Raw genomic sequence first — 115,073 nt, 5'->3', positions numbered from 1 at the left:
CATGCTGCTGACCGCCCACGGCGCGGGCACCAGCGTGCCGCTGCTGGACAGCGAGGGCGCTGCAACGCAGGTGGAAGCCAGCACCGAACTGCTGACCTCGCTGGCCGATGTCGCACGCAAGCAGAAGGCGGATTTACCGGAGGAGCCGGCCCCCGCCGAACTGCCGGCCATCGCGCAACTGAAGCACACCACCGAAGTGCTGCGCCATACGGAAACGGGAACCGATGGCAAGGCCAGCGCCACGGCTTACAACGAACCCCACCTGCAGGTCTCCGCCCCCAAGGGCATCGCCGCAACGACGCCTGCCGATGCGGTGCTGGTTGCGGGTACGCAACTGACGATGGCGGCGCAGAAGGATGCCAATGTGGCGGCGGGCGGGAATTTGTCGGTGGCGGTGGCGGACGGGCTGAGTTTGTTCACCCATGGCAAGGCTGGGGGTGAGGCCGGTGCGGGGATTGCCATGCATGCAGCGAGTGGGAAGGTGGGGGTTGCCAGCCTGCAGGGCCAGGGACGCATCGCCGCGGAAAAGCTGGTGACGGTGTCCTCGTCTCAGGGGGCGGTCAATGTGCAAGCCAAGGAGCATGTGCTACTGAATGCGGCCGGGGCGCAGATCCGGGTGCTGGGGAACACGATCGAGGTGCATGCGCCGGGGATGACTACGTTTAAGGGGGGGCAGCATTTGTTTGTGGGGCCGGGGGGCGGTGGGGCGGCGGCCGTGACGCCGGCGGGTTCGCTCGCCGAATGTGAATGGAAATCATGAATAACGATGCTGTGAGAAACGTCGTCAACGACGTTTCCGACCAACTGCGGCGAGCGCTATTCCAGGCGAGGGAAGTCAATGCCGCCAACTATATTCATGTGGTGTTAGATCCGAATCATCCCGTCGCGCCCTTCGATTCTCTCCACCCGGATCATCTAGAGCAGCGTGTTCCTTCGGTAAAGTTTCATCGATCCATGCGTGCCGATTTTCAACACCAGCCGGAACTTTGCCCGCTGGTGGTGACACTGTATTCCCCTGGGGATCGTGGTTATCGAGACGAAGAACTGTTGCTGGAAACTGTAGACAATGCTGTGTCCCGGTGCGCGAGCGTCAACGGCTCCTATGTATGTGGGTGGATTGCCACTACCTTGAACGGCGAAGAATTCGCCAGGCATATCGCAGTGTCCTCCATCCTTTCGCATCCACTATCTGGACGAAAGGTACTGCCATGGTTTGAACCTCATCGATTGGCGTTGATTGTAGACCGGTATCCATCTTTCGCCTGGTCGCGACTAACTAACATTTCGAGTTGGTGGTTTGTTGATATGTTGCAACAACTTCGAGTTGTGTCGCCCCCGGAAGTCGGACGAAATAACATCATCGACGCGCGGAGTACGTTGCTTCCGCTATCCGGACGGCAGGTTAGCGCAGTCTGGGATGATCAGAGGCGCATCCGAGAGGCGAAGCTAGTTGCAATGGCAATGCGAAAGGCGGGTCTCTCATTGCCGGAATTCCCGGAGGTGACGCTGGATAAGGTTGTTCGCCAAGCCTATGAAAACGGGCTGTATGGACAACAAGACGTGGTCTTTTTCGCAATGAACTGTCTCACGTTAAGTGAGGATTGGTTCTTGCATCCGGTGGTACAGGCTGCGCTGGAAGCGCTGGCTGGAACGGATGAGTTGACGTTAACAGATATTCTCGCCGGTCACTCAGACGCTGTGCTGCACGAAATTGCGTCATACGAGTCCGCTGGCAGTGCGCCAAAGTGAGAGAGATACGAGGCAACGATGTCCAAGACTACAAAACCCGGGCCCGCCAATACGGCTACTGTCAGTCAAACTCCGCAAAAGCCGTCTGCCGGTGCTTCAGCGATGCGTGCCAATGCGGATGCGGCCAGGAAGTGTGCACCAGGAAATAGCAGTGGAAAGTGTGGCTTTTGTGATCGCGAAGGTTACCCAATTCTTCCGGTGCGCTACGCTGTCATACCGAGCTACCTGCAGAATTCGGGTACCCTGCCACTTGACGCCGTCTCCACGCTTGACAAGTTCGAGAAAAAGCCGCTGAGCTTGAGCAAGTACGCTTTGCGTTCGCTGCGTAAAGGTTTCGTTCACGTATATTTAGGCAAACCAGGCGTATGGCAAACATACGTCGTGACGGCTGACGGCTACCTACGCTTGCTTGCGGACCCAGATGACCCTGACTGGAAGGTCGATCGGCCGATGACGGAGGCTTGCAAACGCGAAGGGCATAACATACCGGCCAGTTTTATCACCATCCCACCAGGCTATGACAAGGTTTGGCTGGCATTCGCGGAAGACATTTGGTCACCCAAAGTCCGTGCCAATTATGAAAGGGCTCCGGACGAGCGTATGCAATTTTGTTCGATCGGCGCGTTGGCGTCGGCACCTGGTAAGGTTCGGCACGCATTCGAAATCTCTCAGGGTCAGCCAAGTCTGAACGACGTAGTACTAGAGTATGTCGATGATGCGGCCCAGTACGCACGTCGCTGTAGCTACGATGGCGGCTACTGGAACGATCGGGGGGCACAACAGACTCAAAAAGGGCGGCGCTGGCAAAGCCTCCACGGCAACTTTGAAAGGCCTGGCCACGGCCTTGCTTTGAAAAAATTCGTCGCAAGTGCCGCAGAGAAGCAAAGCAAGCGCGGCAAGCCAGGGAAGATTGCTGCATTTGCGCTTTATGACCCCGTTGGAATCGTCAAAGAACTCAATGGGCAGACACATGATCGTATTCAATGGCGCCAAGCGTACTGTGGCGCAGTTGCACGCCCGCTGCTTATATCACAGGCTATCGTAGGCCTTAAGAAGCAGATAGCGGTGGCGACCGCCCAGGCGATTGAGGACGATGAAAAGACTCGCGGCGTAGCGGACAAGGTCACGGCATCGTATTTGGTCGGCAATCCAAACTACACTCCCGATGCCGTCCGAACGGTCTCTACGACGCGGAAGGAACGGATCGACTCAAAGAACAAGGCCACTTGGACGAAGTTGGAGGAGCGGTATAACGAAGTTGAGCGCGACAAGTTTGAGAAGGAATATGGTCGACAGATGAGCGAGCTCACGAATCGCATCATGGATTGCGATTCGGACTGGGAAGTATGGGCACGTGCAGATGAATGGAAGAGGTGGCTCGGCGACTACGACCTGGATAAGCTCCATGGAAATGTCCGACTGATGATCATGTGCGCGCCGTGCCTTGCAGGCGGGCCTCACGGTAAGGCTGGTGTGAAGCTCTGGGAGGAGTGGCTAACAAAACAGAAAGATGATACCAATCCGACAGGCTATACGATCCCTTATGCCGCCATCATGGGTGGCAGAAAGGAACTACTGAAGTATCTGTTCCCATCTGGAACGAAGCCCCAAGAAGGGGACGAGTTGAATAAGGGGGATAAACTGTATGACACCGTAAAAGGCATCTTGGGTTCGGATGAGATCAAACTGCCGGACAAGTTCAAGAACTTCATGAATAGTGAGGTTCAGCAGGCAGCGGCTCATACACTGGCTGCGATTGAAGGTGCTGCCGCGCAAATGGTCGATAAGACTATGGACGCGATCGAGGTAGCAGTTAGAAGAGCTACTCAGGCTGCTCTAAAACTCTATCGCAATGCGAGCCCCATCCTACTTCAGCTGAAGATGACAGTAGGGCAGTACGTGGATCTGCTGAACCAGCTGTCCCGTAAGGGTAACGAGGCTGGCAAGCGGTTGACCGAAGTTGCTGGACGCAAAGCCCGTAGTGTCCTGCTTGGCGGTATCCTCACCGTTCCCAACGAAAAAGTGAGGAATACAGTTATCGAAGTTACTATCTGGTCCTTTGAGCAAGCAGAGGATGTGAAAAAAGCGATCGAAATGTCGATCGCAAAGGCGAAGCGCGAGAGCACCGACTTAGGTATCGGGGTAGCGAGCGCCTTGAAAGTGGCCGGCATCACCCTGAGCCGAGAAGCCGTACAAGTTCTTCGGCCATTGGAAAATTCAGTCAGAATGTTGCCTGGCGTGGCAAAAGTGGTAGCGCGTGAACTAGCCGCAAGAAGCCTAAAGCTTGTCGCGGGAGGCGGTGAGCCGATGTTGGCAGTAGGTTCGCTGGTCCTTCAGTATTGGGCGTTCAGGGATTCGAAGAAGTCCATGGATGCCATGATTGGACCTCAAGGAGGCATCGAGGCCAAATTACCTGTAGTCTCCGCGACGTTCGGAATGCTGGCTGCGATGTCGGAAGGTGTTGGTCTTGGATTTAAAGCACTAGGCAGGACCCCAGCCGAGTCATTCGTGAAGGCAGGTGCGATCCTCGGCGCCATCTCACTTAGCATAGATGCGATTCAAGCTGCCTGTACAGGGTGGAGAGCATGGCAGCAAGGCGATGCAAGCGCAGCAGTTGTTTATGGTGCTGCGGCCGTTGCATTTGGTGTTGGCGCTGCAGTCGCAGTTGGATCTGGGTTTTCGACTGCTCTTGTTGGCGGTTTGCTTGGAATTGGACCACTAGGCTGGATGTTGTTGTTGGTCGCGGCGGGTGTGTTGCTCTACTGGTGGGCAACTTCATTGGAGTCTACGCCTGTGGAGATCTGGCTCGATCGCTGCTACTGGGGCTATGGTGAGAGAGCAGAAGGAAAGTGGACTGACGCTCAACTCAGTGAAGAGCTTGCGGATTTAAATGCGCTAGTCTTGGGACTGGGCGTGGAGCTTGGTTTTAATGACGACTGGCTTGAAGCAACCTCTGGTTTTGACACCCTGAAAGTGAAGCTAAAGTTTTCGAATTTCGAAAAATTTAAATCCGTGTACGAGTGGAAGGTTAAAGCCATTGACGCGCGTGGTCAGGCGCAGTTGGTGATGGCCGGAGGACGTGATGCGGAAGTGTTGCCCCAAATGAAGGCGATGCCGACCAAAGTTGTTGATACTGCCGCAAAGTATCGTAATCGGCAAGGTGCAGGTAGAACCGAGAATGGCGCGTACGTTGTTGAAGAAAGCATAGAGTTGAATACGCACATCTATAAGCGGGCCCAAATTGAGGTACGGTTTTGGCCGGATAGGAATGATCCGGAGGGTTGGGCAGAAAAACTTATTGCAGTAAGCGATTGACATGACAGCAAATAAATCCCGGCTCGAGCCGCAGAGTCCGTATTGGTATGAAGACCTCCCAGGGCGGGACGCGACAATGCACACTTCTTCTGAGAAGCCGCCCACTATTGTTCAGGATTTACTGAGTATGGATGAGCATTGTCTGGAGCTTTCTCGCGCGGCCTCCATGCAAAGAGGTGCGGGATTGCTTTTCGGGGTGGGGATGTTGGTTGGCATGCTCTCGATCGCTGACACTATCGCGCTGATGTTAATGAAAGGTTTTTCAAAAATACCATTGGGTGCGGCGTTGTTTGCTGTCGGATTGCTTGGTTTTCTCGTTGCTATCCTGTATGTGATAAAGAAGGAGCTGCGCACTCCGCGGGACCTGCCGGTACGTTTTTGTCGTGATACAGGGTGTGTGCTTTCAATGGAGTATGTAACTAAGCTTAATCCATTTTTGAGATGGAAAGTGGTGCAGAGCGAATTGCGCTGGGAACATCTCGCTGCGGAGATTGCAAAGATTTCCGGGTACAATGGAAAGACTTATTCGGTGCGATATTCTCTTATAATTGCTGAGTGCGACCCGGGTACGAATAGAGTGGTGCGGCGGATTGTTTTGAAGTCTGATGAACTCTTTCCGGCTGCTCTGCATCAATTGTGGGCATGCATTCGAGATTACATGGAAAATGGTCCGGGAAGGTTGGCGTCTAATTCAGTAATAGTTGAGGTTTCCTTGGCTAGATGCCTATTACGATATTATCCTATGTTGGATTTTACGGGTGAGGGTGTGAGACGGCGCGAGCGAATGCATGTTGCAGCTCGTTTTTATAGTTTGATTTTATTCATTCCATTGTTTTGGGTGTTTATACCAATCGGATTTTGTGAGTATATTGCACTTCGACTTGCCCCTGTGTTGAAATGGTCGGATTTGTCCGTAAAATAGTCCGTTGGACGGCGCATTGACGAGTTCATGTTCGGGCCCGAATACGAGTACGCACGAGCCAAGCGGCGATCTATCGCCAGGAGCCGAGAACTATTGAGCATCGACGGTCAACGCTGCCGTTTGTCGGAGTGAAAAAACGAGAATATGAGTGGAGGCGAAAAATATATAAAAGCGCAGTTGCTTGGGTTGAAATCCCTCCCGCACGAAAGCGGTGCGTGGGGTTTTCTTTTGCCCCACAGGAAAGAGCAGGCAACTCATGAGCCTGACGCTCATGAACAAGTCCAGGATATCAACCCTGCTTACCTGACTTTCGTTGATAGTGAGATGAACGTCGATGGGGGAATGTGGCTGACTATCGGTATCTTCATATCCAGCTACATGCTTCTGGGGGCGATAACTTTTCTGCCTCCACTTCTTGCGCGTGAGACCCCTTTTGGCGTACTGGCGGTTGTTGTAGGTGTTTTTCTTTCAAGCATAATCGGCCCCGTTGTTCTGGTGTATAAAACAGTGACTAACCCTGTAAAGCCACCAGTGATTATTAGTCGTAAGGCCCGTAGGTGACGCCGGATGAAGAAAAGCGCGCGCGGCGAAATGCTTGGGAGGAGTATCTGAACGATTACAACGAGCCTAACCGAGAGGCCTTCGATAAAGAGCTCGAGCGCGATATGAACGCGTACGCCAAGAATACCTTGGCGCCCCTGGCGCGGAGCTTTGTGAAATGGTACGGAGGAACACCATATCGTGAGGCGATGGCCTGCAACCACGATGACACCGATATCAAGAGCGGCGAAGCCATGACCAGCCTGGTAATGGCTTGCCTTTATGACATTGTTGGTATCGAGCCGGTGTCCGATATCCTTCTTAAGGAGTTGCAGGGTTCATTTACGGAGCGTAAGAACACGGTGCTGCGAGCCCTCGTGCTTGACAACTCCGAGGCGGCCAAAAAACTAGAGAAGGCGGCGACTGCTGAGTTAGAGGTAGGAAATCCCGGGGCTTGGAGCAATGTATTCAAGGCCTTTGCCCACGTGTTAGAGAAAGGCCATGCCAATGAACTGGCGGGCGCGATGAGCAGTGTGGCCCGGATGGCGTACACCATGTCGGCGCCAATCGTGACATTGCTGGGCCGCTCGGGAGGAGCGGCAGCCGGGAAAGCGGGAGATGCCATGGTCGGTTTTGCCGCGCGCTATCGCCACGTGGCATTGCTTGGCCTTCTTGCCAACAGACCACTGCGACAGCTCAAGATTCGGGCATCTGAAGCTGAGATGGCGCATATCATCGTGGACGAGTTGGCACGCGCGCATCCCAATGTCGATAGGCAGGCTCTGCGGCGGCGGATCGACAACCACGTCCGGACTGAGTTGTCCGAGCGTACGGGCGCTCGCGCTCGGGTGCCGGAGGCGCGCAATGCGAGAGGCAGGCGTGTCTTTCACTGGACCGTGTTTTGGGACGAGGATAATAAGCGTTTATTCAGTAGCGCAAATCTTGATCAGTTAGACAATGTGCTTTTGCACGAGGACCAACTGCGTGCCGCGCTGCGTGGCCGGACTGCAAGTGCGATCAAACTCGATATCGGGCTGGGAGCGGCAGGACTGATTCTGGACGGATGGAATGTCTATAAGGCATGTGTCGAGCTACCTGACCCGAAGAAGGGAACCCCGGGACAACGGCAGTTGCAGTTAATTGGAGCGTTGACAAGCCTTGCGGGCAGTGCCGTTGAGGTGGCCGGTAAGGGGCTTGAACGTTCGGCCTGGGGTAAGACTTCGCTCGCCCGGCCATTCAGATTGTTCATGACAAAGGTTTCTAACCGGGCATTGCTGGTGGGTTTTTTGGGGAAGCTCATCGGCACGGCAGGGGCATTCTTGGGAGCGGTTCTTGATTATTGGAAAGCTAAGGATGCAGAGAAACAGGGTGACGTTCCCATGTACTATCTCTATATGACTACATCTATTGCGGGCGGGGCGATTGCGCTTCTCGTGCTCTTTGGGGTGCTAAGCGCTGGCCTAGGATTTGTGCTGATGATCGCGTTGGCCTTGGTGGCTATGCTCGGAGAATGGCTGCTCAATGTCATTAATAAAGGGCGATTATGATAGGGCGTGGTAAATATCTCAAGGCGCAATTAGTAGGATTAAGAGAGTTGCCGAATCAGAGCGGTGCGTGGGGAATTCTTTTGCCTCGCGGAGATGAGCCTGCAATTCATGAGCCAGATGCCAGAGATCAAGTTCAGGACATTAACCCGGCTTTTTTGACGTTCATTGACAGCGAAATGAACGTAGATCGCGGGATGTGGATCGTTTTAAGTGCATTCACTTTGAGTTATATGCTCGTCTTGGCCCTTGTTTTTGGTCCAAAGGCGATGGGCTCCGATATACCTATATGGTTCACTGTGCCCGTTGCCGCTATCTTCATTGCCTTTATAGTGGGACCGGGCGTTGGCATCTATTTCTGGGTAACTAGTCCGGTGCCACCACCAGTTATCCTGAGTAGAAAGAGTCGACAAATTTATGCATGGAGAGGAAAGAGTCTCGGATGGCGTGTCTTCAACTATGATGATGTGCATCCCTTTATATATCGTGCGCAATTGATCTCCACGGCTGGTGCGGCAACAATCTATACTCCTCAGATTGCTATTCTAGATGCGAATAGGAAGATTGTTGACGCTGTAGTCGTGGCTCCCCCTTCGAGACTGCCTAGCGTATGCGGCATGAATTGGGAGTTCATTCGTCGATACATGGATTATGCGCCTGAAATGGTGCCGTCTGTTCTTGCTCAGCCTCCAGTCAATGACAGAAGAGCTGTGCTGGCTAGAATAGATCAGATAGGTTTTAGCCGACTGGTTGATCGCAATTTTAGATTGGAGTCAAGTCTCTTCACTTGGTGCTATTACTATTTTTATGGCGTAATTGGATATTGGTGGTTTCGATCTGCGGCTTGGCTTCAGTGCCGCGGAAGATATCCTGAGTATTCAGTGGCAATGAAACAAGCTATGGCATTTGAAGGATCAAATCCATACCGTAAGGAACCCTTATCGCCCCTCGAACAAGCCGCATTTGCTGGAAAGCTCCCGCGCTTGAGATTTCGGTGGGCTATCATCGGAGCCCTCTCTACCTTTCTGTGGGGAGGGCTGTGGTTATTGATTGCCGCGCCGTTTCTCTTTATGTAGAAGGCTGCCGCAATAGTCCGGACTAAGGGCGGCCTTCCTTTGCCCGAGATGGCTTCTACTTTTTCACGTCAAGTGGTCTGTCAGTCCAAGGTACACTTTCACCCCGTTGGTACGGCGAGAGCCGCAGTTGGGATGAAATCATGTTCGGTCGCGAATACGAATACGCACGCGCCAGGCGCCGATCCATCGCAAATAGCCGGGAGCTATTGAACATCGACGGACAGCGTCGTTGGCGCGTCGATGAAAACAGTCCTGCCGAGGGCGTCTTTATCCCCGGCCGTTGCATCTATGCGCAGAACGACGCCTATCTGGAACTTGCCAACCCCGGTTTCGGCGTGCAAAGCTTGGTGACGTCCTGGGCGCTGCTGGTACTACTTGGTTGTCTGTTCACGATTTGGCTCTGGTACGGCCTGGCGCTTCATCCGCTGTTGTTTGGCAGGGTGTTTTTCCTCAGCTGGAACGAACCCTATGAATCGGCAATGCTCACGCTGGTGATTGGCGGGTGGACGGTCATGTTGTTGTTTGTGGCCGGCTTCGTGTTTTTCGTCGTCATGATGTTCATTGGCCTGGGTGCGCGTACAGCGTTCTTCAGCCCGTTGCGCGGGCGTGTCCGATTCAACCGCAAGACTCGCCAGGTCTACGTATTGCGACCTGGCTATTGTGGTGGCGACAAGGTGTTCGCATGGGATCGCCTGGAGGCAGTGCTGAAGCCATTTCCCGCACGCATGGAGCCCAAAGTTGTCCGCTACGAGCAGGCGCAGCCTTTGGTTCTTTACCACCCTCCATTCAGTGCAGACGATACTTCTGCAGAAGGCGAGGACGTCATCTTTATCGAGTCCGCGACAAACACATACTTCCCGGAGGGAGTCGCTGGCCTGTGGGAGTACATTCGCCAATATATGGAGGAAGGCCCTTCGGTCGATGTGATTCCACCCAATGCCCCGGCGTCGTTCAAACAAGTGCCGCGCTATCTGCCACCTGCCTACAGCACCTATTGCGGGATGCCAAGCGCTGCACAATGCAGGTTGGAGATGGATGTGTCATTCTATCTGCCCATGTATATGGCCCTGGCGCAATCCACTTGCTCGTGGGCGCGCTTTCCGAAGGAGTGGGAGAGCGACTCTGGCATTGGAGAGCCAGAGGAGCGGCCCGTACAGGCTGGCGCTGTGATGACTGCAATGGTGTATCGCGCAGAAGGCAAGCTGGCTAACGCGGATGAGGTGGAGTTCATGCGGCGCTGGGGAACCGCAGAGGGCCTTGATGAGGCCATGGCGCGATAGCCCGGTTGTCTGGATTAGGACGAGGCTGATGTAAGGCCTGTGCAAACTTGTTGATGGCCAATACATGAAAGAAGGTGAATACGCCGGTTGGCTGACCCGCTACAAACTGAATCGGCCGTTGCGTGAATACGAGATTGCCGAACACCTCGATCCGAGGCAGCGCATTGCCGACCTCCCGCCAAACGACCACGGCTTGTTGCGTCTGAACTCCACATTCGTGGAGTACATGGACCGGTTCTTCTTGCAGCGTGGCTGGGCGGCAATGGGGGGCGCCCCCTTTATCGCAATGCTGGTATTTTTCGGCGGCCTGTTTGGGTCCACTATTTATGTGCCGACTGGCGACAATCTCGAACCTACACGCGCATCGATCATTTCTGGATGGGTGGCGGTGATTGCCTGTCTGGCAACAGCCCTGTGTTTTATCAAATTCATCTGGCTCAAAGACTTCTTCTGCTACACCCACTACCCGATCCGCTTCAACCGCAAGAACAGGATGGTCTACGTCTTCCGGCACAACGGTCCGGGCGGTGTGCTGACCATACCTTGGGACAGTGCCTACTTCTACATCGGCCGATCTAGTCCAGCAGCTGGGAATCCGGGCCACTACACCTTCGACCTGCGTTGCAATGTCCTGGACGATCAACGCATGGTGCGCGATACCTTTGCCGTCGGCATGGATGGCAGCACCAGTCGCGGTGCGGTACTGGAACATTGGGAGATGGTGCGTCGCTATATGGAAGAAGGCCCGCAGAGCCTGCCATTCCCACCGCTGGCACTCACCGTTTCGACAGAAACAACGCTGCGCAATATGGTGATCACGCAGGTCAGTGGGCAGTTTTCGGGCTTTCTTGGCATTTTGATGCTGCCCATTACTTTGCCATGGGCTCTGTTTCGCTACGTTGCCATGAAAACCTGCAAGCGTCCTGTCTGGCCGGAGGATGTGGAGAATGCCTGCTTGATCGACCCGCAGGATCCCTTCATTCTGGAGGAGCCCAGCTATGCCGGCAACGCAAAAACCGTCGGTCCTGACGGGGACGAGCGGCTGCTGGCATACCGCGAACAGGCGGTGAAGCTGGCCCTTGAATACGATGCCGAGCGCAGGGAACGGCTTGGTCCGGACGGGACCGCCGCTTGAATGGCTCGGCACTAGCACTTAGTGGCGGTGCCGCTATATACCCCCGCGCATACCGGACAGCGCTGCAGCAACAAAAATGCCCCACGACAGGGCGGCGCCGACAGGCAGCGATATGGCGGCACTGCCCAAGCCCGTGATGGCGAGCCACCGGTTGCCGCGCAGCCCGGCAATCGCTGCAACGGGCAGTGCGGCGGCACCGACGATCGCGGGAATCACGATCCTGGCCATGGTGGGCTGATTTCCGCCGGCGATGAGCGCCATGAATGCGGTCACCAGTACCAGCAGCAGATGATAAAGAATGAACCTGGCCCGGGCACTTCGCAGCTTTCGGATCCACAGTCCAATGTACGCCGGATAGACCAGGGCGCCGCCGAATGTCAACAGTTCCACATCCCGAAACCTGGACTGCGAGACTAGTTCGTACACTGCCACGGGAACGAGTAAAACAATGAAGACCAGCGTGGCTTGTAGTGACAGGGTTCTAAGCAGACCTTTCATTGGCGGGAAGGCAGGACAAGGGGCAACGGAGATTTTTGCGGATGTGGAACACACGGGGCGGAAAATCGCGCCGGTAGACCTGCAGTGTCCGGCAGAGTGTACGTCGCAAATCCGCGCACTGACACCACGCCCATGGCCTTACCGCACCGCCAACGGTACACTTGCTTCTTGTTCCCACGGCTGACCGACCACCATGGCATCCCTCCAGTTCGACCGCCTGCTTGCTCCGCTTCCTGGCGACCAACCCTGTGGCGAAGACCTGCTTTTTTCCGCTGAATTCGACCGCATCCAGGAGGCGCGCCGTGCTGACGATCCGTCGCTGGACCAGGGCGATTGGGTAACGGACATCAAGGAGGCGGACTGGCGCGAGGTGATCGGCATTGCCACCTCGCTGCTGCAGGACCGCACCAAGGATCTTCGCCTGGCGGTCTGGTTGACCGAGGCGCTTTCGAAGGAGCGGGGTTTTGCGGGCCTGGGCGATGGCTACCGCCTGACAGCGGAGCTCTGCAGCCAATATTGGGAGCACCTGCACCCGGTGATGGAAGCTGACGATGTCGACTACCGCACCGGGAGTGTGACATGGCTGGCAGGGCGGTCGAGCCAGCTGATCCGCGAGATTCCGCTGGTCGATGAATCGGCGGGCGGATACGCCTACGTCGACTGGGAGGTGGCGACGCATCTCGCGGAAGCGATTCGCCGCGATCCGGAGCAGGCGGACGAGCTGTCGCAGGGCAAGGTCAGCCAGGAGCAATTCGATACGGCGCGCAAGAAGACGCCGGCGGCATTCTATACGGCGCTGCATGCGGACCTGGTGTCCTGCGAAGCCGCGCTGAAGCTGCTCGGCGATGTGCTGGACGAGCGGGCCGGCGAGCATGCGCCCAGCTTCCGGCAAGCGCGCGAGGCGCTGGAAGCAGTGCGCATGCTGGTGGAGCGCTTTGTCGGCAAGCCGGTGGAACGGCCCGCCGGTGCAGAGGCGAGCCAGGGACCATCCGCGTCTGCCCAGAGCGGACATGCAGGCGTGCCGGCTGGCGCTGCCGAAGCCACGCACGCCGGCCCCATCCGCACGCGTGCCCAGGCGCTGGCCCAATTGCGCGAGGTCGCGGATTTTTTCCGGCGTACGGAACCGCACAGCCCGGTGGCTTACCTGGCGGCGCGCGCTGCCAAGTGGGGCGACATGCCGCTGCACGCGTGGCTGCGCACGGTGGTCAAGGACGATGCCACGCTGTCGCAGATCGAGGAGCTGCTGGGTGTGACCACGGATCCGTCGAGCGATAACGACGCATGATCCAAAGCCACGCCGGCAGCATCGAAGCGCCGGCGTGGTCCACCGCCATGCGCGGTTACTGCCCCGCCCGGAACTCAATCCTCCGGTTCTTCGCGCGCCCTTCCTCCTTGTCATTCGGCGCCACCGGCTGGTCCGGTCCCACGCCCACTGCCGTCAGCATGCCGGGCTCGCCGCCTTTGCCGATCAGGTAGTTCTTCACGGTTTCCGCGCGTGCCTGGCTCAGCGTCAGGTTCAGCGCGCGGCTGCCGGAGTTGTCGGTGTGGCCGACAATCTCGATCTTGCGGCCGCTCAGGCGCGGCAGCACCGCGGCCATTTCATCGAGGATGGCGCGGCCCTTGGGCGTCAGCGTCGCTGCGCCCGTCTCGAATTCGATGATCCGGTTGGCCAGGGTCTGGTCCAGCAGGTTCTGTTCGGAAGCCGGCACGCGCAGGCCGTTCTTCACTGTATAGGCCTGGCCAAGGCCGGTGGCCATGTCGCTGGCGATCTGCTGGCGCTGGGCTTCGTTGCGCACGTCGCCGTGCACGGATACCTGGGTACCGTCGATGCTGAGCTGGCCGCGGCTGACCTGCTTGATTTGCGGCGAGAGGATCTTCTGCACATTGGCCGACCAGTTCGGGGGCGAGACCACGTTGCCGACCTCGATCTGATCCACCACGTTGGCGCTGCCATACAACTCGCGCAGGCGCGCCAGCACGCTGGCCTTGGTGGCCTCGTCAGGAACGGCGCCGCCTGCAACGACGCGGCCTGAAGCAGCGGCTGCGGTGGCAGCAGGCGCAGCGATGCCGGTGGTACCAGGATCGCCCGGCGCGGCGTGGCCGGGTAGCATCGTCAGCGCTGCCAGCAATCCAGCTGCCAGCGCTGGCGTGCGCGCTTTTACAGCGATGGAGGCAGTCTTGAAATCAGCTGCCCGGTTGCGTACTGCATTGAAACCCATGCTCATTCCCCGGCAAAGACTTCACGGAAGGTATCCAGCGCGAGGCGCAGCGACAGTTGCGGCTGGTCCATGTAACTGACGAACTTGGCCATGCCGTAGTCTCCGTTGACGTGTTGCTCGACCCATTCGGGGTCATCGATATTGATGTTCTGCTCGGCATAGGCCAGCGGCGAGATCACGCCGTGCAGCGTGCGCGACGAGGCGCCGTTGAAGCCGATCACCAGCCGCTCGTTGCCGCCGATCTGCCCGAGGAAGATCGACAGTTCGAAATCTGCCCGGTGCAGGAAGCGCGACACCAGTTCCAGCCAGAAGCTCGCCACCAGGCTGCGGTAGAGCGGATCGGCGGGCAGTGGCAGGGTCAGGCCTTTTTCCAGGTGCGACGAGCCGGACGACATCAGTGGCTGCAGCAGGATGCCCAGCGCCAGCAGCGTGCGGCGCAGGCGTACCTGCTGGCCCTGGCCGGCCAGCATGTGTTCCAGGCCGGCCACGGTCTGGAAGTCGATAAAGTCGGCAAAGCTTGCGTCGTGCGTCTGGGCGCCGGCACCGGTCTCCACGCCCAGCTGGGCCTGCCCCAGTTGCTGCAGGCCTTCGGTGGCATCGGAGGCCTGTGCCAGCGCATGCATCTGCTGCCCCGCGCGCGTCCACAGGCGGGCCAGTGCCAGCGGGCTGCGGGCGATGAAGTGCAAGGGGCGCTCGACTTCCATCGCCGCTGCCGTCAGGAACGGAAAGCGGCGCGAGGACAGGTCGCTGCTGGCCATCAGCGCACCGGCGATGGCCAGCTTGCTCTGCGAACCGAGGAAAGCGAAGTGCATCGGCTTCCAGGCGTCATAGCTGGCTTTCCAGGCCGGATCCTCGGCCAGCAGTTCCATGCCCTGCGCCAGCCAGCGGTCCAGCGTGTCGAGCAACTGGGTGTTATTGGCACTTTTGACGAAGTCGCCCCGGGACGGGATCTTGCCGAAATAGGACAGCTGGAGTTGGGTCGGCTGGCTCATTGCGCCGTACCTCCTTGGTTGACTTGGGCCGAGGCCTGCGCGGTGCCCGGCGTGCTGGCCTGCGGGTTCGGGGCCGGGGGGGCGGACGGCGCCGCCGCGGGAGAAGTCGACGGCGAAGCGGCCGGCGGCGTCGCGGTATTGAGCGGCGCATTGGCGTCAGCGATCGCGGTCGGCAGTCGCAGTCCGCGCAGGCCCTGGCTCTGCGGCGAGTCGGAAGCACTGGCATTGCCCGCGGTCTGCGGACTGCTGATGATGCGCAGCGCCACGCTGACCGAGATATTGTCGCGGCTCCAGGTCAGGTCGAAGGCGCCATCCGGGCGGCGCTTGCGCGCGGCCGTGGCGATCAGGCGCTCCAGGCCGAAGCGGCCGGGTTCGTTGAGCAGCTCGACCGAGCGGCCGTCGAACGTCGTTGCCGTGATGCGGGCGCCGGGCGAACCCTGCGGGTTGGGCCAGACAAAGTTGGCCCACTGCGCCGGCGTATTGCGATAGCGCAGCTGCTGGCCGTCGATCTCGATGGTGTACTCGGTGGTGCCGGTCGCGGGCGTCGGCAGGATCTGGAACACGGTCTGCTGGGCTGCCGCGGCCGTGGTGCCGCCGCCGCCTCCCGCCGCGCCGCCGGTCAGCGGCGCCACCCAGCGCGTGAAGTTGGTAGTGAATTCCGGCGCCAGCGTCAGCCCCAGGTCGCCCCAGGTACGCGCTGCCAGCATGTCGCCGCGGCGCACCGACAGCGGGCCGATGGTGGCGGTGGTGAACTTGGCGATGGCGCCCTCCGGCCCGAAGATCTGGCCGATCTCCGCCGCGCTGGCCTCGATCTTGGCATCCGAAGCAAACGGATACTTGGTGGCCAGGGTCTGGCTGAACGGCTGGTACACCTGTGCGTTCCAGACCTTGTTGATCTCGACGCTGGCGGGGCGGATCACCACGGCGTAAGACTGCAGCAGCGGGCGCACCAGCAGCGGCCGCAGCGCCTGGCGCTGGCTGTCGGTGAGGCCGGTCATCATCTGCTCGTCGACGTATTTGAGCGCATCCGACAGCTCCGAGCCGTTGCCGTCAAGCGTCTGCTGCATCAGCTGGCGCGCACCGGGTCCCGGGTCGCCCTGGTTCTTGAGCTGGTTGAAGCGCGTACGCACCTTGGACAGCGACTCCATATAGCCGCGCAGCATCGAGTTGTTGTCATGCATCACGACGATGCGCGCCAGCCCCGAGAACTCCTTGCCGACCGGACCCATCGGAATCGTGCCCGCCGCGCTGCCGGCGCCGCTGACATCGACATTGACGCTGACCTGCGAGGGCGTGCCGCGCGAGATCAGCCGCTTGAACCAGTCCAGCATGCCGGACTTGGCTTGCTTCAGGCCGGCATTGAGCAGCGAGGGGTTGTCCCATGACGTCTGCTCATACGCCGTGTCCAGCACCTTGCGGATCGGCGAGTTGGCCGGGTCTCCCAGCAGGTTCATGCTGGCCACGGCCTGCTCGAAGCTGCCGAAGTCCTGGATGGTCACCCCCTGCATGAAGCGCTGCCATTCGCGCGCGTACTCGGTCTTGTACATGGTGACCAGCGTCTTCTGGATCTGCTCTGGACTGCCTTCCAGGGTCAGGTCGTCGCGCGCGGCGACATTGAGCACCCAGTCCTTGGTCTGCAGCTCCTTGCTGGCGGCTTCGCGGATGGCGGGCTGCACATAGCCGAGCCACGCTTCGCGCGTGAAGGTGCCGGGCACGGCGTAGCTGCCGGCGACCACCGAAGCACCTGTGTCGCCCACGATGCGGGCCACGGTCATCGGGGCAAAGCGGGTCGAGGCGCGGGCCTTGATCTCGGCATAGGCGCGCTCGCGCGCGGGCATGCCCCGTACCACACGGCGCAGGTTCTCGCGGGACTGGTCGATCAGCGACAGGTTGCCTTCCAGCAGCGGCCAGTTGTCGTCGTTGACGCGCGCCAGGTAGAAGGACAGGTTGCGCTCGGCCGAGCGGATCAGCTGCTCGCGCGGCATGTTGCCGCGGTTGTCTTCGAGCCAGCCGCGCCAGAACCGGGTCATCTGGTCAGTCAGGTGCGCCACCTCTACGTGGCGCTTGTCCGCCAGCATCAGGTAGGTCTTGAGCGCGTTGTACGCATCTTCCACGTTGGTGGGCGAGGCGTCGGTGTAGCGTTTGCCTGCGGCAGGCGTGGTGGTGGCCGCGGCGGTCGTGGCGGCGGGGGCCGAGGCAGGGGCCGCCGACGCCAGCGCCGTCGCGGTCACGGCACCGGTTTCAGGCGGCCGCACCATCGGTGCGAGTTGGTCGGGATGGGCGTTGACCTCTGCCAGGAAGGTCTCGATGGCCCCGCCAACGGGTTTCAGCATGACCTGGCGCAGGCCGTTGTAGTACTCGTCGAGCAGCTTGTGCTGCAGCGTATCGCCCTGGTACAGGCCCAGCGACAACGCCAGCGGGTGGTCGGTGCGGAAGCGTTCCAGTTGCTCGATGCGGTCCTGGAGGATGTCAAGCGCCTCCAGCCGCGCCTGCAGGTCGACGCGGTTCTGCTGCATCTTGACGATCTTGTCCAGGTCCGCCTGCACGTTGGCGGTCAGCTGCCGGTTGCCCAGGAACGACCAGGTCCAGCCACCCAGCAGCAGGCCCAGCAGCAGCACCAGACCGAAGAACGTGGCAAAGCGCAGCCGTGTCTTGGCGGGGCTGGCAAACTGGCGCACGGTGCGGCGGTCGGCAAAGATCACCTTGGAAAACAGGTCGCGCAGGAAGAAGCCGTTCTTCGAGAACACCTCGCGGTTGCCGGCCACGCCTTCCAGCTTCAGCCCGAAACGGCGCGCGATGCGCTCGGCCGAGACGCTGGTGGTGCTGGCCTCCTGAACCGCGCTGGTGAAGTAGAAGCCGCGGAACACGGGCTTGTACTGGAACGGATTCTCGTCGAACAGCGTGACCAGGAAGGCGCGCAGCGTGGGCTTGATCGAGGCAAATTCCAGCGGAAAGCTCAGCAGCCCCGGCGACAGCTTGCCGTTGCGGTGCTGCGCGATCTGCGCCACGCTGATCTCCTTCAGGCCGTCGCACAGCTCGTCGAAGCGCTGGTCGAACACGGTTGCCACGTCGCGGCGCTCCTCGAGCGCGAAGGGCAGGGTGGCGCCCCAGACGCGGTCGCGCTCCTGCTTTTCGTTGTCGCCGAAGAATTCGGTAAAGCCGGTGATCAGGTCGGCCTTGGTGAACATCACGTAGACCGGCGCGAAGACTTCGAGCCGTTCGGTCAGCTCCTGAACACGCTGGCGCAGGTTCTTGGCAAGGTTGATGGCGAACTCGGGCCGGTTCTGCGTCAGCTCCGGAATGCTGACCGTCACCACGATGCCGTTGATCGGCGCCTTGGGCCGATAGCGCTTGAGCAGGTCCAGGAAGCCCAGCCATTCACGCCGGTCCTCTTCATGGATGGCATAGCGGCCGGCGGTATCGAGCAGGATGCCTTCGGTAGTGAAAAACCAGTCGCAATTGCGCGTGCCGCCGATGCCATGGATCACGGCGTTGTTTTTGTCTGCGAACGGAAACTGCAGGCCCGAGTTCAGCACGGCCGTGCTCTTGCCGGCCGCCGGGTTGCCGATCACGATGTACCAGGGCAGCTCGTAGAGCGCCTCGCTGCCTGACATCTGGCCCAGCTTCGAGGTCTTGATGGTCTTCACGGCGCTGGCCAGGCGCGTGCGCAGCGCCTCGACCTCGTCGCGCTTGTCGGGCGGTGCGGCCTTGGCGGCCATGTCGGCCTGCTGCTCGAGGATGCCCTCGAGCTTGCCGCTGGCCCGGCGCGCGCGCCAGCGCTTCCACAGATAGGTGGCCAGCCATGCCAGCAGCAACACGCCAAGGACAATGGCGACCCAGGCCAGGCCGATTTCGAAGGTCTGCGCCATCAGCAACAGGAAGACGGTCAGCACGACCACGCCGAATACCGATAGCGTGCGTGTGTGGGTCAGGAAGTTAAGGATGCGATGCATGTTGCCTTTGGCTCGGGAGCAATACGGGATTCGGGGGCGCGGTTCGGGGCAGGGCGGTTCAGGCAGGATCTGGCGCCACGGGTCCCGCCGGCAGGACCGCGACAGCGCCGCGCTGCTGCGCGTCGCCGGCGCTCAGGGCCAGCACGGGCCGGCCGCCATCCAGCGCCAGCTGGTGGGCCACTACCACCGGCAGCAGCGCGCCGGCGGCGCCGGCGTAGCCGCACGGCAAGCCCAGCGCGAGCAGGTCGGCAACCGGGTCCAGCGTGGGAAAACGGGTACTGACGACCTGGGCGATCTCGACGGTGCGCACGGGGTGGACGCCGGTGTCCGTGACGATGGTTGCCACTGCCGGCGGGGCTTCTTCGGACTGCGGCGCGGTGTCTGCTGCATCCTGGGGCGCGGCTTCGGCTTTGCTGGCAATGGTCTCGATGGCCTGGGTGACGGCCTGGGCAAGCGCCTCGAGTCGTGGCTGGCCACGGTCTACCGTAGGCGCGTCCAGGCGGGACATCGCCGTGCGCGCAATCAGGATCGGCGCGCTTTGGGCATCTGCGTCCGTATCCCCGTCAGCGTCTGTCTCGGTGGCGCGCGCGGCAGGCTGGTGCGCGCCCAGCAGCACGCCGGCGGCAGCCTCCCCGGGGGTTCGGCCATGCGGGCAGCGCGCACTGAAGAGCTGGTCTTCCAGTTCCAGCGCCTCGACGGCATTGGCGCCAATCAGCGAATCGGCGGCCACCAGCATGCGCAGCGCCGGTGTGCCGTCGACCGGCCGGTTCACGGCCTGGGTTGCGCGGTCAAGCAACAGCAGGGCATCGCCGTCGCCGCGGGCGGCCGTGGCTTCGAGCGTGAGCCGCGCAGCTGGCCAGTACTGGGACAAGCGCTCGCGCAGCCAGTCACCGGCGGCGGCCTGGCGCGTTTCCGGCCACCCGCGCGGCAGCAGCATGGTGGCCACCAGCGGCCCGGTGCTGTCCGGCACGGCCATGTCTTGGCCGGCAGGCGCGTAGACCGCTGCCTGCATGCCCAGTTCATCCGTCACCTCCGCGGCCAGCGCGAGCGCGCGCAAGGCCTCGTCGTCCCAGGCCAGATCGGGCGTGCGGGCCGCGAATTCCGTGCGCAGGCTGTCGATATCGAGCGACTCGATCTGGGCAGCAAAGACAGGCCCGGGCAAACCATCCAGCGCCACCAGGCCAGGCCGGTTGCCGGCCTTGGCGGCCTCCACCAGGGCATCGGGCGCATTGCCCGCGGGCGTGCGCACCGCGCTGGCAAGCAGCGCCGCGCGCCAGGTGCGGGTTGGGTCTTCCGACTGCGGCCGGGTGCCATCCGTGGCATTGTCGGTAGCCCCGGGCGGGGCGGTGGAGGGCGCCTGGCTGGCGGCCGCAACATTGCTGCGGATGCCGTCCAGGGCGCGCTTGATGACCAGGTAAGCGGCCACCATGCCGGCCGGCATCAGCACCAGGTGCGTGACGATGTCAGTGGTGGTCGGCATCCGGTTGATCGATTGCCACCAGGCAATGGTCGCCACCCACACCACGGCGAGCACCGCGAACAGAATCAGCGTGGACTTGATCAGTCTTGGAAACATGGTTTCGTGTCGGATAGCGGCGGGAAGGCGTTTGAAACGGCCGTTCGCTGCCAGGACTTCATTCGCTGCCGGTCACGCCCTGGCTGGACAGCAAGGTCGCGCCGCAAGCGGTCTTGTCGCCATGCCGCGCGGCGGCGCGACCATCGATGATCACGTTGGGATCGCCGGTGACAATGACGGTAATGCCGCCGTGGCCGGAGCGCGGACAGGTAACACGATCTCCCACGCACGCAATGCCCTTGCCGTTGGTGCTGGTGTTGCCCGAGGCGGTGATCACCACGCCGCCGTGGTCGGTCTTGTCGCCCAGCAGAATGAAAGGACGTGCCACTACGCTCTCCCCAGATTGCGCCGGCCAACCGCTGCCGGTCCTGAATTCATGTTCCTGCCGGCCCCGCCATGCGGAGCCATCGTGCCGTTATTGCTGTGCCGGCCGCTTGCCCAGCACACCCGGGCGCCGCAGCTCGACGTGCCCGAGATCCATCATCTTCCAGCGGCCACCCCAGACCAGGCCGGCGGATTCGGCGGCACGGCCATACAACTCGTATCCGCGCATGGCCCACGGGTCTTTTTCGCTGATCACCAGCTTGCCGTCGCGGTAGAAGGCGCTGTCCGCGGCCAGCCCGAACTGGTGGTAGCTGTGGTAGGCGCCGGCCTGCGTCACATGACTGCCCATGGCGGCCAGCTTGGCCTGCCGTTCCGGGCTGCGGTAGCCCTCCAGCAGCGCCATTTCATAGCCGTGTTCGTCGCGCATGATCTTGTAGACCAGCAACAACCGCTGCCTGAAATCAGCATCCAGCTGCTCCCAGTCGCGGCTGGCTTCGCGGATGGCCGGGCGGATCAGCTCAACTTCGCGCGTGGTAAAGACCTCTGGCGGCAGCGGCGGCGGTGGCACCAGCCGCTCGCCATTGAGCAGCGCGGCGATCTGCGGATCCGGTTCGCGCACGCCGTCATCGTCCTCGAACTGGAAGACCTGCCGGTGACGCAACGCCAGCGCCACCACCGGCGGCAGCGTTACCACGCCCGCGGCCGCCAGCACCAGGGCGCGGCGCTTTGCCAGGAAGTCCCTGGCTGAAGCCAACGTAGTGGTGGCGTTGCCAACCGACTGGCGGATCGAACTGGCCGATTGCGAGCCGGCCGACGCCGCACTGGTGCTCACGCGGCGCCATTGCGTGCGCGCCACCGCAAAGCAGCGCTGCCGTACTGCGGGAAGAAGCAGCACGGCAGCAGCGGCAACCATCAACACGAAATAGAGGACCAGTGCGACAAAGACCATGCTTTCCTGCTTGACCAGGCTGGCTGCGACCCTTGCGGCGAAGGCGGGCGCAAGGGTAACTCAGCATATTCAGTATTTTTTACATCTGTATTCGATGAAATCTCAATCCCGGGGGACGTCCCCCCGTATCGGGTTTGTCTTTCCACGAGGCCAGCCGTAGAATCCGGAAGTCTAAGGCCAAATTGACCGAATTTGCCATATATGACACAACGGGTCGGTAATTGTAAATCCGCCCGGTAGCGTCCGCCGCGCATTTTATTTCAATTCTCTTGATGACAGATGAGCAATAGCGACGATGTGAAGCCGCCGGGGCCACCGACGCTCTTCGGCAACGAGCCCGATGCCGGCGCCGCCGGGCAGACCCGCATCCTGGCCAGCCTGGAGGGTCGCGTGCCGATGGCTGCCAAGGCTCCGGCCAGCAAGCCCGGTCGCGGATACGTGGCTGGTGGACTGGTCGCTGTCGCCGCTGCCGCGGTGGCCGGCTGGCTATGGCTGGACCCGGGCGCCGACGCGCCGGTGCCAATGCAGGCGGACAAGCCGTCGGCTCCGGCCCAGGCCGGGGCTGATGCGACCGCTCCGGGGACGCAGGCGCTGGCCGGCCATGCGCCGGGGTCGTCTCCGGCAACTGCCGTTGCACCGCCGGAACCGGTGCTCGCGGTGGAAGCACCCCAGCCCCAGGCCGCTACCATCGTCGATGCCAGCAGTGACCCCGTACTGGATAGCCTGGGCAAGGTGGACGGCGCGACTGCCGCCGCAGGTGCCGTTGCGGGCGCCACGACGCTGGCTGCACTGACCGCCCTGGGGAGCCAGCCTGCCGCGGCCAGGCCACAGTCTGCCGAAATCAGCAAATCTAGCAATAAGGCATCGAGCGCAAAGACAGCGTCGTCAGCGGCAAAGTCCACAACGAACGCGGCGAGCAGCAAAGACAAGGCCGCCGTGGCAAAGAGCAGCACAGCGGCAAAGCCAACCCGGACAGCACGTCGCAAGGCGTCGTCCGCAGCGGCTGACCCCGATGCCGAAGTCCTGGCAGCGTTGTTGTCGCAGCCGGAAGGCAAGCCGATCAGCACGGCGGCGGCCAGCACGCGCCCCTCCGCAAAGGCGCGCAACTGACCCCCGGCGCGTCAAGCAACGTACAGCAGGAAAGCGGCGTGGCGGACCGGCATGCGCCACACCGTACTGCAATCCGTATCACCACGGCGGGCACCGGCGACGGCGTCCGCGCGGGCATGCCGGCCCCTGAAGCAGTTGCGGCTGCACGAACGGACAGCGAATGGATGTAACCACTCTCTACCAACATCTTTTCAGCGCGGCGCACCGGCTCTATGCCCTGGAAGGCGAAGGCGCGCTCGGCGAACTGGCCGTTGAAGCCTGGATCGGCCGCGAAGGCGTTTCGGCACTGGCAGAGTCGCGCATCGTTGCGGTCAGCGCCAACGCCGATATCGCACTGGAGAGCCTGCTGGGCCAACGCGTTACGCTGCTGACCACGCTCGCGGGTGGTGGCCAGTCGCGCCGCACCGGCCTGATCCGTCAGGCCGAGAAGCTCGGCGCCGACGGTAGTCTGGCACGCTATCGCCTGACGATGGTGCCCTGGCTATGGCTGACCACGCAGCAACGCAACAGCCAGGTGTTCCAGAATCGCAAGCTCGACAGCATCATCGAGACCATCCTGCAACCCTATGCGCCGCACGCGCAATGGCGCTACGCGGCGGGCGCGGAAGCGCGCATCGCTGCCTTCGGCGAGCGCGCCCACGTCGCGCAGTTCCGCGAGACCGACTATCACTTCCTCTCGCGCCTGCTGGCCGAGGCCGGGCTGGGTTATACCGTCGTGGAAGACGAGGAAGCGCCGAGCGGGCATGCGGTGGTGATCTTTGCCGACAGCGCGCAATTGCCGGAAGACGAAGAATCCGCAGCAGATGGCGGCATCCGCTTCCATCGCGCGCACAGCCAGGAATCGGCCGATGCCATCCAGCAACTGGTGTGCGAGAGCCGGGCGACGGTCGGCGGTGTGGCGGTCACCGCATGGGACCCGGAAGCGAAGCGTGCCATCCGCGGCCATGCCCCGGCACGATCCGGCGGCAACATGGGGCGCATCGCAAGTCCGGACCCGTACCTCTCTGTCAGCTTCTCGCTGGCGCCGGACGCGGCCAGCGCACAACGGGTTGCCGAACAGGTGATCGAAGCCGTTGAAGCCCGTGCATTGCTGTTCACCGGCCGTGCGTCGGTACGCACGCTGCGCAGCGGTACGCGCCTGACTGTCACCGGCTGTCCGCACCTGCCGCCGCAGGAAGATGCTGCGGCAGGCTATCCGCTGCTGCTCGCTGCGGTGGAGCACTGCGGCATCAACAACCTGGCCGCCGACACGCGCGCCGCGCTGGCCGATCGCATGGGTCCGCTCGAGGCAGCCTTGTGCTTCGACTCACCGCCGCCGGCACCCGACGCCGCGGAGGCAACCCCCGGCCTGCTGGGCGTGTTGCCCGATCACGCGCCAGTGCGCCTGGCTCCCACGCAAGCATTGCAGAGTGCGGCACGCGAACAGGGCTACGCCGCCATCTTCCGCGCTATCGACGCTCGCCGTCCCTGGCGCGCCTGCGTCCTCGACGTCGATTGTCCACGTCTGTATAGCCGGTCCAGCCCGCTGGGAGTACATAGCGCGATCGTCGTCGGTCCCGACGGCCAGTCCCAGCCCGAGGGCAACGCCGAACACCATGCCAGCCCCGCCGGAGAAATCCGCGTGCGCTTCCATTGGCAGCGCGGCGAGCGCGCCGACGACCGCAGCAGCCGCTGGATACGCGTGGCACAGCGCCAGGCCGGCGCAGGGATGGGCTGGCAGTGGCTGCCGCGCATCGGCCAGGAAGTGCTGATCAAGTTCGCCGACGACGACATCGACCAGCCTTTCGTCATCGGTGCGCTGTACAACGGCCAGGGCGAAGCGGGCCACGCGCCCACGCCCGGCGGCAAGAGCGCCGCGGCTGGCAGCGACAGTCAATCCCTCTACGCTCAGGGCACGGACAGCGCCCCCAGCGCGCAAGGCAATCTCGCCGGTGGCAACAGCCCCGCCTGGCACGGCCTGGGCGCGCAACCCGACGGTCACCGCAATGCCGCGGCGCTGACGGGTTTCAAGAGCCAGGAACACGGCGGCAAGGGCTACAACCAGCTGGTGCTGGACGACAGCGACAGCCAGCTGCGCACGCAACTGGCGACCACGTTGCAGTCGACCCAGCTCAACCTGGGCCACCTCATCCACCAGCTAGACAACCGCCGCGGCAGCTTCCGTGGACAGGGCTTCGAGCTGCGCACCGACGGCCACGCCGCCGTGCGCGGCCAGGCCGGCTTGCTGCTGACGACCTACCGCGACGCCGCCACGGGCAAGGCCCTGCCCACCGGAGACAACGCCGCGGGCATCGCGCTGCTGCGTCAGGCGGGTGACCTCGTCAGGACCCTGAGCCAGGGTGCGACCACCCACCAGGCCCAGGCGCTGTCTACCGGCAAGGATGACGAAGCGCCATTGCCGAAGCAGACCCGGGCCGCTTCGGGCATGGTCGATGGGCAAGCGCTGGAAGCGGCAAAGGATGACGCGTCCAGCGGCAACACCACCACCAGCGGCAAAGTCCCGCACCAGGCCGCCGCAATGGTTCACCTGAACGGCCGTGCCGGGCTGACCATGGTTGCCGGCCAGGACTTGCAACTGGCCAACGGGGAAAGCGTGGCACTGGCCAGCGGCCTGGACAGCAACTTCGCGGTTGCCGGCCAGGCGCGCGTCCATACGGGGCAGGCAATCGGCGTGGCCGCGGGGTTGTCGGGGGCGGGAGATAACAACATTGGCCTGCAGCTAACGGCGGGCCAGGATGATATCGATATCCAGGCGCAGCATGATCTGCTGAAGCTGGCGGCGAGGGATGATCTGACCGTGGTCTCGGCCAATATGAACGTGGATTTTGCCGCGGCGAAGCGAATCCGTATTGCCACCGCCGGCGGGGCTTCGATCTTGATCGAGGGCGGGAATATTACGGTGGAGTGTCCGGGGGCGATTACTTATAAGGCGGCGCAGAGGAAGTTTGAGGGGGCGGTGAATTATGCCTACCCGCTCCCGGAGTTTCCCCAAGCCCCGATGCCGTACAAGCCCATGGAGTTCCGCATGCGCCTGGCAAATACGCCGGGTGAAGGCGGGCACGCCCTGGCACATGCGCCTTGGAAGATTGCTGTCGGGGAGGCGCCGCTGGGTCTCGGCATGGTGGGTGACGACGAGTTGGTGGCACATGGCGTCACCGATGCTGACGGTAACGTGACGCTCAGCCAGGCCCAGCAGGAAGCCCTGGCGCGCGCCTATTGTGCCAGTCCGGCAAACACATGGCTGGTATATCCCGGCCAGACCGTACGCGTTCACGTTGCCGAGCAGGACCCATCGTGGACTGATACCGAGGCAGCACGCCACGCACTCAATGCCGGTGACTTCAGCGGTGGACTGCCGCAATCCATGTCGGACGACAATACGCAGCAACGGCTACGCTACGCGCGCGATGCGCTCGCCGCCGGGTCGTCTAATCAGATCTACAAAAAAACTCAGTAAATAAGAAGCTATGGGTGCGCCAGACAAGCAGGTGTATCAGATCCTTGGTGAAGACCAGAAGGCCGCAAAGACGGCGACTTCTGCGCCCGGCTGCTTCGTGCACGGCAAGGATGTCTTCTCCGAGCCCTTGAAGGGCAATGCGGTGCAATTCTTTGTCACGGGCACTGAGTATTTCGACAACGTTGCGGCGGCGATCGAGGGTGCGCGGTCCAGTGTTTTCATCACCGGCTGGCAGGTGAATTTCGATGTCGTGCTGACCGGCAAGAAGACGCTCTGGACATGCCTGCGTACCGCGGTCAGGAACGGGGCCAGTGTCTATGTCATGCCATGGATGTCTCCCAAGGTTGGTGTAGACACCGGAGATCTGGAAACTGCGCTAACGGTGATCCAGCTCAACGCCGGTCTGCCGGCGCCCCGGGCGTTCGTCCTGCCGGCAGTTTCGCAGTGCGATCAGCCTGGCGCCTTGGGCATTGCCTTCTCGCATCACCAGAAACTGGTGGTCATCGATAACAAGTTTGCTTTCGTGGGCGGCATCGACCTTGCCTACGGCAGGCGGGACGATGGCAAGTATTCGCTCAAGGCAGAGGGGCGGCAGGGCAGCGAGTTCTATAACAGTTGCGTGCCGCCGATCCATAGCCTCAGCAGCGTAGAACAAACGGCATACCTGACACGCGCCGAACTGGTGGCCGCTTGCTTCGACAACAAGGCCGGCCGTGCGGCGCAATTCCTGCTTTCCGCACCAATGAAGCCGCTGGCGGGGGCGATGGACGTGTACTCCGCTGCAAGCGACAAGGTCAAGGACGTCAACAAGCAGATCTCTGACTGGTGGGTAACCAGCGACGTCGTACCGGAATTCGTGCGAAAGGCCCAGGACAAGGTCATCGACGTGGCGCAGGAAACCGCAGCCGATGCAAGCAAATGGGCCTATCAGCAGCTGGGCGCCACCCTGCAGACCAAGGTGGAAAAATTGCGGGAATACGGCGGCGCGCAATTGGCCGATGTAACCACCGCCCTCATGGCGTGGCTGAATGGCGCCACCCTCGACAGCTTGCCTCCCAGCCTGCTGCAAAATACAGCGGATACGATCCAGGCCTTTGTCATGCGCCTGGTGCTCGCCCTGCAGGCGGAAGGCAGCCAGCGCAAGCAGTGCTACGCGAACCTGGAAAAGCTCGGTAAGCTCTTGCCAGCCGGCGGAAGATGCCCGGACAGCAACGTACAGCCCCGCATGCCCTGGCATGACGTACATTGCCGAATCGAAGGGCCATCGGTTTATGACCTGAGCCGCAATTTTGTTCGACGCTGGAATGGCGTGGCCCTGCAGTATGAGCGCAGCGATGGCAGAACGGTCGACGCGCTGCTGCGGCAACTCGGCATCACGGCCCGTCTGAAGGCGCCCCGCATTGGGGCTGCACACCGGCCTGTCCGATCCAAGACCCTTCCAGGGTCATGCTGGGTCCAGGTCCTACGAAGCGCCCCGAAGAAGATGCGGGTGGCTGAAGCTGCGGGTGAGGCGGATAAGACTACGCCGAGCGTTGCGGAAAGCAGCTGCCTGAGCGCAATGCTGAAGAACATCGAAGGCGCGTCGCATTTTATCTATATCGAGGGTCAGTTTTTTCAGTCCGATTATGGCAGCACGATGATCGGGGACGCGGAGGCGGACGGCGGTGCCCCTGTTTCAGGACCGATGCATGCGTTGATGGACGTCAAGGGCTCACCGGGATATCGGAAATATGCAGCGCAACTTGGCATACTTGGCGTGCCGCCTGAGCAGATTCACAAGTCCCTCAAGTGGAGCCAGATCGACGATGTCCAGCGGGATATCAAGGGAGGCGGTGCAGATTTCGTCAATGACCTGAAGCGGGTCATGGCCACGCAAGCCCAAATTGCCGGATTTGCTGCACTGGGACCGTCTCAAAAGTCCCTGAAGAATCCGATTTGCAAGGCGTTGGGTGATCGTATTACGCGTGCCATTTACGATGGCAAGCCGTTCCATGTCTACATGGTGCTGCCTGTGCATCCGGAAGGGACACTGGACACGATCAACATCATGACGCAGCAGCATCTGACGATGCAGTCGCTGGTGTTTGGCAGTCACAGTCTGGTGAATCGGATCCGACGCGCGCTGTTGGCGATGAAGTATGTGCGTGAGCGGAAGATGGAGGTGAAGAGGGCGAGGGATGTGGCAAATGAGGTAAAGACCAATGTGCTCGATGAGAAGATTCGGCAGATTGAATGGGAACAATACCTGACACTGCTCAACTTGCGTAATTGGGACGTCTTGAACAATAGGCCTGTGACCGAACAGATATATGTTCACAGCAAGTTGTTAATTGCCGATGACCGCGTAGTGGTTCTTGGTAGTGCAAATATTAACGACCGAAGCCAGCTCGGAGACCGAGATTCGGAGTTAGCTGTCATCATTCATGACGACGAACCAGCATCAGCCCAACTAGACGGCCGGCATATGCAACCGGTCGGAACGCTCGCAAAAAATCTGCGTAAGGCATTGTGGAGGAAGCACTTTGGACTGATGGGTGGTGCTGCGCCAGCCGGAAAGCTCGATACACCAACCATACTTGATACGCCTGCTAATCGAGAAACTTGGCAAGCTATCAAAACTTTGGCCACGGCAAATTCTGAAGCATACGCAAATGCCTTCCCCTATTTGGCCAAACCTCGAAATCAGAGTTCAATATGGGCCACATGGGATAGTGACGAAGGCGTACTCAAAGGCTACATGCCCTTCAATGAGCGGTTCTGGCGGGCAGACCAGCCGCGCGATCAGTGCTTCACTTGGGATGCTAAACAGCGTTTGCCAGAGCAAAGGCCGGCTGGAATTCGAGGATTTATTGTTGCCTTGCCGCTCCTGTGGACGTTTGGCGAGAACAACGATTCAAAGATGAATCTAATTACGTTAGCGAATGTGGACCTTGACGAAGGGATGGACCGCGCGCGGCAGACTGCGGTGGTAGCTCTTCCAAAATCGGATAGAGCCAACACGTAAATTTGAGTTAGGATTTTCATTGATGGGTAGACGAAAAGAAAAGCAGACCTTAAGCCGAATAGCTTGCCTTTGTGCTGTTATAGCATTGTTAGCCTGTGGCCAGAGCGGTCAAGCCGGGGAGCCGAAGACTACATTAGGCATAGACCGCTTCGGTAAACGTGTGGAAATACCGAACCCCAGCCGTGAAGATCGACTAACTGCCTTGGCGCCGACGCATGTTAAGCCCGCTGACTATAGGTCAGAATGCCTGGGGCGACTGATGTTTGACACCTCAGAGAAGATGTCATTGGAATGGGCGATTCCGTCCAACACCAGTAAAAATGGATCTTTTGAGGGGCTCTTTCAGCATTTCGATAACGGCACAGGTAAAGGGAGAATTCAAATAGAAACCAGGCAACTGAATACTGTATTCGCGGTGTATGGCCCTTTGAATCCGATGTTGCGTGAGGAGTTTTTGAATTATAGGGAGGAAATGAATGCCGCGGCGCTCAGCGGGCTGCGTCGTGCGCTAGAGTTGCAGAAGGAAACAGAAGAAATGTATCAAAGGCGACCGGAGCTCCTCGATCCTGAGATCAAGGATCAGGTAGCTGACGAGAGAGCAAGGCTCGAAAAAGAGCTTGCAGATATCAAGTCCGGCCAACATCGAAAAGTGATCGACTTACGCCGCCCTAATAGCGCAGCGTTTCGAGCCAATCTTAAAGCGGCTAAGCCCTACATCCGCGGCGCAATTGTGTTGGGCAACCACATTGTTGCCTTTCAATCGATGTTGAGAGGCTTTGAAAACTATATTGAGCCCACGGAAGATCAATGGCAAATCGCCGAGAATGCTCTGCGCGAGCTGATTAGCCAACTCCAACCCCGTGAGATCTACGAGATCCCCAAGGACCGGGGTTTCTGCCTACCCTATGCGTTCTTGCGCGACGACGGTACCTATGGCAACAAGATCTCCACGTCGTTCCGCTTTGCCGACAGCCCGGCAGTTATCTACACGCTCAGCGTCGCGTCGATTCCCGGCGGTGGGGCATCGGAAACTACGATACTGAATGCGACCGGCCGCTCGTCTACCGGGATCCTGAGCCAACTCCCTGAGAACACCGCAGTGAAGCAACGCTTGGGTCCGCGTCCTGCCAAGATCGGTGCATTGACCTCGGAGCAGGGCGGGATCGTGGTGGAAGCCAAGCGTCCAGGCCAGCCGCCGCGGGAGGGCTTTCACGTGTACACCGGATACGCGGGGTGGGCGGGCTCGCAGATCTTGCCGACTATTGAGGTGACGATGGAGTCTGCAGCGCGTGCTGCCTACCCCAAGCTGACGATGGATGCACCGCCCTATGAGCAGGCCCGGCCGCGGCTGGATGCATTGCTCAAGAGCATTCGGTTGCGGCCGACGACGCCGCCGATGCCGGAGTTGGTCGGCATCCAGTAGTGTGGTGACAAAGTTGCGAAGTCACGAAATGGCAATGGGTCAAGCATCGAAGCCCAAGCGCGCATGGCATTTTAGCCTGGTTTGCCTAGTGGCCATGACAATGACTGCGTGCGGGCAAAGCGAACAGGGGCACGAACCCAAGACCACGATGAGTACTGATCGTTTCGGCAATCGTGTAGAGATACCAAGGCCCAGCCGAGAAGATCGCATGCAAGCCACTGCACCAAGCTATTCGACGCCGAACGGTAGCCATACAGAGTGTTTTGGTCGCCAAATTGTTGACATACCAAGTGAGTCGACCTTTTACTGGGCGATCCTTTCGAAGGCCAGCGATGGCGGGTTCGAAAATTTGTCTCAACGCTTCAATGATAGAACAGGTCGGGGAAATATTGAGATTGAAACCAAGGAATTGCTAACACAGTTCGCAGTATATGGCCCTATTACAGAGGAGTTGCGCAAGTTTTTTTTTTCATACAGGGCCAATAGTAATGAGGCGCTACTGCGTAACCTCGGCCGCGCTCTTAAGGTATTGCAAGAAAGGGAGAAACTCTTTCGACAAAATCCTCCTGGCCCTAATACGATGGCTAATCTCGGCGCTGAGATCGCAGCTACAAAAAAAAGCATTGCGGATCTTAAAGCAGATCAATACCGAAAATCGATTGACCTTGGCCGCGCCGACAGTCTGGCGTTTCGGGCCGAACTCAAGGCCGCTAAGCCATACTTGCACGGTGCGGTCGTGTTGGGCGAGCACATTGTGGCATTCCAGTCAATGCTGAGAGGTTTTGAGAACTATGTTGAGCCGACCGAAGCGCAATGGGTAGCGGCAGAGAGCGCCATACGTAAACTAATCAATCAACTCGAACCCCGCGGCCTCTACGAGATTCCCAAGGACCGAGGCTTCTGCCTGCCCTATGCCTTCCTGCGCGACGACGGCACCTATGGCAACAAGATCTCCACGTCGTTCCGCTTTGCCGACAGCCCGGCAGTTATCTACACGCTCAGCGTCGCGTCGATTCCCGGCGGTGGGGCATCGGAAACTACGATACTGAATGCGACCGGCCGCTCGTCTACCGGGATCCTGAGCCAACTCCCTGAGAACACCACAGTGAAGCAACGTTTGGGTCCGCGTCCCTCCAAGATCGGTGCATTGACCTCAGAGCAAGGCGGTATCGTGGTGGAAACCAAGCGTCAAGGCCATCCGCCGCTGGAGGGCTATCACGTCTACACGGGATACGCTGGATGGGCGGGATCACAAATCTTGCCGACCATCGAGGTGACGATGGAATCTGCAGCGCGTGCTGCCTACCCCAGACTGGCGACCGACGCCCCACCCTATGAGCAAGCCCGGCCGCGGCTGGATGCCTTGCTTAAGAGCATTCGGCTGCGGCCGACGACGCCGCCGATGCCGGAGTTGGTCGGCATCCAGTAGTGTGGGGATCAAGTTGCGAATTCCAGAAATGGCAACGGCATTGAAGCCGAAGCGCACATGGCATTTCGGCCTCGTATGCCTGGCGGCCATAACGACGGCTGCGTGCGGGCAAAGCGGACCGGCGCATGAACCCAAGACCACGATGGGCCCTGATCGTTTCGGCAATCGAGTAGAGATACCAAGCCCCAGTCGACAAGATCGCATGCAAGCCACTGGAAATTTTTTGTGCATATGGAAATATCTTTTCGCCTACTTCGAAATATCCGGGCCCGAGCAGCGCGGGAAATATGCAGTTTGTCTTAAAGCCATGGATTTGAATTTGGTCCGAAATCCTAGCGCGGCGATAAAAGCTAAGGTCCAGGTCATAACGCTTCTGTGCATCTTGCTCGCTGCTTGCGGGCAAAATAATGAGCATGCTCTCGCGGAGCCAGTAGTGAAGGAGGGCGGACGAGCGAGTCATGCCAACAAAGTTCAGCTTAATTCAGTCGGTAAGGAATCCGTGAGAAAATTTTCTCCGTACGGCGAATGTCTCGGGCGATGGACTTTTAATGCAGTTGGTACGAAAGGTTTAGAATGGGCTGTGCCTACGAGCTTCGGGAAGGAGGATCCCTTCGATTATCTATACGGCCATTTCGATGATGGGACGGGGAGAGGAAGTATAGAATTCGTGAGCAAGGGCTTGCGCATTTCAATGGCAATCCTTGGTCCTACTACGACCGCGTTGCGTCAAAGTATATTGGATTATCGGGATCGTATGAATTCCCACTCCCTTGCTGGATTTCAACGTCAGCTTGAAGATCAGTTGGAAGAAGAAAGATTGATTCGGCGCAATAAAACTCTTGCCACCGATGAAACTATCGCCGCGATGAAGGCAGAAAGAAGGGCGACCGAGCAGAGTATTGCTGAGATCAAGGCGGGTCGATATCAATCGAAAATCGAACTTGGGGTGCCAAATGCGACTGCATTCCGATCGGACACCAAAGCGAGCAATACATTTATCCGAGGCGCGGTAGCCTTAGATGGCCACATTGCAGTTTTTAAGGCGATGTTATTGGGGCTCACTGATCCAACTACCCCAAATGACGCTGAATGGGTAGAGGCTGAGGCATCGATCAAAGACCTGGTCAGCCGTCTGCGAGGACGTCAACTACATGAGATTCCGCGAGAGCATGGATTATGTTTGCCTCATGCTTTTATTAAGGATGACGGGCAAACTGCGCACAAAATCTCTGCTTCGTTCCGATTTGCAGAATATCCCGCGCTGATCTATACCGCTAACTTTGAAACAATACCGGTGGGGCAGGGTTCGCTGGGCACGATGATCAAGGCTGGTGGGCGTTCGGCTACGGGATTATTTTCTAGTCTTCCCGATGGGGTGTCGGTAACGCAGCGACTTGGCCCTCGTTCGGCAAAAATCGGCGCGTTGTCCGCCGAGCAGGGCGGGATCGTAATGGAGTCGAGAGAAGCTGGGAATACGAGGGAAGGCTATTATGTCTATACCGGCTACGCTGGCCGCCCGGGCTCTCAATTGCTTCCAGGAATCGAGGTGGAAATGGAGTCCGTGTGGCGGTCGCGTTACCCTAAGCTTCAGGCCGACCCGCCACCGTATCGAGAGGCACGGTCCCGCTACGATGCTCTTCTTAAGAGCTTTCACATTCGTTCTACTTACCAGTCGACGCCGGAAGCCGAATTACCCCGCGATGGCAGGGGTGGCGGTGGTAGTTGAATAATACATCATAAAAAAATGAAGGAAGTTGAAGCGAACTAGCGAGATCGCACTTTCTTTGCGTAGGCAGCAAATGGCAATGACGATCTGCTATATGCATTTTAAGAAGGGATTCTGGCGGGCTCCAGACGGAAAAACTTATGGCGAATGCGATCTTCGGTTGGGTTAGGTTGATCGTGATAATCTGTTGTTCCTTTCTGTCAATATTTGTTTTGGGCTGCGCGGAACGGGCTGACACCTTTGGGGCGGAAGTTCTCGGATATAACCATACCGATCAATTTATTGCGGCGTTTACTATCAACGGCGCATACATGGGCCGAAGTCCGTCACATGGGCAGAGCGAAGCAATATGCTGCATCAAGATTCCATCAAAATGGAACTCAAAACTGGAGGTTGAAGTAAGTTGGACGAAGGATGATCGGTCGAATGAATTTTGGAAAAGTAAAGTTATAAAAATTCCATATTATGCGTCGACGGGTCATCTCGCGGTGCATTTTTTTCCTCACGAAGAGGTCAGGGTTATAGTCAGTGAGGTATATGTTGGTCATGAGCGATATCCCTTTCCATCTCCGTTTTTAAGGGAAGACAAATAAGGTTATTTTTCTGGTAGCTATTTTAGCAAATTGTTTTTAATTTTTCGGCTGGGATCGATCCTGCCATGGCGACGTTTCCAACTAATTTGTTCGTACGCAAATGGCGTACCCTGGGCGTGGGCCTGACGATCTCAATGCTTGCCGCCTGCGGCCCGCAAGACATCGGTGTCAATGTCGTTGGATATAACCATACCGCGCGGGATATTGGTCACTTCACTGTGAATGGTCGTGGAGGCAGCTTTGTTGCTGCCCATGAAGGCGGCGGAAAGTTCGCGTGCTGCGTTTCTGTCCCGCACCCGTGGAAACCCGGATTAACCGCGACAGTAGGTTGGACAGATGAGTACGACCAAAATTATCAAGAACGCATAGTGCCCGTACCGCGCTACGACAAAATTGGAGACGTTGCCGTCCATTTTTTGAGAAACGGGGAAGTAAAACTGTTTGTCACCATGTACGCGTTATGGCACCCGGACTACCCTTTGAAGGGCCCGGATGCCCAACTCGCGCCTGGTCGAGAGGTCACAGGGCCTTTCGGACGAGCAAAAAGCATTTCGAACTGAAGAGAGCGTCACAATGCGCGAAGTGGGCGCTTCTCGCCCACGAGCTGCCGCTGATTTTTTCCTCCGCGGCTACAACGCCACATTTACCCGCGACCTGACCGCTGCGAAGGGCTGACCCACCCGAGCCTGTACAGCGCGTTCGGCGACAGGCGTTCGCTATTCTTGTCGGCGCTAGACGGCCATCTCGACAGTACGGTGCGGGCATGGCGCGGCTGGAAGCATCCTTGCGGCCACCGCCAGCGATTTCGGCCAATTTTTCCGAGCGATCGAGCGATCGCTTGCCGAGCCCATGCACCGTGGTCCAGTCTCTGCGCCGCCGCCGTGCGCCATCCCCGCAGCACCGCTGAGCATCCGCGCTTCCTATTGGGTGCGGAGCGCTGTAGGCGGTCGTAAGCCACTGCCTGCAGCAACCCCTGCGTCGCCTAGAATCAGGATTCCTGCCCTCCAGGCCAGCAAAATTCCCGCAAGGAGCACTCCGCATGAGCCAACTGTTCGAGCCGCTAGCCATCGGCGACCTCACCCTCGCCAACCGCATCACCATCGCGCCGATGTGCCAGTATTCCGCGCAGGACGGCAATGCCGGGGACTGGCACATGATCCATCTGGGTTCGCTGGCGCTGTCGGGTGCGGGCATGCTGATCGTGGAGGCTACGGCGGTTTCTGCGGAAGGGCGGATCACGCCGCATGACCTGGGCTTGTATTCCGACGATAACGAGGCGGCGCTGGGCCGCGTGATCAACGCGATGCGCGCGCATTCGCCGATTGCGATCGCGATCCAGCTGGGACACGCCGGCCGCAAGGCGTCGAGCCAGGCGCCCTGGGATGGCGGCCAGCAAATTGCCCCCGATGCAGCCGGTGGCTGGCATACGGTGGCACCTTCTGCGGTGCCGCACGGCGCTACGGAAGTCGCGCCCGTTGCGCTGGATCGCGCAGCCATGGACAAGGTGCGCGATGACTTTGTCGCCGCGGCCAGGCGCGCGGCGCGGCTGGGACTGGATGGTATCGAAATCCATGCCGCGCACGGCTACCTGCTGCATCAGTTCCTGTCGCCGCTGGCCAACCATCGCGACGACGAATACGGCGGCAGACTGGAGAACCGCATGCGCTTTCCCATCGAAGTGTTCGATGCGGTGCGCGAGGCGTTTCCGGCCGAGCGGCCGGTGTGGATGCGCATCTCGGCGACCGACTGGGTGCCGGGAGGATGGGATATCGATGGCACAGTAGCCTTGTCGAAGGCGCTGAAGGCGCGCGGTTGCGCGGCGATCCACGTGACCACCGGTGGGGTCTCACCGCAGCAGGCGATCAAGCTCGGGCCCGGATACCAGGTGCCCTACGCGCAGCGGGTGAAGGCTGAGGTGGGCCTGCCGACGATTGCAGTGGGCCTGATCACCGAGCCGGAACAGGCCGAAGCCATCATCGCCAACCAGGAGGCCGATGCGGTATCGCTGGCGCGTGCCATGCTGTATGACCCCCGCTGGCCCTGGCACGCGGCGGCGCGCCTCGGCGCGAGCGTGCAGGCGCCTAAGCAATACTGGCGTTCGCAGCCGCGCGAGTTGAAGGACCTGTTCGCCGGTGCGGCGTTTGGGCAGCGCTAGGCGATCGATGATAGTGGAGGACTGCCATGAAACCGAGGATTACGCTGATTACGCTGGGTGTCGATGACTTGCAGCGTGCGGTGCGCTTTTATCGCGACGGCCTTGGATTGCCTACTGCGGGCATTGTCGGCGAACAGTTCGAACACGGCGCGGTGGCGTTCTTTGACCTGCAGGCTGGCCTCAAGCTGGCGCTATGGCCACGCGCCAGCCTGGCGCATGACGCCGGACTGCAGGTAACGTCGCGCGCGCTGACCGATTTCTCGCTGGCCCATAACGTCGCCAACAAGGCCGAGGTCGATGCGGTGATGGCGCAGGCACTGGCCGCGGGGGCAAGCGTGGTCAAGCCGGCACAGGACACCTTCTGGGGTGGATATGCCGGCTACTTCCACGATCTGGACGGACATCTGTGGGAAATCGCCTGGAACCCCGAGATGCTGCCGGCCGATTGACCCTGACCACGCACCGCTGCTGGTGCAGCGCCGCAAAGGGATTTCCATAATTGCCACGCTCCGTCGAAGTGGTGACTATCCTTTGAACAGACAGCCATAGCATGCTGTCGACGGAGCGCCCCCACGCAGTTCCGCAATACCCCCACGCATCAGCCCCGTCGGCAGACCACCGAAGTAAAGCAATAAGAACAATGGCAAGGGAGACGTCCATGCAAGTCTATGACAGCCTGCTGTATGTGACTGCGATGGTGCTGGTGTGTTTGTATGTGTATCTGGGCGTGCTGTCCCGCAGCACGGCGATCCGCCTGGGTTCCCCGGCGATCGTGGCGGGGCTGGTGCTGGCCTATTCGCTGTCGCCGCTGCATTCGGGCGGCTGATGGCCCTGACCCCGGCGTGACCGGGGCGTAGTTCACTTCGTGACCGCCGCCTGGCGGTCCGCAGCGTTGCTGACCTCTGCCGGGAACTCGCGCAGCAGGGTGTCGATGGCCGCCTGCAATTCCTGCGGTATCACCGGTTTGTGCAGCAATGCGGTACCGGTCGCGTGCGCGGTGCGCAGGCGGTCGGCCGCGGTATCCCCCGTGATGATGATGGCCGGCACGTGGCGGCCCAGCCGCTGCCGGATCGCGTCCAGCGCCTGCTGGCCGGTGCGGTGTCCGCGCAGGCGGTAATCCGCAAGCACCAGCTTGGGCGTGAATTCCGCCAGCGCTGCCAGGGCCTGTTCTTCCGATTCGACCGTGCGGCATTCGCAGCGCCAGGCCGACAGCAGTTCGGACATCGCGCTGCGGATGGCCTCGTCATCGTCGATCACCAGCACGCGCAGCCCGTCGAGGGCGCGCGCCGGCGGCGGCGGGCTCTCTTCGGGCGACTCCCAGGCCTGCGGCATGCCGAAGCGAAACACTGAGCCACGCCCGGGGCTGGACGCGAGCGTCACGCGCGTCTGCATGGTGCGCGCCAGGCCCTCGACGATGGCCAGTCCCAGCCCGAGCCCCTTGCGCTGATCGCGTTCCGGATTGCCCAGCTGGTGGAATTCCCGAAAGATCTCGCGGTGCTGGGCGGCGGGGATGCCGATGCCGGTGTCCCAGACTTCGATCGTCGCGCGCGCGCCGCGCTTGCGGCAGGCCACCAGCACGCCGCCGCGTTGCGTATAGCGGATGGCATTGGCAATCAGGTTGCGCAACACCAGTTCGGCCAGGGTGGGATCGCCATGCAGCGTGACGGTGGTATCGCGGGTGCGATACACCAGCCCGCGCGCCTCCGCCTGCGGCGCGAACTCGTTCTCCAGCTTGTGCAGCAGCGGCTGCAGGCGGAACGCGCGCGCGCGCGCCGTGATCACGCCGGCCTCGAGCTTGGAGAAGTCCAGCAGCGAGTTCAGCATCTCGCGCGCGGCGCCGGAAGAGGCCTCGATATGCGCCAGCAGCTGGCGCTGGCGTTCATCCAGGCGGGTGCGGCCCAGCGATACCAGGAACAGCCCCATCGCGTGCAGCGGCTGGCGCAGGTCATGGCTGGCGGAGGCCAGGAACACCGATTTGGCGCGGCTGGCTTCTTCGGCCGCGTGCTGCGCGGCCTCGGCGCGCGTGGTCTGCTCGCGCAGCTGCGAGATCAGTTCCACGTTCTCGAAACGCAGCGCGATCGATTGCCGCGCCACGCGCGCGTAGTTGCGCGCAAATACTAGCAGCACGCACAGGTACAGCGGCGTGGCGAGGAACATCGGCAGATATTCGATATCGCCGGTAGCGAGGAACGCGATCCAGACCGGCACGATCGCCGGCACGAAGAAACCGATCGCCACGGGCAGGCATGCCGAGAATACCGCCAGCGCCGCCGCGCTCATGCCGGCGATCAGCGACAGGATGCAGATCACCACCGCCGGCATGCGCACGTCCAGGTATAGCCATGCCACCAGTCCCCACAGCGTGCCGATCAGCATCAGCATGGCGGTCATGCCGCGCGCATAGCGCGCCGCACCGGCTTCGGTCAGCCGCCCGGGCAGCCGCAGCCGCCCGAAGTACGCCACGGCGCAAACCAGCACCATCGCGCCGGCCCAGGGCAGGGCGCCGGGGCGGTCCCAGTTCAGGACCAGCCCCGCCGCCAGGAAGATCGCTGCCAGCGAAGAGCCTGCCATCGCGCAACCGAAGCTCTGGTCGATCAGGCTCATCTGCGCCGCCAGAATGCGTGGCGCATCGTAGCGGGGCAGCCAGCGCAGCGGCCCGCGCGCGGGGGCGGCCGGGGCTGTGGCCTCTGCTGTCATCGCGCCGCCTGTACCAGGCCGCGCCGCTGGGCTTCGAGGATGGCTTCGACGCGGCTGACCACGCCGAGATGATCCAGGATGGCCGCGACATGGACGCGCACGGTGTTCTCGGACAGGCCCATATGGTAGGCAATGACCTTGTTCGAGCGGCCCAGCGTCAGCTGATGCAGCACCTCGAGCTGGCGCGGTGTGAGGTTGCTCGCCGCGTAGGAGGTCTGGGGCGTTGCTGCGGCATCGGCTTCGCCGGAAAAATGCGTGCCGCCGGCCAGGCAGCACGCGATTGCTTCCTCGATTTCGTTTGCGTCGGCGGACTTGGGCAAGAACCCTGCAATCTCGCGCCGCACTTCGGCCGGGATGGTGTCCAGCCCCGAAGTGCCCGACACGATCAGGATGCGCGCCGCCGGGAAATGCCGGCGCAATACCTTGACGCCCTCGATGCCGTTCAGGCCGGGCATCTGGATGTCGAGCAGCATGATGTCGACCTCCGCGCCGCCGTGGTCCTGCACCGCCTGCATGACCGAGCCGGCCTCGATGATATGGGCCACGCTCGGGCTGTCGGCCAGCACCAGGCGCAGCCCGGTGCGGAACAAGGTATGGTCGTCGATCAGCAGCAGGCGGGCGTGGGGCATTGAAGATGGCTGGTGCGAGGGGCGATCCATTGGACAAGAATCGCCGGCGCTTGTCCATGCAACCGGTGTGGGGACGCCACTAGTCCGGAAAGATTATTGGCACGCGGGAAACTCGGTGCGACGATGCCAGTCGTGGGCAGTTCCGCGACGTGCCCGCACCACTTTGTTACCCACTACCACCCGGCTGTGGGTATTTTTTTGGTGACCCCTCGTCAGGTGCCGGCGTAAAAGAAAGAAAGCCGGCGCCGCATGGCGGCACCGGCTCGACCCGCCCGGGCGCAAGTCGCCCAGGCTGGCGCTTCGCGTGGCGATTACGGGCGGTTCACCGAGATATCGTAGAACGATCCGTTCACGCCGATCCCCAGGCTCAGGCCGGTATTGCCCGGGACCATCGAGATCATCTCGGAGGCGTTGCTGGCGCGTGCACGGTAGCGCAGGCCGTTGGCCGGGTGGTTAGTCTTCCAGCTGTCCAGGCGGCTGTCTTCCAGGCGCTTGCGCGTGTAGATGCCGGTCTGCGCATCCACTGACGTTACCAGGGTCGACCACGTGCCGGCGTGCTCCAGCGTGGGCACCGTGCCGCCATACATTACCGTGTCCCAGTACGAGTTGGTCGCACCCACCACCGGCAAGGGGCGTACCACTTGCTTGGCGGCGATCATGAAGCCATCGTCGTGGGTGATAACGACCGTGACCTGACCGTCGGTGCCCTTGAATGCGTAGGCAAACTGGGAGCCGAAGCTGTCGGTGATCTTGAAGCTGCCGTCGGCGTTGGCGCTGAGCGTCGGCAGTTCTTCAGGCAGCCATGCCTCGCAGGTGTTCACGCCCGAGCAGTCGGCACCCTTGCTCAGCTTGCCCGCGGCATCGATGCTGAAGGTCACGCGGCGCGATGCGTAAGGAGTTCCGCTGTTGTCCCGCTCCATGCCGAGACCGTTCCAGTCGCCTGCCAGGTCGGCCAGGGCAACAGCCTGTGCGGGCATCAGCAGGGTGGGCAGATCACTCATCGGGCCCGCGGGCGGCACGGCCAGTGCGATGCCCGACCTGGCGACCATCACAGTGTTGGTGGTCCCGTTCGCGCCCGGCACGGTGAAGCGGCAGTCATCGTTGGCCACGGCGGTGAAGGGGACGGTCTCGTTGCCGATCTGCAGCTTGAGCGCGGCGGCGTCGAGGTCGCCGGCTTCGGCCACCGCGGAGCCCAGTCCGATCACATGGTACTTGCCGGTCTTCAGCCCCGCGCAGCTGGACGCTGCCGGCTGCAGCGCGGTCTGGACCGCCGCCGCGCCGGCATTGGAAGCCACCGCGGAGGACAGTTCGCCCAGCGTGGTCTTCGAGGCTTCCAGGCGATCGCCGAGCTGGTCCAGCAGCTTGTCCTGGGCATTGCCGGCGTTGGCGCCGTTGGCGGCCACCAGCGGATCCTTGAGCGGGTCGACGCTGGTCAGGTCCACCACGCCGGTCAGCACCAGGCGAACCGCCTCTGTGGCGCTGGTCAGGTTGCCGGAAGTCAGCTTGGCCTGCGCGGCGGCGTCGAACTGGTCGAAGAAGGCCGTGGTGCTGCCCTGCGCCAGCGACGCGGTCACCAGTTCCGTCAGCGGGGTGATGTTGGCCACGGCGGTGGTGCCGGTGCCGGCCTCGACCACTGAATGCAGCGTGGTGCCGTCAGTCGTCTTGACGCTGAGCACGCACGGGCGCGTGGCGCCATCGATGCTGAGTGTGAAGCTCCCGTCCGCGGCGGTAGTGGCCGTGCCGCTCCCCACGGCGCATTTGGCCTGGACCGTGGCATTGCCCAAAGCAGCGCCAACGGCCGCGGTGCCGCTGATCTTGGTGGCAGCGGGCGCCGTGGTCGGCGCCGAATCTCCGCCGCCGCCGCCGCAGGCCGTCAGTACGGCCGCCGCCAGACCCGTCAAAAACAGATGTTTTGTTTTCATCCCAGTTTGGATTTCTGTGGTTTTCTTGTTATGGCAGGGCGCTGCGTGGTGGAACACTGGCTCATGCAGGACCCCGCCCACGGGGCGGCTGACCCGCCCCGCGGGCGCGATTTTCCGTGAGATGCCTTATGTCGCCCAACCCGCGTTGAGGTGATTGACAAACCACGCGCGGCGTGCGGGCGGCTTACCGCCGAGGAAGTACGAATCAGGCAGCCGCCCGCACCAGTCCCGGCCAGGTTGCCGTCGGCGCGAGCGTGCGGCCACCTGCGCGGCAATCTTCGAGCAGCCGCGCGGCATCGATGCCGAACCAGTCATGCCAGGCTCGCGCCAGCGCGTTGGCTGAGCGCAGGCCCGCATGCGCGGCCAGCTGCTCCAGCGCGGGCACCAGGCCGCCGGCGCTGGCCAGCGCGTGCAGCGCATGGGCGGCGCGTTGCTCGCGCAGCAGCGGATGCAGCGCCTCGCCTTCGGCAAAGAGCCGCGCGCGGACCAGGCGTGCCGGCACTTGCCATTGCGCGGCCAGGCGCTCGGCGTTCCAGTCGGTGTCGGGGCGGGAAAAGACCAGGCCGGCGAACTGGCGCGACCACGGACGATCAGCAGGCTTGCCGGCCAGGCGGGGACAGTCGCTGTCCGGCACCGCGGTCAGGACGATGGCGCAGGGTTGTTGCCAGGTGCCAGGCAGGTCGCAGTCGAAGTGGGCGAAGGCGTGCACCACGAACGGGTCGCCGGGCCGAACTTCGCGCCGCGCGTTGGCGTCGCGCAGGCTGGCCGTGCCGTGCAGGGCTTGCACATGGACGGCAAAGGGAAAGCGCAGGCGGGCAAAGCGGACGTGGTGACGGCTGACAAGCGGCATGCGGAAAGCGACCCTGAAGCTGGCGGCGGTGCGGCGGGTAACTGTCGCAGGATTCGGCGGACGGCGCAAGACCGCGGTGATCCGCTTAAAGGCAATTCCAGCCCTGGTGGCTACCGCGTTACAGCTCTGACATCCCGAAGTGGCGCAGTCGTGGCAGGTCGGTCACGCGGATGCTTTGGTACGACAAGTGCACCATGCCCGCATCGGCGAGCCGGCGCAGCGCCTGGTTGACGCGCTGGCGCGAGAGTCCGGTAAGCAGGCCGATCTCTTCCTGCGACAGCTCCAGGACCGGGCTGGTGCGCGGATACAGGTCCGGATGGAACAGCTGCGCGATGGCTTGCGCCACGCGCGCATCGGCGCCCAGCAGGCGGTCGTTCTGCACGGTGGCGATGAACTGGCCCATGCGTTCGTTGAGCTGGCGCACGACAAAGCTGGCGAACGGCAGGCTCTGCGCCAGCAGTGTGTTGAAGACCGGCTCGGGCACCAGCAGCACCTGCGAGTCGCGGATCGCGATCACGTCATAGCGGCGGTGTTCGCGCTTGATCACGCTGCCTTCGCCGCACCACCCGCCGGCAGGCACGCCCGAGAAGGTGCAGCCGCGGCCGTCGGGCGTGTACACCGCCAGCTTGATCAGGCCGCTGTCCACGCCGATCCAGTGGCGCGAGGGCTCGCCGCGACGGGCGATGAAGCTGCCCGCGGCGAAGGACTGCAGCAGCGTTTCGCGCGCGGCCAGCGCCTGGTGCGCCGGCGCGAGTTCGCCGAACCAGGCATGGCCGGCCAGCACCGCGGCGGGCGCCGGGGCAGGGAGGGAAGTGGGGTCTGCGGGTTCGCTCATGGCACGGACGGGCGCACTGCGCCGCATCCTGTAAGAATCGTGTAAGCCTTGCCTGGCGCGGGTTTGCGGCAGGTTTGTCGTCTCGACGACAGTGCGCCGGCGTGTGCGATGATAGCCTTGTGCAAGAAAAAGTGACAGCGCCGCAAGGCGCCGCATCGACAGCGCCCGAACGACCCGGAATGACCCCGGAATGACCCCGATAAGGCGGAGACACTAGCAATGCCAACCGATTTCGACAGCGGCCTGGCCCGCAACGCGGCCAATTTCGTGCCGCTTACCCCCATTGATTTCCTGGTGCGCGCCGCCGAGGTGTATGGCGACCGCCTGGCCATCGTGCACGGCCCGCTGCGCCAGAACTGGCGTGACACCCATGCGCGCGCGCGGCGCCTGGCCAGCGCGCTGGCACGCGCCGGCGTCGGCAAGGGCGATACCGTCGCCGCGCTGCTGCCCAATACGCCGGCGATGGTGGAAGCGCATTTCGGCGTGCCGATGGCCGGTGCCGTGCTCAATGCGCTGAATATCCGCCTCGATGCCGCCAACCTGCTGTTTATGCTGCGCCATGGCGAGGCGCGCGTGCTGCTGGCCGATACCGAGTTTGCCGACGTGGCGCGGCAGATGGCGCTGGAGCTTCCGGGCCTGAAGGTGATTGCCGTCCACGACGAGCTGGGTCCGCAGGCGACGCCGTTCGGCGATACCGACTACGAATCCTTCCTCGCCGGCGGCGACCCGGCGTACGCCTGGCAACTGCCCGCCGACGAATGGGATGCGATCGCGCTGAACTATACCTCGGGCACCACCGGCGATCCCAAGGGCGTGGTCTACCATCACCGCGGCGCGGCCATCAATGCCATCTCGAACATCCTGGAGTGGGACCTGCCCAAGCACCCGGTCTACCTGTGGACGCTGCCGATGTTCCACTGCAACGGCTGGTGTTTCCCGTGGACGGTGGCGGCACGCGCGGGCGTCAACGTGTGCCTGCGCAAGTTCGAGCCCAAGCTGGTGTTCGACCTGATGCGCGACGAGGGCGTGACCCACTACTGCGCCGCGCCGATCGTGCATACCGCGCTGGTCAATGCGCCCGCCGCGTGGCGCGAGGGCGTGCGCGGGCCGGTGCGCGGCATGGTGGCCGGCGCGCCGCCGCCGGCCGCGGTGCTGGCGCAGATGGAGGCGATGGGCTTCGAGTTGACCCATGTTTACGGCCTGACCGAGGTCTATGGCCCGGCCGCGGTCTGCGCCGAGCAGGACGACTGGAGCGCGCTGTCCGAGCAGGACCGCGCGGTCAAGAAGGCGCGCCAGGGCGTGCGCTATCACCTGCAGTCGCAGGTGGCCGTGCTAGATCCCGATTCCATGCAGCCGGTGCCGGCCGATGGCGAGACCATCGGCGAGATCATGTTCCGCGGCAACATCTGCATGAAGGGCTACCTGAAGAACGAGAAGGCCACGCGCGAAGCCTTCGGCGGCGGCTGGTTCCATACCGGCGACCTGGGCGTGTGCATGCCCGACGGCTACATCAAGATCAAGGACCGCAGCAAGGACATCATCATTTCCGGCGGCGAGAACATTTCGAGCGTGGAGGTGGAAGACGCGCTCTACCGGCATCCCGCGGTGCTGGCCGCGGCGGTAGTGGCGCAGCCCGATGCCAAGTGGGGCGAGACGCCGTGCGCCTTTGTCGAGCTGAAGGACGGGGCCAGCGTCAGCGCGGAAGAACTGATCGCGCATTGCCGCACGCTGCTGGCGGGCTTCAAGGTGCCCAAGGCGGTTTACTTCGGGCCGTTGCCCAAGACCTCCACCGGCAAGATCCAGAAATTCGAGCTGCGCCGCAAGGTGAAGTCCGATTCGGCCATCGACGTCTGAAATGCAAGCGGCGCCATACGGCGCCGCGGCCATTCAGCGCGCCCGCACCTCGGGCGGCGTTGCGGTCCGGGGCGGTTGATGCCAGTCCGGGCCGATGTCGGGAAAGACCTCGCATTCTCCGCGCACGATGCTCTCGATGGTGGCGCATACGCATTCGGTGCCGCGCGGTCCCACGCAGACCAGGCTGCGCGGATGATCGCTGTGCTGCGGAATGGCGTAGACCCGCATGCCCTCGCGGAACAGCGGGTGCTTGGTGAGGCGTTCGTTCATCAGTTCAACGAAGCGCTGGGGCGTGACGACCGGCTTGTCCATTGCATGCTCCTGCGGCCTTGGCCACCGTACCCGTTTCTTGGGGCGGCATGGCGACCAGGTCAGTAAAGGCCAGGAAGATGACAGGCAGGTGGCAAAAAAGCGCACCGGGCAGCAGGGTCTGCCCGGGACGTGGCCGGAACGAAGAATCGCGGGCAATGCATCGCCCGCGTTGCCACTGCCACGCTTCCAGACTAGGTCACGCGGCGCGTAGTGCAAGTGGATCGCGAAATTTTGCGGGTGTCAGGTGATGCGCAGTTCGCCTGCGGCGCGCGGGCCGTTCAGGATGCCGTTGCCGGCGGCCCAGCATGCGGCTTCGGCTTCAGCATAGGACCGGTAGGTGCCCGGTGCCGCGACCGTACAGTCCTCATCGGCGGCGCCGCACCGTTCTTCCATCACGATGCGCCAGGTGAACTGGCCCGGTCCGTCCTCGAGGACATGGAGCACCAGGGTGCGATGATTGTCAGTCAGCGTGAGAGGCAAAGTCGACATGGGTGTCTCCCGTTCGCAGGTAGGCGCATTGATGCTAGCAAGTGTGAGCGGTAAATGCCATGAGGCATTACGGGCGCGCCATGGCAAGATACGGCCTTTGCGGCAGCTGCCGCGCCGGATCTTGTCGCCTGAACATGCCTCTCTCGCCCGAGCTCAACCAACGGATTGCCGCACTGACGGCGCATTACGACACCGTCGTGCTGCCGCTGTGGACCGCCTCCGGCTGGAATCCCGACCTGTTGCTGCCCTTTGAAGCGCTCGACGGCGGCAGCGCCGCGCCGCTGCCGCCATCGCGCTATCGCGCCATGGCGTGCGCGCGCCAGCTGTACGTGTTCTCGCTGGCAGGGCAGCAGGCGCACGCCGATACGCTGTTCGGCTCGCTGCAGGCCTATTTCGGCAATGGCGAGGGCGGGTGGATCTACAGCGTCGACCCGGCCGGTGCGCCGCTCGACAGCACCCGCGACCTCTACACCCATGCCTTCGTGATCTTCGCCTGCGCCGCGTATTACGCGCGCTTCGGCAACGAGGATGCGCTGGAGGTGCTCGATGAAACCGTCGATATCGTCGAAGACCGCTTCGCCGACGGACAGGGCCTGTACCACGCCGCGCTGACCGAGCACTTCCGGCCCAAGGGTGCGGGCGTGCTGCAGAACCCAATCATGCACCTGACCGAGGCCTACCTGGCCGCGCTGGATGCCACCGGCGACGAGTGGTATGCGGAACGGCTGCGCGAAATTGCGATGGCGGTGCACGAGCGCTTTGTCGATTCCGCCAGTGGCTGCGTAGCGGAACTGCCGCAAGGCAGCGCGGACAACCGCATCGAACCGGGGCACCAGTTCGAATGGTTCTCGCTGGTGGCTGGCAGGCCGGCGTTGTTTGGCGATCTGCCGCTATCGGATGCCCTGCGCCGCGCTTTCGCGTTCGCGCAGCGGCACGGCGTGGCGGCGGGCACGCTGGGTGTCTGCGCGGCGCTGGAGGCGGATGGCGCTCAGCTCGACGGCACCGAACGCATCTGGGCACAGACCGAGTTCGCGCGCGCGCTGGCAGTGGAAGGCTCGGCGCAGTCGCTGGCCACGCTGGCTGACTGGGCCGCGCAGTTCCGCAACCGTTTCCTGTCTGCGCAAGGCTGGCATGAGTGCGTGGCGCCGACGGGCGACGTGGTGCGCGCCGAGATGCCGTCGACCTCGCCCTATCACCTGGCGACGTCTTACCAGGCGCTGGCTGCTGCGGCAGGGCTGCAATGGCCCGCACAGGATGCATGACCGCACGGACCGGGGCGTTGTCAATTCTTTGCAGTCGCCGGGAGAGCGCGCGTCTACACTCAAGCCCGCGCTCCGGCCTGCATCGCAATCCTTCTTAACTACCTGGTCGTCGTTCTGAAGTTGCGGGCCGGGGCGCGCCTGCGCTGGCTCAGCGCGCGCTGGCCTGCTGCAGCCGCTCGGGATGCCGGACCGGCTGGGGTCGTTGCGACGAAGGTGAGGGGGCATTGGCCTGGATCAGGCCAGCGCCCGCCGGCTTGACGCGGACAGCCATTTGCTCGACGCGCTTCTGCGCCTGGGTTTCGGCGTGGTCGTTCAGGACCAGGCACAGCAGCGTCAGCAAGGCTGCTGCGATCATGCTCAGCGCAATCCAGGCCAGGCAGTGCTTGCGTTCCATGGTACGGACAGTGGGGCGTCATCAGTGCGCGCAGTTTAAGCGCGCGTGCGCCGGGCGATTGTCAACCTTTGCAAACGCTGCCGACTTGCCGGCTTCGTCCTTATTCCGTGACGCCGTGCTCGTGCAGCAGCCGCTCGCATTCCTCGAGCATGTCGTAGGCGAACGCGGACTGGTAGTTCGGGTCGAGCGCTTCCATCATTTCGTGCGCGGCGTACAGGCCGGCTTCGCGCGACAGGGTCTCGGCGAGCTGCCGCGCAAACTGGTCGCTAAGTTCGGACAGCAGGCGCCGTTCCGACAGCGGCAACCGCAGCTTCGAGCGCGACAGCCATTCACCCGCCAGCGTGGCGCCCTGGGCGTCGGTCATCCACTTGCGGTGTTCGTAGTAGGCCGACAGGCGCTCCGCGGCCAGCGCGAACAGCAGCGCCTTGCGGGTATTGAAATCGATCCGGCGGGGTGGGGCGAGGGTCATGCTTGCAGCTGGGTGCGGACCGGCGCAGCGGGCCGGTCGTGGTCATGTCGAAGGCGATCAGGCGGGCGTGGCGCCGGCTTGCGCAAAGCGCGAAGCCAGCCATGCGCCGATATCGGCAATCTCTTCCAGGCAGACCGCATGGCCCATCGGATAGGTGTGCCACGTCACCGGATTCGGCCGCGCCTGCACGAAATCGCGTGCGGCCACGCCCATGGCCAGCGGCACCACGTCGTCCTGCGTGCCATGGGCAGCGAACACCGGCGTGGCGGCGTTGGCCGGGTTGGCTTCGGCGGCGAGCGTCGAGGGTGCGGGGATGTAGGTGGAGAGCGCAACGATGCCGGCCAGCGGCTCCGTGTGGGTCAGCCCGGCGGTGTAGGCGATGGCGCCGCCTTGCGAGAAGCCTGCCAGCACGATGCGCCCGCTCGGGATGCCGCGCGCATTTTCTCGTGCGATCAGCGCGCGAATGGCTTCGCAGGATGCGCGGATGCCGGCCTCGTCGGCGCGCCGGCCTGCCTGATCGAGGGAAACGATGTCATACCATGCCGGCATGACATAGCCACCATTGCAGGTCACCGGTATCGCCGGGGCATGCGGGAAGATAAAGCGCACGCCGGGTGCGGCCGGCAGCCGCAACTCGGGCACTACCGGGGCGAAGTCGCCGCCATCGGCGCCCAGTCCGTGCATCCATATGACGGCGCAGCCGGGATTGGGCGCGGTTTCAATTTCGATCGCGGGCAGCAGTTCGCTCATGGGGCCGGTTCCTGTGGGTGGTCTGCCTGCGCCACGGGGGCGTCAGGCAGCGCGAGTATCGCACAGGTCCGGACCTGCCTTGCCGCATGCCCGGGGCACGCGCCGCGGCATGGGGTCCGCTTCAGGCCGCGGACGGAACGATCGGCACCGTGGTCAGGCCGGGCGTGCGCGCCGGCAGCTCGGGCATGGCGGGCGGTGTGGCGCGGCGCTTGTCGACCACGTCTTCCACGCCCCTGGCCGCGACATCTTCCAGGAAGGCCACCATGTCGCGGTAGTAGGCGACCTGCATCTGTGCCTCGAGCAAGCGCCGTTCGGCCTGGAATAGCGTCAGCCTCATGTCTTGCAGTTCCCTTTCGGCGATTTTTTCCGGGGTCGGCGGACTGAACAAGTTTGCAAGCCAACGCATGGCAGTACCTCCAGTGCTGTCAACAGCGAGTTTGCGGGCTTTCGCCATGAGGACAAATATAGACAAGAATTCGCGAAAGCGTCCCTCGGGCACTTGGCCGTGGCGCCTCGCCCACAAGGATGATTGCCGCTTGCGGGACTCTACGTTAGATTAATCGGCCATGTGATCGGCCATCGATGGGGCCGGCATCGCGCGCTTGCTGCGATGGCGCTTCCGGACCCGTCGCCTGCGCGTGCATGAAGCGCAGGATCGGCGGCCAGAAGGTGTCGATATGCTCCGGCAATATGGCCGCATCGTGTGGCATGGCCTCGTGCATGACCAGCGCATGCAGATGCCTGGCAGCGCTTGCCACGCGTTCCGCGTGGGGCGGCACGATGACCACGTCGTCACGGCTGTGCACTACCAGCAGCGGCCGTTCCAGCTTGCTCGCGCGCGCTGCGTTGTTCCACGGATCGGGCAGCAGCCACGCGGCCCATGCGGGGATGCGCCCGGTCTGCACCGCGGCCAGCCGCGCCGAGCTGAAGCCCGCGGCTATCACATAGCCATCCGGCTGCGGCTCGAAACGCCGCGCCACATCGAGCAGGATGCCTGAGCCCAGCGAATGTCCCAGCACCACGCGCCGTTTCGATTGCGGCGTGGCGGCGATGAACTGCCCATAGGCAACCCGTGCATCCTGCCGCAGCCGACGCACGCTTGGCCGTCCGGTGCTGCGCCCATAGCCGCTGTAATCGAACACGTACGAGGCGATGCCCGCATCGGCCAGCATCGCCTGCACCGGTGCCCAGTCCGGCAGGCATTCGTTGTCGCCATGGCACACCATCAGGGCCGGGGCTTCGGGGTCTGCCACCGGCATGAAGGCCGCGTGCAGGATGCGGTCGCCGCTGGCGAAGGTGGCGTGCCGCACCTTAGGGGCGGAATTGTCGGGTGGTTCCGCGCGGCTTGTCTCATCCGTTGGCGTGACAAAGGCTTTGCGCTCCAGCGCACGAAACAGTAGATGTCGCGCGACCCCGGCCGCCACGGCTAAGCCTGCCGCCGCAGCCAGCCAGCGGTGACGCGCGCTTTGAGAAGGAGGGCGGGGGTCAGGATTCATCTTCTTCAGGCTAGCAGCCCAGGCCCTGCAAGTGAAGAATTGTTCATTCCGAAGCGCTTTTCCATGGCTAGCGCGGGGCGGCTATCGCTTCGATAGAAATCTTTTTCCTTGACTATCTACCTATCAGTAGATAGCATTCAGTCCATGGCACCGCTGCACTGCCAACGAAAGCAAGAAGGCACGGAAATGTGGCGATTCCATTGCATGACCTGAGCGGTCATTTTTTCAGGCCCGGCAATCTATCTACTAGTAGATGCGAGACTGAAAAGCGACCCGCCGAATAGCCACCGACATCGAATTTGACGCGATCCCGAACCATCGCACCCAGGAGCCCATCATGACCAAGACCGCCAAGACCCTGATTACCGCCGCCACCCTTGCCGCCGCGCTCGTCGGCGGTGTGGCGCAGGCCGCCAGCGTGCAGGACAACGCCGGCGACAAGTACGGCTACAGCTACCGCGTCGGCAACGCCGATGCCTTTACCGACGGTGCCCGCACCGGCAAGTTCGACCCGTTCACGGAAGGCGCGCGCAGCGGCAAGTTCGATCCGTTCACCGAAGGCGCACGCGTCGGCAAGACCGACCCGTACACCGATGGCTTCCGCACCGTGGCGGGCCTGGACCGCACCGGCGTCTCGTCCGAGCCGGCCCGCAGCTTCGACCCGTACACGGACGGTGCGCGCGTCGGCAAGGCTGACCCCTATACCGACGGCGCCCTGGCCTGATTGCTGCCGGCACCGGCCGGCGGCCCACAACTTACGATGGCGGCCCGTGGCCGCCGTCCGATGGAGTCCATCATGAGTTTGCGTGACAGCATCCTGTTAGTTGGCGGATGGCTGGTACTTTGCGTGACGAGTGGCTCGATGATTACCTTCGCCGCGCAGGTCCTGCCTGGCTAACGCCCATGTAGTGCACAGTGCCCCGAGGCTAGGGAATTACCCCAGCCCCGGGGCATTTCAACTTGAGCGTCTATCTTCGCGTAGATAAACTGCTTGCATGAAGACCCAATCCGTACGCGAGCAATTGCTCGAGCACACCCTGATCCTGATCCGCCGGCGCGGCTTCAACGGCTTCAGCTACCGCGACCTTGCGGAGCTCGTGGGCGTGAAGACCTCCAGCATCCACTATTACTTTCCGACCAAGGAAGACCTGGTCCAGGAAGCGGTGAAGGAATACAGCGCCCGCCTGGCCGAACGCATCAACGCCATCGACACCAGCCTGCCGGTCACCGAGCAGGCTGCCATCTACCTCGCGCCATTCCGCGCGAGCTGCGGCTCGGACCAGATCTGCCTGTGCGGCATGCTGTCGACCGAGACGCTGTGCCTGCCAGAATCCGTGCACAAGATGCTGCAGGGCTTCTTCCTGCTGAACGAGCAATGGCTGGCCGGGCTGCTGGAGCGGGCCCAGCCCTATCGCAGCACGCCGTTCCCGGTACCGCCGGCGCGGCTGGCACAGGTGGTATTCGGCTCGCTGCAGAGCGGGCTGATCGCGGCACGCCTGTTCGGCACGTCGGACCGTGTTGAAGCCGCCGCCGACACCCTGATGGCGGCCGTATCCGGTTGAATTTGCGCGCGATATCAGTGGCGCGTCTGAAGCCGCCGTGTGGCGCAAGCCGCATGGCGGTTTTTTTATTTGCCTGCGGCATGGCCACGCCGATCCAGAAAGCTGGTTCAAAAACAAGAACTTAACGCTTCATCGGGAATGACTATCGCACCCATAGAAACGTTTTTCCTTGACTCTCTACCTAGCAGTAGATAGTATCCAGTCCATGGAAGCGCTGCACCGCCACCAACAAGCAAGACCAGGCGGCACACGGCGGTCCCATTGCACGACCGGAAGCGGTCATTTTTTTGAGACCGGTTATCTATCTACTGATAGATGCGGAATCGGAAGAAAGACTGCAACAGCCACTGATACCGAATTGACGCGATACCGAACCATCGCACCCAGGAGCCCATCATGACCAAGACCGCCAAGACCCTGATCACCGCCGCCACCCTTGCCGCCGCGCTCGCAGGCGGTGTCGCGCAGGCCGCCAGCGTGAACGCCAACGCTGGCGACAAGTACGGCTACAGCTATCGCGTCGGCAACGCCGATGCCTTCACCGACGGTGCCCGCACCGGCAAGTTCGACCCGTTCACGGAAGGCGCGCGCAGCGGCAAGTTCGACCCGTTCACCGAAGGCGCACGCGTCGGCAAGCCTGACCCGTACACCGACGGCGCGCGGACGCTCGCAGCCACGGTGCCGGCCGACAGCTACGGCTACAACTACCGCAGCGGCAAGGTCGATCCGTTCACCGATGGTGCCCGCGTCGGCAAGGCTGATCCGTACACCGACGGCGCCCGCACGGTAGCCGGCCTGGATCGCAGCGGCGTGTCGGCCGAACCGGCCCGCAGCTTCGACCCGTACACCGACGGTGCGCGCGTCGGCAAGGCTGATCCGTACACCGACGGCGCCCGCACGGTAGCCGGTCTGGACCGCAGCGGTGTGTCGGCCGAACCGGCCCGCAGCTTCGACCCGTACACCGACGGTGCGCGCGTTGGCAAGGTCGATCCCTACACCGACGGCGCCATCGCCTGAGAGCCGGCCGGCCTGGCGCCGGCCACCGAAAACCACAGGGCCGCCACGGTGCGGCCCTGCTTCAGGAGTCGATCATGCGTTGGCGTGACACTGCGCTGATCCTGGGCGGATGGGTTGGACTTTGCCTTGCAAGCGGGTCCCTCATCACGCTGATCGCACAAACGCTGCCGGCCTGAATGGTCCGGCGGCAAGCCGAGGAGTCGATGCCATGAATACCCCAACCGTACGCGAGCAACTGGTCGAACACGCGCTGGTGCTGATCCGCCGCAGGGGCTTCAACGGCTTCAGCTACCGCGACCTGGCCGAACTGGTCGGCGTCAAGACCTCGAGCATCCACTATTACTTCCCGTCCAAGGACGACCTGGTGCTCGAGGCGGTGCGCGAATACAGCGCGCGCAAGCGGGCGCGGCTGCAAGCCATCGATACCAGCCTGCCGTGCGCCGAGCAGGCGCGGCAATACCTGCAGCCACTGCGCGACGGCGCCTGCACCGACCAGGCCTGCGTGGTCGGCATGCTGTCGGCCGATGTGCTGGCCATGCCTGACACCGTGCGCGCCGCGATGCAGGACTTCACCCGCCTTAACGAGCAATGGCTGGCGCGCCTGCTCGAGCAGGCCGGCGCCCGGGGCGCGGCGCCGTTTTCGCTGCCGCCGCAACAGCTGGCGCAGGTGATATTCGGTGCGCTGCAGAATGGTCTGATCAGCGCGCGGCTGTTCGGTACGTGGGAGCGCGTCGATGCCGCGGCAGCGCTGCTGGTCAGCGCCATGCCGGTAGAAGAGGCGCTAGCCGAAGCGTGATCCGGCGCGTGCGACCGCATCGCATACCCATTGCGGGTCGTCGTGCGGCAGGTCATGGCCGGCCCAGTGGTGCGTCAGCAAGGGCACGTCCCAGGCCTGCGCGATGCGCGCCGAACAGGCCGGGTTGACCAGCCGGTCCGCCGCCGAGGCCAGCAGCAATACCGGGCAGCGCGGCGGCTCGGCCGGCGCCCGGTAGCGCGCGGCGGCCAGCAATTGCGCCAGCGCGGCCTGCCGGCTGACCGGTGCGTCCGCCGCGATGGCCTGCCACTGCGCAAGGTCGCTGGCGAGCGTGTCGGTGCGCGCGCAGGTGATGGCGTGGATGGTCCGCTCGCAATACGCGCGATCGCGCCAGCGCTGCGCCACGCGCAGCAGGCTGCCCCAGTTGCGCGGACGCAGGCGTTGCGCCGGCGTGCAGAAGGGTCGCATGCTGGTGTTGACCAGCACCAGGCCGCTCACTTCTTCCGGATGCGTACTGGCCCACTCGGTCGCGGCCATCGCCCCAAGCGACATGGCCAGCACGCGATACGGTCCCGGCACGCCGGCGGCGGTCAGCTGGCGCCGCACCGCCGTCACCATGTCGCGCACGCTCCACGGCGCTGGCTGTGCCGACAGCGCGCCATTGCCGGGCAGGTCAGGCAACAGCGGGCGTCCCAGCCCGGCTGCCTCCCAGCGCGCCGGCAGCGTTCCCCAGTGGCGCGATTCGCGCGTCAGTCCCCGCAAGAACACCCATCGGCTCATGGCGGCTCCGTGTGCCAGTGCGCGCGCGCCTGCTGCAGCAGTTCGTCGCGCTGCGCGCCGCGGGGCAGCCAGCGGTCCGACGCAAAGGCGATACGGCCGAGAAAGTCGAACAGGCTGACGTGCCGGCGCAGCACGCGCGCGGTGCGGTGCGCCTTGATCGGGTTGAAGATGCCCTCGCGCGAGAACAGCTGGCGCGGGTTTTTCTTGATCCACAGCCACGAGCCCAGCTCCAGCGTCATCGGCAGGAACAGGTTGCCGCGCGGGGCCAGGTCATAGGCATGGTCCCACAGGTCGCCGTGCAGCAGGTACTGGTGGCTCTGCGGCTCGAAGGTATAGCCATGGTGCGGGTGGGCCTGCTCGAACAAGGTCTTGAGCAGGTACATCTCGGCCAGGTGCGGCATCGGCCGGCGCGTGCGCGCGTACGGGAACCAGATGCTGTCGCGCCAGCCGTAGCCGGAATGGCAGTCCACCGCAAAGCTGAGCGGACGCGGCAGCAGTTCCTGCCGGACCACGCGCAGCAGGGCGCTGCTTTCGATCTCCATCGGCGCGCCGGCCGCGCCGCGGTACCACGGCAGCCAGGCGCCGAGGCGCTGGCCGCCGGCCAGGAAGGGTACGCGCGCGTCGGCATCCTGCGGGCCGTTGCGCATCAGGTCGACGCCGTTGGGGTTGGCGCGCGTGCCGGCCCACATGCCGCCGGGATTGACGATGGGCATGAACACCAGCCGCACCGATTGCAGCTCGCGGTGCAGCAGTTCGTCCCAGGCCAGGCGGGACAGCACCGAGCGCAGATAATCCAGCACCAGTTGGGTGCCGATGCGCTCCAGCCCGTGAATGCCGCCGAAGATGCCGATGGCCGGCGCACCCGGGTCGCGGCTGCCGAGCGTGGCGACATGCACGCCGAAGCGGTGGCCTTGGACGGTGGTCTCGCACACCACCTGGGTATCGAGCACGTGGCTGCCGGCATCCAGCAAGGTCAGCAACTGGTCATATTCCGGGAAGTCGGCGCGCGGGTGCATGGGTCAGGCGGCCGGCACGCCTGCCGCCGCGAACAGCTGCATGACCGGCCAGCCGCGCGCCCCGGCTGCGTCGCGCAGGGTCGGGTCGGGATTGACGGCGACGGGGTGGCCGACGCTTTCCAGCAGTGGCAGGTCGTTGCGCGAGTCGCTGTAGAACGTGGCGTGCGCCAGTTCCGCGTGCGCAAGGCCGAGCGTATCGAGCCAGGCCAGCACGCGCAGCACCTTGCCCGGTCCATAGGCGGGCACCCCGGCCAGCGCGCCGGTGAATTCGCCGTGCACGTCGTGCTCGGCCTCCACCGCCAGCAGGTGCGGCACGCCCAGTTCGCGCGCGATCGGCTCGGTGATGAAGCGGCAGGTGGCGGTCACGATGCAGCACAGGTCGCCGGCGCCGAGATGGCGCGCCAGCAGGTTGCGCGTGGCGGGCGGGATCGCGGGCACGATCACGTCGCGCATGAAGTCCGCGCGCCATTGCGTCAGGCGCTGGCGCGGATGGCGTGCCAGCAGGCCCAGCGCAAAGCGCGCATGGGCGGCGAAGTCGAGGCGCCCGGCCTGGTAGGCGGCCAGCCAGCGCGCGTTGTGCGCGTCGATCTCGGCCGCGTCGGCGCCGCCGACGGCGACCAGGTAGCGCGCCCATTCGTACTCGCTGTCCAGCGGCAGCAGGGTGTGGTCCAGGTCGAACAGGGCGAGGCGGGGTGCGGCAGGCATGCGGGAGGGCTCCGTAGGCGAAACCGCCAAGCTTGGCGCGGCGCGGTGACCGCGCGGTGATGAAGGACCGAAGTTTTCCGATGCCGGCATCGGCGCCTGCATCGCGGCATACCCCGTCGTTTTCACCAGCATACGTCGGGTCAGGCGGCCTGGGCCGCGGCAGGCTCGTCCAGCGCCACGCAGTCCAGGAAGGCGCCGACCAGCCGGGTCTGCCGCCGGCTCTGCAGGCAATACAGGTATTCGTGCAGCACCGGCGCCCCCGACGCAAACGGCACCACGCGCAGCAGCGGGTCGCGCGGCACCTCGCCCAGCGGCACCACGCTGGCGCCCAGGCCCTGGCGGATCGCCTCGTAGATGGCCTCGCGGCTGCCGATTACGGTGTGCGGCGGCAGCTCTAGCCCGCATGCTGCCAGCGCGGTTTCGATTGTCTTGCGTGTCATCGAGCCGTGCTCGCGCACCAGCAGGTGATAGCCGTGCAACTGCGGCAGCTCGATCTGCGCAAGCCGTGCCAGCGCATGGTCGGGATGGACCACCAGCACCATCGGGTCGCTCGCCAGCCGGATGCAGGCCAGACGGTCATCGTCCACCGGATGCGAGGACACCGCCGCGTCGATGCGGTATTCGAACAGCGCTTCGAGCATCTGCTGCGAGTTGCCGATATCCAGGCTCACGTCGATCGCCGGGTAGCGTTGCCGGAACGCCGCCACCGCGCGCAGGATGTAGTACGGGCCGGTCGCGCCGATGCGCAGGTTGCCAAAGCGCAGGTTGCCGGCGTTGCGCAGCAGGTAGTCGGCATTGCCTTCCTGCTGCATCAGTTGCTCGACCACCGGCATCAGGGCCACGCCCACATCGCTCAGGTCGACGCGGCTGGCGCGGCGATGGAACAGCTCCACGCCGTAGGTTTCCTCCAGCTGGCGGATGCGCCCCGTGACCGTGGGCTGGCTCACGCGCAACTGCCGCGCCGCCATGGTGATGCTGCCCTGGCGCGCCACTTCGAAAAAGGTCATCAGCAAGTCGCCTAGCATGGTCGTCCGCGCGGAGTTTTGGGGAAAGGGTCCGGACCGGGCCGGACGACCGCGCAGTCTAGCGGCCCAATATGACAAAACGGCTACGCCCGCCCGGGCCGGTCCGCTTGGGACCGGCCGGGGCGGGACTGGCGTGGCGCCGGGTCGACGGGTTGCGTCAGCCGGCCGCGCCCATCGCCGGGTCGGACACGCCGTCCTTGCCGGTTTCGATGCGCCCGGCAAAGCGGCGCGTAAAGCCGCCTTGCGCGGTGGTGACGGTGAAGTCGTACCAGTTGCCCTGGCGCGCCACCGGCCAGTGCTGCTGCAGCTGCATGCCGGCGGGCACTTCGTAGGTCCACGGGCCGTCGGTGCGGTAGGCGTTGGCCTGGACGGTGAAGGTGCAGGGGGCGCTGCCGGTATTGATCATGTCCACGTACACCGCGGCGTTGGCGATGTCATAGCAGACGCGGATCTCCGGCGCGCTGGCTCCTGCCGCGGTCACCGCCGCCACGTCGCCGCGGAAGGCGCGGTGGAAGCCGTTCGGGCCCAGCACCCACAGGTCGTACTTGCCGCCGTCGCTGGCAAAGACGTCCCAGCTGCCATGCAACTCCTTGCCCGGCTCGACCATATAGCGGCGCGGCACGCGGTCCAGGTGCAGGCGGTCGTAGACGTGGAACACCGCCGCCGCCGTGCCGGTGTTGCTGAACAGCAGCCACACCGCGCGCTGGTCGCGGGCGTCTTCGCGCGCGCTGACGTGCAGTTCATAGGGCAGGGCGCGCGACGGGCGCGTGCCGGGGTCCTGCTGCGGCATCTGCTGGCTGCCGGCCGGCGGCAGCGGCACCTGCGGCAGCACGCCCTGCGCGGTGCGGATGGCGTCGGCGCTGGCCTTGTCGCGGCTGGGCAGTTGCGGCAGGGGGTTGGTGTTGGGACTGACGAAGTTGAAGGCGGAGATCAGGTCGCCCGCTACCGCGCGGCGGAAGCCGCTGATATTGGGTTCGGCCACGCCGAAGCGCGCTTCCAGGAAGCGCAGCACGGAGGTGTGGTCGAACACCTGCGAGTTGACCCAGCCGCCGCGGCTCCAGGGCGAGACCACGTACATCGGCACGCGCGGGCCGGGGCCGTAGGGACGCTTGTCGACGTGGTATTCGGGCTTGAGCTGTTCCGGGTCGAGCGTGGTGGCGCCAGCCAGCGTGTCGCCGTCATAGGCCGGCGCGCACGGCGGCGGCAGGTGGTCGAAATAGCCGTCGTTCTCGTCGAAGTTGATCAGCAGCACGGTCTTGCTCCAGACCGCGGGATTGGCGGTCAGTGCGTCGAGCACTTCCTGCGTGTACCAGGCGCCCTGCACCGGGCTGGACGGCCCGGGGTGCTCCGAGTACGTGGCCGGCGCCACGATCCACGACACCTGCGGCAGCTTGCCGGCGGCGACGTCGTCGCGCAGCGCCTGCAGGAAGCCGCCGTCAGGCATGGTGTTGGACACGCCCTTGAGCAGCGGGCTGACCGCGTCGTCGGCGCTGGTGTACGGCGGATAGGGGCTGCCGTTGGCCTGGTTGCCGCGCGCGGCGTTGGCATCGCGGTACTGCTTGAAGCCCGCGAGTGGGTTGTCGGTAAAGTTGTCCGGCATGTTCTGGTAGACCTTCCAGCTCACGCCGGCGGTTTCCAGGCGCTCCGGGTAGGTCTTCCAGGTGTAGGGCGCGGCCGAGCCGGTGAACGAGTCGCCGCTGTTGTCGATCACCGGGCCGCCAAAGGCGCCGGCCGGATCGTTGGTGCCGGTCCAGTGGAACAGGCGGTTGGGGTTGGTGCCGCCATGGAAGCTGCAGTGATAGGCGTCGCACAGCGTGAAGGCATTGGCCAGCGCCACCTGGAAATCCAGTTCGGCCTCGGTGTAGAAGCCCATCGACTGGGTCTGCTTGTAGGTGGGCCACTTGTTCATGCGGCCCAGGTCCCAGGCGTTCTGCGCGTCGGGATACGAGTGCGGGGTGCCGCTGACGCGCTGCGCATTGCCGGCGCTGCTGTCGAGGTGGTAGGGCAGCACGGTGCGGGTGGTGCTGCCGTTGGTATAGGTCTGCTGCCAGACGTTCAGGCCGCCCGCCAGCGGGATCGGGAAGCGGTCGCCAAAGCCGCGCACGCCGCGCAGGGTGCCGAAGTAGTTGTCGAACGAGCGGTTCTCCTGCATCAGGATGACCACGTGCTCGACATCGCGGATGGTGCCGGTGGCGTTGTTGGCCGGGATCGCCAGCGCGCGGCGGATCGACGGCGGAAAGGCCGCCAGCGCGGCGGTGGCGGCGGCGCTGCCGCCGGCGAGCTTGAGGAAGTTGCGTCTGCTTTGGGGGTTCATGGGATTCGGTGCCGGATGGTTGCGGGGAGGGTAGACAGGCCGGGCCGGGTTCAGGGCGCGCAGCGCAGCTGCGGCTTGACCGCCGGGGTCTCGCCAGGCCGGTCGCTGCCGTTCCCCTGGCCGGGGTTGCCGCCGGTGCCCGGCGCGCCGGGCGTGGTCGGCGCCGCGGAGGGAGTGCCGCTGGCGCCCTCGCCAGAGTCGCCGCCGCAGCCGGCGAGCGCCGCGCTCAGCAGCAAGGCGGCCAGCCAGTGCGGCCGGGCCAGGGTGGAAGGTCGAAAGGTCATGGTGTCAATCTCCTGCAGGGGGATCGGGGTGCGGGGAGGGTGAAGGCCGGCCGGCACCCGTTCCCCCGGGGAACGGGTGCGCCGCCGGATGCTCGGGTTCAGGGATTCAGCGTCGACAGGGGCTGGCGTGCGCCGGTGATGGCCTTCAGCTCGTCGAGCGTCAGCACGCGCGTCCACATTGCCAGGTCGTTCAGGCCCATCACGCCCTTGAGCGCGCCGGGGTTGTTGCCGACGTAGTTGTGGGTGGCGTCGTCGTTGACGCCCCAGCCGGTGCCGAGGCCGGCGAGTCGGGTCACGTCGGTATTGGCGATCGCCTTGTTCTCGGTCTTCTGCAGGCCGAGCACCGGGTCGATGACGTAGGCGCTGAAGCGCTTCGCCGCCGCGTCGACCGACAGCGCCAGATAGGCCCACTGGTTGGCCGATACCTTCATGCCATTGATGTCGTCGCGCTTGCCGCTGCCGCTGCCCAGGTTGAAACGGATCTCGCAGCTGCCGAACAAGGCGATGGCAATGCCGGCATTGCCGCCCGAGATGTAGTTCTTGTTCGACAGGATCGGCTCGCCGGTGCTGTTGCCCTGGGTGCAGTCGGTGCGGAACCAGAGGCCGATGGTGAACTGCGGGCTTTGCGCGATATCGGCCGCGTTGTGCCTGAGCTGGTAACTGTCGATGCGCGAGTCCAGCTGCAGCGACTGGCCGCCGAAGTTGTCGGCGCCGAGCGTGCCGCCGTCAAGGCTTGCCACCCACGGGCCCAGCGTGGCCGCGTTCTTCGCGTCGGCGAACGGCTTGCTGTCCAGGCTGAAATACGACGCCAGGCCAGTGAGCAGCGACGGCATCAGCGTCACGGGTTTGACATAGTGGATCTGCGCCAGGTACGACACCGGCACGTCGTTGCGCACCAGCGTGTAGTTGAACTGATACAGGCCCGTGGGCATGTCGAAGGCCTTGTCGGTGAAGGTCCGTACCTCGGGTCCCAGCGCGGCGATCTGCACGCCGTCACGCAGCACGCGCGTGACGCCGTAAGCCGGGCTCGGGTTCTGCCAGGTCAGCGTGATGGCGTCGTTGTACTGGCCGATGCTGGCGCCGATGGCGCGCACGCCGGCGGTGGCGGTGGTCAGCGCGGAGCCGTCGAGGCGCGTTGCCGCGGGGTCAAGCGCGACACCGGCGTGGGCCAGCACGGTCGGGACGATATCGGCCTCGGTCGGCAGCGCGGACAGGTCCGCCGGAGTGTCGGGGGCCGCGGCGCCGGGCCGGGCCAGGGCGCCGTTCAGGGTTTTGTTGGTGGCGAGGAACGCAGTACGGTTCTCCACCGTCGGCACCGTGGTGGTGGCGCCGGTGGCATCCAGGCCGTGGCTGGTGGTGACCAGCACCAGCCAGTCCTCGCCCGGCTGCGCCTGGCGGCGCGCGGCCACGGCGGCCAGCAGTTCGCCCAGCGCCTGGTCGGTCTCGCCGAGCGCGGCGGCATAGGCGCCGTTGCCGAAGCCGCCGGCTTGCGCGGCCTGCGCCGGGGCGCTGTACTGCGCGAACACCACGCCATAGCCGGACTGCACCTGGCGCACGGCATTCTGCGTGACGCAACGGTCGACGCCCGCGCAATCGACCAGCGTATCGAGCACGCCTGCATCCTGGTCCGTCTTGAGCAGCACCGGCAGTGCCGGCGCACTGACCACGGCGCCTTGCTGCCCGCCGGGTTTGCCGGCTGCGCGCAGGTAGTGGAACACGGTCGGCGCGCGCAGCGCGGTGCTGCCGGTGTCGTCGCCGATGCCATGGCGGTTGGCCCAGGCGCCGGTCAGCACCGTGGCCCAGCTGGGTGCGTCGAGCGGGGGCTGGGCGGTGATGGTGCCGGGCATGCCGCCGGTGGCGGTCGGCACCAGGTTCAGGCTGGCCAGGTTGGGCAGTTCGCGCCGCAGCACCGCGCCTTGCACCTGTGCATAGGTGGCGCCGTCGACGCCGACCAGCAGCACGCGCGGGCCGCTGGCGCGGTCAGGCTCCGGCGCGGGCTTGCTGGTGTCGGTATCGTTGGGCGCGCCGGACGGCGCGCCGTCGCCGCCGCCGCAGCCTGCCAGCGTCGCGGCCAGCATGATTGCGACGGTGCCGGCCAGCGCGCGCGCGCGCCCCATCCCCGCCAGCCAGCCCGGTGCAAGGTTCCCTGCCATCGTTCATTCCCCTGTTCATCTGCGTTGTTGTGCGCCGGCGGCAATGGCCGCGCGGCGGATTGCGTGTGCCGCAATGCGCTCGCAGAGTAAGAAGCGGGGTTGTCACCGTGGTGACAGCGGGGCAAAGAATGCTGATGGGGCTATTCGGATTCTTGAGGCGGGGACCTGGCGAGCGCGGGCTAGGCCTGCGGCGTGCCGCCGGCTTCGCCGCCCACGCCCGCCTGCATCAACAGCACGGCGTCGCGCTTGTCGAGCAGGTGCTGGCGCAGGATCTCGGCCATGCGCTTGCCGTCGCGGGCTTCGAGTGCCGCCAGCATCTCCTCATGGTCGTGGATGGCGCTGTCCCATTTGGGCTTGCGGTAGTTGGAGCGAAAGCGCAGCGCCTGCAGCCGCCGGTTCACCGCCAGGTAAGTCTGGCGCAGCGCCGCATTGCGGGCCGCCAGGTTGATGCGGTCATGGATCTGGTGGTTCAGGCGGTAATAGCCCGGCAGGTCTTCGTGGGCGCGGCATGCCAGCATCGCGTAGTGCAGGGCCTTGAGCTCGGCCAGCTCCACGGCGGTGATGCGCTCGCACGCCAGTTCGCCGGAAAACGCCTCCAGGTTGCTCAACAGCTCGAAGGTATCGCGGATTTCCGTCGCGGACAGGCGCGCGACGCTGGCGCCGCGGTTGGGCGAGATCTCGATCAGCCCTTCGGCCGCCAGCACCTTCAGCGCTTCGCGCAGCGGCGTGCGGGAGATGCCCAGGGTCTCGGACAACTCGCGCTCGTTGAGCTTGCGCCCCGGCTCCAGCGCGCCCTCGATGATCAGGGTGCGCAGATGCGTGACCACGGTGTCGTGCAGGCGCTGGCGTTCCACCGGAGGCAGCTGGCGCGGCAGGTCGGGGTTGGAATCGGTCTGGATTTGCATTCAATTCGTCCGGTGGACAGATTGAATGCAAGTTTAGCAGCCGCTTAACAGGAACGCCAGATTGATCGTAAACCCCAGTTTCACGGGGTTTTGCCGGGTAAACGCTAGCTAAAAAGGCGCTGGTTGCCCCTGTTTTTTTGCCGCTCCTTTGATAGAGTATTTTGCATTCAAAACTCAAACGGAGGAGTTCCATGCTGAATCTCAACTTTCATCCCGCCGGCCGCCACTTCCTGCAAATCCCCGGTCCCAGCCCGGTGCCGGACCGCATCCTGCGCGCCATCAGCTATCCGACCATCGACCATCGCGGCCCGGAATTCGGCGCGCTGGGCCTGAAGGTGCTGGACGGCATCAAGAAAATCTTCAAGACCGAACACCCGGTGGTGATCTATCCCGCCTCGGGCACCGGCGCGTGGGAAGCCGCCTTGTCGAACACGCTGAGCCCCGGCGACACCGTGCTGATGTTCGAAACCGGCCACTTCGCCACGCTGTGGAAGAAGATGGCCGAGAACCTGGGCATCCGCCCTGAGTTCCTCGGCCTGCCGGGCGTCGAAGGCTGGCGCAACGGGGTGCAGGCCGACATGATCGAGGCCCGCCTGCGCGCCGATGCCACGCATGCCATCAAGGCCGTATGCGTGGTGCACAACGAAACCTCGACCGGCGTGACCTCCGATATCGCCGCGGTGCGCCGCGCCATCGATGCGGCGGGGCACCCGGCGCTGCTGCTGGTCGACACCATCTCCGGGCTGGCCTCCGCCGACTATCGCCACGACGAGTGGGGCGTCGACGTGACCGTGTCGGGCTCGCAGAAGGGCCTGATGCTGCCGCCGGGCATCAGCTTCAACGCGGTGTCGCCCAAGGCCATCGAAGCCTCGCGCTCGGCCCGGCTGCCGCGCAGCTTCTGGGGCTGGAATGAAATCATCGAGATGAACCGGACCGGCTACTGGCCCTACACCCCCAGCACCAACCTGCTGTACGGGCTGTCGGAAGCGCTCGACATGATCCTGGAGGAAGGGCTGGACAACGTCTTTGCCCGCCACCAGCGCCTGGCCGAGGCCTGCCGCCGCGCGGTCAGGGCCTGGGGCCTGGAGATCCAGTGCGCGGATCCGGCGGTGTACAGCCCGGTGCTGACCGGCGTGATGATGCCCGACGGCGTCGACGCGGACGTGGTGCGCCGGCATATCTACGAGCGCTTCAACATGTCGCTGGGTGCCGGCCTGGGCAAGGTCAGGGGCCGCATGTTCCGCATCGGCCATCTGGGCGACTGCAACGACCTCACGCTGATGGCCACGCTGGCGGGCTGCGAGATGGGGCTGAAGATCTCGGGCGTGCCGGTCGCCGCCAGCGGCACCGTTGCCGCCATGGACTATCTCGCCGCGCATACCGTGCCGCTGTCGCTCAAGGCTGCCGCCTGACGCAGCCCTTTCCATCCGGCACCGGGGCAGGCGCGTGCGCCGCCCTGGCCGGAAACTGATCGCAACGGATCAGCGCAGCACTGCCGTACCTGACAAAAATACAGAGGAGACGCTGTGGATACGACCCTGCAGGCGGGAACAAAGATCAGGACGTTCGAGGATGCGACCTATCGCAAGGTGAGCTGGAGGCTGGTGCCATTCCTGATGGTCTGCTTCCTGATCGCCTATCTCGACCGCGTCAACGTAGGTTTTGCCAAGCTACAGATGTCGCAGCAACTGGGCTTCAGCGAAACCGTCTATGGGCTGGGCGCCGGGATTTTCTTTATCGGCTACTTCCTGTTCGAAGTGCCGAGCAACCTGGCATTGCACAAGTTCGGCGCCAAGGTATGGATCGGCCGGATCATGATCACGTGGGGGATACTGTCCGCGGGCTTTGCCTTCGTGGAGACGCCAGCCCAGTTCTACACGCTGCGCTTCCTGCTGGGCCTGGCGGAGGCGGGCTTTACGCCCGGCATCGTGTACTACCTGTCGTGCTGGTATCCGTCGCACCGGCGCGCCAAGATCATGGCCATCTATTGCATGGGCTCGCCGCTGTCCGGCATCATCGGCAATCCGCTGTCCGGCTTCCTGATGGGCAGCATGGCCGGCGTCGGAGGGTGGGGCGGCTGGCAATGGATGTTCATCATCGAGGCGGTGCCGGCGGTGCTGCTGGGTGCCTTCTGCTTCTACTACCTCGACAACTCCATCGCCAAGGCCAAGTGGCTCACCAGCGACGAGAAGCGCGTGCTCGAGCAGGCCAAGGCGGAGGACGTCAAGGCGGCGGACCCGCAGGCCCGCGTCGGCAAGGTGTTCACCGATCCGCGCGTCTGGCTGATCAGCCTGATCTGCTTCTGCTATGTCACGGGCCAGTACGGCATCACGCTGTGGCTGCCGACCTTCATCAAGTCGACCGGCGTCAGCGACCCGCTCAATATCGGCCTGCTGAGCGCGATTCCATACATGGCCGCCATTGTCGCGATGTATTTCTTCGGCCGTAGCGCCGACAAGCACCGCGAACGGCGCTGGCACCTGATCATCCCTTGCATGATGGGCGCGATCGGCTTCCTGGCGCTGCCATGGGTGATGCACAACACCGCGCTGTCGCTGGTGTTCCTGTCGATCGCCGCCGCCGGCATCCTGACCTGCACACCGCTGTTCTGGTCCCTGCCGACGGCATTCCTCAGCGGCGCGGCGGCGGCCACGGCCATCGCCATGAGCAATTCGATCGGCAACCTGGCCGGGTTCACCAGCGGCTACATGATCGGCTACCTGCGCGACGTGACCCAGAGCGGCAACAGCGCCTACTACATGATCGCCGGCATGCTGGTCCTCGGCGCCTTCGCGATCTGGACCATCCCCGCCAGGCTGGTCAACCGATAGCCGGGCAAGGCGAGGCCGCGGCCACTTGCCGCGGCCCCGCCGCACTCCCACCAACCCTACGCGCCCGTGCCGGCGCATGGAAATCCCCTCATGAAAACCTCGTACCAACCGGTGCCGCACGGCCCGGGCCAGCACGCGCCGTTCAGCGTGGTGGAAGCCACCGTTGCCGGCGCGCATGCCGCGATGCGGGACGGCACGCTGACGGCGCGCCAACTGGCCAGCCGCTGCCTGGACCGCATCGCCGCCTATGACCAGCGCGGCCCAGCGCTGCGCAGCATCCTTCAGGTCCATCCGCAGGCGCTGGAAGAAGCGGACCGCATCGACGCCGTCGCTGCGCGCAATCCCTCGCAGGCGCTGGCGCCGCTGCAGGGCGTCCCGGTGCTGGTCAAGGACAACATCGAATGCGCCGGCATGGCCACCACGGCGGGCGCCGAATGCCTGCGCGGCAACCAGTCCAGCAACGATGCCTTCGTCATCCGCAGGCTGCGCGAGGCGGGGGCGGTGGTGCTGGCCAAGACCAACCTGCACGAGCTTGCGTCCGGTGGCGAGACCGTCAGCACGCTGGGCGGCCAGACGCTGAATCCCTATGACCTGGCGCGCACGCCGGGCGGGTCCAGCGGCGGCACCGCCGCCGGCATCGCCGCGAGCTTCGGCGTGCTCGGGATCGGCACCGACGGCGTCAATTCGATCCGCTCGCCAGCCTCTGCCAACTGCCTGGTCGGGTTGCGCCCCACCATGGGACTGATCAGCCGGGCCGGACTGGTCCCGTGCGGGCTGACACAGGACACCATCGGCCCGATCACGCGCACCGTTGCCGATACCGCGCTGATGCTCGATGTCATCGCCGGTTATGACCCAGCCGATCCGGTCACCAGCGAAGCTGCCGGCCATGTCCCGGCGAGCTATGCGGCGAGCCTCGACCGCGACGGACTCAGGGGCGCGCGCATCGGCGTGCTGCGCAGTTTCTTCGGCGCCCAGGACCTGCATCGACCGGTCAACGCCGTGATGCAGCAGGCGCTGGCCGTCATCGCCGCGCAGGGCGCCGGGCTGGTCGACATCGAAGACGCGATCAGCCCCGACGAACTGCTGGCTTCCACGCTGGTGCACCACTACGAGATGGCGCGCGATCTCGACGCCTACCTGTCGCAGTTGCCCCCCGGCGTGCCGGTGCGGTCCATGCAAGACGTCATCGCCGCGGGCGGCGTGCATCCCAGCGTGGCCGGAACGCTGGCCACCGCGGTCACGCTGAACGACCAGCAGGCCGAATACCGCGAGCGCATGCAGCGCCAGCACACCCTGCGCCAATGGCTGCGGGACCTGATGGCGCGGCATCGCCTTGACGCGCTGGTGTTTCCGCACCAGCGGCGGCTGGTGGTGCCGGTCGGCGAGATCCAGGCCGAGCGCAACGGCGTGCTCGCGTCGGCCACCGGCTTCCCCGCCATCGTCATCCCGGCCGGGTTTTCCGCGCCGGAGCGCAATGCGCCGCAAGGCGTGCCGGTGGGGCTGGAATTCTTCGGCCTGCCCTTCACGGAGCCGGTGCTGCTGCGCCTGGCGTTCGCGGCCGAGCAGGCCTTGCTCGCGCGGCGGCCGCCGCACTCGACGCCCGCCCTGGAGTAACGGCGCGCCGGAACGAAGTTTTATCGCTGCTCGACAAATGCCCGCCGCTCACGGCGGCACCCCGCTCGCGGACACACCGCGGCGACCTCTAGACGAGGAGGAGACAAAGATGGGCGCAGAAACTGTAGTTCAATCGCCGAATTCCCCCCAGCAGCAGGAGCTGGACCGGGCCATGGACGGCATCGGGGTGACCGCCTCGCACAAGAAGATCATCTTCATGATCATGCTGGGCGTGATGTTCGATGTGTTCGAGCAGAACGCCGTCGGCCTGATCGGTCCCATGCTGCGCGAGCAGTGGGGGATTTCGGTGGCGGAAATCGGCTTTCTCAACACGCTGACGTTCAGCGCCGCCGCGCTCGGGCGCATCGGCTCGGGCTATATCGCCGACCGCTACGGCCGGCGCGCGATGCTGAGCGCCAACCTGCTGCTGTTCACGCTGGGCGCCATCATCTGCGCGCTGGCGCCGAATTACTGGGTGCTGGCGGCGGGCCGCTTTATCGTCGGCATCGGCCTGGGCGGCGAGATCTCGATCGCCGTGACCATGCTGGCGGAGCTGTGCTCGACCCGCTTCCGCGGCACGGCGGTGGGCCTGGTCAGCGTCGGCAGCGGCGGCCTCGGCAATATGCTGGCGCCGGCGTTCGGCCTGGCGGTCTTCGCCATGTTCCCGGGACCGGACAGCTGGCGCTGGCTCTTTGCCTGCCTGGTGCTGCCGGCGTTCTTCGTCATCTTCTATCGGCGCTTTATCCCGGAGACGCCGCGCTTCCTGCTGTCCAAGGGCCGCGTGGACGAGGCCAACCGCGTGCTGTCGGTGCTGGCATCGGGGCGGCTGGGCAAGCTCGAGGGCGAGCCCACGCCCTATATCAAGGGGGCGGTGCAGGACGAGGCACCGCGCGCCAAAGTGCGGCTGAGCGATATCTTCAAGGGCCGGCTGGGACGGCGCACCATCGCGCTGGGCATTGCGGTGGCGATGACCTACGGGGCGCAGATCTCGGTGCTGACGCTGATGCCGACCATCCTGATGGCGCAGGGCTATACCATCTCCAAGAGCTTTCTCTTCACCATGGTGATGCAGAGCGGCAGCCTGTTCGGCGCGCTGGCGGCGTCGTACTGCGGTTATCACATCCCGCGCAAGCGGGTGCTGACCGTCGGCGCGGGCCTGGCCTGCGCAGCGGGGCTGTGCTTCGGCTTCCTGACGTATAACGTTGCGCTGGTGCTGTTGTTCGGCGCGGCCTTTACGTTCTGCGTGGTGTTGCTGAATACCTCGATCTGGATCTTTGCGCCGGAACAGTATCCTACCCATGTGCGCGCCTTCGGCACCTCGCTGATCCTGGCGCTTGGCACGCTGGCGGGGGCGCTGACGCCGCTGGTCAGCGGGCGCGTGTTCGAGACCTACGGCGTCGGCGGCATGTTCAGCATGCTGGCGGCCATGTATGGCGTCTTTGCGCTGGCCGTGCAGTTTGCGCCCGAGACCTTCGGCCGCGCCATGGGCGAGACCGACGATGACGCCGAAGGCCAGCGCGAGGTCCGCGGCGAAACGGCCAACGCCAGCGCTTCCTGAAGCCTGGGTGCGCCCGCCAGCGTGCGGGCGCGGCTTGCCAGGCAATATTCTTGATCCACAAGGAATCACCCGAGTCATGACAACCACCGATATCGACCGCGTCGCCCAGGCCCTGCTCAGCGCGCGGCGCGAACACCGCTGCGCCGATGCGCAAGCATTCGCCACGGCGCTCGACAACGCCGGGCAGGCCTACGCGGTGCAAGGCATCGTCGCGCAGTCGCTGGGCTGGCAAGAGCCCGGCGCCGCGTACTGGAAATCTGGCGGGCCCTCGCGCGACGCCACGCTGACCCATGCGCGTCTGCCGGCGGCCGGGGTCTGGAACAGCCCGGCGCATGCCGGCGACTGGCCCTTTACATGGCGCGGCATCGAGGCGGAGATCGCGCTGCGGCTGGGGCAGGGCGTGGACGCGGCGCAAGCGGCCAGCCTTGACTATGCCGACGCAGCGGCACTGGTCGAGGCGATGGCGGTGTCCATCGAGATCGTCGATTCGCGCTGGCAGCAGTACGTGCAGGCACCCGCCTTGCTGAAGCTGGCGGATCTGCAGGCGCATGGCGCATTGGTACTGGGGGCGTGGCGCGACTATGCCGCGCGCGACTGGGCCAGCCAGCGCTGCGTGGTGCAGATCGGCGCGCAGACTTTCGAGCGCCGCGGCACCCACGCGCTGGGCGATCCGGCCTATGGACTGGTTGCGTGGCTGCGCCATGCCACGCGCGACGGGGTGTGCGTCGAAGCCGGCACGGTGGTCACCACTGGCACCTGGGTCGGCATCCTCGATGCGTCAGCGGGCGACCTGGTGACGGTGGCGTTCGATGGTGTGGGCGAGGCCTCGGTCCAGCTCTGAGGCCCACGCACCGGTGCGCGGGGCGTCAGCTGTGGAAGCCCACGCCCCGCATGATCAGCCGCAGCACCCACGCGGCCACGCCTAGCGCCGCCACGCTCGCGGCCCAGATCAGCACCAGCCAGCCGACGCGGCGCAGCCAGGTGCCGGTGCGGGTGCCGCTTTCGGTATGCGGCGCGCTCATCAGTGATAGCCCTCGCCGTGGCGGACCTTGCCGCGGAACACGTAGTAGGCCCACACCGTGTACATCAGGATGAAGGGCACGATGAAGAGCGCTCCCACCAGCGCAAAGCCCTGGCTTTGCGGCGGTCCCGCGGCTTCCCAGATCGAGATCCCGGGCGGGATGATATTGGGCCAGACGCTGATCGCCAGGCCGCTGTAGCCCAGGAACACCAGCCCCAGCGCATACAGGAAGGGCGAGATATCGGGCTCGCGGCGCAGCGCGCGCATCAGCATGAACATGCACAGCGCCACCAGGATCGGCACCGGCGAGAACCAGAACAGGTTGGGCAGGCTGAACCAGCGATCCGCAATCTCGGGATGGGTCAGCGGCGTCCACAGGCTGATCACGGCGATCACCGCCAGCAGCAGCCATGCCAGCGTGCCGGTCAGGCGGATCATGCGCTGCTGCAGGTCGCCCTCGGTCTTCATGATCAGCCAGGTGCTGCCCAGCACGGCGTAGGCCACGATCAGCCCCACGCCGCAGAACAGCGGGAACGGCGCCAGCCAGTCGAGCGGGCCGCCGGCAAAACGGTGGCCTTCGAGCTTGATGCCGTCGATATAGGCGCCGAGCGCCACGCCCTGGAAGAAGGTCGCCGTGGCCGAGCCGAGGATAAAGGCGGCGTCCCACACCGGGCGTTCGCGGTCATTGGCCTTGAAGCGGAACTCGAACGCCACGCCGCGGAAAATCAGGCCCAGCAGCATCAGCATCAGCGGCAGGTAGAGCGCGCTCAGCACCACCGAATACGCCAGCGGGAACGCCGCCAGAAGCCCGGCGCCGCCCAGCACCAGCCAGGTCTCGTTGCCGTCCCAGACCGGTGCGACGGTATTCATCATCACGTCGCGGTCATGCCGGTCGGGCACGAACGGGTACAGCATGCCGATGCCCAGGTCGAAGCCGTCCATCACCACGTACATCATCACGCCGAAGAAGATGATGACGATCCAGAGAAGCGAGAGATCGATGCCCATGGTGTCAGCTCCGGGTGCGTGCGGTGGGGGTGGGGGCGAGCACTTCATCGTCGTCCACGGCCGACAGGGGCCGCGCCGGCGTGTGCTCGCGGCCCGGGCCGCCATGCGGCTTGGGCTCTTCCAGCAGCGGGCCCTTGCGCACCAGCCGCATCATGTAGGCGATGCCGACGCCGAACACGAAGCAATACGCCACCACGAAGATCGCCAGCGTCGTCGCCAGTTCCGGCACGCCGTGCGGCGACACCGCGTCCGCGGTGCGCTGCAGCCCGTACACCACCCACGGCTGGCGGCCGATCTCGGTGGTGTACCACCCAGCCAGGATCGCAATCACGCCCGCGGGTCCCATCCACAAGGCCATATGCAGGAACGGACGGACGCGATAGATCCGGTCGCGGCGCCGCAATATCAGGCTCCACACGCCCAGCAGGATCATCAGCAGCCCCAGGCCCACCATCACCCGGAACGACCAGAACAGGATCGTCGCATTGGGCCGGTCCTCCGGCGCAAACTCCTTCAGGCCCTGGATCTGCCCGTCCCAGCTGTGGGTCAGGATCAGGCTGCCCAGGTGCGGCACTTCGACCGCGAAGCGGGTTTCCTCGCGCTCCATGTCGGGCCAGCCGAACAGCAGCAGCGGCAGGGCCTCGTTGCCCTTGTTTTCCCAATGCCCCTCCAGCGCGGCGATCTTGGCGGGCTGGTGCTTGAGTGTATTGAGGCCATGGAAGTCGCCGATCACCGCCTGGATCGGCGCGACGATCAACAGCATCCACATCGCCATCGACAGCATCTTGCGGATGGCGGGGTTGTCCCGCCCGCGCAGCAGGTGCCAGGCCGCGGACGCGCCGACAAACAGCGCCGTAGCCAGGAACGCCGCCACGCTCATATGCGCCAGGCGGTACGGGAACGACGGATTGAAAATGACCTCGAACCAGTTGGTGGGCACCACGCGGCCATCGATGATCTCGAAGCCCGCCGGCGTCTGCATCCAGCTGTTCGAGGCCAGGATCCACGTCGCGGAGATCAGCGTGCCCAGCGCGACCATCACCGTTGAAAAGAAATGCAGCCCCGGGCCGACGCGGTTCCAGCCGAACAGCATCACGCCCAGGAAGCCCGCTTCCAGGAAGAAGGCGGTCAGCACCTCGTAGGTCAGCAGCGGCCCGGTGATGCTGCCGGCAAACTCCGAGAAGAAGCTCCAGTTAGTGCCGAACTGGTAGGCCATCACCAGCCCCGACACCACCCCCATGCCGAAGTTGACGGCAAAGATCTTGGACCAGAAGTGGTAGAGGTCGCGGTACAGCGGCCGTTGCGTGCGCAGCCAGCAGCCTTCCAGCACCGCCAGGTAGGCGGCCAGGCCAATGGTGATGGCGGGAAAGACGATGTGGAAGGAAATGGTGAAGCCAAACTGGATGCGGGCGAGGTCGAGCGCGGTCAAACCAAACATGTCGTGTTCTCCGTGGCGCTGGCCTGGCGCGTGCCTTGGTCGGGTGCGGCCCGCCCAAAAAGCCGGGACAGGTCCTACACGCAGGCAGAAGCGCGCCGGGGGCGCGGGGGCGCAGGCGCGTGCGGTAAGCGTAGTGTACGCCGCGCGGGCCGCCAAGGGCAGCGTCGCCCGCGCCGGCGGCCCGGCGACAAATCGCCGCACCTGCGAGCGCGCGGGAGCGCTGGTCGCGCCGCGCAGGCCATTGCTGATGGGCAAATCGTAGCGGAGCCTCGCGCGGCGAAACAGAATCAACTCCGCGGAAAAATACCGTATCAGCTTGGCGCATTGCAGCAGGGATGAAGGCTGACAACCGGGGCAGGGAAGTGCATAGTTATGCGCCCTGCATCGTCCGCCTCTCGCGTCCTTCCCTGTGTCCTTCGATTCCACCTTGCTGATCGTCATTGCCGGTGCCGCCGTGGCCGGCTTCGTCCAGGGCCTTTCCGGATTTGCCTTCGGCATGGTGGCAATGTCGTTCTGGGCCTGGGCCATCGAACCGCGGCTGGCCGCGGCGATGACGGTGTTCGGCGCGCTCACCGGCCAGCTGCTGGCCGCCGCGTCGGTGCGTCGCGGGCTGTCGTGGCGGCGCCTGTGGCCCTTCGTCGCCGGCGGCGTGGCTGGCATCCCGCTGGGCGTGGCGGTGCTGCCGCTGCTCGACGCGCAGTGGTTCAAGGCGGTGCTGGGCGCGTTCCTGACGCTATGGTGCCCGGTGATGCTGATGGCGCGCCGGCTGCCGCATATCGGCGTGGGCGGGCGCGTGGCTGACGGCGTGGCCGGCGCCGCCGGCGGCGTGATGGGCGGGATCGGCGGCTTTACCGGCGTGATCCCCACGCTGTGGTGCACGCTGCGCGGATTCGACAAGGACGAGCAGCGCGCCGTGATCCAGAACTTCAACCTCGCCACCCTGGCCATGACCATGGCCGCCTATGTCGGCAAGGGCATTGTCACGCGCGAGATGCTGCCCATGTTCCTGGTGGTGGCGCCGGCGATGCTGGTGCCCACGCTGCTGGGCACCCGGCTTTACCTCGGCATCAGCGAAGCCGCCTTCCGCAAGATCGTGCTGACGCTGCTGACGGTGTCAGGAGTGGCGCTGCTCGCCACTTCCGTGCCGGTGCTGGTGGCGCGCGGCGCGGGCTAGGGCCGCGCCAGCGCTTCTTCCACGAACAAGAGACGGTCGTTGCCCCAGAACAGCTCGTCGCCGACGATAAAGCTGGGCGCGCCGAACACGCCGCGCGTGACCGCGTGCTCGGTGTCGCGCTTGAGCGCCTGCTTGACTTCCGGGTCGTCCACCAGCGTCAGCGCGGCCCCTGGGTCGAAGCCCGCGGCGGCCAGCACCGCGCCGATCTCGGCCGGGTCGTTGAGGTTACGGCCCTGTTCCCACATTGCGCTGAAGATGGCGTCGGCATAGCGCAGGAAGGTGGCTTCGTCCTGGCGCAGGTAGCCGGTGGCGCCGCGCATCAGCATCAGCGTATTCACCGGGAAATGCGGATTCTGCCGGAACGGCACGCCATAGCGCCCGGCCCAGCGCGCGGTGTCGGCGTGCAGCCAGTCCAGCTTGGCGGGCACCTCGGCGGGACTGTGGTTGCCGGTGGCCTTGAACACGCCACCGAGCAGAATCGGACGCCAGACGATGGTGGCGCCGGTGCGCTGGGCCACGCGCGGCAATTCCTTCCATGCCAGGTATGAGTACGGGCTGCCGAAATCAAAGAAGAATTCCACTTGCCTGGTCACGGCCGGTCTCCTGTCGTGGTGGTCGGTATGCGCTGCGTGTTGTGCGCTGGCGGCGCGCTTTGCCTACCAGCGTTCCATCCATGGACGCAGGTCCAGCTCATGCGTCCACGCGTCGCGCGGCTGCTGGTGCAGCATCCAGTAGGTATCGGCAATATGGTCGGGATTGACGATGCCGTCCTGGGCCTTGGCCGCGTAGCGCTCCGGGAAGTTCTCGCGAATCCAGTCGGTGTCGATGGCGGCATCGATCACCAGGTGCGCGACGTGGATGTTCTTTGGCCCCAGTTCGCGCGCCATGCTTTGCGCCAGCGCCCGCAGCGCGTGCTTGGCGCCGGCAAACGCGGCCATGTTCTCGCGCCCGCGCAGGCTGGCGGTGGCGCCGGTAAAGAAGATCGAGCCCCGCTGGCGCGGCAGCATCGCGCGCGCGGCCTCGCGGCCCATCAGGAAGCCGCCGAAGCACGCCATCTCCCAGACCTTGTAGTACACGCGCGCGCTGGTCTCGGTGATGGGAAACTGCACGTTGGCGCCGATATTGAAGACCGCCACCTCCAGCGGCGCGATCTCGCGCTCGATGCGCGCGATCAGCTCGACGGTCTGGTCTTCCTTGCGCGCATCGCAGCCAAAGGCATGGGCTTCGCCGCCATCGGCGCGGATCTGCTGCACCAGCGGCTGCAGCTTGTCGGCATGGCGGCGCGTCACGCAGGCAATGTAGCCCTCGCGGGCAAAGCGCCGTGCAATGGCGCCGCCGGTGGCGTCGCCAGCCCCGACGACGAGGACGGCCTTCTTTTCGGGCATGGGTGTCTCCTGGCTTGGTGCCCCGCCTGGCGGGCACGGGGGTCCCGGAGCATGATCCTAACAGCGATGGCGCAAGCGCGCCGGACCCGGCCGCGGCACCTATTCCCGTCCCGCCGCCTCTTGCCGCAGGCATGCCACCAGCTGGTCGGTGCCGATCGACGGCGCGCGTTCCCGCAGCGTGATGATGCCTACCGGTGGCAGCTCGACCGGAACCTCCATCTTCAGCACTTGCAGGCGGCCTTCCTGCTGCAGCGACAGTGCGACCGATTCCGCCATGAAGGCCGCCGCCCCACGCTGGCCGACGAAAGTAGCCTGCGCCAGGTACGAGGAGGTCTCGATCACGTCCTGCGGCGGGTGCAGGCCGTAGCGGAAGAAGGCCTGTTCGATCTTTACGCGCAGCGAAGCCCACGGCGGCGGCAGCACGCACGGCATCGCGGCCAGGTCGGCCCAACCCGGCCGCGCCTTGCGCGCCAGCTTGTGGCCGCGCCGCACCACCACCACCATCGGCTCTTCATAGAGCGCTTCGGTCAGCAGGTCGGGGGCGGCATAGCCAGGCTCGAGCCGGCCCACGATCAGGTCGAGTTCGCGCAGGCGCAGCTTGGGCAGCAGGTGGGTCAGGTCGCCTTCCTCCACCAGCACGGTGGCGTGCGCGTGGCGCTGCTTGAGCGTGCCGACGGCCTGCGCCAGCAGCACCGGCAAGGCCGCGCCCATCGAGCCCACGCGGATGCGCCCGGACGCGCCGCTCTGCACCGCGGCAATCTCGTCGCGGGTCTGTTCGTACTGCGCCAGCACCGAGCGCGCAAAGCGCACCAGCGACTCGCCCGCGGGAGTCGGCTCGGTGCCGCGGGTAGAGCGCGTGAACAGCGTCAGCCCCATCATTTTCTCGACTTCGGTCAGCACCTTGGACACCGCCGGCTGGCTCACCGACAGGAATTCCGCGGTGCGGCCGAGATGGCGGAACTCGTCCAGCGCCACCAGCAGTTGCAGGTGGCGCAGCTTGATATTGGAGCGCAGGGCGCGGTCGATCTGTACCATGCTGGCAGTCTATCTAACCTGAAGGTTATGAAGCAATGCCAATTTTCGATTGGATTGTTATGGAGGGAGACAACAGAATGCGGGCATGACGAGGCTGGCAGCGCCGGTCCCGCCGATAATCAAAACATCGGAGACACCCGCAAATGACTCAATCGTTTCCCATCGATGCCAAGCGCCGCCGCCTGCTCATCGGAGCCGCGGCGGGTGCCGCCGGCGTGCTGTTGCCGGCTGCGCGGTCGCTGGCCGCCGACTATCCCGAGCGTCCCATCACCTTTATCTGCCCGTGGCCGGTTGGCGGCACCGCCGACCAGTCGATGCGCGCGCTGTGCCAGGTGGCAGGCGGCATCCTCAAGCAGTCGATCGTGGTGGAGAACCGTGCCGGCGCGTCGGGCATGATCGGCACCAAGGCGCTGGCGCGCGCCAATCCCGATGGCTACACCATCGGCCAGATCCCGATCTCGGTCACGCGCTTCGCGCAGCTCGGCATGCTGCAGCTGGACCCGCGCACCGAGCTGACCTACCTGGCCCGCACCTCGGGACAGACCTTCGGCATCGCGGTGCCGGCCAACTCGCGCTACAAGACGCTGCAGGACGTGGTCGCCGCCGCCAAGGCCAGCCCGGGCAAGGTCACCTATGCGCACGCCGGCATCGGCGGCGCCACCCATGTCGGCATGGAACAGTTCGCGCTGGCAGCGGGCATCCAGTTCAATGCCATCGCCTACAAGGGCGGTGCCGCCGCGCTGCAGGACGTGCTGGCCGGACAGGTGGAGCTGCTGGCCGATTCCAGCTCATGGGCGCCGCACGTCGAAGCCGGCAAGCTGCGGCTGCTGGCGACGTGGGGCGAACAGCGCGCGACCCGCTTCAAGGACACGCCCACGCTCAAGGAACTGGGCTACAACGTGGTGGTGGAAGCGCCCAACGGCATCGGCGCGCCCAAGGGCCTGCCGCCTGCCGTGGAAAAGAAGCTGCGCGATGCCTTCCGCGCCGCGGTCGCCAGCAACGAGTTCAGGCAGATCGCGGCGCGGCTGGACGCGCCGGTGATGTACCTGGACGGGCCCGACTACAAGAAGTACGTCGCCAGCGTCTATGAACAGGAAACCCAGCTGATCCAGCGCCTCAAGCTGAAAGAACTGCTGCAGCAAAGCTGATGGCACGCGAAGGCCAAGACCCAGTGAACTCCAATCCCGTCATCCGGCTCCACCCCAATGACAACGTGCTGGTCGCGCGCAGCGACCTCGGCCTGGGCCAGCAGCTGGCCGATCCCGCCATGCGCGTGCGCGCGCAGGTGCCGGCCGGCCACAAGATCGCGGCCTGCGCCATCGCGGCCGGCACGCCGGTGCGCAAGTTCGACACCGTCATCGGCGTGGCCGCGCGCGATATCGCGCCGGGCGACCACGTGCATGCGCACAACCTGACGCTGGTCGATTTTTACCGTGATCCGGCCTTCTGTCAGGACGTGCGTCCGGTTGACTACGTGCCGCAGGCGCAGCGCGCCACCTTCAACGGCTTTGTGCGCGCGGATGGGCGCGTGGGCACGCGCAACTTCATCGGCATCCTGTCGTCGGTCAACTGCTCGTCCACCGTGATCCGCCAGATTGCGGCGCATTTCACACCGCAGCGGCTCGCCGGGTATCCGAATGTCGACGGCGTGGTTGCCTTTGCGCAAACCAGCGGCTGCGGCATGTCATCACCGAGCGAGCATTTCGACGTGCTGCGGCGCACGCTGGCCGGCTATGCGCGCCATCCCAACCTGGCCGGCGTGCTGATCGTGGGGCTGGGCTGCGAGCGCAACCAGGTCGCGTCGCTGGTGGCGTCGCAAGGCCTGGAGCCGGGGCCCGCGGTGCATACGCTGGTGATGCAGGACGCCGGGGGCACACGCGCTACCATTGCGGCCGGCATCCGAGCCATCGAGTCGATGCTGCCGGCGGCCAACGCCGCGGTGCGCCAGCCCGTGCCCGCCAGCCACCTGAAGATCGGCCTTGAGTGCGGCGGCTCTGATGGTTTTTCCGGGATCAGCGCCAACCCCGCGCTGGGTGCCGCGATGGATATTCTGGTGCGGCATGGCGGCACCGCGATCCTGTCCGAGACCCCGGAGATCCACGGCGTGGAGTTCATGCTGACGCGCCGCGCGGTAACGCCGGAAGTCGGGCAGAAGCTGCTGGACCGCCTCGCCTGGTGGGAGCGCTACACCGCGGGCCACAACGCGCAGTTCAACGGTGTGGTCGGCCACGGCAACCAGCAGGGCGGCCTTGCCAATATCTTCGAGAAGTCGCTGGGCTCGGCCATGAAGGGCGGCACCACGCCGCTGCAGGCGGTCTATGAGTATGCCGAGCCGATCGACCAGGCCGGCTTTGTGTTCATGGACTCGCCCGGCTATGACCCGGTGGCAGTCACCGGCCAGATCGCCAGCGGTGCCAACCTGATCTGCTTTACCACGGGGCGTGGCTCGATGTTCGGCTCGAAGCCGGCGCCGACGATCAAGCTGGCTTCAAACTCGGCGATGTACCACCGTCTGGAAGAAGACATGGACATCAACTGCGGCCTGGTGCTCGATGGCGAGCTGAGCGTGCCGCAGATGGGCCAGCGGATCTTCGAACACATCCTGCGCGCGGCCTCGGGCGAGCCCACCAAGAGCGAATTGCTTGGCCTGGGCGACAACGAGTTCGTGCCGTGGCACCTCGGCATTGTCAGCTGAGCCGCGTTCAACCAATCTCTCTCCACACTCATCGATGCCGACGCTTTCCGAGCCAACGCTGCTGCGCAGCCAGAACCTGATTGACGGCCAATGGCGCGATGCCGGCCTGGGTGCGCGCTTTCCCGTCACCGATCCGGCCAACGCGGAGGCCTTCGCCAACGTGGCCGACAGCGATGCCGGCGATGCGCGCCTGGCCGTCGACGCCGCCGCCGCGGCGTTCCCGGCATGGAGCCGCCGGCCCGCGCGCGAACGTGCGCAGCTGCTCAAGCGCTGGCATGCGCTGATCCTTGACCACCAGGAAGACCTGGCGCGCATCATCTCGACCGAACAGGGCAAGCCGCTGAAGGAAGCGCGCGGCGAGGTGCAGTACGGCGCGTCCTACGTAGAGTGGTTTGCCGAGGAAGCCACGCGCATCTGCGGCGACATCGTTGCGGAAGCGGTGCCGGGCCGCAAGCTGCTGGTGCTGAAGGAACCGGTAGGCGTCGTCGCCGCCATTACGCCCTGGAATTTCCCGCTGGCGATGATCGCCCGCAAGATCGCGCCCGCACTGGCCGCCGGCTGCACGGTCGTGGCCAAGCCCGCCGAAGACACGCCGCTGACGGCGCTGGCGCTGGCCTGGCTGGCGCAACAGGCCGGCATGCCGGCGGGTGTGGTCAACATCGTCACGGCCTCGCGCGAGCGCACGCCCGGCGTAGTCGATGCCTGGCTGGCAGACAGCCGCGTGCGCAAGGTCACGTTTACCGGCTCCACGCCGGTCGGCAAGCACCTGGCGCGCGAATCCGCTGCCACGCTGAAGAAGCTCTCGCTGGAGCTGGGCGGCAACGCGCCCTTCATCGTCTTCGACGATGCCGACCTCGATGCCGCGGTCGATGGCCTGATGGCATCCAAGTTCCGCAACGGCGGGCAGACCTGCGTGTGCCCGAACCGGGTCTATGTGCATGACGCCGTGCACGACGCGTTTGTCGAGCGCCTGGCGCAGCGCGTGGGGGCGCTCCATGTCGGCCCAGCAACCGAAGACGCCGCACAGATCGGGCCGATGATCAATGCCCGCGCCGTCGACAAGATCGCGCGCCATGTCGAAGACGCGGTCGCCAGGGGCGCGCGCGTGGTCACCGGCGGCAAGCGCGTGCGCAGCGCCGACGGCCCGCACTACTACGCGCCGACGGTGCTGGTCGATGCCACGCCGGCAATGGAACTGTCGTGTGAAGAGACCTTCGGCCCGGTCGCACCGATCTTCCGTTTCCGCGACGAAGCCGAAGTGATCCGCGACGCCAACGACACTCCGTTCGGCCTGGCCGCGTACTTCTACTCCAACGACATCCGCCGCATCTGGCGCGTGGCGCAGGCGCTGGAGACCGGCATGGTCGGCATCAACGAAGGCGCGATCGCGGCCGAGGCGGCGCCGTTCGGCGGCGTCAAGGAGTCCGGCTACGGGCGCGAAGGCTCGCGCCACGGCCTGGACGACTACATGCATACCAAGTACCTTTGCCAGGGCCAGCTCGGCTGAAGCGCCAGGCGTAGCCCGTTCGCACCAGGAATTCCTCATGCCCGCAAACAATCCCTTCAAGACCGCACTGGCCGCGCGCCAGGCGCAGATCGGCCTGTGGCTGTCGATGGCGACGCCGTACCTGGCCGAAGTCTCGGCCACCGCCGGCTTTGACTGGCTGCTGATCGACGGCGAGCACGCGCCCAACGACCTGCGCTCGACGCTGCACGCGCTGCAGGCCGTGGCGCCGTATCCGGTCCAGCCCGTGGTGCGCGCCGTGGCCGGCGAAGTGCCGCTGATCAAGCAGCTGCTGGATATCGGCGCGCGCAGCCTGCTGGTGCCGATGGTGGATACCGCCGAGCAGGCGCGCGCGCTGGTCAGCGCCACGCGCTACCCGCCGAACGGCATCCGCGGCGTGGGCAGCGCCATTGCGCGCGCATCGCAGTGGAGCGCGCGCACCGATTACCTCGATGTGGCCGACGACGAAATCTGCCTGCTGGTGCAGGCCGAAACCGTCACCGCGCTGCAGAACCTGGAAGCGATCTGCGCGGTGGACGGCGTCGACGGCGTTTTCATCGGTCCGGCCGACCTGGCCGCCTCGATGGGCTACCGCGGCCGCCCCGGCCATCCGGACGTGCAGGCCGCCATCGAAGGCGCAATGCGCACCATCATCGCCAGCGGCAAGGCCGCCGGCACGCTGACGTCGGACCCCGCGCTCGCGCGCCGCTACCTCGACCTGGGCTGTACCTTCGTCGCCACGGGTGTGGACGTGATGTTGTATGCCAATGCCGCACGCAAGCTTGCCGCGTCGTTCCGTGAGCCGCAGGCGGACGCCGCTGCCGGCAAGCCTTCCGCCGCGTACTGACCCGAGTTCTCTTCGCCTTATCGCCATGACCGTCGAGCTACCCACCCCGGAAACCACCTTGCGCGCGATGCAGGCCATTGTCGGCGCCAACGCCTGCCGCAGCGGCGAGGCCGACACGCAGGCCTACGTCACCGACTATCGCGGCATCTATCGCGGCCAGGCGCAGGTGGTGGTGCTGCCATCGTCGACGGAAGAAGTCAGCCGCGTGCTGGCGTGGTGCCATGCGCAGCGGGTGCCGGTGGTGCCGCAGGGCGGCAATACCTCATTGATGGGCGGCGCCGTGCCGGACGACAGCGGCACCGCTGTCGTCGTCAACCTGAGCCGCATGAACCGCGTGCTGGGCATCGACCCGGTCAACGACACCATGACCGTGCAGGCCGGCGTCACGCTGAGCGCGGCTCGCAGCGCCGCCGAAGCGGAGCAGCGCCTGTTTCCGCTGCGTATCGGCTCGGAAGGCTCATGCCAGATCGGCGGCAACCTGTCGACCAATGCCGGCGGCACCGCGGTGCTGCGCTACGGCAATATGCGCGACCTGGTGCTGGGCCTCGAGGTGGTGCTGCCCGACGGCCGCATCTATTCGTCTCTGCGCGGCCTGCGCAAGGACAATACCGGCTATGACCTCAAGCAGCTGTTCGTCGGTGCGGAAGGCACGCTGGGCATCATCACCGCCGCGGTGCTCAAGCTGATGCCCCAGCCGCGCAGCAGCGCCGTGGCCTTCGTCGCGGTGCGGGACCCAGCCGCTGCCGTGGCCTTGCTTGGCGAAGCCAAGCGCCTGTCCGGCCAGGCGGTGACCGCGTTCGAACTGATTTCGCGGCCGGCGCTGGACCTGGTGCTGGAATACCTTGGCAATGTCGCATCGCCGCTGCAGGAGCGGCACGACTGGATGGTGCTGGTCGAGCTGACCTCCGGCACCGACGCCGAAAGCCTCAATGCCACGCTGATGGAGATCCTCGAATCCGGCTTCAGCCAGGGCCTGGTGCAGGACGCAGCCGTGGCCGCGAGCCTGGCGGACGCGCAGACTTTCTTGCGCATCCGCGAAGAGATCTCCGACGCCCAGACCCGCACCGGCGGCAGCATCAAGTGCGATGTCTCGGTGCCGCTGTCGCGCATCGCAGCGTTCGTGGAAGAGGCCTCGGCCCGGGTGCTGGAACGGGTGCCAGACGCGCGCATGGTGATCTATGGCCATATGGGCGATGGCAACGTCCACTTCAACCCGCTGCGGCCCAGGGACCAGCCTGCCAAGGATTTCCTGGCGCAATGGTATGAGCCCGTGTCCGCGCTGGTTGACGGCATGGCGAACGCGGAAAACGGCTCGATCTCCGCCGAACATGGCATCGGCGTGGCCAAGCGCGATGACCTGACGCGCTACAAGTCGCAGGTGGAGCTGGAACTGATGTGGCAGGTGAAGCAGGCGCTGGATCCGCTGAACCTGCTCAATCCGGGCAAAGTCCTGCCGGCACCGACGCGCTAGCCGGGGATCGTTTCAGGGGCTGGAACGCGGGCGGGGCGCGCGTGGCAGGAATCGCCCATCTGGGCTAAGGTGTCAGCTATCCATAACGCGCCGGACCGGGGCATCGCTGCCCGCGGCCACGGCGCACAGCACGGCCGGCCCACCGGCCCAGACACCGATGACCGCCCAATCCCCCGACATCGCGCTCGCTGCTGCCCCCATCTCCCTCCAAAAGCCCGAACTCGACTACCCCTGCGGCGACGCCCCCGAACCCGGCCACGCCCGGGAAGTCGCACCCGGCGTCCTGTGGCTGCGCATGCCGATGCCGCTCGGCCTGAACCATATCAACCTGTGGGCCATCCGCGACGGCAGCGGCTGGGCCGCGGTCGATGCAGGCCTGCAGACCCCGGAAACCGCGCAGGCCTGGCGCGCGCTGTTCGCCGCCGGCGGCGCGCTCGACGGCGGGCTGACCCGGCTGTTCGTGACCCATATGCATCCCGACCACATCGGCATGGCCGGCTGGCTGACCGGCAAGTTCGACTGCCAACTGTGGATGACGCGGCTCGAGTACCTGATGTGCCGCGTGCTCGCCGCCGATACCGGACGCGCCGCGCCGGACGACGCCATCGCGTTCTATCGCAAGGCCGGCTGGGATGACGAAGCGATCGAGGTGTACCGCACCCGCTTCGGCGGCTTCGGCAAATATGTCCACGCCTTGCCCGAAAGCTTCCACCGGCTCTCCGACGGCGATACCGTCCGCATCGGCGCGCACGACTGGCAGGTCATCGTCGGCACCGGCCATTCCCCCGAACATGCCTGCCTGTACTGCCCGGCGCTGAAGCTGCTGGTATCGGGCGACCAGGTGCTGCCGCGCATCTCGTCCAACGTATCCGTGTTCCCGACCGAGCCCGACGCCGACCCGATGGCCGACTGGCTGGCCTCGCTCGACAAGGTCCGCGCCGCCGTGCCGGACGATGTGCTGGTGCTGCCGGCGCACAACGAACCGTTCCGCGGGCTGCACGCCCGGATCGATTATCTGCGGGCCAGCCAGATGCAGGCGCTGGACCGGCTGCGCGGCGCCCTGGCTGAACCCAGGCGCGCGGTCGACGTGTTCGGAGAATTGTTTTCGCGGCCGATTACGGGGAGCGGCGGGCTGCTGGGGATGGCGACGGGGGAGAGTATTGCGCATTTGAACTACTTGCTGGCGCGGGGGGAGGTGGTGCGGGAGGTTGGGGTGGGGCAGTGCTACTGGTACCGCATGACTTGAGCGAGTGCGGTCTGGTTGATGCGGAGTGCCATCCGCGTGCCGCTCTTCACCCGCAGTGTTGGCGACGCGCAACGCGCCGCGACAATACAGAGGTTGACGTCTTCATTGCCGAGGGCCCAATTGCTCTGAAGCGGCCCCAACGTGTCGATGCGAATCACATTGCAATGCCATACCAGTTTCATTACCGTCAACAATAGCGGTGTTGCGGGGCATTGCTGGTGCGGTGCTGGCGCATGGGCATAAGGAACCAACGGTGCCTCCACTTATCGGCACCCGCCCTGCATCTCTTCCCCATCGAAGGACTCCTCCGTTCCGGTCACCCGAGTTTCGTTCCCGAGAAGAATCTCGATGGCTTTGTTTCTACAGAAACAAGTGCAGCCGACGAATCCCTCTCCTGTCAACGCACATTTTCCAATAGCGCAGCTTTGCAATGTTTTTGATTATCTCTTTGGATAATCATTGTATTTTATAAATGACATGAACGAATTTGCGTGGATTAAACTTGATCTGCCGCAAAGTTAATGCTCTCTTGGAAAAATAAGTGATTAACTAAATTTTGTTACATTGTCCCTGGAACCCTTCTCCGTCGCGGGTTCCCGGGTGAACGATAGGCCGCACTTGGCGCCGAAAATAGTCGACCAAAGGCCACAAAGTCATTGTTCAAGCGGCGTCATCCCCCTTGTGGGGGAGAAGTCGTATTTTGTTACCGGATGTTGCGTAACGCGCTTCGGACGCTTATTATTGCGCCCTGCAAAAAGTAAGTGGCCGCAGAAAAGTGGCCAGGGTCAGCAAAAAAACAGAAGCGGATAATGAGCGCAGCGGTTCGGGAAAGCGTTGGGCGCGCAGCGGCAGGAGGTTTGGTGGGAGGCATGTGTCTACACCGGGCCAGCGCCATGGCGGGAATACTTCATCAGGTCATGCCGGGGGCGGTACAGGTCGCCCATAGGCAGCAAACGGTTGCCGTGCGCAGCCGCGTACACTTTTGCGTCGACATCTCAGATAGTCGCCACCGCCTGCAATGAGCCGGACTTCGGTCCGGTCGGACGTCTCCATCGCAGTTTCCGTATGGCGAGCACTGTTCCTGCGCGAGGCCAGCGCTCGCCTGGCCGGCGCGCGCGCGGCCTGGATCTGGATCCTGCTCGAGCCCGCGGCGCACATCGTTTTCCTGATGGTGGTGTTCGGCGTGATCAGGCATCAGGTCAGGCAGGATGCCAACATCGAAGTGTTCATCCTCGTCGGGGTGTGGGGATTCTTCCTCGTGCGCAATATCGCGCAACGGGGCATGGAAGCCATCAACGCGAACCAGGCCTTGTTCTCGTACCGCCAGGTACAGCCGGTCGACACGGTGCTGGTACGCGCCACGGTAGAGGCCTTCCTGTATGTCATCGTCGGCGCCGTGCTGCTAGCCGCGCTGGCGCTGCTCGACATCGATGTGCGGCCCGCTGATCCGCTGCTCGTCATGTGGTCGGCTTTTTTGCTGTGGGCGTTCGGGCTGGGCCTGGGCCTGATGTTCTCCGTCATCGGCACGCTGTTGCCCGGCCTGGGCAAGCTCATCCGCATCGTCTTCACGCCGCTCTACTTTCTTTCCGCGGTCATGTATTCGGTCTCGAGCATGCCGCGGGCCATGCGCGAGGTGGTGCTGGTCAACCCGATCACCCACGGCCTGGAAGCGATGCGCAGCGGCTGGTTTGCCGCCTACCACGGCGAAGCGCATATCAGCCTGGGTTACCTGGGCTTCTGCGCGCTGGCCACGGTGTTTCTTGGCCTGGCCATGCACATGCGGTACGCAACCCGGCTGACCGCGCAATGATCGAAATCACCGACGTCCATAAGCGCTACCGCACCACCCACGGCTCGAAGTGGGTGCTGCAGGGCGTGACGCTCCAGATTCCGCAGAAGAGCCGGGTGGCGCTGATCGGGGCAAACGGCGCGGGCAAGTCGACCCTGCTGCGGCTGGTGGGCGGCATCGACCAGCCCAACCGCGGCAGCATCGTCCGCAATTGCCGCGTGTCGTGGCCCCTGGGCCTGAGCGGCGGGTTCCAGGGCTCGCTGAGCGGGAGACAGAACACCAAGTTCGTCTGCCGCATCCACGGCATCCACGGCGCGCTGGCCGAGAAGCTCGAGTTTGTGCGCGAGTTCTCGGAGCTGCACGACGCCTTCGAGGATCCGGTCAAGACCTATTCGTCGGGCATGCGCTCGCGACTGGCGTTCGCCATGTCGCTTGCCTTCGATTTCGATACTTACCTGGTGGATGAGCTGACGGCCGTCGGCGACGCAGCGTTCAAGCGCAAGTCGCAGAAGGCCTTCGAAGACCTGGCCGGCCGTGCGGGCCTGGTGATGGTCTCCCACAGCGAATCCACCCTCAAAAATTTCTGCCAGTCGGCAGTCTGGCTGCATCAGGGCCAGGCGCACTGGTTCGACTCCGTTGAAGAGGCCCTGCGCGCGTACAGGGACAGCATTCCAGCATGATGAAGACGATTACGTCGGGCGCCGCAGGGCAGATCGGGCGACTGACACGAGTGAATACCCTGAACCGCATCTGGCAAGTGGCCGTGGCCGCCTGCGTGCTTGCCGTTGTGTACTGGAGCGTGATCGCGTCCGACCTGTATGTGTCGGAAGCACGCGTGGTGGTGGAGCGCAGCGACGGTGTGGGCGCCAGCGCGGCGGATTTCACTTCGTTGCTGGTCGGCAATACCGCCCCGCAGGACTTGCTGCTGCTGCGCGAGTACCTGCTGTCGGCGGACATGCTCAAAAAGCTCGACGCGAAGCTGGGGCTGCGCAAGCACTACGCGGACAGCGGCCGGGACCCGCTGTCGCGCTTGTGGTTCGAGGATGCTTCGCTCGAGCGTTTCCATGACTACTACCTGAAACGCGTCAGCGTCGAGTACGACGACTTTGCACGCGTTCTCGTGATCCGGGTCCAGGGCTACACCTCGGAGATGGCGCATGCCATCGCGCAGGAACTGGTCGCCGACGGTGAACGCTTCATGAACGAGATGACGCACCGGATCGCCAGCGAGCAGGTCGTCTATATCGAGAAACAGGTACACGACCAGGGCGAACGCCTGAAGGCGGCGCGCCAGGCGCTGGTTGCCTACCAGAATGCCAATGGACTGGTGTCCCCGCGCGGCGAGGTAGAGAGCCTGTCCACCGTGGTCGCCAATGCCGAGGCCACGCTCGCCGAACTGCACGTCAAGCGCAACTCGCTCAAGGACGTCTTCACGCCGCAGTCGCCGGCGATCCAGCAGATCGACGCGCAGATTGCCGCGGTCGAACGCCAGATGGCGGAGCAGCGTGGCCGCATGGTTTCGACCAAGGGCCGCGGCCTGAACCGCGTGGTGGAAGAACACGATCGCCTGCAGGCCGCCGCCGAGTTTGCCTTCGACATCTACAAGACCGCGATCGGCGCGCTGGAGAAGGCCCGCATCGAGGCCACGCGCAAGCTCAAGAACGTAGCGGTCGTGCAGAGCCCGACCCGGCCGGAGTACCCGCTCCAGCCCCGGCGAATCTACAACATCGTGGTGGTCGTCCTGATGACGCTGATGCTGGCAGGCGTCGTGCAACTGCTCAGCGCCATCATCCGCGACCACCGAGACTAGTCCATGCTTCGAAGAATCCTTGCTATCGCGGTCGCCGCGGCCAGCCTGGCCGGCGCCCATGGCGCGCATGCCCAGAGCGGCACGCGACTGCCGCAATCGGCCGCCGTCGGCCAGATGGAATACGCCGCGCTGGCGGCACAGGGCGCTACCACTCCCGGTGGCGCAGTGGTCGGCAATCCCGCTGCGATGGGCGCCGTTGCCACCATTCCTGCACGTGCTGACACGCCGCTGCCCGACAGCGCGCCGCAGAACAACGACTACACCGCCAACATGGCCAGCGACGCCTTCGGCGCGCAGCTGTTCACCGGCGCTTTCAGCCGCGACAGTGCTTCCGTCTTCAATCCCAGCCATGTCATCTCCGTCGGTGATCGCATCCAGCTGCGCATCTGGAACGGATACAACGTCGACACCGTGCTGACCGTTGACGCCGGAGGCAACATTGTCTTGCCGGAAGTAGGCCCATTCCGCGTGCAGGGCATCACCAATGGCAATCTCCAGACCGCCGTCGGCAACGCGCTCCGACGCGTGTTCGCCAGCAAGGTGTCGATCTACGCCAGCCTGCTGGCCGCGCAGCCCGTGCGGGTCTACGTCACCGGCGCGGTGCGCCGTCCCGGCATGTACGACGGCACCTCCAGCGACAGCGTGCTGCGCTACCTCGACCAGGCCGGCGGCATCGACCCTGACCGCGGCTCCTTCCTGGACGTCGCGATCAAGCGGGGCAACCAGACGCTGGAAGTCGTCAATCTCTATGATTTCCTGCTCAAGGGCGACCTGACCTCGAAGCAGCTGAACAACGGCGACGTCATCTTCGTCCAGTCGCGCAAAAAGACCGTCAAGGTCAGTGGCCTGGCCGAAAACGCCAAGCGCTTCGAGTTCCTCGGCGAACAAGCCCGGCTCGACCAGATCGTGCGCCTGGCCAAGCCGCTGCCCGAAGCCACCAACGTCCGCGTAGTGCGTAATACCGGCACGGTCCGCAATGTCGAGTACTTCCCGATCTCGCAGGGCAACCAGATCGAGCTGCGCAACGGCGACGAAATCGAATTCACCGCCGACAAGCGGCCGGGCACCATCACCGTGCGCGTCGAAGGCGAGCACACCGGCCCGCAGGAATACGTATTGCCGTATGGGAGCCGCATGGGTCAGCTGCTCAGCCAGGTGCATTACACGCAGGAGTCCGATACCGAAAGCATCCAGCTTTTCCGCCAGAGCGTGAAGACGCGCCAGAAGACGCTGCTGGGTACCACGCTCAAGACTCTGGAATCGAGCGTCCTGACGGCACGTTCCGGGACGGCGGAAGAAGCCCAGTTGCGCAAGGAAGAAGCCGCGCTGGTGTTGCAGTGGGTGGAACGGGCCAAGAAGATCGAGCCGTCAGGACAGACGCTGATCGCGAAATCAACCACCCGCAATGACTTGCTGCTGGAAAACGGCGACATCCTGCGCGTGCCGGTCAAGGACGGCCTGGTCCTGGTCAGCGGGGAAGTGCTGTTCCCCAATGCCGTGGCGTATGACAAGAGCCTGGACCTGGATGACTTTATCCAGCAGGCGGGCGGTTTCTCGCAGAACGCGGATACCTCGCGAATCATCATCGCGCACCGGGATGGGAGTTTCTCGGATGGCAAGAAGGATGATGCGGTGAAGGCGGGCGACGAGATTATGGTGTTGCCGAAGGTTGATTTCAAGACGCGGCAGTTTGCTAAGGATGTGTTTCAGATTCTTTATCAGATTGCGATTAGTGCGAAAGTGGTTTTGGGGTTATAAGGATGATTACAATCAATCACGTGATGTCCAATTCCGTGGCTAGTGGGATATTTACAGATATTCTCGGCTACTATAAATCGTTCTCGCCTGCGGAAATGATGCAGGTGGCGTCGGAAAGTCCTCTGCCAGGGCATTTTCTGCGCCACTATCATCGACCGAACTTGGAGAAGGAACTTATCGCCCCATGTATCGTTACAGTTCACCACGATCTTGAGGATGATGATACCTCGTTGGCTGTCGATAAGTTTCTGGATCGTTATCGCGAAGCAACCAGAGTCCATTGCTTAAACACGCTGCAGCAGAAATATCTTGCAGATCGAGGAATTACGAATACCATTGTTATTCCTCATGGCTATAATCAAAAATATGTATTTCCTGGTGCCCCGGATGATCATCAGATTGATGCGGAGAGTGGGCGGCATCGGAAGATCCGCATCGGCTTGATTTCCAGACGGTATCCCCGCAAAGTTAAGGGCGAGGCGTATATATATGAATTGTCCCAGCATCTAGACCCAGCAGCCTTCGAATTCGTCCTCATTGGAAAAGGTCGAACATACGATGCTGCGATTCTGGAGCGATATGGTTACGAAGCGACGGCGTACGAAAGCCTGCCCTATAAAATGATCGCGTCGACATATCGTTCCATCGACTTTTTGTTAATGGCCTCCTGGTTTGAGGGTGGTCCTGCGAACATACCGGAAGCGATTGGTTCCGCAGTGCCCGTGCTGTGTAATCCGATTGGCATGGCATACGATTTAGTTTTGGATCGAGTTAACGGATTGCATCTATGCATGGATCCGGTGATTGATGCTGAGAATATTAGCGCATGGGCTTTGGATGAACAGAAGTATCTTTCTCTTAAAAGGGGCGCCTTCGAGCAGCGTGAACGTGCGATTACATGGGGGCAACATGCTTCGCGCATTTTCGATATATATAGAGATGTAACCCGAGAAGTCGTTGGGGGATTATAAAATGGCAAAGCGTGCGTTGATTGCGGACCAGCTTCATATTCAAAGTAAGAATTTCGCCAGCTTGCTGGAATATCTGAAGTTGGGTCAATATGAGGTAATGGTTGTATCCCACCCTCCTGGTCTGATTGCTGCATTTGGTAACTACTCAAATTTCGATGAAATTGCTCCATATCGAGAGTCGTTGAACTTGCTGCAAGCGGATGAGATTTTTGCCTTGTCCAATGCGGGGGTCTCGTGCTTCTCTCTTTGCAAGGCGGAGATGCTTTCCTATCTCGCCCCTACCGAGTACTGGTTGGGGCGCGGCAACTATGGGGAAACTGAGCGCGAGTTGTTCGATGTTGCATGGGAGGTAAATCGGGATGAATTACTTAATAATATTGCGGCCGTTCAGTTTTGGTTTGAGCGCTGGCGCAGTATTTTGGAAGATTATCCCGTTTTTGATCTCGCATTTCTATTCTCCGGCAGCTTAATTTACGCGCGTGTCTTCTCAGTTCTGATGCGGCGGCGACAAGGAATGCTTTACATTTGCGAAAGCTTCTTCACGGGAAAAGACTATTATCTGGAAGCGCGTCATAGTCCACTTCCGAACAATTCATCGTTGAGATCTTCCGGCGTGTACAAGAGCCTCGACGTGGCAATCTCTGGCGGGGCTCGGCGGGCCAAGCGGGCGGCGTTGGTAGCACAGCTCGCGGGGATGGAAAACAAGAACGTTAAGCAGCCGGATGCAACCGGGCAACGCTTGTTTCCGATCGATGCAAAGGTAGTTGCAATATTTGGTCAAGTTCTGAACGATTTTTCGCTCCTAAATTATGGGGACACCGGTTTCCATAGCGTTGATTTTTACTGTCAATGCATAGAGAAGATTCTCGGAGAAACCAACGCGTGTGTGATTTTCAAGGCGCACCCTTGGGAGCAAAAGAAAGCAAATATTCGAACTGCTTTAACTAAAGAGCAGTTGGTAAGGAGATTTGGTTGTAACGATAGATTGATAATTGTCGAGGACTATCCAATCGCTGATCTTATTAAAGAGGCGGATTTCGTTATTGGGATTAATTCGCAGAGTTTGATAGAGGCCGCATTTGGTGGCGTAAAGCCGATTCAATGTGGGAATGCATTTTATGCAAACCGCGGGTTCACTCACGATGGGTTGTCAATTTCAGAAATTGTTTCGCTGATTAATGCGAGGCCCGGGTCCTATCTTACAATAGATGAATATCATGATTTGGAGACATTTTTGCTCAAGGCTTTGGATGAATGGCTAATCCCAGAGTCGCCTGCTGTCGGTGTTCCTCGGTTGGAAAAGCGGCTTGGCGCGATAAAGAGGGTCACAACGCCAAAGGCTGCGCCGCCTAAATTGGAGCAGAATATCGTAAAAATCCCGACGCATGCAGAAATTGTCGTGCCGAAACCGACCGCAGATATAGTTGCGGTCGAGCGCTCTGGGCTGACGAAGAAAAAGCTGCGAAAGCTCAAAAATAATCCGAAGGCTTTTTTTCGTGATGCTAAGAATCCCTTGCTGAGGTCGATCTCAAGGTTTCTGTAATAGTTGATGTTGCGCGAGGGGGGTGTTTTGCCTAGCAAAGATGAGCGAACGGAAAGAAGTGAAGCAGCGCGCGAGATGCGGAACCGGTGCGCGGCTCTCGGGGGGCGTATAGCGGCAACTGCGCAGGTCAATCCTGCCCTAGTATTTGGCGGGCCGATTGATATCGCAGACGGGGTAGTTATATATGCTCCTTCGGAAATCGGAAATTACAGTTATCTTAATGTGGGTACTGTAGTTTTTCCTCATGTCAAAATTGGAAGATTTTGCTCCATCGGGCGGAACGTTCAAATTGGACTGGCTAAACATCCGACGAAGTTTTTGAGCTCACATCCTTTTCAGTTTTCGAAGAGTCTGTTCGCCAAAGTTCCTGGCTACGAGACTTTGCAGAAAGAAAAGTGGCAGTTTCATGCGCCTACGGAAATAGGCCATGATGTTTGGATAGGCGCTGGCGCGATGGTTTCTTCAGGTATCTGCATCGGACATGGAGCAGTAATTGGTGCGGGTGCGGTGGTTACGAAAGATGTAGAGCCGTACACCATTGTTGGCGGTGTTCCAGCGAAAAAAATCGGCACCAGATTTGAGGACGAGATTTCTGTCCAACTGCTAAGAACTAGGTGGTGGGATCTACCTTTTGAGGTTCTCGTAAAGATTGATTTTGGTAATATCGAAGTTGCTGTCGGGCAATTAAGTAAGTTGAGAGAAGCAAGCGAATCTGATAATAATTGAATTGCTTGCTATATCGATTTGCTCAAGGCGAAAAGACTTTAAGTTTATGGTGAAATTATCAAGGATTCGGCTCGACAACCGTGAGCCGTTTGTGCTTTTCGGCGGAATTAACGTTTTGGAGTCGTCTGACCTCGCTTTGGAAGTATGCGAAGCGTTCGTGCGGGTAGCTGCGCAGCTCGGTATCCCGTACGTTTTCAAGGCAAGCTTCGATAAAGCAAACCGTTCTTCCATTCACTCCTATCGGGGGCCTGGGTTGGAAGAAGGAATGAAGATCTTCGAGGCGGTGAAGGCGAACTTCGGCGTTCCAGTGATCACGGACGTCCATGAGCCCTGGCAAGCCCCATTAGTTGCCGAGGTCGTCGACGTCCTCCAACTACCGGCGTTCCTCGCCCGCCAAACCGACCTCGTCGTCGCTTTGGCCAAAACCGGCAAGCCCGTCAACATCAAGAAGCCGCAGTTCCTGAGCCCGACACAAGTCGTCAACATCGTCGAAAAGTTCAAGGAAGCGGGTAACGACCAGCTGATCCTCTGCGACCGTGGTACCTGCTTCGGCTACGACAACCTCGTCGTCGACATGCTCGGCTTCGGCGTGATGAAGCGGGTCACCAACGACATGCCAATCATTTTCGACGTCACGCACGCCTTGCAGCAGCGCGATCCCAGTGGCGCCGCGTCGGGTGGCAGGCGCCAGCAGGTGGTTGAACTGGCACGTTCGGGCATGGCGGTTGGCTTGGCCGGCCTGTTCCTCGAAGCGCACCCGGACCCCGCCAATGCGAAGTGCGATGGGCCGAGCGCCTTGCCGCTGGACAAGCTTGAGCCATTCCTGACGCAGGTAAAGGCAGTAGACGACCTGGTGAAGTCGTTTGCGCCGCTTCATATCGAGTAACAGGTGCGGGCTCTGGTACGCAATGACCGGCACGTACAACAAGCATGGGATGTAAAAGCACGATGACTGATGTCATTGCATTGGCACGCAACGTCGTTGCCACCGAGGTCCAGGCATTGGATCGCATGGCGGGCCGGATCAATGCGGGATTCGAAGAGGCGGTCGAGATCATCTTGAGCGCACGCGGCCGCGTGGTGGTGGTTGGCATGGGCAAGTCCGGTCTGATCGGCAAGAAGATTGCCGCGACCATGGCGTCGACCGGTACGCCGGCGTTTTCCGTCCATCCGGGCGAAGCGTTCCATGGCGATCTCGGCATGATCAAGCCGATTGATGTCGTGCTGATGATCTCGAACAGCGGGGAGACGGAAGAACTGATCCGCATCCTGCCCTTTCTTGAACACCAGCAGAATCCGGTAATCGCGATGACCGGCAAGGCGGATTCGACGCTGGCGCGGCACGCGGATGTCGTGCTGGATATCTCGGTCGAACGCGAAGCTTGCAACAACAACCTGGCGCCGACCAGTTCCACCACCGCTACGCTGGTGATGGGCGATGCGCTGTCTGTGGTCCTTTCTGTCAAGCGGGACTTCCAGCCCGAAGATTTCGCGCGATTCCATCCGGGCGGAAGCCTCGGCCGCAAGCTGCTGACCCGCGTCGCGGATGTCATGCACAAGGAAAATCTGCCGGTTTGTCGCCCGGACGCGTCCTTCCGCGACGTGGTGCATGTGATCAACCGTGGCCGCCTTGGCATGGCGCTGGTGATGGAAGGCGTGCAACTGCAGGGCGTCATCACGGACGGCGACGTGCGTCGTGCGTTCGACTCCGACCGGGACTACAAGGCGATCGTGGCCAGGCACATCATGTCCACCGATCCCAAGACCGCATCGCCGGGCGAATGCTTTGCCGACGCCGAAGCGCGGATCCATGCCGCCAGGATTGGCGCACTGGTGGTGAAGGATGATGCGGACCGGGTCGTCGGCATCCTGCAAATCCACGATCTGGGAAGTGATGAGCCTGCCGTCTGAGGGCGCAATCGGCGTTCTTTCCCATGGCATTCGCCGGATTGAACACCTGTCCGCCTTCCTGGGCGCGCCGGTGGCCCCGGTGCATCCATTGCGAGGCGCAGCGGTACCCCTGTCCGGCGTTGCCGCATGGGGGCGGCGGCCTACCGCCCGCAAAGCCCGGGCGTTCGCGCAATCCCGTGGCATCGCGCGCTTCCTGTGCCTCGAAGACGGTTTCCTGCGCTCGCTGTATCCCGGAGCGTCCTCCCAGACATGCTCGCTGGTCGTCGATGATCGCGGCATCTATTACGACGCCTCGCAGCCTTCGCGGCTGGAGGAACTGGTGTCCGCGCCGTTGCAGCCGGCAGAGCAGGCCAGGGCGCGGCAACTTATCGAACGGTGGCGCTGCGCCGGAGTTTCCAAATACAACTATGCGCCAGCCCCGGCATCGCTGCCGGCGCAGCCTTACGTGCTGGTCGTAGACCAGACCGCGAACGATGCCTCGGTGCAGTTTGGCCTGGCGGGCGGCGACAGTTTCCGTCGCATGCTCGAGTCTGCCTTGCAGACTTATCCGGATTGCAGGATCGTGGTCAAGGAGCATCCAGAGGTCGCGCTCGGGCGCAAGCGTGGATATCTCGGACGAATTCTCGATCACGGTGGCTATCCGCGCGTGGAGCGGCTCCAGGACGACGTCCACGTCGTGCCGCTGATCCGCGGCGCACGCGCCGTCTTCGCGGTTACCTCGCAGGTCGGCTTCGAAGCGCTTCTGCACGGCAAGACGGTGCATACGTTCGGCATGCCTTTCTATGCCGGCTGGGGCCTGACAATTGACGCATTGCAGGCCCCTGGCAGGCGGCATCCTGTCTCGTTGGAGCAGCTGGCCTTTGCCGCGCTGGTCCGATACACACGCTATGTCCAGCCGCATACGGGCAATCGCTGCGAGGTGGAAGACGCCATCGAGTACCTGGCGCTGCAACGCCGGATGAGCCAGCAGTTTCCGCGGCGTCTGCATGCGGCCGGCTTTTCCCGCTGGAAACGGAAGATCCTTAAGGACTTCCTGCAAGGTCACGAGGTGATTTTCCATCGCCGCCTGCGCGCTGTGCCACGCGGCGCAACGCTGCTGCGCTGGGGCCAGAGCGTCGACGCAACGTCTCGTCCCGATCTGTCCGTGGTCACGGTCGAGGATGGCTTTCTGCGATCAGTCGGTCTTGGCGCGCAACTGGTCCGCCCGCTGTCGTGGGTGTTTGATCGCTCGGGCATCTATTACGACGCGACCGGCGAGTCCGACCTCGAGCGATTGTTGGCCAATGCGGAATTTGATGTCGCCACCCTCGCGCGCGCAGCACAATTGCGCGAATCCATCATCCATGCCGGGTTGACCAAGTACAACGTCGGTTCAGGCAGCTGGACCCGGCCCCCTGGCATTGGCCGCGTGATCCTCGTAGTTGGCCAGGTGGAGGCGGATGCCTCGCTGCGTTTTGGCGCACCTGGTATCCGCACCAACCGCGCGCTGCTTGAGGCGGTTCGCGCCGAGGCACCGGACGCGTATCTGGTCTATAAGCCGCATCCCGACGTCATGACCGGGCTGCGTGGCAACCGCGACGAGGAGCAGGCGCTCGCGGCGCTGTGCGACGAGCTTGTGCCGGACTGTCCGATGGACCGGCTTATCGCTGCTGTCGATGGCGTCCACGTGCTGACATCCCTTGCGGGCTTCGAGGCCTTGCTGCGAGGCAAGCCTGTCACGACGCATGGGGCGCCGTTTTATGCAGGTTGGGGCCTCACGGACGACCGTTGCGAGATGCCGCGCCGGCATCGTCGTCTCTCGCTCGACATGCTCGTCGCGGGGGCGCTGATTCTGTACCCGCGTTATGTCTTGCGCGATGGCAAGAACGGCTTCGCGACCCCGGAGATTGTGGTCGACCACATCTTGTCGTGGCGGGACGAGGCGCCCGCCCGTGCCTCGGGAATCCGGCGGCATTTCGTGAAGTCGCTGTTGCGCCCGTGGATCCGCTGGCGCGACGCCGCTGCCGGACAAAACGGGCACAGGTTGCCCGGATTTAGCAGTGGCAGTCCTGTGAATCCACAGAGCCGTGCGGCGCAACGACGGGTATCTGCGCCAGAGCAATAAGCCGCTGCAGAACAAAGACAGAATCACAAATAACTGAATACAAGAGCAGCAAGAGGGTCGAGGAAATGTTGTCGTTCAGGAAGCCATCCGGAAGCATCGACATCCCCAGTCTGACACAGGGAAGCGGAAGTGCCACGCCGCAGGACCTCGCGGTGCCTGTCGCGACAGAGCCGGCATGCCTGGACCAGATTGCCCGGCATCGCCGCATCCTGCTGCTGCAGGGGCCGAATGGCCCATTCCTGGCGCGCCTGCGCGACTTGTTGACTGCCAAGGGCTGCCAAGTCACCAAAGTCAACTTCAATGGCGGCGACGATGCCTTCTATCGCCGCGGCGATATTGTCCGCTTCATGCAGCCGATGGTGCTGTGGGAGTCGGTACTCCGGACCCTGGTTGCGGAACGCCGCATCGACGCCATCGTGGTATTCGGCTCCAGCCGTCGCCACCACCGCATTGCCGCGCGCGTGGCGGAAGCCTTGGGGATTGCGTTCTGGGCGTTCGAAGAGGGTTACGTGCGCCCGGACTACATCACGCTGGAGTGTGGCGGCGTGAATGCGGACTCGCCACTGGCCCCACTTGCCATCGCCGATATTCCGAAGGTCAGGGTGCCGGCGAAGCCCCGCAAGTTCCGGCATTCGTTCCGGAAGATGGCGCTGTATTCGTTCTGGTACTTCGCCGGTGGCATGGCCGGTGCGCGTCGCTATCCGCACTACCAGCATCACAAGCCGTTCGGCCTGCACGAGCTGGGGCAATGGATTCGGGCGGCATACCGCAAGCAGCTTTATCGCTGGCAGGAACGGCCGCTGCGCGAGCAATTGCTGGCGAACGACCATCCACACTTCTTCCTGGCGCCGCTACAGGTCTACAACGACAGCCAGATTCGCGTGCACAGCCCGTGGCGCCGGATCGAGGATTTCATCGAATGGACCGCGCATTCGTTCGCAGAGCATGCACCCGCCGACAGCGTGCTGGTGTTCAAGCACCATCCGATGGATCGGGGCCATACCGACTACGCAGCGTTTATTGAGGCATGCGCCGCCCGCTTTGGTGCCAGCGGGCGCATCGTCTATATTCACGACGCCCATCTGCCATCGCTGCTGCACCGATGCATGGGCTTGGTGACGGTGAACTCGACGACCGGTTTGCAGGCCTTGTTTCACCGTGTCCCAGTTATTGCGCTCGGTCGCTGCTTCTACGCCAAGCCGGGCCTGACATATCAGGGGTCACTGGATGCGTTCTGGAATGATCCCGGCGCAGTCGACATGCGGGTCTATTCGCGCTTTCGCAACTATCTGGTGCGGGTGTCGCAAATCAACTCGTCGTTCTATGCCGACGACATGCTGGTGCCCGTTCCGGAGCAGCGTCGCAAGGATCTGCAAAGGCGAAAACTGGCGCGGCTTCTGTTTGTCGCCGGACTCGTGACCGCGGATGCGTATAGCGGCCGGGTCTGGGATATCACCGCAACGGTTAACCTGCTCGCGGCGCTGCTGGTCGGATAGGTGATACGGCCGTCCGGTCGGCTGAGGCCTTGCATGACGGATGTCATTTCCCTGCCTCCGTCATACGTGTTCGTCGCGCCAGTCTTGCGCAGCGGATGCCATCACAAAGGCGGCAAGGCCAACCATCGCAAGTAGAACAAGGCTGAGGATCAGCATGCAGTCCTTTCTCGAGCGTCCCGCTCTGTGTTCTATTCAACGGCTGGCGCATGCCGGTCACAAATTGGAGGAAACCCGTATGCCAGGCAAGCTTAGGCATAAGTGAATCCGAGCCTGTTCGTGCCGGGAACGTCAGCGTTGGCGTCTGCGTACGAGCCCCATCGGGATCTTGTTTCAAAACTACAACAGTCGAGACGGTGACGTTCCCGCGCTGGTGCGATCGGCCGGATAACCGGCTGTCCCTGGTTTGATCTGTCGCTATACTGTCGGGCGCCCTGGCGCCGCCAGCGCCGGCAGATAGCAGTTCCACCGCATTACCCCGCTGCGCCCCCAGCCCCCATTCTTCGCCCCCGCTCATCGCCATGAGAGAACGCATCGCCGGCTTCCTGCTGATGGTCTTTATCGTCCCGTTGGCCGTCCTCGGATACCTCCTGATTGTCTATATCGGCTTTTTCGGCAAGACCGAACGCGGCCGGGCAGGGGTGCGGGCGCTCGATCATTTCGTCAATGCGACGCTTTTCAACGGCTACGCCTGGGAGTCGGTGTCTTCGCACGCCTGGCGCGAACAGCATCGCTGGTGGGCGCGGGCGATCATCTGGTTTACCGACAAGTTTCAGCAGGATCACTGCCGCCGCGCCAACAAGCGCGAGCAGCCGATCGTGGATCTGGTGCTGAAGAAAAAGCTGCACCACCGGACGCAATGATGAGCACAGTGGTTCAGGAGAAACCTGCGCAGGCCGCTGCGGGTCGTGTAGGGCGTCGCAAGGTCTATTACGTCAGCGGCTTCGATCCGCGAGGCGCGGCGTTTTATCACCGCCTGTACCGAGAGGAATCGGCAAAGCAGGCGATCCATCATGGTGGTTCGGTCACCGTAGGCGGGCGCTCGCGGCTGGGTGAGCATGTGAGCGCCTGGAACGTTGACGGTGACTGGGAAGGCCATACCGTTCGCACTGAATACCAGTTCCTGCATTGGGATGACCTGGTGCGCCGGCACTGGCAGCCCAGCGTGCCGCGGCTGGTGTTGGCGACGCTTGCCAGCTATGCGCGCTATATCGGTTGCGGTGCGTTCGGCCGCCTCAGCAAGACCTTCCGCGGGCCTTTCTTCAGTGCGTTGTATCCGCTGGCTTACCTGGCGCTGCTGCTGGTGCTGGCGGTGGGGGGTGGGGTTGGGGCCTGGGCGGCCCTGTCCGCCATGGGTGCGCAGGGATGGCTGGCGGGAGCGAGCGGGCTTGCCGCCGGCGCCGTGTTGTTCGGCGGCGGGGTGGCGTTGGCAAACCGTCTGGCGGTGTTCTGGCTGCTGCGGATCTACCGCTTCGTACAGGCGTGGGGCGAGCGTGAGCCCGAGGATGTCCGGCGGCGCATCGATGCGTTTGCCGACTGGATCCGCCGTGACCTGGAGGCATCTCCCTGCGACGAGGCGCTGGTGGTGGGCCATAGCGTGGGTTCGATCGTCGGCGTGTCGCTGGCGGCCCGGCTTGCGGATCTGCTGACGCCGGAGCAGCGGCGCGGCCTGACGCTGGTAACGCTTGGGCAGTGCATTCCGCTGCTGAGCCTGATGCCGTCGGCCACCGCGTTCCGCAGGGACCTGCAGCGCTTGTCCGCGGAGCGGGACATGCAATGGCTCGACATGAATGCGCGTGCCGATTCGCTGTGTTTCTCGCAGGCCAATCCGCTCGATATTTCGGGCATTGCCGGCGCTGCCGCGGGCCGGCCGACCGCACAGGTAGTGCGGCCGTTCCGCATGTTCGGCCAGCAGGAATACGCGCGCATGAAGCGCAGCAAGCAGCGCCTGCATTTCCAGTACCTGATGGCAAGCGCCTTGCCTAACGAGTACGACTATTTCCGGATGACGGCGGGACCGCGCCGCATCCAGCCTTTCTGATATCCGCGCTTCGCCCCATGAATTTCCAGCCCCCGTATCCCAAGCCGCATGTGCGCAAGAGCTCGTTCCTGTTGCGCTTTTTGCGTGGCTGGAATTCCTGGATCGATGTCCTGTTCGAGCGCAGCTATTCGATGAAGATGGGCAAGATCTCCCAGCCCGGCATGGACATCTTCATGGTGAACGATGCCGACTGGGTGCGCCGGATCCTGGGGGACGCGCATGCGTATCCCAAGCACAAGCTGATGCACCGGATGCTGGAGCCGCTGCTGGGAACCAGCATCTTCACCACCAACGGTGAGCTGTGGGAGCGGCAGCGCCGCCTGGTGGAGCCGGCGTTCGCGCAGGCGCGGCTCAAGCTGGTGTTCGCGCTGATGGCCGATTCGGTGGCGGGCATGACCGGGCGCATGGATGCCGTGGCGGATGGGCGCTCTTACGAGGTCGACGGTGAGATGACTTACGTGACGGCCGACATCATTTTCCGCACCATCCTGTCCGAAAACCTCGAGGAGTCGGCGGCTAAGGAGATCTACGACGCCTTCCTTGAATTCCAGCATCACGCGCAACGGGCGATGATCCTGATGATCTACCGGCTGCCGCCGGTGTTCTCGGCGTGGGCGAGCAAGCGCGCGGCGAAGAAGATCCGGACGATTCTATCCGGGATCATTGCGCGGCGGATGGCAGAGCGCGACAGCGGGCTGGGCAGCGCAAGGCAGGACATCCTGGCCGCCATGATGGACGCTGTCGATCCGGTCAGCGGTGATCGCTTCACCTATGAAGAGTTGGTGGACCAGGTCTGCATGCTGTTCCTGGCTGGTCACGAGACTTCTGCCAGCGCGCTGACGTGGGCGCTTTACCTGATCTCGCAATGCCCGCACTTGCAGGACCAGATGCTGGTGGAGATCCAGGCCGCGGTGGGCGACCGGGATTTCGAACTGAGCGATATCAAGAGCCTCCCGACCGTGGGCAACGTGTTCCGTGAAACGCTGCGCCTGTACCCGCCCGTGGGGTTCTTCGTGCGCGAGGCCGCGCAGTCGCAGTGCATCCGCGACAAGTCGGTGAAGGAAGGCTCGCCGATCCTGATTTCGCCGTGGCTGCTGCATCGGCACCGCACGCTGTGGGAGCGGCCGGACGAGTTCGATCCGGGTCGTTTCGACACGCCTGAGGGCAAGGAGTCGTCGAAGTGTGCGTATATCCCGTTCAGCAAGGGGCCGCGCGTTTGCATCGGCGCTGCCTATGCGACGCAGGAAGCCGTGCTCATACTCGCCAGCATCGTGCGTCGATATCGCGTCGAAGCGGATCCGGGGCACGTGCCGAAAGTGGTGGGGCGCGTGACGATCCGTTCGGGCAACGGGGTACGCGTCAGGCTGCGGCGCCGCTGACCGGCGTGCCCGCTGCGGCTAGAACCCGCTGATCCGCAACCCGAGCGAAAACAGCCCGTAGGTCCGGTCGAGCCGGCTTGCGGTGACGGGGTTGTACAGCAACGGCACATAGCCCATCAGGCTGTTCTGCGCGCCTTGTCCGCGCACGAAGACGTCGACGTGCCGGTTGATCGCGTACGACGCCTGCAGCAGCACGGTCTGGTTGAACTGGGTCCTGGCGGAGCCATAGGCCATGTAGCGATTGTCCAGTTCGCGGAAGAAGTACTGGACGTGGTAGCCCGCGGTCAGGCTCCAGGCGCCATGGCCCCAGCGCCATGAGCCGCCCGCGCCGATGAACGCGCCGCTGTCATTGAAACTGTTGCCGGCGTCGACACCGAGATCGGCGGCATTGAGGCGAAAGCCGCCGCTTGGGACGGTAGCGCGCCCCATGCGGCAGGGCGCCGCAAGCGTACCGGTCGCCATGTTGTCGGCACTGACCCTGACGTTGTACAGGCAAGAGCCTTGCTTGAGCGTGCCCTGGATGTCGCCGGCCCGGACCCAGCTATAGCCGCCGCTGATAAAGCCGGTCAGTGCCTGGCCGGGCCAGGGGCGGCCGGTGTAGATGAGGTCGGCCTGCACCTGCGTGTCGTTCGGGTGGGCGATGCTGTAGTCGGCAAGCTTGTTGCCCGGCATCGCGCCCGATTTGCGCAGGCTGCCGGTGTAATTGCCCCAGGCCGACAGGCGCAACGTCAGTTTGCGGCCGGCATCGGGCGTCGAGATCAGGCCGTAGCTGGTCGACGCCAGCCAACTGTCGATCCCGGCGGAGTCGTCGCCATGGCTGACATGGCGGCGCCAGTAGCCCGCCTCGAGCGACCAGGCCGGCGAGAGCTTGTAGCCAAGCCGCAGATGTCCGCCCTGGTAATGGCTGCCCACGTCATACGCCGGTTCAGCGTAATAGCCCCGCGCCGCCGGTCCCACCGGTTCCGCACTGAGCAACGCGTCCTCCATCGCGCCGAACGCTGCTCCCATTGGCGCCAGCATCATGGCGCCGATGCAGGCCCTCAGCCTGCGCTGAATCCTGGCGTCCATCTCGTCCCCCCGGTTGGCCTTGTTGTTGTTCACTGTCGTGCCGGCCGTGGCACCGTCTGTCGCGATGCTTGGCGTTAAATGAATGTTGGAAAGCGGCGCGGCGATAGACAACCCGGCTTGGTACGCCAGCGCACGGATGGCATGGCGGGCGCCGCGGCGGCCATGGCGAGATGCGGACTTGACTTTAGATCGTACGATATATATCGTAAGATATGTCTTGTGATATGTAGGAGAGGCTCATGCTGCACCACCACTCGCATCCCTTCGGCGCTGGTCCGCATCCGGACCTGTATGGCCGGGCCCGTCATCTCATGATGCGCTTCGCCCCGCACCTGGTTCATCACGCCATGGGCCGCGGCCACGGCGGCGGCTTCTGGGGCGGCCGCGACGATGACGGTTTCGGACCCGGCGGCCCGGGCGGCTTCGACGAAGAAGGCTGGCGCCGCGGCCGCAAGTTCAGCGCCGACGACCTGCAATTGCTGCTGCTGTCGTTGCTGGAGGAAAAGCCCTGCCATGGCTACGAACTGATCAAGGCGCTGGAGACACGCACCAACGGCTTCTACAAGCCGAGCCCCGGCGTGGTCTATCCCGCGCTGACGTATCTGGAAGAAGTCGGCTATGCCACCGTCGACACCGAAGGCAACAGGAAGCGCTACCAGTTGTCGGAGACCGGCAAGGCGCACCTGGCTGCCAACCGCGAGCGGGTCGATGTCATGGTGGCGCGGCTGCGCCACGTGGCGCGCAAGATGGAGTGGATGCGCCGGGCCATGCGTGGCGAGCAGCAGCCTGAGCCGGAGCAGGGCGGCTGGCTGCCCGAGCTGATGCAGGCGCGGGCCGCGCTGAAGCAGGCGCTGGTGATGCGCAGCGAAGCGAGTGCCGACGAGCAGCGCCGCATTGCCGCGATCCTGGCGCGCGCGGCGGCAGAGATCGAAGCGGGCCCGCGGGCCTGAACCATGGCGCTGACCCTGGCATCGGCCTTCGGCAATCGTGCCGCGCAGGCGCAGCGCACGCATACAAGGAATCCCGATATGACCCAAAACACGACAGAACCCGCACGCAACCTGACCGTCGAGCGCGTGCGCCATCCGCTGAAGATGCGCTTGCTGCAGGTGGTGCGCACCACGCAGGTTTCGCCGCAGCTGCTGCGCGTGACGCTGGGCGGCGCCGACCTGCAGGACTTTGTCTCGGCGTCGTTCGACGATCACGTCAAGGTGTTCTTCCCGGCTGACGGCGATGACAAGCCGGTGTTGCCGCAGGTCACCGCGGACGGCATTGCATTCCCCCAAGGCCAGCCGCGGCCGGCCGCACGCGACTACACGCCGCGCCGCTTCGATGCGGCAAGGCAGGAGCTGGACCTCGAATTCGTGCTGCACGGTGACGGCCCCGCATCCACATGGGCGGCGCAGGCCCGGACGGGCCAGTACCTCGGCGTGGGCGGGCCGCGCGGCTCGTTCGTGGTGCCGACGGGCTTCGACTGGCACCTGCTGGTCGGAGACGATACGGCGCTGCCGGCCATCGGGCGCCGGCTGGAAGAGCTTGGCGCCGGCACCCATGCCATCGTGGTGGCGGAGGTGGGCGATGCCGCCGCGCAGATCCCGCTGCCGAGCGCCGCGCAGGTGGACCTGCACTGGCTGCATCGCGGCGATGCGCCGGAAGGCAGCCTGCTGGAAGGCGCGCTGCGCCAGCTGGCGCTGCCGCGTGGCGAGGGCTATGTGTGGGCTGCTGGAGAGGGCGCTGCGATGAAGGCGGTGCGCCAGTACCTGGTCACGGAACGCGGCATCGACAAGAAGCGCATCCGGGCCTCCGCCTACTGGAAGCGCGGGGCGTCGGCGGTCCACGAGACCCTGGATGACTGAGCGCGGCAGCGCGGTGTACGCGCGCGCGCTCATGCCATAAGATGGCGGCATCGCCATTGCCAGGAGCAGCGCCGTGCCGTTTGCCATCAAGCCATTGCGCCTCGCCGCCGCGGCGGTATCCGCGGCCATGCTGGCCGCCTGCGCACCGGACTCCGTGCGCAATCTCGAGGCCAGGGGCTTCAACGCCTATCTCGATTCGTTGCAGGCCGCATGCCCCGATATGGTGGTCGGCTCCAGCAATATCAGCGACTGGCTGCGCACCAGTGGCAGCCGGGACGACGACAACTACGTCTACTGGCTGGACCAGACTTCGCGGCTGTATTACCGCCGCATATCGCCGGCCCAGTATCGCGATTCGGTCAGCGCGGCGCTTGGCGGCAAGTCCGATGCGCGCGCGCTGGACTGCATCGTGCGCAACCTGCCGGCGGATCGGCCGACGCATCCGCCGGGCGGCAAGCTGCTCTGATCGGTCGCGGGCGGCCGCATATGGCCGTTGTGCAATCGCCGCATCCCCGCTAACATGAGTCCCCGGCAGCCGAGACAAAAGCTGCCGACGTCGCTCGGACGGTTCCGGGCGCTTACGTAAAGGACCTCTTCATGACTGCCGCTTCCTCCGGCAAGCGCCGATTTGCGCGCATCGATCGCCTTCCCCCGTACGTTTTCAATATCACCGCCGAGCTGAAGATGGCCGCCCGCCGCCGTGGCGAGGACATCATCGACATGAGCATGGGCAATCCCGATGGTGCCACGCCGGCGCATATCGTGGCCAAGCTCACCGAGGCGGCGCAGCGCCCCGATACGCACGGCTATTCGGCATCCAAGGGCATTCCGCGGCTGCGCCGCGCGATCTCTCACTGGTACCGCGAACGGTATGACGTCGAGATCGATCCGGATACCGAGGCCATCGTCACCATCGGGTCGAAAGAGGGCCTGGCGCACCTGATGCTGGCCACGCTGGATCGCGGCGACACCGTGCTGGTGCCCGACCCCAGCTATCCGATCCACATCTACGGCGCGGTCATTGCCGGCGCCGACATCCGTTCGGTGCCGCTGGTGCCGGGCATCGATTTCTTTGCCGAGTTGGAGCGCGCCATCCGCGGCAGCTATCCCAAGCCCAAGATGATCGTGCTGGGATTTCCGTCGAACCCGACCGCGCAATGCGTGGAGCTGGACTTCTTCGAGCGTGTGATTGCGCTGGCGCGCAAGCACGATATCTTCGTGGTGCACGACCTGGCTTACGCGGATATCGTCTTCGATGGCTGGAAGGCGCCGTCGATCATGCAGGTGCCGGGCGCCAAGGACATCGCGGTGGAATTTTTCACGCTGTCCAAGAGCTACAACATGGCGGGCTGGCGCGTGGGCTTTATGGTCGGCAACCCGGACCTGGTGGCGGCGCTGACGCGCATCAAGAGCTATCACGACTACGGCACCTTTACGCCGCTGCAGATCGCGGCCATTGCCGCGCTCGAAGGCGACCAGCAATGCGTCAGCGAGATTGCCGCGCAATACCAGTCGCGCCGCGACGTGCTGGCGCGCGGGCTGATCGAAGCGGGCTGGCCGGTGGAAATCCCCAAGGCCTCCATGTATATCTGGGCGCGGATTCCCGAACCCTACCGCGCGCTGGGCTCGCTGGAATTCTCGAAGCAATTGCTGGCCAAGGCCAAGGTCTCGGTTTCGCCCGGCATCGGCTTCGGCGACTATGGCGACGAGTACGTGCGCTTTGCGCTGATCGAGAATGAATCGCGCATCCGGCAGGCGGTGCGCGGCATCAAGGCAATGTTCCGGGCGGACGGGCTGGTCAAGCCGTCGTCATCGCCGGCGCAAGCATGAACGTGCGCCGCATTCAGTAGCGGCGCAGCGCCTCCAGGTCGAGCACATGCACGGCGCCGTGCTCGACCGCCAGCAAGCCTTCGCTTTCCAGCACCTTGAGCGCCGCATTGGCCCGCTGGCGCGAAATCCCCGCCAGCAGGCCAACTTCTTCCTGCGTCAGATGCAGTGCCGGACCCAGGCCAGGACACAGCACCGGATTGAACAGCGTCGCCAGTGCCCGCGCCACGCGGCCCTCGATGCCATGCAGCCGCTCATGCTCGACGGTGGCGATGAACAGGCCGAGCCGTTCGTTGAGCTGGTCGAGCAGGTAGCGGTTGAAGGGCAGGCTGGTTTCCTGCAGCCAGCGGAAGGTGGCACCCGGCATGCAGGCAATGCGTGAATCGCGCAGCGCCACCACGTCATAGCGCAGCGCCTCGCGCTTGAGCAGGGAGCCTTCGCCGAGCCAGCCTCCGGCCGGCACGCCGGTAAGCGTGGCGCGCTTGCCGGAGGGCGAGGCGCAATGCACCTTGACCAGGCCCTCGGCAACGCCCAGCCAGCTGTCGGCCCGGTCGCCCTTGCGGATGACATAGGCGCCTTGCGGCACTGCGCGCTCGCGCAGTTCGGCGCGGACGCGGTCGCGTTGCGCCGGGGTCAGTGCCGCGGCCCAGGGGCTGCGCGCCAGCAGCGCGTCGAGGCTCACGGCCGTGCATCCGCTCAGCCGAGCGGGATCGGAGGCAGGGGCAGCGGCTGCTCGCCCGGCGCCCACCACGGCCGGAACAGCGCGTGGATGCCGGCCTCGTCCACCGCGTCATAGCTGGTGACGCGCCAGCGCGGGGCGTTGTCCTTGTCGACGATCAGCGCGCGCACGCCCTCGACGAAATCGCCTTGCGTGAAGGTGTTGACCACCACCGCCAGTTCCATGCGGAAGCAGTCGGCCAGGTCCAGCCTGCGCCCGCGCAGCAGCAGCTCGCGCGTGGCGCACGCGGACAGCGGCGAACGGGTGCGCAGGACGTCGATGGTCCGGCTGGCCCACGCGGTGTAGGCGGGATCGTCCTCGCCAGCCAGGCTGGCCAGGATTTCCGGCAGCGTCGCATGCGCCGGGAAATGCTCCAGCAGGGCCGGCAGCACTTGCAGCAGCGGCGCTTCGGCAGCGCTGGCAACGGGCTCGCGCACCAGCGCGTGGCGCAGGTCCGCCAGCGTGTCGTGGCCCCAGTCGATGCCGGCGAGGGTTTGTTCCAGCCCGGCCAGCGTGGCGCTGTCCACCGCCGCATCGGCCAGTCCGCATAGCAGTGCGTCCGCCGCGCCGATGCTCACGCCGGTCAGCCCCAGGTAGAGCGCCAGCGGCACCGGCAGCTTCGACAGGAAGTGGCTGGCGCCCACATCCGGCACGAGGCCGATGCCGGTCTCGGGCATGGCCACGCGCGAGCGTTCGGTGACCAGGCGCAGGTGCGCGGCCTGTGCCAGGCCCATGCCGCCGCCCATGACGATGCCGTCCATCAGCGCCACCAGCGGCTTGGGATAGCGGTGCAGGCGGTAGTCCAGCGTGTACTCGTCGATAAAGAAGCGCCGGTGCAGCGGCGTGCCGTCGCGGTAGCTGTCGGTCAGCGCGCGGATATCGCCGCCGGCGCAGAAGGCCTTGGGACCCGCGCCGCGCAGCACCACCGCGCGGATGGCATCATCGCGCGACCAGGCTTCCACCTGAGCGCCCAGCGCGACGATCATGGGATACGACAGGGCATTGAGCTGGCGCGGCCGGTTCAGCGTGGCAATGCCGACGCCGTTGACCACCTGGAACAGCACCTCCGGCTCGGCCACATCCAGGTTGGCGGCCTTGGTCGCTTCAGTCAGGCGCATGGCGGGCTCCTAGGCGTTGCGCCATTGCGGCGCGCGTTTCTCGAGGAAGGCGTTGACGCCCTCGCGCTGGTCGGCATCGTCGAAGAGGTCGACAAAGCGCTCGCGCTCCAGCGCCAGCGCCGCCTGGCGCGGCACGCCCTGGCGCGCCAGGTGCACCAGCCGCTTGCTGTGCGCGGCGGCCCGCGGGCTGACCTTGCAGGCGCGTTCGGCCATCGCCATCGCCGTGGCAAGGGCCTGGCCGCGCGGCACCACGTCTTCCACCAGTCCGATGCGCAGCGCGGTGGCCGCATCGACGCGCTCGTTGGTCAGGATCATGCGCTTGGCCCAGCCTTCGCCCACCAGCCAGGGCAGCGTCTGCGTGCCGCAGCCGCAGGGCAGCAGGCCCACGGCGGCTTCGGGCAGCGCCATCTGGGCCTGTTCCTCGGCGATGCGGATATCGCAGGCCAGCGCGCATTCCAGCCCGCCGCCCATGGCATAGCCGTTGATCGCGGCAATCACCACCGGCCGCGCATTCTGCAGGGCCTCGAAGGCGCTGCCGAACTGCTGCGCCATCACGCGCGCATGCGCGCGGTCGCCCTCGGCAAAGCCGTTCAGGTCGGCACCGGCGCTGAAGAACTTCTCGCCGGCTCCGGTGACGACCACGGCGCGCACTTCCGGGTTGGCGTCGATCCTGGCAACCAGCTCGCGCAGCTGCTGCAGGCCTGCGGCGGTGAACGCGTTGGCGGGCGGGCGGCTCAGCGTCAGCGTGGCGACGTGGCCCTGCAGGGCGAATTCGATCATTGCTTGCTCTCCTTGTCCGCGGCGGACAGGTACTGGCGGATGACGCCGGAGAAGTCGAGATGGCCATCGCCGGCATGGCTCACGGCCTGGTAGACCTGTTGCGCCAGCGCGCCCAGGAACAGCGGCTGCTTCACGCTGCGCGCGGCGTCCGCGGCCAGGCCCAGGTCCTTGAGCATCAGGTCGGCGCCGAAGCCGCCGCTGTAGCCACGGCTGGCCGGCGCGGTCTCGATCACGCCGGGCCACGGATTGCAGGTATCGGAAGCCCAGCAGCGGCCGGTGGAGGTATTGACGATGCCCGCCAGCACATTGGCATCGATGCCGAGCTTGACGCCCAGCGCCATGGCCTCGGAGACGCCGATCATGGAGATGCCCAGGATCAGGTTGTTGCAGATCTTGGCGACCTGGCCGGTGCCGGTGCCGCCGCAGTGGACCAGGTTGCGGCCCATGCCGGCCAGCACCGGTCGCACCTGCGCGAACAACGCCTCGCTGGCGCCGACCATGAAGGTCAGCGTGCCGGCCTGCGCGCCAACGGTGCCGCCGGAGACCGGCGCATCGGCCAGCGCATTGCCGTGTGCCTCGGCCGCGGCGGCCAGTTCACGTACGGTGGCGGGATCGATGGTGCTGGAGTCGACCAGCGGCACGCCGGGCCGCACACCGGCCAGCACGCCGTCTTCGCCGAGGTAGGCGCTACGCACATGGGCGGCCGCCGGCAGCATGGTGATGACGAAATCCGCTTCGGCCACGGCCTTGCGCGCCGAGTCGGCGCTGGCGGCGCCCTCGGCGCACAGCGATGCCACCGCGGCGGTGTTCAGGTCGAATACGGTCAGCGTGTGGCCGGCCTTGAGCAGGTTGCGCGCCATGGGCGCGCCCATGTTGCCCAGGCCGATGAAGGCGATATGCATGGGGTGTCTCCTTCGATGAGGCGTTTCGGATGCCGGTTTGCTCCCCTCTCCCGCAAGCGGGCGGGGGGAGCAAACCGGCGGGACGGGAAGCGCTGCGGCGATGAATCTTTACTTCAGGCTGATCGTCGTATTCACCCCATCATTGACCGTCGCATCATCAAACCAGCGCGCCGTCACCGTCTTGGTCTGCGTGTAGAACTGCACCACCTGCTTGCCGTACGGCCCCAGGTCGCCCAGCTTGGAGCCGCGCGAGCCGGTGAAGCTGAAGTAGGGCACCGGTACCGGGATGGGGATGTTGATGCCGACCTGGCCGACATCGATCTCGCTCTGGAACTTGCGCGCCGCGGCGCCGCTCTGCGTGAACACGCCGGTGCCGTTGCCGAACGGGTTGCGGTTGACCAGCGCGATGGCGTCGTCCAGCGTGTCTACGCCGATCACCACCAGCACCGGTCCGAAGATCTCTTCGGTGTAGATCGACATGTCGGTCTTCACGTCGGTGAAGATGGTCGGGCCGATGAAGTTGCCCTGCGGATATCCCGGGACGTCCACGCCGCGGCCGTCCAGCACCAGCGTGGCACCTTCACGCTCGCCGGCGGCGATCAGGCCGAGGATGCGCTCCTTTGCCGCGACCGAAACCACCGGGCCGACATCGGTGCCCGGCTCGGCGCCGGCGCCGACCTTGAGCGTCTTGGCGCGCGCCACCAGGTCGGGCACCCAGTCACGCGCCGCGCCCACCAGCACCACCACCGAAGTGGCCATGCAGCGCTGCCCGGCCGCGCCGAAGCCGGCGCCCGCCAGCGCATTCAGGGTTTGCTCCTTGTGCGCGTCGGGCAGCACCACCGCGTGGTTCTTGGCGCCCATCATCGACTGCACGCGCTTGCCGTGCGCGCCGGCCAGGTTGTAGACATGGGTGCCGACGGCGGTCGAGCCCACGAACGACACCGCCTTGATGTCCGGGTGCGTGCACAGCGCATCGACCACGTCCTTGGCGCCGTGCACCACGTTCAGCACGCCCGGCGGTACGCCGGCTTCCAGCGCCAGCTTGACCAGTTCCATGGTCGACAGCGGATCCTGCTCGGACGGCTTGAGCACGAAGGTATTGCCGCAGACGATCGCCATCGGGAACATCCACAGCGGGATCATCGCCGGGAAGTTGAACGGGGTGATGCCGGCGCAGACGCCGATCGGCTGCTGCAGCGTGTAGGTGTCGACGGTGGCGGCCACGTTCTCGGCAAAGCCGCCTTGCTGCAGCGTGCCGATCGAGCAGGCGTGCTCGACCACCTCCAGCCCGCGGAAGATATCGCCTTCGGCATCGGCCAGGGTCTTGCCCTGCTCGGCGGTCAGGATCGCGGCGATACGCTTGCTGTGCTCGCGGATCAGCGCCTGGAAGCGCAGCATGACACGCAGCCGCGCGCCGATCGGCGTGTGGCGCCAGGTGGCAAAGGCGCGGTGCGCGGCGCCCACGGCTGCCGCGACTTCGCTGGCGGTGGCGAGCGGCACGCGCGCCAGCACTTCCTGCGTCGCGGGATTGACCACGTTGCGGAATTCGGTGGCGGACGAGTCCACCCATTCGCCGTTGATCAGCAGCGGTACGGTGGGCACGGCAGTGGCGGTGTTGGGCACGGCAGTCATGGTTGTCTCCGGAGGGTGTTGTTTTGCAGGGTAAGCGGGGTCAGAGGCTGCGCGCGATCAGCATGCGCTGGATCTCGCTGGTGCCTTCGTAGATCTGGGTAATGCGGGCGTCGCGGTAATGGCGCTCGACCGGGTAGTCTTCGAGGTAGCCATAGCCGCCGTGGATCTGCAGCGCCTTGGAGCACACGCGCTCGGCCAGCTCCGACGCATACAGCTTGGCCTGCGAGGCTTCGGACAGGCACGGCACGCCGTCGCTGCGCATGCGCGCGGCGCGATGCACCAGCAGCCGCGCGGCATTCAGTTCGGTGGCCATGTCGGCCAGCATGTTGGCGATGGGAGGATGCTCGCGTAGCGCGCGGCCGAACTGGATGCGCTCGGACGCGTAGCGGCATGCGGCCTCGAATGCCGAGCGGGCGATGCCGATCGCCTGCGCGGCGATGCCGATGCGTCCGCCCTCCAGGTTGGACAGCGCGATGCGCAGGCCTTCGCCGGGCTCGCCCAGCAACGCGTCATGCGGGACCACGCAGTCTTCCAGCGTGATGGCGCAGGTGTCCGAGGCGCGGATGCCCAGCTTCTTTTCCGGGGCGTGGACGATAAAACCGGGCGTGTCGGTGGGCACCAGGAACGCCGAGATGCCTTTCTTGCCGCGTTCCGGTTCGGTGGCGGCAAACACCACCGCCACGCCCGCGCGCTGGCCGTTGGTGACGAACTGCTTGCTGCCGTTGAGCACCCAGCCGTTGTCGGTAAAGCGGGCGCGGGTGCGCAGGTTGTGCGCCTCGGAGCCGGCCTGCGGTTCGGTCAGGCAGAACGCGCCGATCAGCTCGCCGCTGGCCAGCCGCGCCAGGTAGCGTTCTTTCTGCGCCTCGGTGCCGTAGTGCAGGATCGGCCCGCAGCCGACCGAGTTGTGCACGCTCATCATGGTCGCGCAGGCGGCGCAGCCGGCGGCGATCTCTTCGATGGCCAGCGCGTAGGCGACATAGTCGGTATAGGTGCCGCCCCATTCCTCGGGCACGATCATGCCCAGCAGCCCGAGCGCGCCCATTTCGGCGACGATCTCGTCGGGAAGGCGGCCGTCGCGGTCCCATTGCGCGGCGCCGCCGGCCAGCCGTTCGGTGGCAAAGGCGCGCGCGCTGTCGCGGATCATGGTTTGCTCTTCGGTGTAGTCGCTGTGCATGGCAGATTGGGTGGGCGTTTGGAGCGGCGCTGCAACTCAGGCAGAATGCGCGCTCGGCGGTTGACCTGCGGGCAGTGTAGGAAGGCCCGGGGCCGGCTCCTATGCCAAAATCCGCCAATCTTCGTGAACTCGTTTGCCACCATCGCTTGCCACCCTCAGCACCATGGAAAAAGGCAGTGTCGCCATCTGTTTCGTCCACCACGCCATCGCGGGGCTGCGCGCGCGCGGCATCGACCCGGAGCCGGTGCTGCGCGGCGCCGGCATTGCGCCCGCGCTGCTGGCGGTGCCGCAGGCGCGGGTCTCTACCGCCAGCTACAGCGAACTGTGGCTGGCGGTGGCCGCGGCGCTGGACGACGAGTTCTTCGGCCAGGATTCGCGCAGCATGAAGTGCGGCAGCTTTGCCATGCTGTGCCATGCGGTGGCGGGCAGCCGCACGCTGGCGCAGGCACTGGAGCGCATCACGCGGTACTTCCGGCTGCTGCTCGACGATATCGGTGTGCGCTTGGAGCGCCATGGCGACGAGGCCGCGCTGGTGCTGACGGCGCCGAGGGCGCACCTCGGGCGGCAGCCCGGCGTGTTTGCGCAGGAAACCATGCTGATCATGCTGCATGGCCTGATGAGCTGGCTGCTGCGGCGGCGCGTGCCGGTGCGGCTGGCGGCATTCGCCTATGCGGAACCGCCGTACAGCGCTGAGTATCGCGTCATGTATTCGCGCCAGCTGGCGTTCGCGCAGCCGGCCACGGCGCTGGTGTTCGACGCGGCGCTGCTGGAGCAGCCGGTGCGCCACGATGAGCGCAGCCTGAAGGCATTCCTGCGCGACGCGCCGCACAACGTGGTGGTCAAGTATTCGGACCGCAGCAGCATGGGTGCGCGCGTGCGCCGGCTGCTGCGCAACCAGAGGCCGGACCTGTGGCCAACGTTCGAAGACCTGGCCGTCGGCCTGAACCTGTCGGCATCGTCATTGCGGCGCCGGCTGATGGAGGAGGGCGTGAGCTACCAGGACCTTAAGGATGCGCTGCGGCGCGACCTGGCGATCGAGGCGCTCAGCCATTCCGGGCGCCCGGTCGCCGATATCGCGGCCGAGCTCGGCTTTGCCGAGCCCGGTGCGTTCCACCGGGCGTTCCGGCGCTGGACCGGATCGCGCCCCGGGGCGTACCGCCGCCTGGCGGACGGCTGAGCGCGTGGCTACAGCTGCGTTGCGTGGTGCCGGATGTGGTCGGCGATAAAGCTGGTGATGAAGTAGTAGCCGTGGTCGTAGCCGCTGTGCCGGCGCAGCGTCAGCGGCTGGCCGACGGCCTGGCAGGCCGCGGCGAATGCGTCCGGATGCAGCTGGCTCTGCAGGAACTGGTCGTCCAGGCCCTGGTCGACCAGGATGCCGGCCGGGAACGGCGCCCCCTGCTGGCGCGCCATCAGCTCGCTCGCGTCATACTGCGCCCAGGCGGCGCGGTCGCTGCCGAGGTAGCCGGTAAAGGCCTTCTCGCCCCACGGGCAGCGCGACGGCGCGGCGATCGGCGCGAATGCCGATACCGAGCGGAAGCGCTGCGGATGGCGCTGCGCCAGCACCAGGGCGCCATGCCCGCCCATCGAATGCCCGAAGATGCCGACGCGCGCGGCATCGCCCGGCAATGCGCTGGTCACGAGTTCGAACAGTTCTTCGGCGACGTAGCTTTCCATGCGCCAGTGCTTCTGCCACGGCGCTTCGGTGGCATCGACATAAAACCCCGCGCCCACGCCGAAGTCCCACGCATCCGCTTCGCCGGGCAGGCCCGCGCCGCGCGGGCTGGTGTCCGGTGCCACCAGCATCAGGCCGTGCTCGGCGGCAAAACGCTGCGCGCCGGCCTTGATCATGAAAGTCTCTTCGGTGCAGGTCAGGCCGGCCAGGTAGAACAGCACCGGCACCCGTGCGCCAGCCTGCGCCTGCGGCGGCAGGTAGACCGAGAAACGCATCGGCAGCCCGATCGCCACCGAGTCATGTCGATAGAAGCGCTGCACGCCGCCGTGGCAGCCATGTTGAGAGATCAGTTCCATGTCGGCGCCGTCCTCAGTACAACACCACCGAGCGGATCGACTCGCCGCGCTTCATCAGGTCGAAGCCCTCGTTGATACGCTCCAGCGGCAGCGTGTGCGTGATCAGGTCGTCGATATTGAGCTTGCCTTCCATGTACCAGTCGACGATCTTGGGCACGTCGGTGCGGCCGCG

99 protein-coding genes and 1 pseudogene (1 of these 100 running past the window's edge) are annotated in these 115,073 nt (G+C 64.2%); 58 read left to right on the top strand and 42 right to left on the bottom strand.

What is annotated here, in order from left to right:
• From GA0116996_RS14325 to GA0116996_RS14305, 9 genes are all read left to right on the top strand, one after another.
• Positions 1-760 carry the 3' portion of a type VI secretion system Vgr family protein gene (locus GA0116996_RS14325; RefSeq protein WP_092312608.1) on the top strand. 1,997 nt of this gene lie to the left of the window's left edge, so the window shows 760 of its 2,757 coding nt (coding positions 1,998-2,757); its start codon lies beyond the left edge, outside the window; its stop codon occupies positions 758-760.
• Complete coding sequence (locus GA0116996_RS28040) at positions 748-1,749, top strand: hypothetical protein (protein ID WP_141693743.1); 1,002 nt, start codon at positions 748-750, stop codon at positions 1,747-1,749. Before GA0116996_RS14325 ends, GA0116996_RS28040 begins: the two co-directional genes overlap by 13 nt.
• Positions 1,750-1,767: 18 nt before the next feature.
• Positions 1,768-5,064: a T6SS effector BTH_I2691 family protein gene (locus GA0116996_RS28035; RefSeq protein ID WP_141693742.1), complete on the top strand. Its 3,297-nt coding sequence runs from the start codon at positions 1,768-1,770 to the stop codon at positions 5,062-5,064.
• A 1-nt stretch (position 5,065) separates the two neighbouring features.
• On the top strand, positions 5,066-5,986 hold the full coding sequence (locus tag GA0116996_RS28030) for a DUF6708 domain-containing protein (RefSeq protein ID WP_141693741.1): 921 nt from the start codon (positions 5,066-5,068) through the stop codon (positions 5,984-5,986).
• Positions 5,987-6,130: 144 nt separating this feature from the next.
• Positions 6,131-6,547, top strand: coding sequence for a hypothetical protein (locus GA0116996_RS28025; RefSeq protein WP_141693740.1), 417 nt, complete (start codon positions 6,131-6,133; stop codon positions 6,545-6,547).
• Complete coding sequence (locus tag GA0116996_RS14315; protein WP_141693739.1) at positions 6,544-8,073, top strand: T6SS effector BTH_I2691 family protein; 1,530 nt, start codon at positions 6,544-6,546, stop codon at positions 8,071-8,073. The genes GA0116996_RS28025 and GA0116996_RS14315 overlap by 4 nt, the downstream gene beginning before the upstream one ends.
• 47 nt (positions 8,074-8,120) lie before the next feature.
• Entirely contained in the window at positions 8,121-9,146 is a 1,026-nt protein-coding gene (locus GA0116996_RS28020; RefSeq protein ID WP_141693738.1) for a hypothetical protein, read from the top strand.
• A gap of 140 nt (positions 9,147-9,286) precedes the next feature.
• On the top strand, positions 9,287-10,426 hold the full coding sequence (locus GA0116996_RS14310; protein WP_092312599.1) for a DUF6708 domain-containing protein: 1,140 nt from the start codon (positions 9,287-9,289) through the stop codon (positions 10,424-10,426).
• A gap of 64 nt (positions 10,427-10,490) precedes the next feature.
• Positions 10,491-11,561 carry a DUF6708 domain-containing protein gene (locus tag GA0116996_RS14305; protein ID WP_092312596.1) on the top strand — a complete coding sequence of 357 codons (1,071 nt, stop codon included), beginning with the start codon at positions 10,491-10,493 and terminating at the stop codon, positions 11,559-11,561.
• Between the two features lie 33 nt (positions 11,562-11,594).
• On the opposite strand, the gene GA0116996_RS14300 is transcribed toward GA0116996_RS14305, so the two are convergent.
• On the bottom strand, positions 11,595-12,059 hold the full coding sequence (locus tag GA0116996_RS14300; protein ID WP_092312593.1) for a hypothetical protein: 465 nt from the start codon (positions 12,057-12,059) through the stop codon (positions 11,595-11,597).
• Between the two features lie 193 nt (positions 12,060-12,252).
• Between GA0116996_RS14300 and tssA the strand changes: the two genes are divergently transcribed.
• Complete coding sequence (tssA, locus tag GA0116996_RS14295; protein WP_092312590.1) at positions 12,253-13,344, top strand: type VI secretion system protein TssA; 1,092 nt, start codon at positions 12,253-12,255, stop codon at positions 13,342-13,344.
• Between the two features lie 55 nt (positions 13,345-13,399).
• On the opposite strand, the gene GA0116996_RS14290 is transcribed toward tssA, so the two are convergent.
• The 6 genes from GA0116996_RS14290 to GA0116996_RS14265 all read right to left on the bottom strand — a co-directional run bounded on the left by GA0116996_RS14290 (position 13,400) and on the right by GA0116996_RS14265 (position 22,072).
• A complete protein-coding gene (locus GA0116996_RS14290) occupies positions 13,400-14,278 on the bottom strand; it encodes an OmpA family protein (RefSeq protein ID WP_092312587.1) in 879 nt (292 codons plus the stop codon).
• A gap of 2 nt (positions 14,279-14,280) precedes the next feature.
• Positions 14,281-15,270 (bottom strand): type VI secretion system-associated protein TagF, encoded by a 990-nt coding sequence (gene tagF, locus GA0116996_RS14285; RefSeq protein ID WP_092312584.1) that lies wholly within the window; start codon positions 15,268-15,270, stop codon positions 14,281-14,283.
• Positions 15,267-19,223: a type VI secretion system membrane subunit TssM gene (gene tssM / locus GA0116996_RS14280; RefSeq protein ID WP_092312581.1), complete on the bottom strand. Its 3,957-nt coding sequence runs from the start codon at positions 19,221-19,223 to the stop codon at positions 15,267-15,269. The genes tagF and tssM overlap by 4 nt, the downstream gene beginning before the upstream one ends.
• A 58-nt stretch (positions 19,224-19,281) precedes the next feature.
• Positions 19,282-20,799, bottom strand: coding sequence for a hypothetical protein (locus GA0116996_RS14275; RefSeq protein ID WP_092312578.1), 1,518 nt, complete (start codon positions 20,797-20,799; stop codon positions 19,282-19,284).
• 58 nt (positions 20,800-20,857) lie between these two features.
• Complete coding sequence (locus tag GA0116996_RS14270) at positions 20,858-21,127, bottom strand: PAAR domain-containing protein (RefSeq protein ID WP_092312575.1); 270 nt, start codon at positions 21,125-21,127, stop codon at positions 20,858-20,860.
• A gap of 87 nt (positions 21,128-21,214) precedes the next feature.
• Positions 21,215-22,072: a M15 family metallopeptidase gene (locus GA0116996_RS14265; protein ID WP_092312572.1), complete on the bottom strand. Its 858-nt coding sequence runs from the start codon at positions 22,070-22,072 to the stop codon at positions 21,215-21,217.
• Between the two features lie 279 nt (positions 22,073-22,351).
• Between GA0116996_RS14265 and GA0116996_RS14260 the strand changes: the two genes are divergently transcribed.
• The 11 genes from GA0116996_RS14260 to GA0116996_RS28275 all read left to right on the top strand — a co-directional run bounded on the left by GA0116996_RS14260 (position 22,352) and on the right by GA0116996_RS28275 (position 37,795).
• Complete coding sequence (locus tag GA0116996_RS14260) at positions 22,352-23,182, top strand: hypothetical protein (protein WP_092312569.1); 831 nt, start codon at positions 22,352-22,354, stop codon at positions 23,180-23,182.
• 160 nt (positions 23,183-23,342) lie between these two features.
• Positions 23,343-26,639, top strand: a complete 3,297-nt coding sequence (locus tag GA0116996_RS14255; protein WP_092312566.1) for a type VI secretion system Vgr family protein — start codon at positions 23,343-23,345, stop codon at positions 26,637-26,639.
• 10 nt (positions 26,640-26,649) lie between these two features.
• On the top strand, positions 26,650-29,643 hold the full coding sequence (locus tag GA0116996_RS14250; protein WP_092312563.1) for a phospholipase D-like domain-containing protein: 2,994 nt from the start codon (positions 26,650-26,652) through the stop codon (positions 29,641-29,643).
• A 259-nt stretch (positions 29,644-29,902) separates the two neighbouring features.
• A complete protein-coding gene (locus GA0116996_RS14245) occupies positions 29,903-31,066 on the top strand; it encodes a T6SS immunity protein Tli4 family protein (RefSeq protein ID WP_244159865.1) in 1,164 nt (387 codons plus the stop codon).
• Positions 31,067-31,274: 208 nt separating this feature from the next.
• The gene (locus GA0116996_RS14240) at positions 31,275-32,495 is read left to right on the top strand and encodes a T6SS immunity protein Tli4 family protein (RefSeq protein ID WP_244159863.1); all 1,221 of its coding nucleotides are present in this window, start codon (positions 31,275-31,277) and stop codon (positions 32,493-32,495) included.
• 202 nt (positions 32,496-32,697) lie between these two features.
• The gene (locus GA0116996_RS28490) at positions 32,698-34,221 is read left to right on the top strand and encodes a T6SS immunity protein Tli4 family protein (RefSeq protein WP_244159862.1); all 1,524 of its coding nucleotides are present in this window, start codon (positions 32,698-32,700) and stop codon (positions 34,219-34,221) included.
• 140 nt (positions 34,222-34,361) lie between these two features.
• Positions 34,362-34,814, top strand: a complete 453-nt coding sequence (locus GA0116996_RS14230) for a DUF3304 domain-containing protein (RefSeq protein WP_092312557.1) — start codon at positions 34,362-34,364, stop codon at positions 34,812-34,814.
• Positions 34,815-34,879: 65 nt separating this feature from the next.
• A complete protein-coding gene (locus GA0116996_RS14225) occupies positions 34,880-35,374 on the top strand; it encodes a DUF3304 domain-containing protein (RefSeq protein ID WP_167355510.1) in 495 nt (164 codons plus the stop codon).
• A 479-nt stretch (positions 35,375-35,853) separates the two neighbouring features.
• Positions 35,854-36,969, top strand: coding sequence for an NADH:flavin oxidoreductase/NADH oxidase (locus tag GA0116996_RS14220; protein ID WP_092312551.1), 1,116 nt, complete (start codon positions 35,854-35,856; stop codon positions 36,967-36,969).
• 26 nt (positions 36,970-36,995) lie between these two features.
• Positions 36,996-37,418, top strand: coding sequence for a VOC family protein (locus tag GA0116996_RS14215; RefSeq protein ID WP_092312548.1), 423 nt, complete (start codon positions 36,996-36,998; stop codon positions 37,416-37,418).
• 209 nt (positions 37,419-37,627) lie between these two features.
• The gene (locus GA0116996_RS28275; RefSeq protein WP_010812488.1) at positions 37,628-37,795 is read left to right on the top strand and encodes a hypothetical protein; all 168 of its coding nucleotides are present in this window, start codon (positions 37,628-37,630) and stop codon (positions 37,793-37,795) included.
• 32 nt (positions 37,796-37,827) lie between these two features.
• Here the strand turns inward: GA0116996_RS28275 and GA0116996_RS14210 are convergent, their stop codons facing one another.
• The 5 genes from GA0116996_RS14210 to GA0116996_RS14190 all read right to left on the bottom strand — a co-directional run bounded on the left by GA0116996_RS14210 (position 37,828) and on the right by GA0116996_RS14190 (position 43,902).
• Positions 37,828-39,666, bottom strand: a complete 1,839-nt coding sequence (locus GA0116996_RS14210) for an ATP-binding response regulator (protein ID WP_092312545.1) — start codon at positions 39,664-39,666, stop codon at positions 37,828-37,830.
• Positions 39,663-40,295 (bottom strand): response regulator, encoded by a 633-nt coding sequence (locus GA0116996_RS14205; protein ID WP_092312542.1) that lies wholly within the window; start codon positions 40,293-40,295, stop codon positions 39,663-39,665. Before GA0116996_RS14205 ends, GA0116996_RS14210 begins: the two co-directional genes overlap by 4 nt.
• A 311-nt stretch (positions 40,296-40,606) precedes the next feature.
• Positions 40,607-42,217, bottom strand: coding sequence for a hypothetical protein (locus GA0116996_RS14200; RefSeq protein ID WP_092312539.1), 1,611 nt, complete (start codon positions 42,215-42,217; stop codon positions 40,607-40,609).
• 205 nt (positions 42,218-42,422) lie between these two features.
• Positions 42,423-43,067: an AraC family transcriptional regulator gene (locus tag GA0116996_RS14195; protein WP_092312536.1), complete on the bottom strand. Its 645-nt coding sequence runs from the start codon at positions 43,065-43,067 to the stop codon at positions 42,423-42,425.
• Between the two features lie 118 nt (positions 43,068-43,185).
• The gene (locus GA0116996_RS14190; protein ID WP_092312533.1) at positions 43,186-43,902 is read right to left on the bottom strand and encodes a Crp/Fnr family transcriptional regulator; all 717 of its coding nucleotides are present in this window, start codon (positions 43,900-43,902) and stop codon (positions 43,186-43,188) included.
• A gap of 219 nt (positions 43,903-44,121) precedes the next feature.
• Here GA0116996_RS14190 and GA0116996_RS14185 point away from each other — a divergent pair, with 219 nt between their 5' ends.
• Positions 44,122-45,756, top strand: coding sequence for an acyl-CoA synthetase (locus tag GA0116996_RS14185; RefSeq protein WP_092312530.1), 1,635 nt, complete (start codon positions 44,122-44,124; stop codon positions 45,754-45,756).
• A 33-nt stretch (positions 45,757-45,789) separates the two neighbouring features.
• Here the strand turns inward: GA0116996_RS14185 and GA0116996_RS14180 are convergent, their stop codons facing one another.
• Entirely contained in the window at positions 45,790-46,068 is a 279-nt protein-coding gene (locus GA0116996_RS14180; RefSeq protein ID WP_062803237.1) for a hypothetical protein, read from the bottom strand.
• A gap of 240 nt (positions 46,069-46,308) precedes the next feature.
• Entirely contained in the window at positions 46,309-46,557 is a 249-nt protein-coding gene (locus GA0116996_RS14175; RefSeq protein WP_092312527.1) for a hypothetical protein, read from the bottom strand.
• 134 nt (positions 46,558-46,691) lie between these two features.
• Here GA0116996_RS14175 and GA0116996_RS14170 point away from each other — a divergent pair, with 134 nt between their 5' ends.
• Positions 46,692-47,819, top strand: coding sequence for an AGE family epimerase/isomerase (locus GA0116996_RS14170; RefSeq protein WP_092312525.1), 1,128 nt, complete (start codon positions 46,692-46,694; stop codon positions 47,817-47,819).
• A 148-nt stretch (positions 47,820-47,967) separates the two neighbouring features.
• Here GA0116996_RS14170 and GA0116996_RS14165 read toward each other — a convergent pair whose 3' ends face one another.
• From GA0116996_RS14165 to GA0116996_RS14145, 5 genes are all read right to left on the bottom strand, one after another.
• Positions 47,968-48,213, bottom strand: a complete 246-nt coding sequence (locus tag GA0116996_RS14165) for a hypothetical protein (protein WP_092312522.1) — start codon at positions 48,211-48,213, stop codon at positions 47,968-47,970.
• Positions 48,214-48,313: 100 nt separating this feature from the next.
• Positions 48,314-48,682: a hypothetical protein gene (locus GA0116996_RS14160; protein ID WP_092312519.1), complete on the bottom strand. Its 369-nt coding sequence runs from the start codon at positions 48,680-48,682 to the stop codon at positions 48,314-48,316.
• Positions 48,683-48,739: 57 nt separating this feature from the next.
• Positions 48,740-49,432 carry an alpha/beta hydrolase gene (locus GA0116996_RS14155; protein ID WP_092312516.1) on the bottom strand — a complete coding sequence of 231 codons (693 nt, stop codon included), beginning with the start codon at positions 49,430-49,432 and terminating at the stop codon, positions 48,740-48,742.
• Between the two features lie 121 nt (positions 49,433-49,553).
• On the bottom strand, positions 49,554-49,838 hold the full coding sequence (locus tag GA0116996_RS14150; protein WP_092312513.1) for a hypothetical protein: 285 nt from the start codon (positions 49,836-49,838) through the stop codon (positions 49,554-49,556).
• 145 nt (positions 49,839-49,983) lie between these two features.
• Complete coding sequence (locus GA0116996_RS14145) at positions 49,984-50,928, bottom strand: alpha/beta fold hydrolase (RefSeq protein ID WP_092312510.1); 945 nt, start codon at positions 50,926-50,928, stop codon at positions 49,984-49,986.
• A gap of 337 nt (positions 50,929-51,265) precedes the next feature.
• On the opposite strand from GA0116996_RS14145, the gene GA0116996_RS14140 reads away from it, so the two are divergent.
• The 4 genes from GA0116996_RS14140 (at position 51,266) to GA0116996_RS14125 (ending at position 54,303) form a co-directional block, all read left to right on the top strand.
• The gene (locus GA0116996_RS14140; protein WP_092312507.1) at positions 51,266-51,652 is read left to right on the top strand and encodes a hypothetical protein; all 387 of its coding nucleotides are present in this window, start codon (positions 51,266-51,268) and stop codon (positions 51,650-51,652) included.
• 271 nt (positions 51,653-51,923) lie between these two features.
• The gene (locus GA0116996_RS14135; RefSeq protein WP_092312504.1) at positions 51,924-52,490 is read left to right on the top strand and encodes a TetR/AcrR family transcriptional regulator; all 567 of its coding nucleotides are present in this window, start codon (positions 51,924-51,926) and stop codon (positions 52,488-52,490) included.
• 396 nt (positions 52,491-52,886) lie between these two features.
• Entirely contained in the window at positions 52,887-53,507 is a 621-nt protein-coding gene (locus tag GA0116996_RS14130) for a copper resistance protein CopQ (protein WP_092312500.1), read from the top strand.
• 208 nt (positions 53,508-53,715) lie between these two features.
• A complete protein-coding gene (locus GA0116996_RS14125; protein WP_092312497.1) occupies positions 53,716-54,303 on the top strand; it encodes a TetR/AcrR family transcriptional regulator in 588 nt (195 codons plus the stop codon).
• On the opposite strand, the gene GA0116996_RS14120 is transcribed toward GA0116996_RS14125, so the two are convergent.
• The 8 genes from GA0116996_RS14120 to GA0116996_RS14085 all read right to left on the bottom strand — a co-directional run bounded on the left by GA0116996_RS14120 (position 54,289) and on the right by GA0116996_RS14085 (position 63,443).
• Complete coding sequence (locus GA0116996_RS14120; RefSeq protein WP_092312494.1) at positions 54,289-55,041, bottom strand: alpha/beta fold hydrolase; 753 nt, start codon at positions 55,039-55,041, stop codon at positions 54,289-54,291. The genes GA0116996_RS14125 and GA0116996_RS14120 overlap by 15 nt on opposite strands.
• The gene (locus tag GA0116996_RS14115; RefSeq protein WP_092312491.1) at positions 55,038-56,057 is read right to left on the bottom strand and encodes a M14 family zinc carboxypeptidase; all 1,020 of its coding nucleotides are present in this window, start codon (positions 56,055-56,057) and stop codon (positions 55,038-55,040) included. Before GA0116996_RS14115 ends, GA0116996_RS14120 begins: the two co-directional genes overlap by 4 nt.
• 3 nt (positions 56,058-56,060) lie before the next feature.
• Positions 56,061-56,762, bottom strand: coding sequence for an HAD family hydrolase (locus tag GA0116996_RS14110; RefSeq protein ID WP_092312488.1), 702 nt, complete (start codon positions 56,760-56,762; stop codon positions 56,061-56,063).
• 140 nt (positions 56,763-56,902) lie between these two features.
• Complete coding sequence (locus GA0116996_RS14105) at positions 56,903-57,787, bottom strand: LysR substrate-binding domain-containing protein (RefSeq protein ID WP_092312485.1); 885 nt, start codon at positions 57,785-57,787, stop codon at positions 56,903-56,905.
• Positions 57,788-57,944: 157 nt separating this feature from the next.
• Complete coding sequence (locus tag GA0116996_RS14100; protein ID WP_092312482.1) at positions 57,945-60,101, bottom strand: phosphocholine-specific phospholipase C; 2,157 nt, start codon at positions 60,099-60,101, stop codon at positions 57,945-57,947.
• Positions 60,102-60,151: 50 nt separating this feature from the next.
• On the bottom strand, positions 60,152-60,385 hold the full coding sequence (locus tag GA0116996_RS14095; RefSeq protein ID WP_092312479.1) for a hypothetical protein: 234 nt from the start codon (positions 60,383-60,385) through the stop codon (positions 60,152-60,154).
• 98 nt (positions 60,386-60,483) lie between these two features.
• Positions 60,484-62,538: a LamG-like jellyroll fold domain-containing protein gene (locus GA0116996_RS14090; RefSeq protein WP_092312476.1), complete on the bottom strand. Its 2,055-nt coding sequence runs from the start codon at positions 62,536-62,538 to the stop codon at positions 60,484-60,486.
• A gap of 179 nt (positions 62,539-62,717) precedes the next feature.
• Positions 62,718-63,443, bottom strand: a complete 726-nt coding sequence (locus tag GA0116996_RS14085; protein ID WP_092312473.1) for a GntR family transcriptional regulator — start codon at positions 63,441-63,443, stop codon at positions 62,718-62,720.
• 191 nt (positions 63,444-63,634) lie between these two features.
• On the opposite strand from GA0116996_RS14085, the gene GA0116996_RS14080 reads away from it, so the two are divergent.
• The 5 genes from GA0116996_RS14080 (at position 63,635) to GA0116996_RS14060 (ending at position 70,290) form a co-directional block, all read left to right on the top strand.
• Positions 63,635-64,855: a pyridoxal-phosphate-dependent aminotransferase family protein gene (locus GA0116996_RS14080; protein WP_092312470.1), complete on the top strand. Its 1,221-nt coding sequence runs from the start codon at positions 63,635-63,637 to the stop codon at positions 64,853-64,855.
• A gap of 114 nt (positions 64,856-64,969) precedes the next feature.
• Positions 64,970-66,274, top strand: a complete 1,305-nt coding sequence (locus tag GA0116996_RS14075; protein WP_092312467.1) for an MFS transporter — start codon at positions 64,970-64,972, stop codon at positions 66,272-66,274.
• A gap of 90 nt (positions 66,275-66,364) precedes the next feature.
• On the top strand, positions 66,365-67,891 hold the full coding sequence (locus GA0116996_RS14070) for an amidase family protein (RefSeq protein ID WP_092312464.1): 1,527 nt from the start codon (positions 66,365-66,367) through the stop codon (positions 67,889-67,891).
• A 109-nt stretch (positions 67,892-68,000) separates the two neighbouring features.
• Positions 68,001-69,449: an MFS transporter gene (locus GA0116996_RS14065; protein WP_092312461.1), complete on the top strand. Its 1,449-nt coding sequence runs from the start codon at positions 68,001-68,003 to the stop codon at positions 69,447-69,449.
• Positions 69,450-69,525: 76 nt separating this feature from the next.
• On the top strand, positions 69,526-70,290 hold the full coding sequence (locus GA0116996_RS14060; RefSeq protein ID WP_092312458.1) for a fumarylacetoacetate hydrolase family protein: 765 nt from the start codon (positions 69,526-69,528) through the stop codon (positions 70,288-70,290).
• 25 nt (positions 70,291-70,315) lie between these two features.
• Here the strand turns inward: GA0116996_RS14060 and GA0116996_RS14055 are convergent, their stop codons facing one another.
• From GA0116996_RS14055 to GA0116996_RS14045, 3 genes are read right to left on the bottom strand one after another with little or no spacing between them, the layout of a single operon-like run.
• The gene (locus GA0116996_RS14055; RefSeq protein WP_092312455.1) at positions 70,316-70,471 is read right to left on the bottom strand and encodes a DUF2474 domain-containing protein; all 156 of its coding nucleotides are present in this window, start codon (positions 70,469-70,471) and stop codon (positions 70,316-70,318) included.
• Positions 70,471-71,478: a cytochrome d ubiquinol oxidase subunit II gene (gene cydB, locus GA0116996_RS14050; RefSeq protein WP_092312452.1), complete on the bottom strand. Its 1,008-nt coding sequence runs from the start codon at positions 71,476-71,478 to the stop codon at positions 70,471-70,473. Before cydB ends, GA0116996_RS14055 begins: the two co-directional genes overlap by 1 nt.
• 4 nt (positions 71,479-71,482) lie before the next feature.
• Positions 71,483-72,916 (bottom strand): cytochrome ubiquinol oxidase subunit I, encoded by a 1,434-nt coding sequence (locus GA0116996_RS14045; protein ID WP_092312449.1) that lies wholly within the window; start codon positions 72,914-72,916, stop codon positions 71,483-71,485.
• A 409-nt stretch (positions 72,917-73,325) separates the two neighbouring features.
• Here GA0116996_RS14045 and GA0116996_RS14040 point away from each other — a divergent pair, with 409 nt between their 5' ends.
• The gene (locus GA0116996_RS14040) at positions 73,326-74,090 is read left to right on the top strand and encodes a sulfite exporter TauE/SafE family protein (protein ID WP_092312446.1); all 765 of its coding nucleotides are present in this window, start codon (positions 73,326-73,328) and stop codon (positions 74,088-74,090) included.
• Here GA0116996_RS14040 and GA0116996_RS14035 read toward each other — a convergent pair.
• From GA0116996_RS14035 to GA0116996_RS14025, 3 genes are all read right to left on the bottom strand, one after another.
• Positions 74,087-74,683, bottom strand: coding sequence for a 2-hydroxychromene-2-carboxylate isomerase (locus GA0116996_RS14035; protein WP_092312443.1), 597 nt, complete (start codon positions 74,681-74,683; stop codon positions 74,087-74,089). The genes GA0116996_RS14040 and GA0116996_RS14035 overlap by 4 nt on opposite strands.
• 63 nt (positions 74,684-74,746) lie before the next feature.
• Entirely contained in the window at positions 74,747-75,475 is a 729-nt protein-coding gene (locus GA0116996_RS14030) for an SDR family oxidoreductase (RefSeq protein ID WP_092312440.1), read from the bottom strand.
• A 99-nt stretch (positions 75,476-75,574) separates the two neighbouring features.
• Entirely contained in the window at positions 75,575-76,510 is a 936-nt protein-coding gene (locus GA0116996_RS14025; RefSeq protein ID WP_092312437.1) for a LysR substrate-binding domain-containing protein, read from the bottom strand.
• A 143-nt stretch (positions 76,511-76,653) separates the two neighbouring features.
• Between GA0116996_RS14025 and GA0116996_RS14020 the strand changes: the two genes are divergently transcribed.
• From GA0116996_RS14020 to GA0116996_RS13925, 20 genes are all read left to right on the top strand, one after another.
• Positions 76,654-77,658 carry a tripartite tricarboxylate transporter substrate binding protein gene (locus GA0116996_RS14020; protein WP_092312434.1) on the top strand — a complete coding sequence of 335 codons (1,005 nt, stop codon included), beginning with the start codon at positions 76,654-76,656 and terminating at the stop codon, positions 77,656-77,658.
• Between the two features lie 23 nt (positions 77,659-77,681).
• Positions 77,682-79,205 carry a UxaA family hydrolase gene (locus tag GA0116996_RS14015; protein ID WP_092313318.1) on the top strand — a complete coding sequence of 508 codons (1,524 nt, stop codon included), beginning with the start codon at positions 77,682-77,684 and terminating at the stop codon, positions 79,203-79,205.
• Positions 79,206-79,239: 34 nt separating this feature from the next.
• Positions 79,240-80,712: an NAD-dependent succinate-semialdehyde dehydrogenase gene (locus GA0116996_RS14010; RefSeq protein ID WP_092312431.1), complete on the top strand. Its 1,473-nt coding sequence runs from the start codon at positions 79,240-79,242 to the stop codon at positions 80,710-80,712.
• A gap of 37 nt (positions 80,713-80,749) precedes the next feature.
• Positions 80,750-81,556: a 4-hydroxy-2-oxoheptanedioate aldolase gene (hpaI, locus tag GA0116996_RS14005; protein WP_092312428.1), complete on the top strand. Its 807-nt coding sequence runs from the start codon at positions 80,750-80,752 to the stop codon at positions 81,554-81,556.
• 25 nt (positions 81,557-81,581) lie between these two features.
• Positions 81,582-83,027, top strand: coding sequence for an FAD-binding oxidoreductase (locus GA0116996_RS14000; RefSeq protein WP_092312425.1), 1,446 nt, complete (start codon positions 81,582-81,584; stop codon positions 83,025-83,027).
• 157 nt (positions 83,028-83,184) lie between these two features.
• Positions 83,185-84,273 carry an MBL fold metallo-hydrolase gene (locus GA0116996_RS13995; protein ID WP_092312422.1) on the top strand — a complete coding sequence of 363 codons (1,089 nt, stop codon included), beginning with the start codon at positions 83,185-83,187 and terminating at the stop codon, positions 84,271-84,273.
• Between the two features lie 1,018 nt (positions 84,274-85,291).
• Entirely contained in the window at positions 85,292-86,083 is a 792-nt protein-coding gene (locus GA0116996_RS13990; RefSeq protein WP_092312420.1) for an ABC transporter permease, read from the top strand.
• Complete coding sequence (locus tag GA0116996_RS13985) at positions 86,080-86,742, top strand: ABC transporter ATP-binding protein (RefSeq protein WP_092312417.1); 663 nt, start codon at positions 86,080-86,082, stop codon at positions 86,740-86,742. The genes GA0116996_RS13990 and GA0116996_RS13985 overlap by 4 nt, the downstream gene beginning before the upstream one ends.
• Positions 86,739-87,872: a KpsE/RkpR family capsule polysaccharide export protein gene (locus GA0116996_RS13980; protein WP_092312413.1), complete on the top strand. Its 1,134-nt coding sequence runs from the start codon at positions 86,739-86,741 to the stop codon at positions 87,870-87,872. Before GA0116996_RS13985 ends, GA0116996_RS13980 begins: the two co-directional genes overlap by 4 nt.
• Positions 87,873-87,875: 3 nt before the next feature.
• Positions 87,876-89,630: a polysaccharide biosynthesis/export family protein gene (locus tag GA0116996_RS13975; RefSeq protein ID WP_092312410.1), complete on the top strand. Its 1,755-nt coding sequence runs from the start codon at positions 87,876-87,878 to the stop codon at positions 89,628-89,630.
• Between the two features lie 23 nt (positions 89,631-89,653).
• A complete protein-coding gene (locus tag GA0116996_RS13970; RefSeq protein ID WP_244159860.1) occupies positions 89,654-90,601 on the top strand; it encodes a glycosyltransferase in 948 nt (315 codons plus the stop codon).
• A gap of 1 nt (position 90,602) precedes the next feature.
• A complete protein-coding gene (locus tag GA0116996_RS13965) occupies positions 90,603-92,144 on the top strand; it encodes a capsular polysaccharide export protein, LipB/KpsS family (RefSeq protein WP_092312404.1) in 1,542 nt (513 codons plus the stop codon).
• Positions 92,145-92,171: 27 nt separating this feature from the next.
• Positions 92,172-92,870, top strand: a complete 699-nt coding sequence (locus tag GA0116996_RS28580; protein WP_341845101.1) for a CatB-related O-acetyltransferase — start codon at positions 92,172-92,174, stop codon at positions 92,868-92,870.
• A 46-nt stretch (positions 92,871-92,916) separates the two neighbouring features.
• Positions 92,917-93,756, top strand: coding sequence for a 3-deoxy-8-phosphooctulonate synthase (gene kdsA, locus GA0116996_RS13955; RefSeq protein ID WP_092312399.1), 840 nt, complete (start codon positions 92,917-92,919; stop codon positions 93,754-93,756).
• Positions 93,757-93,818: 62 nt separating this feature from the next.
• Positions 93,819-94,781, top strand: a complete 963-nt coding sequence (locus tag GA0116996_RS13950; RefSeq protein ID WP_092312396.1) for a KpsF/GutQ family sugar-phosphate isomerase — start codon at positions 93,819-93,821, stop codon at positions 94,779-94,781.
• Entirely contained in the window at positions 94,765-96,885 is a 2,121-nt protein-coding gene (locus tag GA0116996_RS13945; RefSeq protein WP_092312393.1) for a capsular polysaccharide biosynthesis protein, read from the top strand. The genes GA0116996_RS13950 and GA0116996_RS13945 overlap by 17 nt, the downstream gene beginning before the upstream one ends.
• A gap of 65 nt (positions 96,886-96,950) precedes the next feature.
• Positions 96,951-98,381 (top strand): capsule biosynthesis protein, encoded by a 1,431-nt coding sequence (locus GA0116996_RS13940; protein WP_244159859.1) that lies wholly within the window; start codon positions 96,951-96,953, stop codon positions 98,379-98,381.
• A 518-nt stretch (positions 98,382-98,899) separates the two neighbouring features.
• Positions 98,900-99,241, top strand: a complete 342-nt coding sequence (locus GA0116996_RS13935; protein ID WP_092312387.1) for a hypothetical protein — start codon at positions 98,900-98,902, stop codon at positions 99,239-99,241.
• A complete protein-coding gene (locus tag GA0116996_RS13930; protein ID WP_244159884.1) occupies positions 99,238-100,419 on the top strand; it encodes an alpha/beta fold hydrolase in 1,182 nt (393 codons plus the stop codon). Before GA0116996_RS13935 ends, GA0116996_RS13930 begins: the two co-directional genes overlap by 4 nt.
• 17 nt (positions 100,420-100,436) lie before the next feature.
• The gene (locus GA0116996_RS13925; protein ID WP_092312381.1) at positions 100,437-101,798 is read left to right on the top strand and encodes a cytochrome P450; all 1,362 of its coding nucleotides are present in this window, start codon (positions 100,437-100,439) and stop codon (positions 101,796-101,798) included.
• An 18-nt stretch (positions 101,799-101,816) separates the two neighbouring features.
• Here the strand turns inward: GA0116996_RS13925 and GA0116996_RS13920 are convergent, their stop codons facing one another.
• Complete coding sequence (locus tag GA0116996_RS13920) at positions 101,817-102,977, bottom strand: hypothetical protein (RefSeq protein ID WP_133250540.1); 1,161 nt, start codon at positions 102,975-102,977, stop codon at positions 101,817-101,819.
• A gap of 128 nt (positions 102,978-103,105) precedes the next feature.
• Here GA0116996_RS13920 and GA0116996_RS13915 point away from each other — a divergent pair, with 128 nt between their 5' ends.
• The 4 genes from GA0116996_RS13915 to alaC all read left to right on the top strand — a co-directional run bounded on the left by GA0116996_RS13915 (position 103,106) and on the right by alaC (position 106,552).
• A complete protein-coding gene (locus GA0116996_RS13915) occupies positions 103,106-103,816 on the top strand; it encodes a PadR family transcriptional regulator (RefSeq protein ID WP_092312375.1) in 711 nt (236 codons plus the stop codon).
• 78 nt (positions 103,817-103,894) lie between these two features.
• Positions 103,895-104,722, top strand: a complete 828-nt coding sequence (locus GA0116996_RS13910; protein WP_208601249.1) for a siderophore-interacting protein — start codon at positions 103,895-103,897, stop codon at positions 104,720-104,722.
• 127 nt (positions 104,723-104,849) lie between these two features.
• Positions 104,850-105,188 carry a hypothetical protein gene (locus GA0116996_RS13905; RefSeq protein WP_221221513.1) on the top strand — a complete coding sequence of 113 codons (339 nt, stop codon included), beginning with the start codon at positions 104,850-104,852 and terminating at the stop codon, positions 105,186-105,188.
• A gap of 131 nt (positions 105,189-105,319) precedes the next feature.
• The gene (gene alaC / locus GA0116996_RS13900; protein WP_092312366.1) at positions 105,320-106,552 is read left to right on the top strand and encodes an alanine transaminase; all 1,233 of its coding nucleotides are present in this window, start codon (positions 105,320-105,322) and stop codon (positions 106,550-106,552) included.
• Between the two features lie 13 nt (positions 106,553-106,565).
• Here alaC and GA0116996_RS13895 read toward each other — a convergent pair whose 3' ends face one another.
• The 6 genes from GA0116996_RS13895 to GA0116996_RS13870 all read right to left on the bottom strand — a co-directional run bounded on the left by GA0116996_RS13895 (position 106,566) and on the right by GA0116996_RS13870 (position 112,873).
• Entirely contained in the window at positions 106,566-107,231 is a 666-nt protein-coding gene (locus GA0116996_RS13895; RefSeq protein WP_092312363.1) for a Crp/Fnr family transcriptional regulator, read from the bottom strand.
• A 14-nt stretch (positions 107,232-107,245) separates the two neighbouring features.
• Positions 107,246-108,385: an enoyl-CoA hydratase/isomerase family protein gene (locus GA0116996_RS13890; protein ID WP_092312360.1), complete on the bottom strand. Its 1,140-nt coding sequence runs from the start codon at positions 108,383-108,385 to the stop codon at positions 107,246-107,248.
• 9 nt (positions 108,386-108,394) lie between these two features.
• Complete coding sequence (locus GA0116996_RS13885) at positions 108,395-109,165, bottom strand: enoyl-CoA hydratase (RefSeq protein ID WP_092312357.1); 771 nt, start codon at positions 109,163-109,165, stop codon at positions 108,395-108,397.
• A complete protein-coding gene (mmsB, locus tag GA0116996_RS13880) occupies positions 109,162-110,067 on the bottom strand; it encodes a 3-hydroxyisobutyrate dehydrogenase (RefSeq protein ID WP_092312354.1) in 906 nt (301 codons plus the stop codon). The genes GA0116996_RS13885 and mmsB overlap by 4 nt, the downstream gene beginning before the upstream one ends.
• A gap of 108 nt (positions 110,068-110,175) precedes the next feature.
• A complete protein-coding gene (locus GA0116996_RS13875) occupies positions 110,176-111,699 on the bottom strand; it encodes a CoA-acylating methylmalonate-semialdehyde dehydrogenase (protein ID WP_092312351.1) in 1,524 nt (507 codons plus the stop codon).
• Between the two features lie 40 nt (positions 111,700-111,739).
• A complete protein-coding gene (locus tag GA0116996_RS13870; protein ID WP_092312348.1) occupies positions 111,740-112,873 on the bottom strand; it encodes an acyl-CoA dehydrogenase family protein in 1,134 nt (377 codons plus the stop codon).
• A 163-nt stretch (positions 112,874-113,036) separates the two neighbouring features.
• Between GA0116996_RS13870 and GA0116996_RS13865 the strand changes: the two genes are divergently transcribed.
• Positions 113,037-114,050, top strand: coding sequence for an AraC family transcriptional regulator (locus GA0116996_RS13865; protein WP_092312345.1), 1,014 nt, complete (start codon positions 113,037-113,039; stop codon positions 114,048-114,050).
• Positions 114,051-114,058: 8 nt separating this feature from the next.
• On the opposite strand, the gene fghA is transcribed toward GA0116996_RS13865, so the two are convergent.
• Positions 114,059-114,901 (bottom strand): S-formylglutathione hydrolase, encoded by an 843-nt coding sequence (fghA, locus tag GA0116996_RS13860; protein ID WP_092312342.1) that lies wholly within the window; start codon positions 114,899-114,901, stop codon positions 114,059-114,061.
• A 13-nt stretch (positions 114,902-114,914) separates the two neighbouring features.
• Positions 114,915-115,073: pseudogene (locus tag GA0116996_RS28015) on the bottom strand (S-(hydroxymethyl)glutathione dehydrogenase); the annotation flags it as partial.

Source organism: Cupriavidus alkaliphilus (assembly GCF_900094595.1).
GTDB classification, from domain to species: Bacteria; Pseudomonadota; Gammaproteobacteria; order Burkholderiales; family Burkholderiaceae; genus Cupriavidus; species Cupriavidus alkaliphilus.
The sequence above is the reverse complement of the archived record's forward strand: the minus strand, read 5'-3'. Positions and strand labels throughout refer to the sequence as shown.

What these genes read in the sequence shown, in the direction of transcription:
- GA0116996_RS28040 (WP_141693743.1), top strand. Translation starts at nt 748, where the DNA reads ATGGAAATCATGAATAACGATGCTGTGAGAAACGTCGTCAACGACGTT.
- GA0116996_RS28035 (WP_141693742.1), top strand. Translation starts at nt 1,768, where the DNA reads ATGTCCAAGACTACAAAACCCGGGCCCGCCAATACGGCTACTGTCAGT.
- GA0116996_RS28030 (WP_141693741.1), top strand. Translation starts at nt 5,066, where the DNA reads ATGACAGCAAATAAATCCCGGCTCGAGCCGCAGAGTCCGTATTGGTAT.
- GA0116996_RS28025 (WP_141693740.1), top strand. Translation starts at nt 6,131, where the DNA reads ATGAGTGGAGGCGAAAAATATATAAAAGCGCAGTTGCTTGGGTTGAAA.
- GA0116996_RS14310 (WP_092312599.1), top strand. Translation starts at nt 9,287, where the DNA reads ATGTTCGGTCGCGAATACGAATACGCACGCGCCAGGCGCCGATCCATC.
- GA0116996_RS14305 (WP_092312596.1), top strand. Translation starts at nt 10,491, where the DNA reads ATGAAAGAAGGTGAATACGCCGGTTGGCTGACCCGCTACAAACTGAAT.
- GA0116996_RS14300 (WP_092312593.1), bottom strand. Translation starts at nt 12,059, where the DNA reads ATGAAAGGTCTGCTTAGAACCCTGTCACTACAAGCCACGCTGGTCTTC.
- tssA (WP_092312590.1), top strand. Translation starts at nt 12,253, where the DNA reads ATGGCATCCCTCCAGTTCGACCGCCTGCTTGCTCCGCTTCCTGGCGAC.
- GA0116996_RS14290 (WP_092312587.1), bottom strand. Translation starts at nt 14,278, where the DNA reads ATGGGTTTCAATGCAGTACGCAACCGGGCAGCTGATTTCAAGACTGCC.
- tagF (WP_092312584.1), bottom strand. Translation starts at nt 15,270, where the DNA reads ATGAGCCAGCCGACCCAACTCCAGCTGTCCTATTTCGGCAAGATCCCG.
- tssM (WP_092312581.1), bottom strand. Translation starts at nt 19,223, where the DNA reads ATGCATCGCATCCTTAACTTCCTGACCCACACACGCACGCTATCGGTA.
- GA0116996_RS14275 (WP_092312578.1), bottom strand. Translation starts at nt 20,799, where the DNA reads ATGTTTCCAAGACTGATCAAGTCCACGCTGATTCTGTTCGCGGTGCTC.
- GA0116996_RS14265 (WP_092312572.1), bottom strand. Translation starts at nt 22,072, where the DNA reads ATGGTCTTTGTCGCACTGGTCCTCTATTTCGTGTTGATGGTTGCCGCT.
- GA0116996_RS14260 (WP_092312569.1), top strand. Translation starts at nt 22,352, where the DNA reads ATGAGCAATAGCGACGATGTGAAGCCGCCGGGGCCACCGACGCTCTTC.
- GA0116996_RS14255 (WP_092312566.1), top strand. Translation starts at nt 23,343, where the DNA reads ATGGATGTAACCACTCTCTACCAACATCTTTTCAGCGCGGCGCACCGG.
- GA0116996_RS14250 (WP_092312563.1), top strand. Translation starts at nt 26,650, where the DNA reads ATGGGTGCGCCAGACAAGCAGGTGTATCAGATCCTTGGTGAAGACCAG.
- GA0116996_RS14245 (WP_244159865.1), top strand. Translation starts at nt 29,903, where the DNA reads ATGTTTGACACCTCAGAGAAGATGTCATTGGAATGGGCGATTCCGTCC.
- GA0116996_RS14240 (WP_244159863.1), top strand. Translation starts at nt 31,275, where the DNA reads ATGCAAGCCACTGCACCAAGCTATTCGACGCCGAACGGTAGCCATACA.
- GA0116996_RS28490 (WP_244159862.1), top strand. Translation starts at nt 32,698, where the DNA reads ATGCAAGCCACTGGAAATTTTTTGTGCATATGGAAATATCTTTTCGCC.
- GA0116996_RS14230 (WP_092312557.1), top strand. Translation starts at nt 34,362, where the DNA reads ATGGCGAATGCGATCTTCGGTTGGGTTAGGTTGATCGTGATAATCTGT.
- GA0116996_RS14225 (WP_167355510.1), top strand. Translation starts at nt 34,880, where the DNA reads ATGGCGACGTTTCCAACTAATTTGTTCGTACGCAAATGGCGTACCCTG.
- GA0116996_RS14220 (WP_092312551.1), top strand. Translation starts at nt 35,854, where the DNA reads ATGAGCCAACTGTTCGAGCCGCTAGCCATCGGCGACCTCACCCTCGCC.
- GA0116996_RS14215 (WP_092312548.1), top strand. Translation starts at nt 36,996, where the DNA reads ATGAAACCGAGGATTACGCTGATTACGCTGGGTGTCGATGACTTGCAG.
- GA0116996_RS28275 (WP_010812488.1), top strand. Translation starts at nt 37,628, where the DNA reads ATGCAAGTCTATGACAGCCTGCTGTATGTGACTGCGATGGTGCTGGTG.
- GA0116996_RS14210 (WP_092312545.1), bottom strand. Translation starts at nt 39,666, where the DNA reads ATGACAGCAGAGGCCACAGCCCCGGCCGCCCCCGCGCGCGGGCCGCTG.
- GA0116996_RS14205 (WP_092312542.1), bottom strand. Translation starts at nt 40,295, where the DNA reads ATGCCCCACGCCCGCCTGCTGCTGATCGACGACCATACCTTGTTCCGC.
- GA0116996_RS14200 (WP_092312539.1), bottom strand. Translation starts at nt 42,217, where the DNA reads ATGAAAACAAAACATCTGTTTTTGACGGGTCTGGCGGCGGCCGTACTG.
- GA0116996_RS14195 (WP_092312536.1), bottom strand. Translation starts at nt 43,067, where the DNA reads ATGCCGCTTGTCAGCCGTCACCACGTCCGCTTTGCCCGCCTGCGCTTT.
- GA0116996_RS14190 (WP_092312533.1), bottom strand. Translation starts at nt 43,902, where the DNA reads ATGAGCGAACCCGCAGACCCCACTTCCCTCCCTGCCCCGGCGCCCGCC.
- GA0116996_RS14185 (WP_092312530.1), top strand. Translation starts at nt 44,122, where the DNA reads ATGCCAACCGATTTCGACAGCGGCCTGGCCCGCAACGCGGCCAATTTC.
- GA0116996_RS14180 (WP_062803237.1), bottom strand. Translation starts at nt 46,068, where the DNA reads ATGGACAAGCCGGTCGTCACGCCCCAGCGCTTCGTTGAACTGATGAAC.
- GA0116996_RS14175 (WP_092312527.1), bottom strand. Translation starts at nt 46,557, where the DNA reads ATGTCGACTTTGCCTCTCACGCTGACTGACAATCATCGCACCCTGGTG.
- GA0116996_RS14170 (WP_092312525.1), top strand. Translation starts at nt 46,692, where the DNA reads ATGCCTCTCTCGCCCGAGCTCAACCAACGGATTGCCGCACTGACGGCG.
- GA0116996_RS14165 (WP_092312522.1), bottom strand. Translation starts at nt 48,213, where the DNA reads ATGGAACGCAAGCACTGCCTGGCCTGGATTGCGCTGAGCATGATCGCA.
- GA0116996_RS14160 (WP_092312519.1), bottom strand. Translation starts at nt 48,682, where the DNA reads ATGACCCTCGCCCCACCCCGCCGGATCGATTTCAATACCCGCAAGGCG.
- GA0116996_RS14155 (WP_092312516.1), bottom strand. Translation starts at nt 49,432, where the DNA reads ATGAGCGAACTGCTGCCCGCGATCGAAATTGAAACCGCGCCCAATCCC.
- GA0116996_RS14150 (WP_092312513.1), bottom strand. Translation starts at nt 49,838, where the DNA reads ATGCGTTGGCTTGCAAACTTGTTCAGTCCGCCGACCCCGGAAAAAATC.
- GA0116996_RS14145 (WP_092312510.1), bottom strand. Translation starts at nt 50,928, where the DNA reads ATGAATCCTGACCCCCGCCCTCCTTCTCAAAGCGCGCGTCACCGCTGG.
- GA0116996_RS14140 (WP_092312507.1), top strand. Translation starts at nt 51,266, where the DNA reads ATGACCAAGACCGCCAAGACCCTGATTACCGCCGCCACCCTTGCCGCC.
- GA0116996_RS14135 (WP_092312504.1), top strand. Translation starts at nt 51,924, where the DNA reads ATGAAGACCCAATCCGTACGCGAGCAATTGCTCGAGCACACCCTGATC.
- GA0116996_RS14130 (WP_092312500.1), top strand. Translation starts at nt 52,887, where the DNA reads ATGACCAAGACCGCCAAGACCCTGATCACCGCCGCCACCCTTGCCGCC.
- GA0116996_RS14125 (WP_092312497.1), top strand. Translation starts at nt 53,716, where the DNA reads ATGAATACCCCAACCGTACGCGAGCAACTGGTCGAACACGCGCTGGTG.
- GA0116996_RS14120 (WP_092312494.1), bottom strand. Translation starts at nt 55,041, where the DNA reads ATGAGCCGATGGGTGTTCTTGCGGGGACTGACGCGCGAATCGCGCCAC.
- GA0116996_RS14115 (WP_092312491.1), bottom strand. Translation starts at nt 56,057, where the DNA reads ATGCACCCGCGCGCCGACTTCCCGGAATATGACCAGTTGCTGACCTTG.
- GA0116996_RS14110 (WP_092312488.1), bottom strand. Translation starts at nt 56,762, where the DNA reads ATGCCTGCCGCACCCCGCCTCGCCCTGTTCGACCTGGACCACACCCTG.
- GA0116996_RS14105 (WP_092312485.1), bottom strand. Translation starts at nt 57,787, where the DNA reads ATGCTAGGCGACTTGCTGATGACCTTTTTCGAAGTGGCGCGCCAGGGC.
- GA0116996_RS14100 (WP_092312482.1), bottom strand. Translation starts at nt 60,101, where the DNA reads ATGAACCCCCAAAGCAGACGCAACTTCCTCAAGCTCGCCGGCGGCAGC.
- GA0116996_RS14095 (WP_092312479.1), bottom strand. Translation starts at nt 60,385, where the DNA reads ATGACCTTTCGACCTTCCACCCTGGCCCGGCCGCACTGGCTGGCCGCC.
- GA0116996_RS14090 (WP_092312476.1), bottom strand. Translation starts at nt 62,538, where the DNA reads ATGGCAGGGAACCTTGCACCGGGCTGGCTGGCGGGGATGGGGCGCGCG.
- GA0116996_RS14085 (WP_092312473.1), bottom strand. Translation starts at nt 63,443, where the DNA reads ATGCAAATCCAGACCGATTCCAACCCCGACCTGCCGCGCCAGCTGCCT.
- GA0116996_RS14080 (WP_092312470.1), top strand. Translation starts at nt 63,635, where the DNA reads ATGCTGAATCTCAACTTTCATCCCGCCGGCCGCCACTTCCTGCAAATC.
- GA0116996_RS14070 (WP_092312464.1), top strand. Translation starts at nt 66,365, where the DNA reads ATGAAAACCTCGTACCAACCGGTGCCGCACGGCCCGGGCCAGCACGCG.
- GA0116996_RS14065 (WP_092312461.1), top strand. Translation starts at nt 68,001, where the DNA reads ATGGGCGCAGAAACTGTAGTTCAATCGCCGAATTCCCCCCAGCAGCAG.
- GA0116996_RS14060 (WP_092312458.1), top strand. Translation starts at nt 69,526, where the DNA reads ATGACAACCACCGATATCGACCGCGTCGCCCAGGCCCTGCTCAGCGCG.
- GA0116996_RS14055 (WP_092312455.1), bottom strand. Translation starts at nt 70,471, where the DNA reads ATGAGCGCGCCGCATACCGAAAGCGGCACCCGCACCGGCACCTGGCTG.
- cydB (WP_092312452.1), bottom strand. Translation starts at nt 71,478, where the DNA reads ATGGGCATCGATCTCTCGCTTCTCTGGATCGTCATCATCTTCTTCGGC.
- GA0116996_RS14045 (WP_092312449.1), bottom strand. Translation starts at nt 72,916, where the DNA reads ATGTTTGGTTTGACCGCGCTCGACCTCGCCCGCATCCAGTTTGGCTTC.
- GA0116996_RS14030 (WP_092312440.1), bottom strand. Translation starts at nt 75,475, where the DNA reads ATGCCCGAAAAGAAGGCCGTCCTCGTCGTCGGGGCTGGCGACGCCACC.
- GA0116996_RS14025 (WP_092312437.1), bottom strand. Translation starts at nt 76,510, where the DNA reads ATGGTACAGATCGACCGCGCCCTGCGCTCCAATATCAAGCTGCGCCAC.
- GA0116996_RS14020 (WP_092312434.1), top strand. Translation starts at nt 76,654, where the DNA reads ATGACTCAATCGTTTCCCATCGATGCCAAGCGCCGCCGCCTGCTCATC.
- GA0116996_RS14010 (WP_092312431.1), top strand. Translation starts at nt 79,240, where the DNA reads ATGCCGACGCTTTCCGAGCCAACGCTGCTGCGCAGCCAGAACCTGATT.
- hpaI (WP_092312428.1), top strand. Translation starts at nt 80,750, where the DNA reads ATGCCCGCAAACAATCCCTTCAAGACCGCACTGGCCGCGCGCCAGGCG.
- GA0116996_RS14000 (WP_092312425.1), top strand. Translation starts at nt 81,582, where the DNA reads ATGACCGTCGAGCTACCCACCCCGGAAACCACCTTGCGCGCGATGCAG.
- GA0116996_RS13995 (WP_092312422.1), top strand. Translation starts at nt 83,185, where the DNA reads ATGACCGCCCAATCCCCCGACATCGCGCTCGCTGCTGCCCCCATCTCC.
- GA0116996_RS13990 (WP_092312420.1), top strand. Translation starts at nt 85,292, where the DNA reads ATGAGCCGGACTTCGGTCCGGTCGGACGTCTCCATCGCAGTTTCCGTA.
- GA0116996_RS13985 (WP_092312417.1), top strand. Translation starts at nt 86,080, where the DNA reads ATGATCGAAATCACCGACGTCCATAAGCGCTACCGCACCACCCACGGC.
- GA0116996_RS13980 (WP_092312413.1), top strand. Translation starts at nt 86,739, where the DNA reads ATGATGAAGACGATTACGTCGGGCGCCGCAGGGCAGATCGGGCGACTG.
- GA0116996_RS13975 (WP_092312410.1), top strand. Translation starts at nt 87,876, where the DNA reads ATGCTTCGAAGAATCCTTGCTATCGCGGTCGCCGCGGCCAGCCTGGCC.
- GA0116996_RS13970 (WP_244159860.1), top strand. Translation starts at nt 89,654, where the DNA reads ATGTCCAATTCCGTGGCTAGTGGGATATTTACAGATATTCTCGGCTAC.
- GA0116996_RS13965 (WP_092312404.1), top strand. Translation starts at nt 90,603, where the DNA reads ATGGCAAAGCGTGCGTTGATTGCGGACCAGCTTCATATTCAAAGTAAG.
- kdsA (WP_092312399.1), top strand. Translation starts at nt 92,917, where the DNA reads ATGGTGAAATTATCAAGGATTCGGCTCGACAACCGTGAGCCGTTTGTG.
- GA0116996_RS13950 (WP_092312396.1), top strand. Translation starts at nt 93,819, where the DNA reads ATGACTGATGTCATTGCATTGGCACGCAACGTCGTTGCCACCGAGGTC.
- GA0116996_RS13945 (WP_092312393.1), top strand. Translation starts at nt 94,765, where the DNA reads ATGAGCCTGCCGTCTGAGGGCGCAATCGGCGTTCTTTCCCATGGCATT.
- GA0116996_RS13940 (WP_244159859.1), top strand. Translation starts at nt 96,951, where the DNA reads ATGTTGTCGTTCAGGAAGCCATCCGGAAGCATCGACATCCCCAGTCTG.
- GA0116996_RS13935 (WP_092312387.1), top strand. Translation starts at nt 98,900, where the DNA reads ATGAGAGAACGCATCGCCGGCTTCCTGCTGATGGTCTTTATCGTCCCG.
- GA0116996_RS13930 (WP_244159884.1), top strand. Translation starts at nt 99,238, where the DNA reads ATGATGAGCACAGTGGTTCAGGAGAAACCTGCGCAGGCCGCTGCGGGT.
- GA0116996_RS13925 (WP_092312381.1), top strand. Translation starts at nt 100,437, where the DNA reads ATGAATTTCCAGCCCCCGTATCCCAAGCCGCATGTGCGCAAGAGCTCG.
- GA0116996_RS13915 (WP_092312375.1), top strand. Translation starts at nt 103,106, where the DNA reads ATGCTGCACCACCACTCGCATCCCTTCGGCGCTGGTCCGCATCCGGAC.
- GA0116996_RS13910 (WP_208601249.1), top strand. Translation starts at nt 103,895, where the DNA reads ATGACCCAAAACACGACAGAACCCGCACGCAACCTGACCGTCGAGCGC.
- GA0116996_RS13905 (WP_221221513.1), top strand. Translation starts at nt 104,850, where the DNA reads ATGCTGGCCGCCTGCGCACCGGACTCCGTGCGCAATCTCGAGGCCAGG.
- alaC (WP_092312366.1), top strand. Translation starts at nt 105,320, where the DNA reads ATGACTGCCGCTTCCTCCGGCAAGCGCCGATTTGCGCGCATCGATCGC.
- GA0116996_RS13890 (WP_092312360.1), bottom strand. Translation starts at nt 108,385, where the DNA reads ATGCGCCTGACTGAAGCGACCAAGGCCGCCAACCTGGATGTGGCCGAG.
- GA0116996_RS13885 (WP_092312357.1), bottom strand. Translation starts at nt 109,165, where the DNA reads ATGATCGAATTCGCCCTGCAGGGCCACGTCGCCACGCTGACGCTGAGC.
- mmsB (WP_092312354.1), bottom strand. Translation starts at nt 110,067, where the DNA reads ATGCATATCGCCTTCATCGGCCTGGGCAACATGGGCGCGCCCATGGCG.
- GA0116996_RS13875 (WP_092312351.1), bottom strand. Translation starts at nt 111,699, where the DNA reads ATGACTGCCGTGCCCAACACCGCCACTGCCGTGCCCACCGTACCGCTG.
- GA0116996_RS13870 (WP_092312348.1), bottom strand. Translation starts at nt 112,873, where the DNA reads ATGCACAGCGACTACACCGAAGAGCAAACCATGATCCGCGACAGCGCG.
- GA0116996_RS13865 (WP_092312345.1), top strand. Translation starts at nt 113,037, where the DNA reads ATGGAAAAAGGCAGTGTCGCCATCTGTTTCGTCCACCACGCCATCGCG.
- fghA (WP_092312342.1), bottom strand. Translation starts at nt 114,901, where the DNA reads ATGGAACTGATCTCTCAACATGGCTGCCACGGCGGCGTGCAGCGCTTC.